This is a genomic window from Allobranchiibius sp. CTAmp26, assembly GCF_017565405.1.
In the GTDB taxonomy this organism is placed as follows: Bacteria; Actinomycetota; Actinomycetes; order Actinomycetales; family Dermatophilaceae; genus Allobranchiibius.
Genome location: NZ_JAGEKR010000016.1, coordinates 173,015 through 288,357 on the forward strand (window position 1 = coordinate 173,015; position 115,343 = coordinate 288,357).

Genomic DNA, 115,343 nt, shown 5'->3' on the forward strand with positions numbered 1-115,343 from the left:
GTCGGGGTCGTTCTTCACGCGGGCGACGGACCGGCAGATGTTCGTCGCCGAGACGCACGGGCGGGAGGCGGACCTGGTGCGCTTCGACCGAGTGGCGGACGCGGTCGGGGAGCTGTCCCGCTCGCGTACCGCGGACCGCCGTTTCGAGGTCGCGATGACATGCGGGCGCGAGGAGGACAACCTCGCCAACAACAGGTTGGCGGCGACAGCGCTGCGGGCAGCCGGGATCGCCGTGGAGCTGACGGAGGTCGACGGGGGCCACGACTACCCGGCGTGGCGCGATGCGCTCGATCCGGCGCTGCCGCGGCTGCTGCGAAGCGTCTGGGGCTGAACGTCGTTCCCGCACAGGGGGTGACCGGCCCGGCATACGGTGAGCTGCATGGGCATGCGGGTGGGCGATGAGTGAGCATCTGATCGGGTTGTTGCTGGGCGCCGAGGACGACTGGCCCCGGGCGTTCGAGGAGCTGGTGCAGCGGATCGGGCCGGTGCGCTACGAGGGGCGCACGCACGACATCCGCGCCGAGCGCCTCACCATCGAGCCGTTCAACTTGCGCTCCACTCCACGTACGGACCTGGTCATCGACCGGCTCGCGCACTGGTACTACCACCCGCGCGAATGGCTGAAGAAGGTCGCGCTGATGGACGACGTCTACCTGCTGAACAGCCCGTTCACCTTCCAGTCGATGGAGAAGCACTCGGCGTACTGCGCACTGATGCGCCTTGGGATGCACGTGCCCGAGACGGTGCTGGTGCCGTACAAGAACCCGCTGGACAACGTGCGCTGGGCCTACACGTCGGGCCGGTACAACGCGCCGTTCGACCTCGCCGAGGTCGCGCAGGGCGTGGGGTACCCGATGTTCATGAAGCCGTTCGACGGCGGTGCGTGGCGGGGAGTTTCGATGGTGCGTGACGAGGCGGAGCTGCACCGTTCGTACGACGAGTCCGGCGAGATGCTGATGCACTTGCAGGCCGCGGTCGACGGATTCGACGTGTTCGCAAGGGCACTCACCATCGGACCGGAGACGATGGTGATGCGGTTCCGCCCGGACGAGCCGATGCACGAGCGGTACGCCGTGTCGCACGACTTCCTCAGCCCGGCGGTCGGCGCCGAGACGCGCACCATCGCCCAGACGGTCAACGCCTTCTTCCGGTGGGAGTTCAACAGCTGCGAGATGCTGGTCAAGGACGGCGTTGTCTACCCCATCGACTACGCCAACGCGTGCCCGGACGTCGCGATCACCTCGCTGCACTACTACTTCCCATGGGCGATGAAGTCCCTGCTGAAGTGGTCGGTCTACTGCGCGGTCAGCGGCCGTCGCGCGCGGACCCAGGTCGACACCGGCCCGTGGTTCGAGGTCGCCGACACCGACGCGTCGTACGACGCGAAACTGGCTGACTACCAACGGCTCTCGGACGACTATTTCGAGGTGGAGAAGTACCGGGAATTCGTGGGGGTGGCGCTCCCGCACGTGGACGAGATGGTGCTGGAATGGGTGAGCTCGCCGGCGTTCGACGCGATCCTGGTCGACACCGTGCGCTCGACCTACCCGACGCACGAGCACGAACGCTTCCTCGCCCACTTCCGTGGCCTGACAGGCCTGTGGTCGCGCGACGAGGCGGCGCTGTTCGGCTGACGCGCCGGCAGCGGCGCGCGGGCCTTCCACTCCGGGGACCGGGGGTGCTGCCAGACGGCAACGTGCTGAACATCGCCCCGGCACAGCGGGTGATGCTCAGGCCGGCGGGTTCACCGTGGCCTCGTCGAGGTTCCGCAGGATGCGCACGACCACCTGGGTCGGCGTCAGGGTCGAGTTGTCGATCCAGAGCCCGACGCGCTTGGTGTTGAACTCGACCTCGTTCCAGACGTTCTCAGCCGCCGAACCGTCGCCGTACGCGGTGGTGCCGCGCGCCAGCTCGCGCTCGTGAAGCGCATCGACCGACGGGTGCAGCACGATCAGGTGCAGCGGCCCGGTGTCCGCCAGATCCAGGAAGTCGTCCAGGTAGTCGCCGACCATGTCGTCGGCGACGACCGTGTCGAAACCGTTGGCGCGGTAGACATCCGCCAGCGTGAGCGCGCCGGCGTACCGGGTGAAGAGCTGCTCCAACGCCCCGATGGTCGGCTCGGCGGTCATCGGCATCCGGCCTGCGGCGACCATGTCCGCCATCACCGCACCGTCCACGAAGATCGACTTGGTGAGGGCATCCGCCAGCGCCCGGCCGACGGTCGACTTGCCGCAGGCCGGGGCTCCGGTGATCACGAACAGGCGGCCGGCGTCGTCCTGTTGGGCGAGGTTGTCGGACATGCGGCGATTCTGTCAGGGCGCCCGAGAGCGGCGGCCGGGATGTCACACGGCGGTGTTAGGAAGGGGACGTGCCGGAGGTGGTGGGCCCATGAGGACTCTGACGAACGAGTACGACGTGCGCGGCCCCTGGTCGCTCGCGACCAGCAGGCGGTTCTGGGAGGGGTTCACTCCCGCAGCGCTCGCACCGCAGGCTGCGGATTCGCTGTCGACGGTGTTCCGTGTCGAGGCCGACTGGTCCTGGGCGGACACCGAGGTCACCCAGCAGGACGGGTCGGCCGTGGTGACGGTGCGTGGGGACGGCGATCTGGACGCGGCCGCGGCACAGGTGACACGGTTCCTGTGTCTCGATGTGGACGCCGAGCGGTGGCCGGACGTGGGTGGGCGCGATCCGGTGATCGCGGATGCGCAGCGGCAGTTGCCGGGCCTGCGACCGTGCGGATTCCACTCGCCGTACGAGGCGGCGGCATGGGCGGTGCTGTCCCAGCGTGTCCGCATCGTGCAGGCCGCCCGGCTGCGCACCGGCATCATCGACGAGGTGGGCGACGAGGGCGCGTTCCCCAGCCCGCGACGACTGCGCAGCGCCGACCTCGACCTGCCGGGGCGCAAGAGCGAGTACCTGCGCGCGGTGGCCGACGCGGCGCTCGCGGGCGCTCTCGACACTGTCACGCTGCGAGCGGTCGACGCCGAGGAAGCGAAGCTGCGGGTCCAGCAGATCAAGGGGATCGGCCCGTTCGCGGCTGAGCTGGTGGTGCTGCGGGGGGCGAACGTGCCCGATGCAGTGCCCGCTCACGAACACCGACTGGAGGCCGAGATCACCGAGCGGTACGGCGAGGACGCCACCCTGGACGAGGTGTCGCTGGCCTGGCGCCCGTTCCGCACGTGGGCGTGCGTCCTGCTGCGGGCGATGCGCGAAGATCGCACTCACGAGACCGGCTGACCGAGTGGCATACCTATATGTCCAGTGGCGCACCTCTACGGGGTGCACTCGAAAGATGTGTATGCCACTCGGGACAGCGGTCAGGCGCCGAGCGCCGCCCCGACGATCTCGCGCGCTTCGTCCTGCACCTGCTTCAGGTGGTCGCCACCCTTGAACGACTCGGCATAGATCTTGTAGACGTCCTCCGTGCCGGACGGCCGCGCGGCGAACCACGCGCTCTGCGTCGTCACCTTCAGTCCGCCGATCGCCGCGTCGTTCCCGGGCGCGGCGGTCAGTTTGGCGGTGATCGGCTCTCCCGCAAGGGAGTCCGCGGTCACGTCCGATCCACTGAGGGCGCCCAGCTTCGCCTTCTGCTCACGGTTCGCGGGCGCGTCCACCCGGGCGTACGCCGGTGCGCCGAACTTCTCGGACAGGTCGGTGTAGTGCCGACTCGGCGACTTCCCGGTCGTGGCCTGGATCTCCGAGGCGAGCAGGGCGAGCAGGATGCCGTCCTTGTCGGTGGTCCAGGCGCTGCCGTCGAACCGCAGGAACGACGCGCCCGCGGACTCCTCGCCGCCGAACCCCACACTGCCGTCGAGCAGCCCGGGCACGAACCACTTGAACCCGACCGGCACCTCCCACAAGGTGGCGCCGATGGACTCCACGACCCGGTCGATCATCGAGGACGACACCAGCGTCTTGCCGACGCGGTCGCTGGACCAGTTCGGACGCGCGCCGCCGTAGAGGTACTGGATCGCCACCGCCAGGTAGTGGTTCGGGTTCATCAGGCCGGCGTCGGGCGTGACGATGCCGTGCCGGTCGGAGTCCGCGTCGTTGCCGGTCGCGATGTCGTAGGAGTCCTTCTGGGCGATCAACGAGGCCATCGCCGAGGGGGAGGAGCAGTCCATCCGGATCTTCTCGTCCCAGTCCAGCGTCATGAAGCGCCACGTCGGGTCCACGAGCGGATTCACGACCGTCAGATCCAGGCCGTGCCGCTCGCCGATCTCGCCCCAGTAGTAGACCGACGCCCCGCCGAGCGGGTCCGCGCCGATCCGCACGCCGGCGTCCTTGATCGCACTCAGGTCGACGGCGTTGGGCAGGTCGTCGACATACGTGCTGAGGAAGTCGTACGCCGAAGCTGCCGCCCGGGCCTTCGCGAAGGGCACCCGTCGCACGCCGTCCAGACCCGCCTTGAGATACGCGTTCGCGGCCGCTGCGATCACCTTGGTCGCGTCGCTGTCGGCGGGTCCACCATGCGGCGGGTTGTATTTGAATCCACCGTCGCTCGGCGGGTTGTGCGACGGCGTGACGACGATCCCGTCAGCCAGTCCGCTGCCGGTCGTGCGCCCACCGTTTGCCCGCAGGATCGCGTGTGACACCGCGGGCGTGGGTGTCACCGAGTCCTTGCTGTCCACGAGCACCGTCACGTCGTTCGCGGCCAGCACCTCGAGCGCGGAGACCCACGCCGGCTCGGACAACCCGTGGGTGTCCCGGCCGATGAAGAGCGGACCGTCGTACCCCTGGTCGTGGCGGTAGTCCACGATCGCCTGCGTCGTGGCCAGGATGTGCGCCTCGTTGAACGCGGAGTTCAACGAGGACCCGCGGTGGCCGGAGGTGCCGAAGACGACCTGCTGGTCGAGGTTGTCCGGATCCGGCTCGTCGGCGTAGTACGCCGTGACCAGGTGGGCGACATCCACCAGGTCCGAGGGCTGTGCCGGTTGTCCTGCGCGGGACGGTGCCATCGTCATGCTCCTTGCTGCGTCGTTGCAGTCGTGGACGTGCTCGTGCCGTCATGCTCCGGCACGAACCACAGCGCCGCCAGGGGCGGCAGGGTCATGACGGCCGAGTACGGCTGACCGTGCATCGGGAACGGCTCGGCGGTCACGCTGCCGAGGTTGCCCCGGCCGCCGCCGCCGTACCCCTCGGCGTCGGTGTTGAGCACCTCGGTCCAGGTGCCCTCGTGCGGCAGGCCGATGCGTACGCCGGTGTGCTCGGCGCCGCTGAAGTTCGCCACGACCGCGACGACATCGTCGTCGGACTTGCCGAATCGCAGGTAGGAGAACGCGTTCCGGTCACCGTCGTCGGCGTCGATCCACCCGAATCCCCGCGGCTCGTTGTCCAGCTCCCACAGCGCCGGATGCGCGGCGTACAGACGGTTGAGGTCCTTGACCAGGGCGTGCACGCCCCAGTGCGCGGGCTGATCGAGCAGCCACCAGTCCAGGCTGCGGCCGTCGGCCCACTCGGCCTCCTGCGCGAACTCCTGGCCCATGAAGAGCAGCTGCTTGCCCGGGTGGGACCACATGTTCGCGACGTACGCGCGCAGGTTGGCCAGCTGCTCCCAGCGGTCGCCGGGCATCTTGCGCAGCAGCGATCCCTTGCCGTGCACGACCTCGTCGTGGCTGATGGGCAGCACGAACTGCTCGCTCCACGCATAGACGAGCGCGAAGGTCATCTCGCCGTGGTGGTACTTGCGGTAGATGGGCGGGTTCGCCATGTAGCCCAGCGAGTCGTGCATCCAGCCCATGTTCCATTTGAAACCGAAGCCCAGTCCGTCGGCGTTCGTGGGCTGGGTGACACCCGGCCACGACGTCGATTCCTCGGCGATCATCACGGTGCCGGGGTTGCGTCGGTACGCCGTGGCGTTGGTCTCCTGCAGCAGCTTCACCGCATCGAGGTTCTCCCGGCCGCCGTAGATGTTCGGGATCCACTCGCCCTCGTTGCGGGAGTAGTCCAGGTAGAGCATCGAGGCGACACCGTCGACCCGCAGGCCGTCGGCGTGGAACTCCTCCAGCCAGTAGAGCGCGTTGGCGAAGAGGAAGTTGCGCACGTGGGGGCGGCCGAAGTCGAAGACGTAGGAACCCCATTCGTTGTGCCAGCCCTTGCGGGGGTCGGGGTGCTCGTAGAGCGCCGTGCCGTCGAACTTGGCCAGCGCCCACTCATCGGTCGCGAAGTGCCCGGGCACCCAGTCGAGGATGACGCCGATGCCCGCCTGGTGCAGCTTGTCGACGAGGAAGCGGAAGTCGTCCGGGGTGCCCATCCGCGAGTTCGGCGCGTAGTAGCCGGTCACGTGGTAACCCCAGCTCGGCGGGTAGGGGTGCTCCATCACCGGCATGAACTCCACGTGGGTGAAGCCCAGGTCGCGCACGTAGTTGACCAGATCCTCGGCCATCTCGCGGTAGCTGAGTCCCTGACGCCAGGAGCCGAGGTGCACCTCGTAGACGCTCATCGGCCGGGTGTGCGGGTCGACCGAGCCGCGGTCCGTCAGCCACTGCTCGTCGCCCCATTCGTACGCCGTCTGCGTCACCACGGACGCGGTCGCCGGCGCCGTCTCGGCGGCGCGCGCCATCGGGTCCGCGCGGTCGCGCCACACCCGGTCGGCACAGCACACCTTGAACTTGTAGTGGGTGCCCGCGCTGACGCCCGGCACGAACAGCTCCCACACGCCGGAGTTGCCGAGCTGGCGCATGCCGTGCGCCTCGCCGTTCCAGAAGTTGAAGTCGCCGATGACGCGGATGCCCTTCGCATTCGGCGCCCATACGGCGAACGACGTGCCGGTCACCTGGCCGAGCGGACCGTCGTACGAGCGGAGGTGCGCACCGAGCACGGTCCACAGCTGCTCGTGACGTCCTTCGCCGATGAGGAAGAGGTCGATGTCGCCGAGGGTGGGCAGGAAGCGGTACGGGTCGTCCTGGACGTGCTCGTAGCCGTCCTCGTAGGTGGTGATCAGCCGGTAGTCCGGCAGCTGCGCGACGGGCAGGCGGCCGGTCCAGATGCCTTCGTACTCATGCGACAACGGCACCCGGGTGCCGTCCTCGAGGAGCACCTGCACGGACTCGGCGAACGGTCGCAGCGCGCGGACGAACGGGCCGTGGTCGTCGGTCTGGCCGCCGAGCACGCTGTGCGGATCGCCGTGCACCCCCATCAGCAGGGCGTCCGCCTCGTGGACCTCCACGGGCGGGGGAGGGAGGATCGCGGCGGTGCTGGGCACGGTGGTCTGCCTTTCGTCGGCGAGGAGCCGAAGGATCGCGGTGGTCGGGATGGCGAGCCAGGACGGCCGGTTGCGCGCCTCGTACTCGACCTCGTAGCTGGCCTTGTCGATCTCGAACGCGTCGAGGATCGGGCGGTACGTCGTCAGGTCCAGTCCGCCTGCCGCGACGTACCCGTCGACGAACGCCGAGCGGGCAGCCTGCGCCCACGTACGGCGGTCCTCGCTCGTCTCCCGCTCGGCGGAGCCTGCGGCGTAGTCGAAGGACCGCAGCATGCCCGCGACGTCGCGCAAGGGGGAGTCGGGTTCGTTGCGCTCGGCGAGCGGTCGTAGAGGCTCGCCCTCGAAGTCGAGCAGGACCCAGCCTCGCTCGGGGACGTCGAGCACCTGGCCCAGGTGATAGTCACCGTGGATCCGTTGCAGCGCGGGCCATTCCGCGTCGTTCGCGGCTTTCATCAGGTCGCGGAAGGTGTCGATGTGGGCACCCAGTTCAGGCGCTCGTTCACATGCCTGCGTGAAGCGGTCGCGCATCCCGTCGGTCACCCGGGCGATGTCGACCACGCGCGCCGGCTCGGTACCGAACGCGGCGGCCAGCGCGGTGTGCACCGCGGCGGTCGCCGCACCGAGGCCCCGCGCCTGCCGGGTGAAGTCGGTATCGGACACAGCTGCCGCGGCCGCTTCCCGCCAGGCGTCCTGCACCCCCGGCAGGAACTCCTGCGCGAACGCGACGTGACCCTGCTGCGTCCCGCCGGCCACACCGGGCCACGTCGCGTGGATCGAACCGAGCATCGTGGGGACCTGCGGGCTGTCCGCCTCCGACAGTGCCGACTGCAGGACGACATCGGGGTTCTCACCGTCGTGCAGCACCCGGAAGACCTTGAGGATGAACGACTTGGAGGCACCGTCGGCGTCGGTCACCTCGTAGATGACGGACGTGTTCGACTGCTCGCCGGACAGGACCCGGCTACGGACGATCTGCGGCATCGCGGCGGCCTGCGTGCCGCTGCCCTGCACGCGTACCGCGCTCTGCTCCTGCCGCACGGATCCGTCGTCACCGTGGATCTCCAGTGGCACCTGCGTGCCGCCGGTGACGATGCAGCGCAGCAGGGCGGCGGCGCAGACGGGGTCGTGGCACCCGTCGTACCCGTAGCGGGTGCCGAGCGTGCCGTGCTCGGTCACGCCGATCAGCGCGTGCTCGAGCCCGGCGACCGGCTCCGCGTGCCAGGTGACCGGGATCTGGTAGACGACGGGGTCGCCCGTGCCGCCCGAATCCGCAACCACCATCACCTCGACGCCGACCTCGCCCTCGGGGTCGTCGAAGCGGTAGAACCCCAGGCGCTCCAGCTTCGGGGTGTGTGCCTTGCCGGTGTACCAGCGCTGCCCGCCGATCCATCCGGCGATCAGGTCGAGTTTGGTGGGCTGCAGTGTCGTTTCGTACCCGATGGCCATACTCGCGACTATTTCACCGGGTGCACCGTGCACGCGAGTCGATGACGGAATGCTGGGACGCCAGCACCCTCGAGTGGCATACCTATGTGTCGAGTGGCGCACTCATACGTACGCCACTCGACACATATCTATGCCACTCGGGGGTGGGCCGGCCCCGGTCAGTCGTCGGCGCCCTGGATGCGCAACCAGAAGAAGTCCCGCGATCCGAGCGTCAGCGTCGTGGTGCCCGACTCGTCGAGCGGCGGGAACCAGCTGCCGCCGAAGAGGTCGCGCATCCGTGCACCGGCGAAGCGCTCACCTGTCTGGATGGTGACCGCCTGCGGACGGCTGGACAGGTTGCTGACGCAGAGCACGTTGCGGACCTCCAGCTCGTTCTCCTGCGCGTCTTCGTCGCTGACGCAGCGGGTGAAACTGAGCACGGCGTCGTTGTCGGACTCGCAGATGGTGAAGTCGCCGAGCCCGAAGACCGGGTAGCGCGAGCGGATCGCGAGCATCTCGCGCAGCCAGTGCAGCAGCGAAGACGAGCTGCCCATCGCCGTCTCGACGTTCACGTTGTTGTAGTGGTAGACGAGGCTGGAGATGACTGGGAGGTAGAGCTTGCCCGGGTCGGAGGTGCCGAAGCCGGCGTTGCGGTCCGGCGACCACTGCATGGGCGTGCGGACGGCGTCGCGGTCCTCGAGCCAGATGTTGTCGCCCATCCCGATCTCGTCGCCGTAGTAGAGGCACGGCGAGCCGGGCAGTGACAGCAGCAGCGCGTGGATCAGCTCGATCTCGGCGCGGCTGTTGTCGAGCAGCGTCGAGAGTCGGCGGCGGATGCCGATGTTGGCGCGCATCCGGGTGTCCGGGGCGTACCAGCCGTACATCGCCGAGCGTTCCTCCGGCGTCACCATCTCCAGCGTCAACTCGTCGTGGTTGCGCAGGAAGGTGCCCCACTGGGTGCCCGCCGGAATCGCGGGGGTCTCCTCGAGCACCTTCACGATCGAGGTGGCCTTCTCCTCGCGCAGCGCGTAGTACAGCCGCGGCATGACCGGGAAGTGGAAGCACATGTGGCACTCGGGGCGTTCCTCGGTGCCGAAGTAGTCGACCACCTCGTGCGGCATCTGGTTGGCCTCGGCCAGCAGCACCCGGCCCGGGTACTCGGTGTCGACCATCTCGCGCAGGTCGGCCAGGTACTCGTGCGTCCGCGGGTGGTTCTCGCCGTTGTGGCCCTCCTCGATGAAGAGGTAGGGCACGGCGTCCAGCCGGAAGCCGTCGATGCCGAGATCCATCCAGAAGCGGACGATGTCGAACATCTCCTCCTTCACGGCCGGGTTCTCGAAGTTCAGATCCGGCTGGTGGGAGAAGAAGCGGTGCCAGAAGAACTGCCGACGGACCGGGTCGAACGTCCAGTTCGAGACCTCGGTGTCGACGAAGATGATCCGCGCGTCGGCGTACTTCTCGTCGGTGTCGGACCAGGTGTAGTAGTCGCCGTACGGGCCTTCGGGGTCGCTGCGGGAGGCCTGGAACCACGGGTGCTGGTCGCTGGTGTGGTTCATCACCAGGTCGGTCACGATCCGGATGCCGCGCGCGTGGGCCTGGGAGACGAGCTCGATGAACTCCGGCAGCGTGCCGAACTCCGGCAGCACCGCCTTGTAGTCGGCGATGTCGTAGCCGCCGTCGCGCAGCGGGGAGGCGTAGAACGGCGGCAGCCACAGGCAGTCGACGCCCAGCCACTGCAGGTAGTCGAGGCGGTTGATCAGGCCACTGAAGTCACCCGAACCGCTGCCCGTGGAATCGCCGAAGGCGCGCACGAGCACCTCGTAGAAGACGGCCTTGCGGTACCAGTGCGGATCGTGGCGCAACCCCGGCTGATGGAGGTTGAACTGCTGCGGACTCACTGGTCAGGCGCTCCTCACGTGGATGATGTGCACCGGCTCGCCCTCGGGGCCGAGCCGGACGTAGTTGTGCTCGCCCCAGTGCCAGGTCGCACCGGTGAAGCATTCGTGCGCCGAGAACCAGCTGCCCGCCGGGAGGCCGAGCGCCTCCAGGTCGAGGTGCACGGTGGACTCCCGGGTGGCGTGCGGGTCGCAGTTGGCCACGACGATCACGACGTCGTCGCCGCGCCGCTTGGAGAAGACCAGCAGCTGCGGGTCGTCGACACCATGGAAGGTCACGTTGCGCAGCCACCCGAAGGCGGGGTGCTCCCGGCGGATCTCGTTGAGGCGCGTCAGGTACGGCGCGAGCGACTGACCCTCGCGCGGACCACCGGGCTCGAAGTCGCTCCAGCGCCGGTCCTTGTACTGGTACTTCTCGTTGTCCAGCTGCTCCTCGGCGCCGGGCCGGGCGACGTTCTCGACCAGCTCGTAACCGGCGTAGATGCCGTACGTCGGCGACAGCGTCGCGGCCAACGCGGCGCGCAGCTTCCACGCGTTCGGGCCGCCGTACTGCATGTAGGGCGTGAGGATGTCGTGCGTGGTCGGCCAGAACGAGGGGCGCATGTAAGCCGCGGACTCGGTCGCCAGCGACTCGACGTACTCCCGCAGCTCGGCCGGGTCGTTGCGCCACGCGTAGTAGGTGTAGCTCTGCTGGAAGCCGACCTTGCCGAGCGTGTGCATCATCGCGGGGCGGGTGAACGCCTCGGCCAGCCAGATCACCTCGGGGTGCTCGCGGGCGACGTCGGCGATGATCCACTGCCAGAACTCCACCGGCTTCGTGTGCGGGTTGTCGACCCGGAAGATCTTGACGCCGTGGTCGATCCACACCTGCACCACGCGACGCACCTCGGCGTAGATGCCGTCGGGGTCGTTGTCGAAGTTGAGCGGGTAGATGTCCTGATACTTCTTCGGCGGGTTCTCCGCGTAGGCGATGGTGCCGTCCGCGCGGGTGGTGAAGAAGTCGGGGTGCTCGGTGACCCACGGGTGGTCCGGCGAGCACTGCAGGGCGAGGTCGAGCGCGACCTCCAGGCCCGAGCGCTTCGCGGCGGTGACGAATCCGTCGAAGTCGTCCCAGTCGCCGAGGTCGGCGTGCAGCGCGTCGTGGCCACCGTCGGCGGCACCGATCGCGTACGGCGACCCGGGATCCTTCGGCCCGGCGTGCAGGCTGTTGTTCGGGCCCTTGCGGTTGGAGTTGCCGATGGGGTGCACCGGCGTCAGGTAGACCACGTCGAAGCCCATCGCCGCGATCGCGGGCAGCCGCTCCGACGCGGTCGCGAAGGTGCCGCTGACCCAGTCGCCGTCCTCGTCCTGGTGGCACCCCTCGGAGCGGGGGAAGATCTCGTACCACGCACCGTTCAGGGCCAGTTCGCGCTCGACCAGCCAGGGGTAGGTCGTGCTCGGGCTCACGCTCTCGCGCAGCGGCTGGTCCGCAAGCACCCGGCGTACGTCGGCACCCGTGCCCGCGGACAGGCGCACGTCGGCATCGGCCGAGGTGTCCTGCAGACCGGTCACAGCGGCCTCGAGCACGGCGGTGGACTCGGCGTCGTACGAGCCCTTCTCGAGCGCGCGCTGCAGCACCAGCACGCCTTCGTCGAGCATCAGGTCGACGTCAACACCGGCCGCGACCTTGATGATGGCGTCGTGCGACCAGGTTGCGTACGGGTCGGACCACCCCTCCACGCGGTAGGTCCAGCGCCCTTCGCGGTCGGCGCTGACCGTGCGCGTCCACAGGTCCAGTCCCGGGTTGACGCAGGTCATCGGCAGGTGCGTGACCCCGCCCTGCGGGTCGGTGGTCACCACGGTCGCGTTCACCGCGTCGTGCCCCTCGCGGAAGACCGTCGCGGAGATCACGAACTCCTCGCTCACGACCGACTTCGTCGGCAGCGTGCCTCCGTCGACGACGGGGGAGACGTCCTGCACGGGAATCCGGCCGATGGCGCGTTCCGCGCCGGGTGACGGGGGAGTGAGGGAGTGTGCGCTGGTCGCGCTCGGAAGCCGACGGCTGATGGCAGGCGAATCAGTCACGCGACGACGCTACAAGGTTTGGCAGTCGGACGCCCCACGGCGGGTGACCCGGACGGCTCTACGATCTTCCTCGTGAAGGCCATCCGACGTTTCCACGTCCGCACCGTCCTCCCCGAGCCGCTGGCTCCGCTGGGCGACCTCGCCAGCAATCTGCGATGGTCCTGGCACAGCCGCACGAGGAACCTGTTCCGGGACATCGATCCGCAGCGGTGGGAGGCCGTGCGACACGACCCGGTCGCGCTGCTCGCATCGTTCTCCGCCGACGAGCTGTCCCAGCTCGCCGCCGACACCGTGCTGGTCGAGCGGGTCCACGCGGCCGCCCGCAGCCTCGAGCGTTACCTGACGGCGCCGTCCTGGTACGACGACTTCGCCGCCGACCAGGAGGCGCCGCGGGCGATCGCCTACTTCAGCGCCGAGTTCGGCATCACCCACGTGCTGCCGCAGTACTCCGGCGGCCTCGGCATCCTCGCCGGCGACCACCTGAAGTCCGCCTCCGACCTCGGCGTGCCGATCGTCGGGCTCGGTCTGTTCTACAAGACCGGCTACTTCTCCCAGTCGCTGTCCGCGGACGGTTGGCAGCAGGAGACCTACCCGGTCCACGATGCGGACGACCTGCCGCTTTCCCTCGTTCGCGAGGACGACGGCACCCCGGCGCGGGTGACCCTCGACCTGCCGGACGACCGCACGCTGCACGCCCGGATCTGGCGGGCACAGGTGGGGCGGGTGCCGCTGCTGCTGCTCGACTCCGACGTCGACGGCAACGACGACGCCGGGCGCGAGCTCACCAGCCGGCTCTACGGAGGTGGCGGCGAGCAGCGGCTGCAGCAGGAGATGCTGCTCGGCATCGGCGGGGTGCGGGCCACCCGCATCTGGTCGCGCCTCACCGGCACCCCCTTGCCGGAGGTCTACCACTGCAACGAGGGCCACGCGGGCTTCCTCGGCCTGGAGCGCATCAGCGAGCTGGTCACCGGTGAGGGTCTGGAGTTCGACGACGCCGTCGAGGCGGTGCGCGCCGGCACGGTCTTCACCACGCACACTCCCGTGCCCGCCGGGATCGACCGGTTCGGCAAGGACCAGATCGAGCGGCACCTGGGCACCTTGCCCGGCGTACCCGCCGCCAAGGTCCTACCCCTCGGGTCCGAGACGTACGACGGTGGCGACCCCGCCGTCTTCAACATGGCCGTGATGGGGCTGCGGCTCGCGCAGCGCGCCAACGGGGTCTCGCAGCTGCACGGCGCCGTGAGCCGCGGGATGTTCGACGGGCTGTGGCCCGGGTTCGACGACTCCGAGGTGCCGATCGCGAGCATCACCAACGGTGTTCACTCCCCGACGTGGGTCGATCCGAAGGTCGTGGAGCTGGGTCAGCGGTTCCTCGGACCGGAGCGGATCCGCGAGGAGCAGGCGTGGGACGCGCTCGGCCAGGTGCCGGTCGAAGAGTTCTGGCGGGTCAAGCGGGAGCTGCGCGAGCAGCTGGTGCGCGATGCCCGGCGGCGGGTCCGTGAGTCGTGGCTGCTGCGCGGCGCCTCGTCGGCCGAGTTGGGATGGACCGATGAGATCCTCAGCCCCGACGTGCTCACCATCGGCTTCGCGCGGCGGGTGCCGACGTACAAGCGCCTGACGCTCATGCTGCGCCACCCCGCGCGGCTGCGCCGGATGCTGTTGGACCCGCAGCGGCCCATCCAGCTGGTCATCGCCGGCAAGAGCCACCCGGCGGACGAGACCGGCAAGAAGCTGATCCAGCAGATGGTGCAGTTCGCCGACGACCCGGAGATCCGCCACCGCATCGTCTTCCTTCCGGGCTACGACATCGAGATGGCCCAGACGCTCTACCCCGGCTGCGACGTGTGGCTGAACAACCCGCTGCGCCCGTTCGAGGCGTGCGGTACGTCGGGCATGAAGGCCGCGCTCAACGGCGGGCTCAACCTGTCGATCCTCGACGGGTGGTGGGACGAGTGGTACGACGGTCACAACGGCTGGGCCATCCCCACCGCCGACGGGGTGCAGGACGCCGATCGCCGCGACGACCTCGAGGCGAACGCGCTCTACGACCTCATCGAGAACAACGTCGCCGCGACCTTCTACGACCGCGACGACGACGGCCTGCCGCAGCGCTGGCTGTCGATGGTGTCGCACACGCTCGCCACGCTCGGGCCGAAGGTGCAGGCGACCCGGATGGTCAAGGACTACACCCAGCAGCTCTACGCGCCGGCCGCGCAGGCGGCCCGGCGGCGGGCGCAGGACGGGTACACGCAGGCGCGTGAGCTCGCGGCGTACAAGCAGGAGGCGGCAGCCGCCTTCCCGCACGCCCGGGTGGACCACGTCGACGCCGACGGGGTGTCCGACAGCCCGCAGGTGGGCGATCGGGTGCACGTGCGCGCGTACGTGACCCTGGGCTCGCTGCAGCCGAACGAGGTCGACGTGCAGGTCGTGCACGGGCGCGTGTCGGAGTCGGACGAGCTGAGTGACGTCACCACCGTGCCGCTGTCGTTCGTCGAGACCGACGGATCCGGCCGGCACCTGTTCGCCGGTGAGGTCACGATCCAGCGCACCGGCTCGTTCGGGTACACCGTGCGGGTGCTGCCGCACCACGACGGGCTGGCGAGCCCCAGCGAGCTCGGCCTGGCGCTCAACGCCTGAGTCGAGGCGGAGTCGGGCGCAAAGCGACTGACCCGTGGCCCGTCTCGACGGTGTTCGCGTTCATTGACGGCGTTCGAACACCGTCAACGAACGCGAACGCCGTCAGCGTCACGCTGCCGGGTCACCGGCCGCGCGCGAACGAGGTCAGGCGCTCTCGATCGTTTCCTTGGACTTGGCGATGGCGAATCCCCACGCCTGCGCGACCTTCGGCTTCGGCGGGATCGACACCTCGTCGGGGTTGGTGACGATGTCGAGCAGCGCCGGCCGCCCGCTGGCGAGCGCGCGCTGGATGGCCGGAGCGACCTCGTCGGGGTCGGTGACGCGCACCGCGTCCAGCCCCATCGCGGCTGCCACGGCGGCGATGTCGGGGTTGTCCAGCTCGGTGCCGAACTCGGGCAGTCCGCCCTGCTCCTGCTCCAGCTTGACCATCCCGAGGCGCCCGTTGTCGAAGACGACGAACGTCGCCGGCAGGTCGTAGGTGACCGCCGTCCGCAGGTCGCCGAGCAGCATCATCAGGCCGCCGTCACCGCAACAGGCGATGACCTGACGGGACCGGTCGAGTGCCTGCGCACCGAGCGCCTGGGGCATCGCGTTGGCCATCGAGCCCAGGTTGTAGGAGCCGAGCAGGCGGCGGGTGCCGGAGAACTCGATGAAGCGGGAGAGCCAGACGGTCGACATCCCTGTGTCGCTGGTGAAGATCGCATCGGGGTCGGCGTGCTCGTTCAGCGCCTGCGCCACGATCTCGGGGCGGATCAGCTTGTCGGGGTTGTCGCCCAGGCTGCGCAGTCGGCCGAGCAGCTTCTTGTCGTGATCGGGGTCGGTGAGCCGCTGCTGCGCCTCGTGCCAGGTGGCGTACGCCTTGGTCGCCTTGTCGAGGTGCCGGCCGGAGGGTCGCTTGTCGGGCAGTTGGGGGAGCAGGGCGTCCAGCGTGGGCCCGACGTGGCCGACCAGCGCGTGCTCGACGTTGATCCGCCGGCCGATGTGCTCGGCCCGCGAGTTGAGCTGGATGACGGTCTTGCCCTTCGGCAGCCACTCCCGGTAGGGGAAGTCGGTGCCGACCAGGAAGAGCACGTCGCAGTCGTCCAGCGCCTTCGCGGCGGCCGGGTTGCCGATGAGGCCGGACTGCCCGACGGCGTACGGATTGTCGTGCTCCAGGCCCTCCTTGGCCTTGAGCGTCAGCACCATCGGCGCCTGCAGGCGATCGGCGAGGTCGAGCACCTGCTGGCGCGATTCACGGCCGCCGCGACCCACCAGCAGGGTGACCGCGTCGGCGTCGGCCAGCACCCGGGCCGCCTCCTGGATCTGCGCCACGGGGGCCGCGGCCTCGGCGGGCCGGGGTGCGAAACGGGGCGCCGCGTCGTCCTCCAGCTTCAGGTCGCCGATGTCGCCGGGCAGCGTCAGCACGGCGACGCCTTGCTGCGCGTACGCCGTGTTGACCGCCTGCTCGAGGATCTGCGGCATCTGCGCGGCGGACGTGACCGTGTGGGTGAAGACCGACACGTCGCTGAAGAGCACGTCGTTGTTGACCTCCTGGAAGAACTCGCTGCCCATCTCCTCGGTCGGCACCTGCCCGCAGACGGCCAGCACCGGGGCATGCGACTTCTTGGCGTCGTACAGCCCGTTCAGGAGGTGGATCGAGCCCGGTCCTACGGTGCCCATGCAGACCCCGATGGTGCCGGTCAGCTGGGCCTGGGCGCCGGCCGCGAACGCCGCGGCCTCCTCGTGGCGCACCCCGATCCATTCGATCCGGTCCTCGCGGCGGATGGCGTCGGTGACGGGGTTGAGGGCGTCGCCCACGACCCCCCACACGGTGGTGACACCGTGATCGGCGAGGGCGGCGATGAGGTTCTCGGCAACGTTCACGGGTGGGCTCCTAGCGTTGGTGCGAGCGTTGGGGGACGAAGCGGTCGGGGCTCGCAGAGTCCCAGTCGTCGATCCAGCTCTGCGGTGCGCCGGCCAGCAACTGGCCCGGCGAAAGCCATTCGTACATCTCGTAGTACGACTGCGTCTGGGTCGCATCGATGTTGCGACGCAGCATGTGCGGACTGAGCTCCTCGGGGCGGGTGGCGCCGAGGGTGGCCATCATGGACGCCGCCTGCTTGACGGTGGCCTCCTGGTAGCGCTTGACCCGCATGCTCTTGTCGCCGACGTCCAGCGCCCGGGCGCGTGCCTCGCTCTGGGTGGCGACCCCGACCGGGCACTTGTCGGTGTGGCACTTCTGGGACTGGATGCAGCCGACGGCCATCATCATGGCGCGCGCGGAGTTGGTGTAGTCGGCGCCCTGGATGAGGCGTTTGACCACATCGCTGCCGCCGACGACCTTGCCGCTGGCGCCGATCCGGACCTTGTCGCGCACTCCGATGCCGACCAGGGCGTTGTGCACGATCATCAGCCCGTCGGTGAGCGGCATGCCGACGTGGTCCTCGTACTCCAGGGGCGCTGCCGCCGTGCCGCCCTCGCTGCCGTCCACGATGATGAAGTCCGGCGCGGTGCCGACCTCGAGGATCGCCTTGCAGATGGCGAGGACGTCGCGGCGCGAGCCGACGCAGAGCTTGAAGCCGGTCGGCTTGCCACCGGTGACCTCACGCAGCCGCGCCACGAACTCGATGAGCTCCACCGGCGTGTGGAATGCCGTGTGCGCGGCGGGGCTCACGCACTTCTGGCCCTGGGGTACGCCGCGTACCTCGGCGATCTCCTTCGTGACCTTGGCCGCGGGCAGGACTCCGCCGATGCCGGGCTTGGCGCCCTGGCTCAGCTTGATCGAGACGCACTTGACCTGGTCGCGGTTCGCCTTGTCGGCGAACTGGCTCTCGTCGAAGTGGCCGTCCTTGGTGCGGGTCGCGAAGTATCCCGACCCGATCTCCCAGATCAGGTCGCCGTTGTGCTCCTGGTGGTACTTCGACAGCCCGCCCTCGCCCGTGTCGTGCGCGAAGCCGCCCATCTCGGCGCCTTTGTTGAGCGCCCGGATCGCGTTGGCGGAGATCGCACCGAAGCTCATCGAGGACACGTTGACCAGGGCCATGCTGTAGGGCTTCTTGCAGTCCGGGCCGCCGACCATCACCCGCGGCGGCTGCTCGGGCGCCTCCAGCGGAGTGGTGCTGTGCACGAGGTACTCGTACCCGGGCTGGTAGACGTCGCGCTCGGTGCCGAAGGACAGCTCGGCGGCGGTGCCCTTCGCCCGCTCGTAGACCATCGTGCGGGTGTCGCGGTCGAACGGGCGCCCGTCCCAGTTCTTCTCGATGAAGTACTGCTGGATCTCCGGGCGGATCTCCTCCAGCAGGTAGCGCATGTGGCCCACCACCGGGTAGTTGCGCAGCACGGAGTGCTTCTTCTGAATGAGGTCGCGCGCCGCCAGTGCCGCGACCGCCCCTGCGCCGATGCCGAGCCCGGTGAGTCTGCCCATACGTCCTGCCCCTGCCTGTGAGAGAGATCCATGACGAAGTACCCACGGCACGCGTTGTCTAACGAGCGTGCCGGACGTCGCCGAACGTAGCCCAGGTCCCTGACACGTGGCTGCGCTCACCGCAGACGGTCGTCCACGCGCGCAAACACCGGTCCGGACGATCCTCCGTACGATGGCCGGGTGTTCGCCCCCCTCACCTACCTGACCGGAGCGGCGCTCGCGGTACTCGCCCTGCTGGCGGCGTACGGCCTGGCCCGGGGGCGGCCGATCGACAACCCGATGTTCTGGACGGGACTGGTCGCCGAAGGGCTGATCGTGGTCCAACTCGTCGTCGGGGTCGCGTTGTCCGGGCACGGCGGGCACGGGATGTCGGCGGCGCTCTTCATCGCCTATCTCGCGGGCCTGGTGGTGGCACTGCCCGTCGCCGGTGTCTGGGCGATCGCCGAGCGGGAGTCCCGCTCGAGCTCCGGGGTCATCCTCGTGGCGGCCCTGGGGCTGTTGGTGATGCTGGTGCGGTTGGTGCAGATCTGGAACGGACACGGATGAGGCGGATCGCGGCCCGTAGAGTGCTGCCGTCCTGGCTCCAGAAAGGCCTCTCATGACCCGCCCAGCAGCGATCCCGACCTGCGTCCTCGCGATCGCTCTCCTCGCCCTGACCGGTTGCAGCGGCAAGACCGACGCGACCCGCCCGTCCGGCTCGTCGACCCGCCCCAGCGCGACATCGACGACGTCCGGTACGTCGTCGTCCACCTCGTCGTCGACCCCGTCGAGCGCCTCGGAATCCTCGTCGGCGACTCCGACTCCGTCGAAGGGCGCCGATCCGTTGGGCGCCATCGCGTCGTCCGACTTCGAGTCGGCGCTGCTGAGCTCGGTGCAGGTGTCTCGCTTCGCCCAGGACATGACGCGCTCCACCGACGGCGACGACACGCAGTTCTCCGGTGAGGGCGGCACCTGTCCCGAACTCGCGAAGTACGCCGGCTCCGCAGGAGTCCTGCCTGGTGGCGAGGACAGCAAGCAGGAGGTGAGCTACGACAACAGCGATGTCATCGACACCGTCGACCAGCTGCGGGGGATCGACGAGATCATCGAGACCCACGCGTCGGGCGACCCGGTGGCGGCGCTCGCCGGTTACCGCGCCGCGATCGTCGGGTGCGACTCGGCGATCGTCGGCGACGACGGGTCCCGGTACCGCGTCAGACTGACGTCCGCGCCGCGAGGGTACGGGCGCTCCGTGCTGTCGGTCGAGGTCACCGTGACGAGTGCGGGGGAGGCGTTCCGGGTGGACGAGACCGACATCGTCTCCGGGCGGAACGTGCTGGGTCTGGCCACGACCGGGTTCGCCGCGGCCGAGCGTTCGAAGCTCCTCGCCAAGACCTGGTCCAATCTGTCGACGCACTCCGGTGGGGCCGGCTCCGTCTGAGATGCGGGTCAACTCTGGTTTCGGGCGCATCCTCGTCGCGCTCTACGCGCTGTTCGCTCTCGCGGCGACCGGTCGGTCGGTCCTCCAGATCTCGCAGACCTGGCCGCACCCCGCCCTGCCCTACCTGCTGTCCGCGCTCGCGGCCGTCGTCTACATCGTGGCCACGGTCGCGCTGGCCCGCGGGGGCGATCGCAACGCGCGAATCGCGTTGTACACCATCAGTTTCGAGCTGCTCGGCGTCATCGCGGTCGGCATCTGGAGCTACGCCGACGGCGCGGCGTTCGTCGCGCAGGGCCAGGCCGGCGACACGACGGTCTGGGCCAAGTTCGGCCAGGGCTACGGCTACGTGCCGCTGCTCCTGCCGATCCTCGGCCTGTGGTGGCTGCGTCACACCCGCCGCGCCGCGCCCGACGAGGTGCGCTGACCCGCGACCCTGACGCAGTTGTGTACGAAAGACACAGGTCTACCTGCGTCCCTCGTGCACAACTGCGTCACCGTCGGGCAGCCGGGCAGTCAGGACAAGGGCCGAACTCACAAGTCGTCGGGGTCGCCCAGGAAGTCTGCGATCGCCCGGCCGAGTGCCTTGTCGGCGACGGCGCTCATATGGTCGCCGGGGACGACCTCGAGCTGGCCGTTCGGGAGGGCATCGGCGAGCTCCTGCGGTGAGCCGTTGTCCAGGTCCTGCTCGCCGCAGACCACCAGCGTCGGCTGCACGATCGACGACAGGTCGCCGCCCGGGGTGTCCTGGAAGGACTCCAGCACCTGCAGCAGCGCGACCGGGTCGCCACCGACCTTGCGCAGGAACGACCGGCTCTTCCACTGCGGCGAGTAGCGCGGGAACTCCTCGGTGCTGGTGAGCACCTCTCGGAAGTGCTCACCGCGGCCGCCGGTCCGGGTGATGCCTTCTAAGCCCATCCCACCGAGGACCGCGCGTCCGGGGGTCGCCCCGCGCACGAGCATGCGGGCCGTCGTACGCGCGCCGAGGGAGTAGCCGCCCAGGTCGTAGTCGGTGCTGCCGGTAAGCCCGAGATGGTGGACGAGTGCAAGGCCGTCGTCCGCGAGGACGTCACCCTGATACCGCTGCGGGTCATGGGGTTTCGCGCTATCGCCGTGCCCGCGCAAGTCGGGCATCACGACCCGGTAGCCGCGGTCGGCGATGGTCTGGGCGTGGCCGTAGGCGATCCAGTTCACCCGCGCTGTGGAGAAGAAGCCGTGGATGAGGACAAGGGTGCGGCCTGCGCCGACCTCGTGGAAGGCGAGTCGCTCGCCGTCGTACGCCTCGAAGTAGGAGACCACGTCACACCCCCCGGAAGATCGCCAGCGTCGCGGGTGGCACGTCGTACGCCGCCCCGACTGTCGTCTCTACCTGCGGCACGTCATCCACCCTTTCGAAACGGCTGTCCCACAGCAGTTTCCATGCCGACACCCCGGACTGTCCGGGCAGGGTGACCGAGGCGTCGTGCGCGCTGCCGTGGAAGAGCAGCAGCAGGCGGTCGTCGTCGATGTCCGCGCCGTCGAAGACGACGGACAGCGTGCGGGTGCGCCCGTCGTTCCACTGGTCCGCGGTGAGGAGACGGCCGTCGAGCGCATGCCAGTGCAGCGCCGGGAGGGCGTCACCGTCGACCGGGCTGCCGGGGAAGAAGTGCCGCTGGCGCAGCACCGGGTGACGGCGCCGCAGGTCGAGCAGGTGGCTCACCGTGTCGTTGAGGTCGCGCTGCCAGTCCGCCAGATCCCAGTCGTACCAGGAGATCTCACTGTCCTGGCAGTACGGGTTGTTGTTGCCGTGCTGGGTGCGACCGAATTCGTCGCCACCGGTCAGCATCGGCACACCGGCGGACAGCAGCAGGGTGCCGAGCAGGTTGCGCATCGACCGCCGCCGCAGCGCCTCGACGCCCTCTGTGGCGTCGACGTGACCCTCGATCCCGTGGTTCCAGGAGCAGTTGTTGTCGCTGCCGTCGCGGTTGCCCTCGCCGTTGGCGCCGTTGTGCTTGGAGTTGTACGCCGTGAGGTCGGCCACGGTGAAGCCGTCGTGCGCTGTCACGAAGTTGATCGACGCGAGCGGTCCGCGCCGCGAGTCGCGGAAGAGATCGGCCGATCCGGCGATGCGGGTGCCGAGTTCACGCACCCCGTGGCCGTCCTCGCCGGCCGCGTCGCGCGCGAGGTCGGGCAGCCAGAAGGTGCGCACGGTGTCGCGGAACCGGTCGTTCCACTCACCGAACGGCGGCGGGAACTGCCCGGTGCGCCAGCCGTGGATGCCGAGGTCCCAGGGCTCGGCGATGAGCTTGACGTCCGAGAGCACCGGGTCGGTGCGCAGCGCCATCAGGAACGGGTGGTCGGGGTGGTAGCCGTCGTCCCGGCCGCGCGCGAGGGCCACCGCCAGATCGAAGCGGAAGCCGTCGACGTGCATCTCCTGCACCCAATAGCGCAGCGAGTCCAGCACCATCCGCACGGTGATCGGGTGCCGCAGGTCGAGGGTGTTGCCGCAGCCGGTGACGTCGATGTCGTCGCCCCGCTCGTCGAGGCGGTAGTACGCGCGACTGTCCAGCCCGCGCCACGCCAGCGTCGAACCGCCGGGCGCGCTCTGCTCGCAGGTGTGGTTGTAGACGACGTCGAGCAGCACCTCGATGCCGGCGGCGTGCAGCAGCTTGACCATGCCCTTGAACTCCGCCACGGCCTCGACCGGGTCGCTCGCGGCGGCGTACGGCAGGTGCGGGGCGAAGAAGCCCAGCGTGTTGTAGCCCCAGTAGTTGCTCATCCCGCGCTGTACGACGTGCGGCTCGGAGACGGAGGCGTGCACGGGCAGCAGCTCGAGGGTGGTGATCCCCAGGCGTCGCAGGTGCGCGATGGTCGCGGGGTGGGCCAGCCCGGCGTACGTGCCGCGCAGCTCCTGCGGCACCCCCGGCAGGTCGTGGGTCACGCCGACCACGTGGGTCTCGTAGATCACCGTGTCGCACCACGCGGTCATCGGCGCGCGCTCGTCGCCCCAGTCGAAGCCGTCGCCGACGACCACGCTGCGCGGGACGTACGCCGCGCTGTCCCGGTCGTCGCGCACGTCGGCAGGCTCGCCGACCGCCAGGGACTGGTCGACCACCGTGCCGTAGACCTCGGGGCGCCAGTCGACGGTGCCGTCCACGGCCCGCGTGTAGGGGTCGAGCAGCAGCTTGGCCGGGTTGTGCCGCTGGCCGTTCGCCGGGTCCCAGTCGCCGTCCACCCGGTAGCCGTAGCGCTGCCCCTGCGTCACACCCGCCACATGCGTGGACCAGGTGCCGTGCACGTGGCGCACCATCGGCACCTGGCGTTCGGCACCGGCGTCGTCGAAGAGGCACAACTGCACCCCGGTGGCATGGCCCGCGTAGACCGCGAACTCGGCGCCGTCGCCGGTGAGGGTGGCGCCGTACGGCGGCGGGACGTGGTCGGGGCGGCGCAGGGCGGGCATGGGCGCCAGCGTAAAGACCCCGGGTATCTTGACGGCATGACTGATCCGACCTCGATGCCCAACTTCCCGCCACCCGCCGACGAGCACCCCCTGCGCGGGCGGGTGCTGGACGTCCTGCAGGACATGCAGGCGCAGCCCGACATCGACGCCGATGGTGACGTCAGCTTCAACGTGCAGGAGCAGCAGCTCTTCGCGCGCTGCACCGAGGGCGAGGTGAGCCTGCTGCGCATCTTCGGCCAGTGGCAGATCACCGAGGACATGCCCGACGACCTGGTCAAGCAGCTGCTGGCGTGCAACGACGTCACGCTCAGCCTCAACATCATCAAGACCGGCATCGCCAACGGCACGCTCGTGGTCTCCGGCGAGCACCTCGTCCAGGACGGCGACAACCTGGAGATGATGGTGGCCTCCACGACGCAGATGGTGCTGCAGGCCGTCCAGCTCTGGCACCAGACGGTGCTGGGGGAGGGCCCGCACGTCGCGAACACCGACCCGAGCGAGCTGCCCGGCCCCGACGAGAACCCCGACGGCGAGGTCTGAGGGTGACCGAGGCACGATCGACGTACGGGGAGTTCGTCTCCCTGGACGTGGCGGACGGCATCGGTGTGGTGCGCATCGACCGCCCGAAGATGAACCCGTTGAGCGGTGAGGTCCAGGAGGGCCTGGCCGCCGCGGCGGTGGAGGTCTCCGGCCGCGACGACGTCTCGGCGGTCATCCTCTACGGCGGCGAGAAGGTGTTCGCCGCGGGCGCCGACATCAAGGAGATGCAGACCCTGGAGTACGTCGACATGGTCACCCGCGCTCCGCGGCTGCAGGCCTGCTTCGCCGCGATCGCGGCCATCCCTCAGCCCACGGTCGCGGCCATCGCCGGATACGCGCTCGGCGGCGGCTGCGAGCTGTCGATGACCTGCGACTTCCGGATCGCCGCGAACGACGCCAAGCTCGGTCAGCCGGAGATCCTGCTCGGGATCATCCCCGGGGCCGGCGGCACCCAGCGCCTCACCCGCCTGGTCGGACCCGCGCGAGCCAAGGACATCGTCTTCACCGGCCGGATGGTGCCGGCGACCGAGGCTCTGCAGATCGGGTTGGTCGACGAGCTCTGCGAGCCGGGCTCCGTGCTCGAGGCGGCCAAGGCGCGGATGAGCCGGTACGTCGGTGGCCCCCGGGTCGCCCTGCGCGCCGCCAAGGAAGCCATCGACCGGGGGCAGGACGTCGACCTCGACACCGGCCTGGCGATCGAATCGGCTCTGTTCGCAGGACTGTTCGCGACGCAGGATCGCGCGACGGGCATGGCGTCGTTCGTGCAGGAAGGTCCGGGCAAGGCGCGCTTCGCCGGACGCTGAGAACCGCGGCGAGCAACCTGTTACTCGCCAGTAACGTTGTGGCGTACCCTGGATGGTCGAGCCTGCGGGACCGTGCCGGGTTCGCCGTACGACGCGCCGTACGACCCGCGTCACCGCGTGACACCAGTTATCGAGCACCACGTCAACGAAGGGCAAGGACATGAACATCGTCGTCTGTGTCAAGTACGTGCCGGACGCGCAGAGCGACCGCACGTTCAGTGACGACCACACCACCGACCGCACCAACGTCGACGGCCTCCTGTCGGAGCTCGACGAGTACGCGGTCGAAGAGGCGCTGAAGCTCGTCGAGGCCGGCGAGGGTGAGGTCACCGTGCTCACCGTCGGCCCCGAGGTCGCCGTCGAGGCGGTCAAGAAGGCACTGAAGATGGGCGCCCACAAGGGTGTGCACGTCTGCGACGACGCGATCCACGGGTCGGACGCCGGCGCCACCTCGCTGGTGCTCGCCAAGGCCGTGGAGAAGATCGGCAAGCCCGACCTCGTGCTGACCGGCCTGGCCTCCACCGACGGCACCATGAGCGTCGTACCGGCCATGCTCGCCGAGCGCCTCGGCCTGCCCCAGGTCACCCAGGTCTCCGAGCTGTCGGTCGCTGACGGGTCCGTTAAGGGCCGCCGCGACACCGACATCGCATCCGAGACCGTCGAGGCGTCGCTGCCCGCCCTCGTGGGCGTGACCGACCAGATCAACGAGCCGCGCTACCCCTCGCTCAAGGGGATCATGGCCGCCAAGAAGAAGCCGGTCGAGACGTGGTCGCTGTCCGACCTCGGTCTGGACGCCGCGCAGGTCGGCTTCGAGGGCTCCTGGACCAAGGTCGTCGACGTCACCCAGCGTCCGGCCCGCGAGAAGGGCGAGGTGCAGCCGGACGAAGGCGACGGCGGCACCAAGCTCGTGGAGTTCCTGAACAAATCCAAGCTCGTCTGACGCAGCGACACCTCAGAAGGAGACGTAACACCCATGGCTGAAGTCCTCGTCCTGGTCGACCACACCGACGGTGCGGTCAAGAAGACCTCCGCGGAGCTGCTCACGATCGCCCGTCGGATCGGTACGCCGTCCGCCGTCTTCATCGGCTCGCAGGTGGAGGCCGCCCGGCCCCGTCTCGCGCAGTTCGGTGCCGAGAAGGTCTACGTCATCGACAACGCCGACGTCGCCGACTACCTCGTCGCGCCGCTCGCCGAGGCCCTCGAAGCCGTGGTGAAGCAGGCCGGCGACGTCGCGGCGATCCTCGTGCCCACCAGTGGCACGAACAAGGAAGCCGCCGCCCGTCTCGCGGTCAAGCTCGAGTCGGGCCTGATCACCGACGCGCAGGACGTGCAGGCCGGTGACGACGGCATCGTGGTGACCCAGACGGCGTTCGCCGGCGGTTACACGCTGCAGGGCGTGGTCACCCAGGGCACCCCGATCATCACCGTCAAGCCGAACACCACCCCGCCGCAGGCCTCCCAGGCCGGTGCGCAGGTCGTGCCGGTCGAGCTGACCGTGTCCGACACCGCCAAGGGCGCGAAGATCACCGAGGTCCAGGAGAAGAAGAAGTCCGGTCGCCCGGAGCTCACCGAGGCCGCGATCGTGGTCTCCGGTGGCCGCGGCACCGGTGGCGACTTCTCCCCGGTCGAAGGCTTCGCCGACGCGCTCGGCGCGGCGGTCGGTGCCTCCCGCGCCGCCGTCGACGCCGGGTGGTACCCGCACAGCAACCAGGTCGGCCAGACCGGCAAGCAGGTCTCGCCGCAGCTGTACGTCGCGTGCGGCATCTCCGGCGCGATCCAGCACCGCGCGGGCATGCAGACCTCCAAAACGATCGTGGCCGTCAACAAGGACGAAGAGGCCCCGATCTTCGAACTGGTCGACTTCGGCATCGTCGGCGACCTGTTCAACGTGCTGCCGCAGGCCACCGAGGCCGTCAAGCAGGCCAAGAGCTGACGCTCGCTCCACCCGCACGTCGCCCCTTGCACCTCGTCGGTGCAGGGGGCGTCGTACGTCTGCGACACGTCCGACCGGTGCGAGGATGTCGGGATGGTCGCCCAGGTCGTCGCCGTCCACGTCAGCGGCGTGCACGAGTTCAGCAAGCAGCCCGCCGCCAGCATCGTGCTGGACGAGGGGCTCGGCGTCCGCGGCGACGCGCACTACGGCGTCACGGTGCAGCATCGATCGCGGGTGGCCAGAGATCCGAGTGAGCCCAACCTGCGTCAGGTGCACCTGATCCCCGTCGAGGTGCTCGAGGAGCTGGGGCGTGCCGGGTACGACGTCGCGCCGGGTGACCTCGGCGAGAACATCACCACCCGCGGCGTGGCCCTGCTCGACCTGCCGGTCGGCACTCGGCTGACGATCGCGGAGGCGACCGTGACGGTGATGGGCCTGCGCAACCCGTGCCGGCAGATCGAGGACTTCCGCCCCGGTCTGCTCAAGCGACTGGTGCGCACCACCCCGGACGGGCAGGTCGAACGTCTCGCGGGCGTGATGGGGGTGGTGTCGCGCGGGGGCACCGTGTCGGACGGCGATCCGATCGCGGTGCAGCCGCCGCCCGGGCCGGCGATGCCCCTCACCCGCGTCTGAGGTCGGCCGCTCGCCGTTTGGGCCCGCTTGGTCCCAAACGTGCGCCCACCGTCGTACCAAGCCGTCGTTTGGGCCCGCTGGGTCCCGAACGCGGCCCCGCGGCCGTCCCGAGCCGTCGTGTGGGCCCGCTGGGTCCCGAACGCGGCCCCGCGGCCGTCCCGAGCCGTCGTTTGGGCCCGCTGGGTCCCGAACGCGGCCCCGCAGCCGTCCCGAGCCGTCGTGTGGGCCCGCTCAGTTCCGAACGTGCGCCCACCGTCGTACCGAGCCGTCGTGTGGGCCCGCTCGGTCCCGAACGTGCGCCCACCGTCGTACCGGGCCGTCGTGTGGGCCCGCTCGGTCCCGAACGCAGCCCGCAGCCGTTCGCAGGTTGCCGTCTGGGCCCGCTCGGCCCCGAACGTGCGCCCACCGTCGTCGTACGGGGCCGGACCGGCTCGCAGCGGGCGCGTTCGCCTGACACGCTGGGGGCATGAGTCCCAAGGTCGCCACCACCACCCACGTCGACGCCTCCGCGCTCGCCGATTTCGTCCGTCCTCGGCACCGGTTCGTGCTGATCACCACGCGCAAGGACGGCTCGACCCAGGCGTCGCCGGTCACCGGGGGCGTCGATGCGCAGGGTCGCCTCGTGATCTCCTCCTACCCCGAACGCGCGAAATCCCGCAACGCCGCACGCGATTCGCGGGTGAGCGTGCTGGTGCTGTCCGAGGAGTTCGATGCCGAATGGGTGCAGGTCGACGGCGACGCGGAGGTGCTGTCGGGCGATGCCGCGATCGAGCCGCTCGTGGAGTACTTCCGAGTCATCTCCGGCGAGCACTCCGACTGGGACGAGTACCGCGAGGCCATGCGCCGGCAGGGCAAGTGCCTGATCCGTGTCACCCCCGTGCGCTGGGGCCCGATCGCGACCGGCGGCTTCCCGCCGCGGCTCGCGGACTGATCTTTTGGACATGCACATCGGGGCGGATGTGCCCCGATGTGCATGTCCAAAACCGTGAGGGCTACTTCGCCGAGGTCGACCAGGCGGCCGCCGCCCGTTTGCTGGTGGGCGAGGTCAGCTGCAGCAACGTCCAGCTGTGCGGCTGCGCGCCCTTGGGCACCCAGAAGACGATCGTGTAGCGCCCGGAGGCGTCGGCCTTCACCAGCGCGCTGGTGAGCGTCTCGCCGGGTGAGGGGATGCTGCCGAAACGACAGCTGCGACCGCCGCCGTCCAACAGCACGAACTGCCGCCGGTCGACGTACGCCGCGGCGCCCCGGGCCGCGACCGAGAAGCTCACGGCCACCCCGTCGACGTCACCCGGCACGGTCGGGGAGGGGCCGAGCTGGCGAGCGGTCGGCGCCTGCGGCGTGATGGTGACGCCGATGCCGCCCTGGACGGTCGACCCCGTCGCGCCGAAACGCGCGGTTGGGATGCCCTTGCGGTCGTACGTGGTGTGGGGGCCGTCGCACGCGTTGGTGACCGTGCGGTGCGGCGCCGTGCCCTGCTTGGACCACTTCGCGAGAGCGCGCATGTCCGTCGGGTTCTCCACGTAGACCACGGAGTAGTTCGCCAGGTCCGCGTCGGCGGGCACCAGGAAGGCAACGTTGCCGTCGGCCCCGCGCTGCTCGTCGATCGTGGTCAGCGAGAAGGCCCCGGAGAGCGGGTTGTGTGCAGGTCGGGGACAGGCCCGGCCCTGCGGGTCGAGCATCACCAGCGAACCGGGCGACACGACGTACGACCCGTTCTGGACCACGCGGGTCGAGACGTGCACCGACGCGATCCGGTAGCTGCTGTCGCCGCTCGAGACCTGGGACAACGTGGGTGCGCCGACCTGGGTGGCCACCGCGCGATGGTCGGCGGTCGGGACCGGGACGTCGTACGCCGTGGCGCCGCCGGAGTACGACACCCCCCGCTCGCCGGAGCACCCGCTCGGTGCGGCCACGGTGGTGCGGATCGGCTTCGCGGACGGACCGTGGCTGCAACCCGTGAGCACGGATGTCGCAAGCACGGCGACGGCAGCGGGACCGCCGAGGCGCGTGGCGCGGGAGAACAATGCGGACCTCTCGTCGTGGCGGAATCAGCGAGCAGTCTGTCAAAGACGGGGTGCGCGCGCGGGCGGGTCCCAGGACCGGCTCGTAGAATCGACCGATGCCCCACTACCTCGACCATGCCGCCACGACGCCTGCCCTGCCGCAGGTCGTCGCCGCGGTGGCCGAGCAGATGAGCGTCCCGGGCAACGCGTCGTCGCTGCACACGGCGGGTCGCGCCGCCCGACGGGTGGTCGAGGAGTCCCGCGAGATCATCGCGGCCGGGCTCGGCGCCGGCCCGTCGGAGGTCGTCTTCACCTCCGGGGGCACCGAGTCGGACAACCTCGCGGTCAAGGGCCTCTACTACCAGCGGCGCGCCGACGATCCCCGCCGCACCCGGCTGATCGTCTCGGCCATCGAGCACCACGCGGTCCTGGACTGTGTGGACTTCCTGGTCGAGTACGAGGGCGCGCGGATCACCTGGGTCGAGCCCGACCCGCTCGGCCGGATCGATCCGGCCCGGGTCCGGGAGGCCATTGAGCAGGACCCCGCGGACGTCGCGCTGGTCTCGGTGATGTGGGCCAACAACGAGGTCGGCACCGTGCAGCCGGTGGCCGAGATCACTGCCGTGGCACACGAGTTCGGCATCCCGATGCACACCGACGCCGTGCAGGCGATGGGTCAGCTGCCGATCGACTTCGCCGCGGTCGGTGCGGACCTGCTCACCGCGAGCGGGCACAAGATCGGCGGCCCGCTCGGGGTGGGCGTCCTGCTGGCCCGGCGCGACGTGCGGTTGCGACCCCTCACCCAGGGCGGCGGGCAGGAACGCGGGCTGCGCAGCGGCACCCTGGACGTCGCGGCGATCCGCGGGATGGCTGTCGCGACCACGCACGTGACCGAGGGCCGGTCGCGAGAGCGTGACCGGCTGGCGTCGCTGCGGGACAAGATGATCCGCGGCGCGCTCGACGCCGGGTTCGACATCACGGTCAGTGGACCGCACGAAGTCGGCGACGTCTCGCGCCGGCTGCCGGGCAACGTGCACCTGCTGGTGCCGGACTGCGACGGCGACTCCCTTCTCTATCTGCTCGACGCCGCGGGCATCGAGTGTTCGACCGGGTCGGCCTGCCAGGCCGGGGTGCCGCGTCCGAGCCATGTGCTGCTGGCGATGGGGGTGCCCGAGGCGCAAGCCCGTGGCGCGCTGCGCCTGTCGCTCGGGCACACCTCCGACGACGCCGACGTCGCGGCCTTCCTCGACGCGCTTCCGGCCGCGGTCGAACGCGCCCAGCGCGCCCACCACGCCGGTCGAGCGGGTCAGGCGCCCGCTCGTACGAAGGGGAACTGATGCGGGTCGTCGCCGCGATGAGCGGTGGGGTCGACTCGGCGGTGGCCGCCGCCCGGATGCTCGACGCCGGACACGAGGTGGTCGGCGTGCACCTGGCGCTGTCCCAGTCCGCCGCGACGCTGCGCGAGTCCGCGCGCGGGTGCTGCACCATCGAGGACGCCGGCGACGCGCGCAGGGTCGCCGACCGGCTCGGCATCCCCTTCTACGTGTGGGACATGGCCGACCGCTTCCGCGAGGACGTGATGGAGGACTTCGTCGCCGAGTACGCCGCGGGCCGCACCCCCAACCCGTGCCTGCGCTGCAACGAGCGCATCAAGTTCGCGGCGCTGCTGGACAAGGCGCTCGCGCTCGGCTTCGACGCGGTCGCGACCGGGCACTACGCGCAGATCGTCGATGGACCGGACGGTCGGGAGCTGCACCGCGCGGTCGACCCGGCCAAGGACCAGTCCTACGTGCTCGGCGTCCTGGACACCGACCAGCTGGCGCGCTCGTTCTTCCCGCTCGGCGACACGACGAAGCCGCACATCCGCGAGGAGGCCGCCGAGCGCGGTTTCTCCGTCGCGAAGAAGCCGGACAGCCACGACATCTGCTTCATCGCGGACGGCGACACCAAGGGCTGGCTGACCAGCCGGCTCGGTGCGGCGCCCGGTGAGATCGTCGACGACTCCGGCGAGGTGGTCGGCACCCACGAGGGCGCGTTCGCGTACACCGTCGGGCAGCGCCGAGGGCTGGGGCTGAAGGTGCCGCGCGACGACGGTGCCAAGCGGTACGTCGTCGACGTGCAACCCGCCACCCGGCGGGTCGTGGTCGGCACCGCCGAACTGTTGGGTGTGGACCTGTTGGAGGCCGACCACGGCCGCTGGTGCGGTCCCGCGCCGAGCGGCGAGGTGCGGGTGGGCGCCCAGGTGCGTGCCCACGGCGAGGAGATCCCGGCGACCGCCACCGCCGACGGCGAGCTGGTGCAGGTGCGCCTGGACCGCCGCGTCCGCGGTGTGGCGCCGGGGCAGTCGGTCGTCCTTTACGACGGCACCAGGGTCGTGGGATCGGCCACCATCGCCCGGACGGGCCGCGCCGACGCCCCCTCCTGACCGGGGCCGCCGTTCGTTCGGTCGCGATCCCCGCGCGGGAGAGGCCGACGGGTGACAATGGCCGGGCGCCGGTGACCGCCGGCGACAGGGGCGAAGGAGTGTCGGATGCGGATCCGTCAGGTGGTGGGGGTGGCTGCGGCCGTCGTGATGCTTGCTGCCTGCGGCGGGGGAGGCGGCGCCCCGACGGTGCAGAACGCGACGTCGTCCGCCGCGACGTCGTCCTCCGGATCGTCGGCGCCGAGCACCAGCACGTCCACCAGCTCCAGTCCGTCCAGCAGCTCGAGCAGCTCGAGCAGCACCGCGTCGGGCGTGTCGGCGGCTGTAAAGACCGGGCAGTGCCTGACGGACACCACGACGTACCAGGTCGTCCCGTGCACGCAGACGCACGTCTACCAGGTGACCGCCGTCATCAAGGACTCCCGCGTCAACACCGACCCCACTGCTCGCCAGGTGCTGCGGCAGGAGACCTGCAACGCCTCGCTCGTGAAGTTCAGCGGTGGCGCGCCGGTGGGCCTGCTCGCCGTCGGGAACCCGGTCGCGCTGGTCGACGACCCGCTCAACTCCACCCGTATCGTGTGCCTCATGCATCTGCGCACCGACGGCGACGGTGCGAACCTGCCCATCAACTACACGCTGCAGGGCAAGCTGAAGGGCGCCGCCGCCTTCAAGTACACCTTCTGCGTCGACAAGGTCGCGAAGGGATTCAACATCGTCAAGTGCTCCGAGCCGCATGTCGGCCAGACCACCGGTGGGTACCTGTCCGGCCGGTACGTCGACAAGTTCCCCGGTGACGCGCACCTGATCGCCCAGCGTGCCCAGCAGTGCCCGCCCCTCGCGCAGGCGTTCCTCGGCACGAAGTCGCGCGCCGACATCAAGCAGGACGGCCTCTACGTGACCAAGACGGCCTGGGCGCAGGGCGATCGGTACGCCGCCTGCTTCGTCAAGGTCACCTCGGGCACCGTCAAGAAATCGCTGCAGGGAATCGGCGACAAGCCGCTGACGTCCTATCGGTGAGCCGGCGGCGTACGAGCCGGTCGTCCGCATCGCACCGCGCGTCACCGGCATCGGGTCGTGGCCGGGCACCGATCCGCGGCGGGTCAACGGGCTGGTCCGCGACCTGCTGGCCGAGAACGGGCTGCCGTATCTCGCGGAGCTGCCGGACCGCGGGCCGGGCGCCGATCTGATCGGGCGGACCGCGGCACTCCTGCCCGACCTGTCGGTCGACCTGCAACCGAGCGGGTGGCGGCTGTCCGGAGGCCGGGGTCGGGACGCTGCCCGCGGCGCGGCGTACCTGCGCCAGGATCTCGACGAGCTCGCCGAGGCGTACGACGGGTACGCCGGTGAGCTCAAACTGTCGTTGTGCGGGCCGTGGACCCTCGCGGCGTCCGTGGCGCTGCCCAGGGGCGAGAAGGCGCTGTCCGATCCCGGAGCCTGCCGCGACCTGCGCCAGGCGTTGCTGGCGGCCGCGACCGAGCACGTCGACAAGGTCAGTTCCCTCATCCCCGGCGCGGACATCGTGCTGCAGTTCGACGAGCCCTCGCTGACCGGCGTCCTGGCCGGCAGTGTGCCGACGGCGTCGGGCTTCTCCCGCCTGCGCAGCGTCGACGAGCAGACCGCCCGGGAGGCCCTCACCGAGCTGACCGCCGGGCTGGCGCCGCGGGTCCGATCCGTCGTCGTGCACACCTGCGCGCCGTCCCCGCCGCTGCGGATGCTCGCCGACGTGCCGGACCTGGCCGTGGCCGTCGACGTCGCCCTGCTGGGTGGCGCCGAGTGGGATCTGGTCGCGGAGGCCGTCGAGGCATCCCGCCCACCGTGGCTCGGCGTCGTGCCCACCGACGCCACCGGCACGCACCCGGGCAGGTACGTCGAACGGGTACTCGCGATGTGGCGACGCCTCGGCCTTCCCGACGCCGGCCTGTCCACCCTGACCCTGTCGCCCGCGTGCGGGCTCGCGGGGCGCTCACCGGACGCCGCGCTGGGCGTCGCCCGGCTGGTGCAGGCCGCTGCCCACGAGCTGGGGGAGATCGCGCAGGGCTCCTGACCTCGTCGGGTCGCGGCTGTCGGTGGGCTGCGGCAGGATTGCCCGCGTGAGTGAGGAACCCGTCCCCGCCGACGACGTCGCCAGCGGTATCCCCGACGATGCCCGGCACGAGTGGACCCAGGTGGCCGAGGAGGTCCGGGCCCACCAGTTCGCCTACCACGTGAGGGATGCCCCCACCGTCAGCGATGGCGAGTACGACGCCCTGATCCGGCGGCTGAACGAGCTGGAGGAGGCTTACCCGCCCCTGCGTACGCCGGACAGCCCCACCCAGCAGGTCGGCGCGACGTACAGCACCGAGTTCACGCCCGTCGACCATGTCGAACGGATGCTGAGTCTGGACAACGCGTTCAGCGACGAGGAGATGGCCGCGTGGGCCGCGCGGGTGGAGCGCGACGCGGGCGGCGCGGACGTGCACTACCTGTGCGAGTTGAAGATCGACGGCCTGGCGATCAACCTGCTCTACGAGGACGGCCGCCTGACGCGCGGAGTCACCCGCGGCGACGGCCGCACCGGTGAGGACGTCACGCTCAACGTGCGCACGGTCGAAGGGATCCCGCACACCCTGTCCGGCGGAGAGGTCGCCGTTCCGGCACTGGTGGAGGTCCGCGGTGAGGTGTTCTTCCCGGTCGAGGCGTTCACCGCCCTCAACGAACGGCTGGTCGAGCAGGGCAAGGCGCCGTTCGCCAATCCCCGCAACGCCGCCGCCGGATCGCTGCGCCAGAAGGACCCGAAGGTCACCGCCACCAGGCCGCTGCGGATGCTCGTGCACGGCATCGGTGCCCGGCGCGGGTTCGACATCGCCCGGCAGAGCGAGGCCTACGACCTGCTCGGCGCGTGGGGACTCCCGGTGTCCTCGCACTACCGCGTCGTGGACACCCCGGCGCAGGTGCAGGAGTACATCGAATGGGCGGGCAGCCACCGGCATTCCGTCGAGCACGAGCTGGACGGCGTCGTGGTCAAGGTCGACGAGGTGCCGGTGCAGCGTGCCCTCGGCGCGACCTCGCGAGCGCCGCGGTGGGCCATCGCGTTCAAGTACCCGCCCGAGGAGGTCAACACCAAGCTGCTGGACATCCAGGTCAACGTCGGGCGCACCGGGCGGGTGACGCCGTTCGGGGTGATGCGGCCGGTGAAGGTGGCCGGGTCCACGGTCGAGATGGCCACCCTGCACAACGCCTCGGAGGTGCGCCGCAAGGGCGTGCTCATCGGCGACACCGTCGTGTTGCGCAAGGCCGGCGACGTCATCCCCGAGATCGTCGGCCCCGTCGCCGAGCTGCGCGACGGCAGCGAGCGCGAGTTCGAGATGCCGACCGACTGCCCGTCGTGCGGGACACCCCTGGCGTACGAGCGCGACGGCGACAAGGACATCCGTTGCCCGAACGCGCGATCGTGCCCGTCCCAGCTGCGCGAGCGACTCTTCGGGCTCGCGGCGCGCGGTGGTTTCGACATCGAGGCGCTGGGCTGGGAGGGCGCGACCGCCCTGCTGGACGCCGGGGTCCTGCAGGACGAGTCGACCCTCTTCCGTCTGACCCCCGAGCAGCTGGTGCGCGTCGACCTCTACACCCGCGCCGCCAAGAAGAACGATCCGGCCGAGGCCATCGTCGACGGGAAGGTGCTGTCCGCCAACGGTATCCGGCTGATCGACAACCTGGAGACCGCCAAGGAGCAGCCCCTGTGGCGGGTGCTGGTCGCCTTGTCGATCCGGCACGTCGGGCCCACCGCGGCACGGGCGCTCGCGGGGGAGTTCGGATCGATGGACGCCGTGCGGGAGGCATCGCAGGAGCAGCTCGCCGCCACCGACGGGGTCGGGCCGGTCATCGCGCAGGCCGTCGTGGAGTGGTTCGGCGTCGACTGGCACCGCCAGATCGTGCAGCGGTGGGCGCAGGACGGCGTCCGGATGGCCGACGAGGTCGACGCCTCCATCGACCGCACCCTGGAGGGTCTGACCGTCGTAGTCACCGGATCGCTCGAGGGGTTCTCGCGGGACGAGAGCAAGGAGGCGATCATCGTGCGCGGCGGGAAGGCCAGTGGCTCGGTCTCCAAGAAGACCGACTTCGTGGTGGTCGGCGCCAACGCCGGCACCAAGGCGACCAAGGCCGAGGATCTCGGGCTCACGATCCTGGACGAGGCAGGGTTCCGCACGCTGCTGGAGCAGGGCGCGGACGCCGTACGCCCCGCCCCGGCAGACGCCGATGACTGAGCCGGCGGGCACCCAGGGCGACCTGCTCGCCGCGGTCCTCGTGCACGTCGACCGCGCTCTGGACGGGATGGTCGCGACGGTGCGACAGCTGGGGGACGAGGGCGTCAACGCACCGACCGGGCTGGCAGGCGGCAACACCGCGTTCCAGCTCGTGCGGCACTGCTGCGGGGTGCTGGAGTTCTGGGGTGGCCGGGTGCTCGCAGACCGACCCATCGAGCGGGACCGCGCCGCCGAGTTCGAGTCCGCGGGGTCGGTGAGCGAGCTCGTCGCGCTCGTCGGAGTCCACCGCGACCGGTTCCGCACCGACCTCGCGGACTTCGACGGCCCGGCCGATCCGGCCGGCCCGCTGCGCGAACGCGACCTGGATCGCGGCGAGCTGCGGACCCAGGCCGGCGTCCTGCTGCACGTCTACGAGGAGCTCGCACAGCACCGCGGTCATCTCGACCTGACCGCCGACATCGTCACGGCCGGGGGTCTCTCGTAGGGTCGGGCTCGACTCCACCCCATACGAACGAAGGATCGTTGATGGCACTGCCCGACGTCGTTGTCGAAGGATCGGTGGCCCTGGTGACAGGCGCAGCCGGTGGGATGGGCGAACACATCGCCCGCGGCCTGGCGAGCCGTGGTGCGAGCGTGGTGCTCTTGGATCGCGACGAGACCGGCCTGGCCAGGGTCGCGCAGCAGATCGGCCAGGAGAGCCCGTCGGTGCGTGTCACGACGTACGTCGTCGACCTGGCCGACCGCGCCGGCACGGACGCTCTGATCGCCCGGGTCGTGGGCGCCCACCCCGACGTCAACCTGCTCTTCAACAACGCCGGAGTCGCCCTCGGCGGCCGGTTCGTGCAGACCTCCGAGCAGGACTTCGAGTGGCTGCTGGAGATCAACCTGCTCGCTCCGATCCGGATCACCCGCGCGCTGCTGCCGATCCTCATCGAGAACGGCAACGCCCACGTGGTCAACACCTCCTCGCTCTTCGGCCTGGTCGCGCCTCCTGGCCAGACCGCGTACAGCACCAGCAAGTTCGGTCTGCGCGGGTTCTCGGAGTCACTGCGCCATGAGCTGGCCGAGGAGGACCAGCCCGTCGGCGTGACGGTCGTGCACCCGGGAGGCATCCGCACCAACATCGCCGTCAACGCGCGCGTCGCCTCAGGCGTCGACGAGGCCGAGAGCGCCGCGCAGAAGAAGTCGTTCGCGGCGATGCTCAGCTACCCCGCCGACCGCGCCGCCGAGGACATCATCGAGGCCATGATCAACCGGCGGCCGCGGCTGCTGATCGGGCAGGACGCCAAGGCCCTCGACGTGATGGCCCGCACCCGACCGGCCGGCTACTGGAAGCTGATGAAGGCTTCGATGGCGGCGGTCGCGAAGCGCAAGGCGAAGACGGCATGAGCCCGACGTACGAGACCATCCGCTACGAGGTGACCGACGGCATCGCGACGGTCACGCTCGACCGCCCCGACGCACTCAACGCCTTCACGGTCACGATGGCGAACGAGCTCATCGACGTCTTCGGGTACGCCGCCCGCGACGACCAGGCGCGCGCGGTGATCGTCACCGGCGCCGGCAGGGCGTTCTGCGCCGGCATGGATCTGTCGGTGGGCGGCAACGTCTTCGGCCTCGACGGCTCGATGGACCCGACGCCGGACGATCTGGTCGACCGCTTCGAGGACCCGGCCGTCGTCGAGGGCGTCCGAGACACCGGCGGGCGCGTATCGCTCGCGATCTACGACTGCCCCAAGCCGGTGATCGCCGCGATCAACGGCGCCGCGGTCGGCGTCGGAGCCACGATGACCTGCGCCATGGACTTCCGGCTGGCCTCGACCAAGGCCCGGATCGGCTTCGTCTTCGGCAGGATCGGCATCGTGCCCGAGGCCTGCTCGACGTGGTTCCTGCCGCGCATCGTGGGCATCCAGCAGGCGCTGGAGTGGGCCTACACCGCGGACATCCTCACCGCGGACGAGGCGAAGGAGGGCGGGCTGGTCCGGTCGGTCCATGAGCCGGACGAGCTGCTCGCCGCCGCGACGGCCCTGGCCCACCGGTTCACCGACGATCGCAGCCCGGTGGCGGTCGCCCTGACCCGCCAGATGATGTACCGCAACGCGGCGACCCCGCATCCGCGGGAGGCACACCGCGCGGAGTCCCTCGCGATGTTCCGGACCAGCGAGGGCGACGGCAAGGAGGGGGTCGCGTCGTTCCTGGAGAAACGTGCCCCACGGTTCAGTGGATCGGCCTCCGACCTACCCGACGTCTTCCCGACCGCCTGAACCGCCCATCGAGCGGAGGGCTCCGCTCGCGAGCGGAGGGGTCATGACCCCTCCACTCGGCGGTGGACCCCTCCGCTCGATGGCGGACGGTGGGCATACCGGCGGGCGGCGCTGCGTTGCACCCGGCATGAGTGACGTGACGATCTTCTGGCGGCCCGGCTGTGGCTACTGCTCCCGACTGCGTTCGAGCCTCGGCTCCGCCGCCGACAAGGCGACCTGGCGCAACATCTGGGAGGACGACGAGGCGCGCCGGTACGTCGCGGGTGTGAACAACGGCAACGAGATCGTCCCCACCGTGGTGATCGGCGGCGCCGCTCACACCAATCCCGACCCGGACGTGGTGCTCACGGCTCTCGCGGGCTGAGACGGTCCCCGCGAGCTGAGCGTGTGGGGTGGGGTACGGCCGCGCCGGTGGCCGTCGAGGGCACCCATAGACTGGCTCGCATGCCTGAGCTGTCCCGCGCTGAGGTCGCGCACGTCGCGATGCTCGCCCGTATCCAGTTGTCCGACGCCGAGCTGGACAAGCTCGCCGGGCAGCTGGACCAGATCGTCGGCTTCGTCGCCACCGTCGGTGAGATCGCGGCCGACGACATCCCGCCGATGTCGCACCCGCTGCCCCTGGTCAACGTGTCCCGGCCCGACGTCGTACGCCCGAGCCTGAGTTCGGCCGACGCGCTGGCCGCGGCGCCCGACGCCCAGGCCGGTCGCTTCGCCGTCCCCCGCATCCTCGACGAAGAGTGAGTAAGAAGTGAGCCCGGCCTCCGTGCCCTCCAGTAACGACATCGTCCGGCGCGGCGCCGCCGACCTCGGCGCTGCCATCGCCGACGGCAGCCTGTCCAGCGTCGAGGTCACCCAGGCCCACCTGGACCGGATCGCCGACGTCGACGACTCCGTGCACGCGTTCCTGCACGTCGACGCCGAGGGCGCGCTCGCGGCCGCCCGCGCCGCCGACGAGGCCCGCGCGGCGGGGGAGACCCGCTCGCCGCTGGCCGGAGTGCCGATCGCGGTGAAGGACATCGTCGCCACCAAGGGCCAGCCCACGACCGCCGGCAGCCGGATCCTGCAGGGGTGGATCCCGCCGTACGACGCCACCGTCACCACCCGGCTGCGCGCCGCGGGGCTTCCCATCCTCGGCAAGACCAATATGGACGAATTCGCCATGGGCAGCTCCACCGAGCACTCCGCGTACGGGCCCACCCACAACCCGTGGGACCTGGACCGGATCCCCGGTGGCTCCGGCGGTGGGTCGTCGGCCGCGGTCGCCGCGTTCGAGGCGCCCCTCGCGATCGGCACCGACACCGGCGGTTCGATCCGCCAGCCCGCTGCGGTGACCGGCACGGTCGGCACCAAGCCGACGTACGGCGGTGTCTCCCGCTACGGACTCATCGCGCTCGCCAGCTCGCTGGACCAGGCCGGCCCGTGCACCCGGTCGGTGCTCGACGCCGCGCTGTTGCACGAGATCATCGGCGGCCACGACGTGATGGACTCCACCTCGATCGACGCACCGGTGCCCGGTGTCGTCGAGGCGGCTCGCCGTGGTGACGTGGCGGGGCTGCGGATCGGCGTCGTCGACGAGATCTCCGGTGAAGGTTTCCAGCCCGGCGTCCGGGCCCGGTTCGAGGAGTCGCTGAAGCTGCTGGAGGCGCGCGGTGCCGAGATCGTGCGCGTCGGGTGCCCGAGCTTCGTCAAGGGACTCGCGGCCTACTACCTGATCCTGCCCAGCGAGGCCTCCTCCAACCTCGCCAAGTTCGACGCGATGCGCTACGGCCTGCGGGTCGGCCCGCAGGGAGTGGCCAGCCCCAGCGCCGAGCAGGTCATGGCCGCCACCCGCGACGCCGGTTTCGGCGACGAGGTCAAGCGGCGGATCATCCTCGGCACCTACGCCCTGTCCGCCGGCTACTACGACGCGTACTACGGCCAGGCTCAGAAGGTGCGCACGCTCATCGCCCGCGACTTCGCCGCGGCGTTCGAGCAGGCCGACGTGCTCGTCACCCCGACCGCGCCGACCACGGCGTTCAAGCTGGGCGAGAAGCTCGACGACCCGATGGCGATGTACCTCAACGACGTCGCGACCATCCCGGCCAACCTCGCCGGAGTACCCGGCATGTCGATCCCCAACGGCCTGGCCGAGGACGGACTGCCCACCGGCTTCCAGATCCTCGCCCCGGCCACCCGCGACGACCGCCTCTACGAGGTCGGCGCGGCCCTCGAGGCGGCCCTGCTGGAGCAGTGGGGCGCGCCGATCCTCGACCAGGCACCGGCACTCCCGGTGCGGGAGGTGACCCGATGAGTGTGCTGGACGCCGTCGTCGACTACGACGACGCGATCGCGCGGTACGACCCGGTGATGGGCCTGGAGGTCCACGTCGAGCTCAACACCGCGACCAAGATGTTCTGCGGCTGCGCGACCGGCTTCGGCGCCGAGCCGAACTCCCAGGTCTGCCCGGTCTGCCTCGGCCTGCCCGGGGCGCTGCCGGTGGTCAACGCCGCGGCCGTCGAGTCGGCGATCCGGATCGGTCTGGCGCTCAACTGTTCGATCGCGCCGTGGTGCCGTTTCGCCCGGAAGAACTACTTCTACCCGGACATGACCAAGAACTTCCAGACCAGCCAGTACGACGAGCCGATCGCCTTCGACGGCTACCTCGACGTCGAGATCCCGAACGCGGCCGGTGACGGCACCGAGATCTTCCGCGTCGAGATCGAGCGCGCGCACATGGAGGAGGACAGCGGCAAGTCCCTGCATGTCGGTGGCTCCACCGGGCGTATCCAAGGCGCGGAGTACTCCCTCGTGGACTACAACCGTGCGGGCGTGCCGCTGATCGAGATCGTCACCCGCCCGGTGCGCGGCGCCGGCGAGCGGGCACCCGAGGTCGCCAAGGCGTACGTCGCCGCGCTGCGCGACCTGCTCAAGGCCCTAGACGTCAGCGACGTACGGATGGAGCAGGGCTCGGTGCGCTGCGACGCCAACGTGTCCCTGATGCCGCGCGGCGAGCAGGAGCTCGGCACCCGCACCGAGACCAAGAACGTCAACTCGCTGCGGTCCATCGAGCGCGCGATCCGCTACGAGATCAGCCGTCACGCGGCGGTGCTGGACTCCGGTGCCGCGATCCACCAGGAGACCCGGCACTGGCACGAGGACACCGGAGTGACCACCTCCGGGCGGCCCAAGTCCGACGCCGACGACTACCGCTACTTCCCCGAGCCCGACCTGGTGCCCGTCGCACCGTCGAGCGACTACGTCGAGCAGCTGCGGACGACGCTCCCAGAGCCCCCGGACCAGCGCCGTAAGCGACTCCAGAAGGACTGGGGCTACACGGATCTGGAGATGCGCGACGTACTCAACGCCGGTGCCACCGAGCTGATCGAGCAGACCGTGGCCGACGGCGCCAGCCCTGCCGCGGCTCGCAAGTGGTGGACCGGTGAGCTCGCCCGGCGCGCGAACGCCGACGGTCGCACCATCGACGATCTCGGGGTGACCCCGGCGCACATCGCTGAACTGTCCGGTCTGGTGGCCTCTGGTCGCCTCAACGACGCGATGGCACGGCAGGTGCTCGACGGCGTCGTGGCGGGGGAGGGCACGCCGACCGAGGTCGCGGACGCCCGCGGCCTGGCGCTGGCGCAGGACGACGGGGCCCTGGAAGCCGCCGTCGACAAGGTCATCGCCGCGAACGAACCGATCGCCGCGAAGGTGCGCGAGGGCAAACTCAACGCGGCCGGTGCGCTGATCGGCGGCGTGATGAAGGAGATGAGGGGTCAGGCGGACGCGGCACGCGCGCGCGAGCTGATCCTGGCTCGACTGACCTGACCCGGCGGGCAGCCCGCCTCGCGGTGGCACGCCCCACCACGAGAGGCGGACTTCATGGAACGACCCGGTCTGATCACGCAGTTGGGCATGGCCCGCTCGTTCATCAAGGACGTCTACGTCAACAAGGCGAGGACCGAGTACGGCGCGCGGGTGCTGCGCGCACCCGTCGCGCGGGCCATCACCTGGCCGGGTCGGCTCAACCCGTACCCGTACTTCGACCAGGTGCGCGACCTCGCGCCGCTGTCGCCGTCGCCGCGCGAGGCAAACGTGCACCTCAGCGCCAGCCATGACGTGTGCAAGCACATCCTGAAGAGCCGCGAGTTCGGAGTCGGCGGCCGCACCATCGTCGGCAAGGACGAGGTCGAGTTCAGCATGTCGCTGCTGGAGATGGACCCGCCCGAGCACAGCCGTCTGCGCCGGGTCGCCGCGCCCGCGTTCACTCCGCGGCGGCTCACCGCGTACGGCACGACGATCGAGAAGATCGTGCACGAGCGGCTGGACGCGGTGACGCCCGGCGCGCGCTTCGACCTGCTGCACCAGCTCGCGGGGCCGCTGCCGATCCGGATCATCTCCGAGTTGATCGGCGTGCCGGAGGCGGACGACGAGCTCTTCATGCGGTGGGGGACCGCCCTCGGCAGTGCCCTGGAAGGGGTGCACTCGCTGCGGCACGCGCAGCAGGTGCTGGGGGCCAAGCTCGGCCTGGACCGGATGTTCGAGCGGCTGGTGCAGGAGCGGCGCGCCGATCCGCGGGACGACATGCTCTCGCTGCTGGTCGCCGAGGAGGGCGGTGCGGTCCGGTCCGAGGAGATCCTGCCGCTGTGCACGCTGCTGCTCGTCGCGGGTTTCGAGACGACCGTCAACCTCATCGGCAACGCCGTCCTCGCCCTCATGCGCAACCCCGACCAGTGGGAGTTGTTGGTCGGCGACCCCGCGGCGTACGCGCCCAGGGTGGTCGAGGAGACCCTCCGGTACGACCCGCCGATCCAGTTCACCGACCGGGTCGCGTTGCAGGACACCACGGTCGGTGGGTACGACGTGCCGGCCGGTGACCGCGTGCTGTGCATCCTGGCGGGGGCGAACCGGGACCCCGCGCGGTTCGCCCGGCCGAACTTCTTCGACATCACCCGCACCGACAACTCCGACCACCTGGCGTTCTCCGGAGGTGTGCACTACTGCGTGGGCGCTCCGCTCGCGCGCCTGGAGGCCGAGGTGGCGCTGCAGGTGCTCGCCGAACGGATGCCGACGTTGCACCTCGCGGCGACCCCGAAACGGCGCAACAGTGTCACCATCCGAGGGCTGCGCTCGCTGCCCGTGACGGCGGGAGCCTGATGGACCCGGTCGTCGCACTGCCGCAACAGGACTGGGCCGACGCGCTCACCGACGTGCCCGGCATCGAGATCGTCACCTGGGACATGGAGGACGTGCCCCCGCGCGACGACATCGCCCTGGTCGTGCCGCCGTACATGAGGGCCGGCCGGCGCCAGCTCGGTCACCTGCAGCAGTGTCCGCAGCTGCGGGCCGTGCAGCTGGTGACGGCGGGGTACGAGCACGCACAGCCCTATCTGCCCGCAGGCGTCCAGCTCGCGAACGGTGCAGGGATCCACGACACCTCGACGGCGGAGTTGGCCGTCGGACTCGCGCTGGCGTCGTTGCGGGGGATTCCCGAGGCGACCCGGGCGGCAGAGAAGGCCACCTGGACGTCGATGACCGGACGGCGCTCGCTGGCCGACCGGCGGGTGCTGATCCTCGGCTACGGCTCCATCGGCCGTGCGATCGCCCGTCGACTGCAACCGTTCGAGGTCTCGCTCACCGCGGTCGCCTCGCGGGCACGCGCGGGCGACGAACTCGTCGACCGCATCCACGGCACCGATGAGCTGCCCGACCTGCTGCCGCACCAGGACGTGATCATCGTCGTGGTGCCACTGTCCGACGCGACCCGTCGGATGGTCGACGCGGACTTCCTGCGCGCGCTGCCCGATGGTGCGCTGCTCGTCAACGTCGCGCGCGGCGGGGTCGTGGACACCGACGCCCTCGTCCGGGAGTGCGCGGCCGGTCGGCTCACCGCCGCGCTCGACGTCACCGACCCGGAACCCCTGCCGGACGGGCACCCGGTCTGGACGACGCCCGGAATGCTCGTGACCCCCCACGTCGGGGGAGCCACCACGGCGTTCGTCCCGCGCGCCCTGGACTTCCTGCGCCGCGAACTCGGCGCGTTCGGCAAGGGCGAAGCGCTGTCCCACGTGGTCGCCACCGGCTGACCCGATGGCGCACGAGGGGGAGACCGGCGAGCACCTTGCGGAGCGGGCCGGTCGCGGGGGCCTCTGGTACGCCGCCGTCCTGCTCGCCGCGGCCGTCGCCGTGCTCGCGATCCAGGCGCTGCTGACCGTCGCGTACGTCGGACTCTCGGGCGACCATGCCAGCCGCGGCCCGAAGGTCCTCGTGGTCAGTGCGGACCGGGGCGTGGCCGGCGGGATCGCCAACCGCCTGAACGCCCTCGACGGACACCCGCTGCGCGCGTTCGTCGCCCCCGACCGTGCCGCCGCCGAGAGCGAGCTCGCCGGCAACGACGCGTCGGCCGTCCTGGTCTTCAGCCCGAACCAGCCCTCCGACACGATCCTCACCGACTCGGCGGCAGGGTCGGTCGACGCAGCCGCCGCGACGGCGATCCTGCGGGCGGACGACACCGCCCAGGGACGCAGCGCTGCTGTCCGCGACGTGGCACCGACCCAGCCCGGCGATCCGGGCGGGCAGATGAGCGGATATCTGGTGCTGTGCCAGTCGGTCGGCGGTTTCGTCATCGCCACCGCCCTCGGGGTCTGGCTCCACCGCAACCGGGCCGGCTTCTCCCGATTGCGCCGGACCGTGCTCGTCGCCATCGCGTTCTCACTCGGGTCGGGCGCGTTCGGAGCGTGGCTGCTGCTGTGGGTGACCCGCTCCATCACCGCGCCGTGGCTGCCCCTGGCGCTCGCGGGCGCCCTGGTCGCGGCGGTCAGCTCCGTCCTCACGTTCGCGGCGATCGGTGTCTTCGGACCCGCGGGCGCGGTGCTCCCGGCCCTGATGCTCGCGACGTTCAGCGGGCCCTACGCCGCGGCCGACGCCTCGTTGCCGGCGATCACCCACGCCGTCGTCCCGTGGCTGCCCGGAGGGGCCGGCGTGGACCTGGTGCGGGACGTCATCTACTTCCACCACACGCACGCCCTGCGCCCGGTGGGCACGCTGGGCTGGTGGCTCCTCGGTGGCCTGCTGGTCACGTTCCTGGCGGGCGCCAATGCCCGCCGGGTGGGCGATCTGCCGCCGGATCCCGCACAGTGACATGCTCGGTGACATGACGACCGCCCGCCACCGTCTCGTCCTCATCCGTCACGCCCAGGCCGCCAGCGGCGACGGCGACACCCCGGATCACGACCGCCCACTCACCGAGCGCGGACGCCAGGACGCCGCCGCGCTCGGACGCTGGCTCAAGGACGCCGACATCCGGCCCCAGGAGACCCGCTGCTCCACCGCGACGCGCACCCGGGAGACCTGGGCCGCCGTGGTCGAGGCCTCCGCCATCGGCGCCATCGTCGAGCACGACCAGCGGGTCTACAACGCGGACCCGCCCGCGCTCCTGGACGTCCTGCGCGAGGTCGACCCCAAGACCGAGACGGTGGCGATGGTCGGGCACGCGCCCGGCATACCGCTGCTCGCCGCGGACCTGTCCGACGGTCAGGGCGACTCGGAGGCGGTCGCGGCACTCGAGCAGGGGTACCCGACGTGCACGGTCGCCGTGCTGGACATCGACGGCGAATGGGCCGAACTCGCCTCCGGCGGTGCGCAGTTACGTGCCGTACACACCGCTCGCGCCGACTGACGGAACGGGGCTCTCGACCGTCCGCTCCGGTCGCTCGATCGCCGTGTCCAGCGAGCGCACCCGCGAGCGGACGACCCGTCGCGCGCCGCCGGTGGCCAGCAGCCCGCCCATGACGAGGCCGGCGCCGATCGACAGGGTGGACAGCACCGCGATCGCGAGGCGCCAGCCGGAGTTCGGCGTGTGGGCCACCAGGTTGAGCAGCGAGTCGGCGACGGGGAGCGCGGGCAGCAGGGCGCCACAGAACGCCGGCACCGCGTAGACGGTGGCCGAGGTGTGCTGTCGGGCGGCCCACCAGGTGCACGCGGCACCCAGCGCGGTCGCCGCGAGGAAGGTGGCCTCGGTGTTGCCCAGCCCGGCGTGCAGACAGCCGCGCAGGACCAGTTGCGCGAGCACGCAGGCCAGCGCCGCGGCCGGTATGACGCGCGCCGCCGATCCCTGCGCGATGCAGTTGGCGCTCGCCGCGATCGCCGAGGCGAGGGCCGCGAGTCCGAGGCCCAGGGGATGCAGCCGGATGTCGGTCGGGTCGACCTGGACGGGCAGTTCGCGGGTCAGGGACAACCCGAGCTGCAGGCCGAAGAGGATGCCCATGATGACCAGGCCGATGCCGATCGACCGCGAGGCGGCCGTGGCCTTGAAACCGGTGATCGCATCGCGGCCGAACGTCACGATCGAGGCATGCGGCAGGAGCAGCACCAGGCAGGCGGCCAGGCTGGCCGCGGCGCCGCCGGCGGTGAGCAGCTCGGTGTAGATCGCGACCGTCGCGAACGCGCCCGCGATCGCGGCCTGCGCGCCGGCGGCGAAGAACGCCGGAAGTCCCCGTCGGGACAGCAGCAGGGAGACCTCGGTGACGACGCACACCAGCAGGAACGCCGCGAGCGCAGCGCGCGGCGAACCACCGCACTGCAGCGCCACGCTCACCGCGAGTACGGCGGTCGCCACGGTCATCACCTGCGGCCCCCATCGCGGAGGGAGCTGCGCGACCCCGCTCAGCGAGCGCGTCGCCTCTGCCAGGCCGGTGCCCTCGAGCACGACCTGCTCGACGACCCGGTGCAGTCGGTCCACCCGGCCGAGGTCGGAGGTCTCGGTCCGGATGACCCGCATGGTGACGATCGGCTGCCCGTCGGCGGGCGTGTACATCAGGTAGATCGACTCCGAGGCCAGGTCGATCTCCATCGGCAGCAGGTTCCACGTCGAGCACACGGCGACCACGGCCACCTCGACGCTGCGCGTGTCGGCCCCGGCGGTGAGCATGAGCTCGCCGAGGTCGAGGCAGAAGTTGAGGATCTCCCGGGCCGAGTAGTGCTGGTTGGCGGGCGTGACCCGGAAGGTCACGCCGTCGTAGATCGACCCGCGCAGCAGGTCCCGCGCGTCCCGTCGCTGCTGCGCCGTGGGTTGCCGTGCGACCCGGCCACCCGCGCGTACCCGTCTCGTGGCCTGACCCACGGCGCGGCTCACCACCGGTCGAGGAGTCAGTGGGCGCGGGGGCCGGGCGGACGCGGGAGTGTCTTCGCCGCTCCAGGAGGGCATGCCGAAGCGGTGCGCGAGGGAGAAACGCATCCGCGCATTGTGCAGGGTGGATCCGTGGGTACGACGCACCGTCGCGCCATCCGGACAGGTCCCTCCGGCGTGGCCACCGTGGCGCAGGTACGCCCGAGAGACACACGCCGGCCTGTGCTTCTCGGACCTACCTGAGTCAGCGTGGCGGTGTGCCTACTCTGCAGGTGTGGATCACCGGGCGTCGCAGGCGGAGCGCGGACGTGACCTGGAGCGGCTGCTCACCTTCATCGACGCGATCGTCGCGATCGCCATCACGCTGCTCGTCCTGCCCCTGGCGGACCTGGCCTCCGGGGTCACCGACAACCAGTCCGTCGCGGCGCTCATGCGGGTCCACCAGGCGCAGATCTGGTCCTTCCTGCTCAGCTTCGCGGTGATCGCCCGGCTCTGGTTCGCCCAGCACCGAGCGGTGCGGCACCTGCAGGACGCGGACCGGGCGGTGTCGTGGTTGCTCGTCGTGTGGACACTCACCATCGTCTTCCTGCCGTTTCCGACGGCCCTGGTCGCCGAAGCGGGTCATCAGGCGACGGTCAAGGTCCTCTACATCGGCACCATCGCGGTGAGCATGGCCATCATCGGCGTGATCGCCGGCGTCATCCGACGGCGGCCGGGGCTGGCCGACGGAGAGGGTCTGCCGCAGGTGGAGCCGTCGGCGGTGAGCGCGCTTCTCTTCGGGGTGGCGCTGGTGGTCACCCTCGTCGTCCCCGCTACGAGCTACTACCCCTTGCTGCTGCTTCTGGCGGAATCCCCGCTGCTGCGGCTCTACCGCCGGTGGGCCCCGCAGCGTGACATCAGACCGTGAGGCGTGCCAGCGCCGTCACCAGGTGCTCCAGCACTCCGTCCCACGCCGCCACGTGCTGGTCGACGATGAGCATCGCGCACCCGTGCAGCCCCGCCCACAGCGCGCTCGCATCGCCCTCAGGGTCCGTGCTGCTGGAGGCGCCCGCGTCGATACAGGCCTGGATGCCCTCGACGAGGATCGCGAACGCGCGCAGGCCTGGGCTGTCGCCGGTCGTGGGCGGACCCGTCATGGTCTTGGCGCCCCCGAAGAGCACCCGGTACCGATGCGGTGACTGCTCGGCGTACGCCAGATACGCGGCGCATCCCCGGCGGAGGCGACTGACCGGATCCTGCGGTCCGGTGTCGATGGCGTGCTGCGCGAAAAGCCGTAGCTGGGTGAAGGATTCGTCGATCACGGCCAGCACGATGGCGTCCCGATCCGGGAAGTGCGCGTAGATCGAGGGTGCGGAGATCCCGACCTCCCGAGCGACCGCGCGCAAGGTGATCGCGTCCTCCCGGCCCTCCCGGTCGAGGATCCGGCCCGCGGCCGCCACGATCTCGGGCCCGAGGGAGGCACCCTGACCGCGCGGATTCCGTGGACGTTCCGTCGTCGTCATGACGATCACTTTACAAGTGTTAGGTGAGGGTGCAGGATTACGGATGTAAGGCAACAGCCGTTAACTCATTCGGGAGCAACCGATGGATGTCACGCCCACCCCCTTCTCCGGCCATCCCCGACGCCGCCAGGTGCTCGCGGTCATGTGCCTGTCGTTGCTGATCGTCGTGGTCGACAACACCGTCCTCAACACCGCACTGCCGTCCCTCGCCCGGGCGCTGCACGCGACCAGCACCGACCTGCAGTGGATCACCGACGGATACACCCTGGCCTTCGCCGCTCTGCTGATCGTGGCCGGCGCGCTCGGCGATCGGTTCGGGCGGCGCGGCGCACTCCTGCTCGGTTTGTCGATCTTCGGCGCGGGTTCCGTGGCCGCCGCGCTGTCGGGCAGTCCCGAGGCGCTGATCGCCTGCCGTGCGGTGATGGGCGTCGGCGGCGCCTTCGTGATGCCCGCCACGCTGTCCATCCTCACCAGTGTCTTCCCGGCCAAGGAACGTGCCGGAGCCATCGCGGCCTGGTCCGGTGTGGCCGGCATCGCGATCGTGGTCGGGCCGACGCTCGGCGGATTTCTGCTCGAGCACTTCTCCTGGAGCTCGGTCTTCTGGATCAACGTGCCGCTGGTCGTCGTCGCGCTCGGCGCCGTCACGACCGTCGTACCGGCGATGCCGCCCTCGGCGTCCGCGGACGGACGCCGTCCCCGCCTCGACGTCCTGGGCGCCGGGTTGTCGGCGCTCGGAATGCTCGCTCTGATCGACGCGGTCATCGAGGCCGGCGACCGGGGATGGACCTCCGCCCTCACCCTGGGTGAGGGTGCTGCGGCCGCTGCCTTGTTCGCGGCCTTCATCGCCCGGGAGCTGACCACCGCCCACCCCCTGATCGACGTACGGATCTTCGCCAACCGGGCGTTCTCCGCCGCGGCCGTCTCCGTGGGTCTGATCTTCTTCGCGCTGTTCGGCTCGCTCTTCGGCCTCACCCAGTACCTCCAGCTGGTGCATGGGTACAGCCCGTTGTCCGCCGGTCTGCGCGCGCTGCCCTTCGCGGCGGCCGTCCTGGTGGCAGCGCCACTGAGCAGCCCACTGGCTGCGCGGGTCGGTGCCCGGGTGGTCATCCCCGCCGGACTGGTGTTCATGGGCGCCGGCCTGCTGGCGTTGTACGACGTCACCCCGACCACCGGCGTCGTGCACATCTCGGTGGGTGTCGCCCTCATGGGCACCGGCATGGGCCTGGCCCTGGCGCCCGCGGGCGAATCGATCATGAGCGTGCTGCCCGAGCGTGAGCGGGGCGTCGGGAGCGCCGTGAACGACACCGTGCAGGAGCTCGGTGGAAGTCTCGGCGTCGCGGTCATCGGGAGCCTGGTGACGGCGGCGTACCGCTCGAACTTCACGGCCGCTGCCGTGCACCTGCCGGCCACGATCGTCCAGCCTGCGCGCGGGTCGGTCGCAGCCGCGGATGCGACGGCGACGCACTCGGGTCCCTACGCCGCGTCGGTCACCCAGGCTGCCGACCAGGCGTTCACGAGCGCCATGACCCACGGCTTCCTCGTCGCGGCGCTCGTCGCGCTGGTGGGAGCCGCGCTGACGGCCTGGGCCCTCCCGGGACGGGCCGCGACGTCGGTCGTCGAGCCCGAGATCCCCCGACTGGAGCCCGTCACGTCCTGAGCGCACGCCGTGCCCCGGAGCCCACGCCCGTCCCGTGGACCCCGGGGCACCGGTCTGCCATGCGGGAATAGGCTGCCGGACATGTCTGGGACCCCTGATCTGAAGCCCCGCAGCCGCGACGTCACCGACGGTCTGGAGAAGACCGCATCCCGCGGCATGCTGCGCGCGGTCGGGATGGGCGACGAGGACTGGGCCAAGCCCCAGATCGGCGTGGCGAGCTCCTGGAACGAAATCACCCCCTGCAACCTCTCGCTCGACCGGCTCGCGACCGCGTCCAAGGAGGGCGTGCACGCGGCCGGTGGCTACCCGCTGGAGTTCGGCACGATCAGCGTCTCCGACGGCATCTCGATGGGCCACGAAGGGATGCACTTCTCCCTGGTCAGCCGCGAGATCATCGCCGACTCGGTCGAGACGGTCGTCAGCGCCGAACGCCTCGACGGCACAGTGCTGCTCGCGGGATGCGACAAGTCGTTGCCCGGCATGCTGATGGCCGCCGCGCGCCTCGATCTGGCCAGTGTCTTCCTGTATGCCGGGTCGATCCTGCCGGGCATCGCCAAGCTGTCGGACGGCACCGAGAAGCAGGTCACGATCATCGACGCCTTCGAGGCCGTCGGTGCCTGTGCCGCCGGGCTGATGAGCCGAGCGGACGTCGACACCATCGAACGCGCCATCTGTCCGGGCGAGGGTGCCTGCGGCGGCATGTACACCGCCAACACCATGGCGTCGGTCGCCGAGGCCATCGGCATGTCGCTGCCCGGCAGCGCCGCGCCGCCCGCGACCGACCGCCGCCGTGACGGGTTCGCCCGCAAGTCCGGTGAGGCCGTCGTGGAGATGCTGCGCCAGGGCATCACGGCACGGGACATCATGACCAAAGAGGCGTTCGAGAACGCGATCGCCGTGGTGATGGCGTTCGGCGGATCGACCAACGCGGTGCTGCACCTGCTCGCGATTGCCCACGAGGCCGACGTCGACCTGTCGATCGACGACTTCCAGCGGATCGGCTCCCGGGTGCCGCACCTGGCGGACGTCAAGCCGTTCGGCAGCTACGTGATGACCGACATCGACAGGGTCGGCGGAGTGCCCGTGGTCATGCGCGCGCTGCTGGACGCCGGGCTCATGAACGGCGACTGCATGACCGTCACCGGTCGGACGATGGCGGAGAACCTCGCGGACGTGCCGCCGCCGGACATCGACGGCAAGGTGATCCGCGCGATGAACGAGCCGATCCACCGCACCGGCGGTATCACGATCCTCAAGGGTTCGCTCGCGCCCGAGGGCGCGGTCGTGAAGTCCGCCGGCTTCGACAGCGACGTATTCGAAGGCACCGCAAGGGTCTTCGACGGGGAGCGTGCCGCGATGGACGCCGTCTCCGAGGGCTCGCTCAAGCCCAAGGACGTCGTCGTCATCCGGTACGAGGGCCCCAAGGGCGGCCCGGGGATGCGCGAGATGCTCGCGGTCACCGGCGCCATCAAAGGCGCCGGGCTGGGCAAGGACGTGCTGCTGCTGACCGACGGGCGTTTCTCGGGGGGCACCACCGGCCTGTGCGTCGGTCACGTCGCGCCCGAGGCGGTCGACGAGGGGCCGATCGCGTTCGTGCACGACGGCGACCCCATCCGCCTCGACGTGGCGGGCGGCACCCTCGACCTGCTGGTCGACGAGGAGGAGATGGCGCGTCGTCGTACGGCGGGCGTCACGCACCCCGAGTCCAAGTACACCCGCGGCGTGCTCGCCAAGTACCGGCGACTGGTCGGCTCGGCGAGCAACGGCGCCGTCTGCGACTGACCACCGAGATCGCGGGGAAGCTTCCCGCGCGGTTGACCCTATGTAGGGCGTCGATCCTGGTTGACTGCGCTCGTGCAGCACGCGGTCGTCTTCGACGGACTCTTCAAGACCTTCGGCGGCCGGGTGGCGGTGGACCGGCTGTCCCTGCAGATCCCGGTCGGGTCCGTCTACGGGGTGCTGGGGCCGAACGGCGCCGGCAAGACCACGTCGATGCTCATGGCGAGCGGCCTGCTGCGCCCCGACGCCGGACGAGTGGAGGTGCTCGGCCGTGACGTGTGGGCCGATCCGGTGGCGGCGAAGGCGTTGTTCGGTGTCGCGCCGGACGGCCTGCGACTCTTCGACAGTCTGAGCGCGCAGGAGCTGCTGCGGTTCGTCGGCGAGTTGCGCTCGATGCCCGGCCCGGTCATCGCCGAGCGCGCCACCGAGTTGCTCCACGTGCTCGGTCTGGCGGACGCCGCGAACGTGGTCGTCGCCGACTTCTCGGCGGGCATGACCAAGAAGATCGGTCTCGCCTGCGCGATGCTGCACGCGCCGCGGGTCCTGATCCTGGACGAGCCGTTCGAGTCCGTCGACCCGGTCTCGGCGCAGACCATGCGCAGCGTCCTCTCGCGGTACGTCGCGGGCGGGGGCACCGTGGTGATGTCCAGCCACGTGATGGAGCTGGTCGAAGCGGTCTGCGATCACGTCGCGGTCATCGTCCGCGGCCGACCTCTCGCGGCGGGGCGCACGGCGGACGTACGAGGCGGCATGAGCCTGCACGAGCGGTTCCTGCAGTTGGCGGGGGTGGGCACGAACGAGCTCGGAAGCGGGTTGCAGTGGCTGCAGTCCTGATCCGGCTCAAACTGACGATCCTGCGCCGGTCGCTCGGAAGGGACACGTCCCGGCTCATCAGCTTCGTGTTCGGCCTCGTGGCCGGGGCGATGGTGTGCCTCGGGTCGATCCTGGCCACCGCGGGCCTGCGCAGCGGGTCCGTGGCGGACGCATCCGGTGCCGTCGCGGCGCTGGCCACGGTGACCATGCTCTGGATGGTCACTCCGCTGATGATGGCCGGAGTCGACAGCTCGCTGGACACCGCCGCGTTCTCGCTGCTTCCGCTCGGTGCCCGACGCCTCATCCCCGGGCTGACGCTGGCGGCGTTCGTCGGCATACCCGGCGCGGTCACCGCGGTGTTCGCCCTCGATCAGATCGCGGTCTGGAGCAGATCCGTGCCCGCGACGCTCGCGGCGATCGTCGCGGGCCTCCTCGGTGCCGCCACCTGTGTGGTGCTGTCGCGGGTGGTCACCTCCCTGATCGCCCGCTCGATGTGGCGACGGCGTGCGCGGTTCCTCGTGACCTTGGTGCTGCCCGTGGTCTACCTGGTGCCGTTGATGCTCGACCAAGTCCTCCAGCGCGGCCATTCGAGCCTGGAGGCCTCCGCTGTCCGGCCAGCAGCAGGCATCGCGGGGTGGACCCCGTTCGGGTGGGCTTGGGCGGTCCCGTGGGAGGTCGCGCGCGGCGCGTACGCCGGTGCGGCGGTGCACCTCGCGCTCGCCGTCGCGTTGCTGGTCGTGCTGGCGGTGCTGTGGGAGCGGGTGCTCGACGTCGAACTGACGACCACCGCTCCGAGGCAGGTGGGGACGGTCCACGCGTCGCGGGCCCGGTCGGGACGGTCCGGCCCGCTGGCCGCGATCGCCCGCCGACGACTGCTCGGCTGGCGTCGCGATCCGCGGCTCACCATGCAGGCGGTCACCCTCGTCGCCGTATCCCTCATCCCGGCAGTGCCCGCGCTCTTCGGTCCTGGCCATCAGGATGGTCCGTCCGGACTGGTCCCGCTGGTCCTGTCGGCCTCGATGGCAGGCGTGCTGATGGCGAACGACCTGGCCTACGACGGCACGGCGTGGTGGCTGCAGGTGGCTGCCGGCGTCCCCGGCTGGGTCGACCGCGCCGGGCGGGTGCTCGCGATCGGGGTGAGTGTCCTGGCCTTCGATGTCCTGGTGTCGATCGTGCAGGTCGCGTTCGGGACACGGACCGCCTGGTTGGCGGTGAGCGGGCCGTTGCTCAGTGCGCTGCTGATCGCCCTCGGCATGGGGGCCGCCCTGGGAGCGATGGATCCGGGGACCGCTGCGCGCCGAGGACCGAATCCGTTCGCCGGCAGCGCCGGAGGCGGTGCGCGGGGGTGCCTCACCGCGCTCGTGATGTTCGGCGTGCCGGTGTTCCTGGTCGCACCGGTGATCGTCGGCGCGGTCCTTGCCGGGCACTCGACCCTCCTCCAGTGCCTGGTCCTCACGGCGGGAGCGCTGTGGGGCGCCGGCGGGCTCGTGGTCGGGATCTGGTGGGGCGGCCGGATCCTGGACCGGGGCGCACCCGAGATGCTCGGCAAGCTGCGCACGTTCGGCTGAACCGCTCTCGAGGGGAGGGAGTGCATGCGGCACAGTGGTCGCATGACTTCCATCGCCATCTTCGGCGGCCACGGCAAGGTCGCACTCACGCTGTCCCGACTCCTCGTCGGCGCGGGCCACGACGTCCGGTCGATCTTCCGCAACGAGGACCACGTGCCCGATGTCGTCGCGACCGGCGCCACGCCGGTGGTCACCGACCTGGAGACCACCGACGTCCCGGCGATGGCCGAGCTCCTGCACGGGGTCGACGCGGTGGTCTGGACCGCGGGTGCCGGCGGCGGGAGCGAAGCACGCACGTACGCGGTCGACCGCGATGCCGCGATCCGCAGCATGAACGCCACGGTCTCAGCTGGTGCGACCCGCTACGTGATGGTGTCCTATTTCGGAGCGGGTCCCGATCACGGTGTGCCGCACGACAACTCGTTCTTCGCGTACGCCGAGGCGAAGGCTGCCGCCGACGAGTACCTGCGCGGGACGGGCCTCGACTGGACGATCCTCGGACCGAGCTCGCTGACCGACGACCAGCCGACCAGCCGCATCGAGATCAACGACGGTTCTGTGAAGGGCGGTTCGGTCGACCGCGCCGATGTGGCAGCCGTCATCGCCGGCGTCGTGGAGCTTCCGACGTCGTACAGCCGGATCATCGAGTTCAACAACGGACCGACCCCGATCGGGGAGGCCCTCGAGGCGCTGTGACCCCCCGCGGTTGTCAGCGGATCCCTGGTGCCGGCGCCAGTAATCCGCTGACAATCGGGTGCAGTTCTCGAATGATGAGACGCCGGTCTCACATTGTTGACGGTGGTCCGGTCCGGTTGCAGACTGTGGCTGTGGCCCGAATTCTCGTACTTGTGAGGCACGCCCGCTGACACACCGTCGGTGAGCGTGCCAGCCCTCAATGCCTGCGAAGGCTGGGGGCCTTTTTCATGCCATGTTCCAGCAGGGTCAGGACCGAACGCGAGGACAACGATGACCAACGTGACGCACAAGCCGTCCACCCCGGTGCCCGCACCTCCCGCCGGCGCTCGCGCCGCGACGCCGCCGCGCGAGGTGACCGGTGCGGAGAGCCTCGTTCTCTCCCTCGAATCCCTCGAGGTGGACACGGTATTCGGCATCCCGGGCGGCGCGATCCTGCCGGCGTACGACCCGCTGATGGACTCCACGAAGGTGCGCCACATCCTGGTCCGCCACGAGCAGGGCGCGGGTCACGCCGCCCAGGGGTACGCCGCCGCGACCGGCCGGGTCGGCGTCTGCATGGCGACCAGCGGGCCGGGCGCCACCAACCTGGTCACCGCGATCGCCGACGCCTACATGGACTCCGTGCCGATCGTCGTGGTCACCGGTCAGGTCGCGTCGCGCGTGATCGGCACGGACGCCTTCCAGGAGGCCGACATCCGCGGCATCACGATGCCCATCACCAAGCACAACTACCTGGTCACCGACGCGGCAGACATCTCCCGGGCGTTGGCGGAGGCCTTCCACATCGCCTCGACCGGCCGCCCCGGACCGGTGCTGGTCGACATCAGCAAGGACGCGCTGACCGGGCGGACCGACTTCTCCTGGCCGCCAGCGTTCGACCTGCCCGGGTACCGGCCGGTCACCCGGCCGCACAGCAAGCAGATCCGGGCCGCCGCCGACCTGATGCTGGCGGCCAAGCGACCGGTGCTCTACGTGGGCGGCGGAGTGATCCGTGCCGAGGCCAGCGCCGAACTACAGCAGTTCGTGGAGCTGACCGGCATCCCGGTCGTCACCACCCTGATGGCCCGTGGCGCGTTCCCGGACAGTCACCCGCTGCACCTCGGTATGCCGGGGATGCACGGCTCGGTCGCCGCGGTGACCGCGCTGCAGAAGTCGGATCTGCTCCTTGCGTTGGGTACTCGGTTCGACGACCGGGTGACCGGTGAGATCTCGACATTCGCGCCCGAGGCGAAGGTGGTGCACGCCGACATCGACCCGGCCGAGATCTCCAAGAACCGGATCGCCGACGTGCCGATCGTCGGCGACTGCAAGGAGGTCATCAACGAGTTGATGGCGCTCGTGCGCGCGGACCACGAGGCGGGGCGCCAGGGTGACTACGACGCCTGGCGCACTCGGAGCACCGGGTGGGCGCAGACCTTCCCGCTGGGGTATTCGCCCGAGGAGGGTGCGACGGCGATCCCGCCGCAGTACGTCATCGAGCGGATCGGCGCCCTCACCGGCCCCGACGCCGTCTACGCCGCCGGGGTCGGCCAGCACCAGATGTGGGCCGCCCAGTTCGTGAAGTACGAGCGGCCCAACTCCTGGATCAACTCCGGGGGACTCGGCACGATGGGGTACGCCGTCCCGGCCGCCATGGGCGCGAAGGTCGGCGAACCCGACCGCACCGTGTGGGCGATCGACGGCGACGGGTGCTTCCAGATGACCAACCAGGAGCTCGCGACCTGCGTCATCAACAACATCCCGATCAAGGTCGCGATCATCAACAACTCCAGCCTCGGCATGGTGCGCCAGTGGCAGACGCTGTTCTACAACGAGCGTTACTCCAACACCGACCTGAACACCTCGGTGGGCTCGCGGGTGCCGGACTTCGTGAAGCTCGCGGACGCGTACGGCTGCGTGGGCTTGCGATGCGAACGCGCCGAGGACGTCGACGACACGATCCGGAAGGCGTTGGAGATCAACGACGTTCCCGTCGTCATCGACTTCGTGGTGGAGCGTGACGCAATGGTGTGGCCGATGGTGCCGGCCGGCGTCAGCAACGACATGGTGACGACTGCTCGAGCGATGACGCCCGTGTGGGATCGCGACGACGAGGCAGGAGACGCCTGATGGCGCGGCACACGCTCTCGGTCCTGGTGGAGAACAGCCCCGGTGTGCTCGCGCGCATCGCGGGGCTGATCTCGCGCCGCGGCTTCAACATCGACTCCCTGGCCGTCGGGCCCACCGAGCACGACACGGTGTCCCGGATGACGATCGTGGTCGACGTCGACCCGGTCGCGCTGGAGCAGGTCACCAAGCAGCTCAACAAGCTCATCGAGGTGCTGAAGGTCGTCGAGCTGGAGGCCGGTCACTCGGTGCAGCGCGAGATCGTGCTGATCAAGGTGCGCTGCGACGCGGCGAGCCGGGTGGAGATCGTGCAGATCACCGAGCTGTTCCGATGCAACGTGGTGGACGTGTCCGTGGACTCCATCGTCATCGAGGCGACCGGCACTCCCGAGAAGTTGATCGCGCTGCTGGACGTCCTCGAGCCGTACGGCGTGCGCGAGCTGGTGCAGTCCGGGCTGGTCGCCATCGGTCGGGGGAGCCGGTCGATCACCGACCGCAGTCGCCGTTCGGCCTGAATCACTTTCCTATTCAACGAATCCGATCTACCAAGGAGATCCACACCGTGCCTGCTGAGATGTTCTACGACGACGACGCCGACCTGTCGGTGATCCAGGGCCGCAAGGTGGCCGTCATCGGCTACGGCAGCCAGGGGCACGCCCACGCCCTCAACCTGCGCGACTCCGGCGTCCAGGTCGTCGTCGGTCTGCGAGAGGGTTCCTCGTCCCGGGAGAAGGCCGAGAACGAGGGCCTGCAGGTGATGACCGTCGCCGAGGCCGTGCAGCACTCCGACGTGGTCATGCTGCTCGCGCCGGACCAGGTGCAGCGCGGGCTGTACGCCGAGGAGATCGCACCGCACCTGAAGCCGGGCAACGCCCTCTTCTTCAGCCACGGCTTCAACATCCGCTTCGACTACATCGTGCCCCCCGAGGGCGTCGACGTCGCGATGGTCGCGCCCAAGGGCCCGGGTCACCTCGTACGCCGTGAGTACGCCGACGGGCGCGGTGTGCCGGTGCTCGTGGCGGTCGAGGTCGACGCCTCCGGAAAGGCCTGGGACCTCGCGACGTCCTACGCCAAGGCCATCGGCGGCCTGCGCGCCGGCGGGATCAGGACGACGTTCACCGAGGAGACCGAGACCGACCTCTTCGGTGAGCAGGCGGTGCTGTGCGGCGGTGCGTCGCAACTGGTGATGTACGGCTTCGAGGTGCTCACCGAGGCCGGATACCAGCCCGAGATCGCCTACTTCGAGTGCCTGCACGAGCTGAAGCTCATCGTCGACCTGATGATCGAGGGCGGCATCGCCAAGCAGCGCTGGTCCATCTCGGACACCGCCGAGTTCGGCGACTACGTCTCCGGCCCCCGCGTGATCGACCCGCACGTGAAGGAGAACATGCAGGCCGTGCTCGCCGACATCGTGAACGGCAAGTTCGCCCAGCGCTTCATCGACGACCAGGACGCCGGTGCGCCGGAGTTCAACCGGCTGCGCAAGCAGGGCGCCGAGCACCCGATCGAGGCGACCGGCAAGCAGCTGCGCGGGCTGATGAGCTGGATCAAGGACTCCGACTCGGACTACGTCGAGGGTTCCGCCTCGCGCTGACACCCGTCGCACCGAAGGCCGCCACCCGGGCAGGGTGGCGGCCTTCGTCGTACGAGATGTCACTTTCGGAGGGTGATCGGGCGTCCGCACCCTCCGAAACCGACATCTCGGCTGGGCGAAGGGCGTTCGCGACGTGGTTCGGCGGGTTAGGTTGTGGTCGGTTCGCTGCTGGTGAGGCAAAGGTGTTGCAGGTGGGGGAGATTCGATGATTCTCGACGCAGTTGGTCCGTTGGGGTCCCAGGTCTCGACCTGTTATCCACACGATTACGCCGTCGTTGACGTGGAGACGACCGGTCTCGCTTCCGCGACGGACCGAGTGGTGCAGATCGCGGTCACACAGATGGGCGCGGACGGCGCCATCGGTGAGTCCTGGTCGACTCTGGTCGACCCCGGGCGCGATCCTGGTCCGACACACGTCCACGGTCTGACGGCGGCTGATCTACGCGGCGCACCACAGTTTGGAGCCGTCGCGGGGCCCCTGTCCGACCTCTTGTACGGGCGGGTCCTCGTTGCCCACAACGCAAAATTCGACTGGTCGTTCCTGCAAGCGGAGTTCGGAAGGGGGCGACACGATGTCGCCATCGAACGCCGGCTCTGCACTATGGCGTTGACCCGACGACTCAATCTCAACGTCCCCAACCTCACGCTCGGAACACTTGCAAACTACTGGGGAGTGTCCCAGCACCGCGCACACGACGCTGTCGACGACGTCCGGGTGCTGGTGGAGGTGCTGCGGCTCGAACTCGTCATGGCCTATCAGATGGGCCTCGACCTTCCCCTCACGATCGACAGCCGAATCCCGGTGGGGTCTCTGTATCCGACGCCGGCACCCCGGGCAGAGAAGTGCCCGTGGTTGTGGCCCGGAGAGTGGCAGCTTGGTCGACAGCTGGTCCAGGGCATGAAGGTGGTCGTCACGGGACCGACTGCGGTCGATCGCTCGGAATTGATGCGGGACGCCACCGCTGCCGGACTTGACGTGATGAATTCGGTCAGCTCGCGGACGAGCGTGGTGATCTGCAACTCCGATCAGTCATCGACGAGGAAGTTCGCCCAGGCCGTGCGTCTCGGCATACCGCTGATATCGGAGCCGGACTTCCGGCGAATGCTTGGTTCAGTCCGTCCGGGGACCCCCCTCATGCGTGCTCTCGGCCGGACAGATATCGATCCCACGGGTATCGAGGCGACGGTGGAACGCCGAGTGCGTTCTGAGCAGAGCTCGCGAGCCACGCCGGTCCCTGGTCCCGATACGCCGGAGCACGCTGTCGGCGACGGCGGGGTCACTGGGCGCAATGTGATCGGTCCCGGAGACCGCGTCCTGGTGCTCGGTGGCTCGCATGAGCAGTGTCTGCGCGTTCGGCGGCGGGTCATGGCGCTCGGGGCGCAGCCGGCGGTAAGGCTGACTGCGTCCATTTCTCACGTCGTGATGTTGGGTCGAGCCGATCAGGACCCGCGGCTGGCGCGTGCCCGCGAGATGGGCGCGTGCATGCTTCGTGGCGAATCATTCGTCGTCGAAGAACCTGCCAGACCGCTTGCGGTCACGGAGCAGACGCCAGCGAGCGAGAGCGCGGCGGTGCACGGTGGCGTCCAGCTGCCGCGGGGTGGTGTCATCGACCTCCCGGGAGGTAAGCAGTTCGCGCTCACGGTCGAGTGGGATTCGAATCTGCTGCGCGGCGAAGTGGACATCGTCGGGTTCGTACTCGATGAGAGGGCCGCTGTGGGGTCCGACGAAGACTTCGTCTTCTACAACCAGTCCAAGCACCCGTCAGGTGCCCTTGCGCTGGGCTTGGACATCAGCGGCGAGGTCACCGCTGAGGTCGACCCACGACTGTTGCCTGAACCTCGGTGCATCCGAATTGCCGCGTCGCTCGATGGCGATTGTTCGTTCGGCGACGTCGGCGCGCTTGAGCTCACGCTGCGTTCGAGCCTCGGAGAACCCATCGCATCGACGACGATCGATGCAGCGACGTCGGAGACGTCGCTGCTATTGGCCGACTTCTACCTCCGCGGCGACGTGTGGCGGTTCCGTTCTATCGGTCAGGGATACGAGCGAACATTGGCGGAGCTCGCGCGGCAGTACGGGGTCGAGGTCGAAGGCTGACCCGCGGGCTTCGTCGTACGAGATGTCACTTTCGGAGGGTGATTGGGCGTCCGCACCCTCCGAAACCGGCATCTCGCGTCACTGGGAGGTCGTGGGCGCCGGGGTCGTCGGGGTGGCGGGAGTGGTCGGCTTGTAGCCGGCCGCGGAGTAGATGGTGGGCATCAGCCAACCCCACACGATCTTCCCGCCCGCCACGGTGTAGTGCACCCCGTCGCTGCGGATCTTGACCCCGTCGATCACGTCCAGCGGCTTGCCACCCGGGCACAGCTTCGATGCGACGTCGGCGATGCGCACCCGCCCGGGGTGCTGCTGGGCGAACGTCGCGAGGACGGCGTTGACGGCCTTCCCTCGGTACGCGGCGTTTCGGATCGGTGAGATGTCGACGCCTGCCACCACCGAGGAAGTCCAGTCGTAGCACGGCACGTTGGGGATGACGACCTTGGAGTTCGGACCGAGATGCGCCAGTGCCTTGTTGAGGTAGGACAGCAAGTACGCCGCGTACGCCGGGGTGCCGGCGTTCACGATCGAACCCGCCGGGGTGACGTGGTCGAAGACCTCCCAGCCCCCCAGGCTGAGCAGGACGACGGGATTCTTGTCACGCTGCAGGTGCGAGGTCCAGCCCGGGTAGAGATCCGAGCACTCCGGCGCAGCCTGCGCGGTCTGCTTCTTGCCGTAGATCGCGAGTTGCTGTGGCATGAGCCCGCACCCGAAGACGGCGTTCCCGTCGAGGCCCACCTGAGGGAAGGTCGATTGCGGGAAGCTGAACTCCAGCGAGATGCCGACGGAGTCGCCGAGCACTAGGACGCGGACGGGCTTGTTGACGTCCATCTGGCCGACGCCGTAGCTCTTGCCGGTCTGGCCCTGGACGAGAGGGTTGCCGCTCGCGCTTGACGTCGTGAGGATGACGGCGAGCGCGGTCACCGGCAGGACGAGCGCCCCGGTCAGGGTCCCGCCGAGGGTGCCGATCCACTTGCGCAGCCCATGGATGCGGATCGGGTTCTCCACGAGATAGAACGAGGCCGCGCCGGCGGCGAAGCTCAGCGCGAATCGCAGCAGGAACAGGCCGGGGCCGCCGAATCCGACCCGTTTCGGGGTGAGCATCACGAAGATCGGCCAGTGCCAGAGATAGAGGCCGTAGGAGATCTTTCCGATCCAGGCGAACGAGCGGAAGCCGAAGATCGCGGCGATCGGTCCTTCCTGGTCGAGCTCGACGACCGCGATGACCGCGAGGGTGGCGAGCACGAAGACGAAGAACCCGCCGCGCCAGGTGAAGTCGTTCTGATAGCTGACGAAGAGGAAGAAGAAGGCCATCACGGCCATCCCCACCCCGCCGATGACGGTCAGACGCCGATAGTCGCGGGTCAGGCGGCGGCGCGGCGCGTAGCTGAGGTAGACCGCCAGCGCGCTGCCGAGCAGCAACGACTGCGCGCGGCAGTCGGTGCCGTAGTAGATACGGGACGGGTCACCGCCGGGCTGGTAGAGCCAGGCCATCCATACGGCGGACAGGACCGACAGCCCCACCAGGATCTGGGTGATCCGGCGCCGGTTGCCCCGGGTCAGGGCGATCAGGGCGATCATCAGCGCCGGGAGCACGAAGTAGAACTGCTCCTCGATCGCGAGGGTCCACATGTGCCGGTACGGCGAGGGGTCGCCGTACTGCTGGAAGTAGGACTCTCCCTCGGAGATGAAGTGCCAGTTGGCGTAGTAGAAGACGGTGGCGATGCCGTCCGAGCGCATGGTGGCCCGCGCGTACTGGTCGAGCACGTAGGGGCAGATCACCGTGATGCCGATGACGGCGAGCACGAGCCCGGGCAGCAACCGGCGGGCGCGCCGTACGTAGAAGCTCGCCAGGCTGATCGAGCCCCACTTGCGATTCTCGGCGATCAGGAGACCCGCGATGAGGTATCCGGACAGGACGAAGAAGACATCGACCGAGTAGAAGCCGCCCGTCGGCAGGTTGTTGGTGGCGTGGAAGATCATCACCAGGACGATGGCGAGGGCACGCACACCGTCCAGCGCCGGCCGGTGCCGCTTCTTCGGTGCGCTGGCGGAGCGCTTGTGGGCGGCTTCCTTCGCGGCGAGCGTCGTCAAGGGATCTCTTCGGGTGTGATGGAAGTTACTCGGCAGTCAGTGTAAAGGACCGGGTCCGTCGAGCGAGTCGAACGCGCGGCTTCCAGGCGGTCCCCACCCGTCTCGAATGGTGGGATGCCTGTATCGGATCTTGGATGGTCGCCGCTACCGTCGAGTTCAGAACGGCGCCCGAACGGCGCCCAGCGGTCATGGCCAGAGCGCGCTCGACGGTGGAGACCCCACCAGGGCGCGCAGCGGCTCACACCGAGCATGTCAGGAGACGGACGATGTCCGAAGAGCAGATCGAGATCCAGCGGGCGTTGCAGGAGTCCATGGACCTGCGCGACTGACGCGTCGCACCTGTTCGACGGAAGGGCCCCGGCATCACGCCGGGGCCCTTCGTCGTCGCTGAGAGGGTCTCGATATCCGAGACCTGCGTTTCAAATGGCAAGACGAATGACTAGCGTGCTGAGGCATGACCACCACTTCCACACCCACTGCGTCGGACTCCATCGACCTGGCCGTGATCGGCGGGGACGGCATCGGCCCCGAGGTGGTCGCCGAGGGCCTCAAGGTCCTCGAAGCGGTCAGCGCGGCGAAGATCGCGCGCACCGAGTACGACCTGGGCGCCCGTCGTTGGCACGCGACCGGCGAGATCCTCCCGGAGTCGGTCGAGGACGAGCTGCGCGGGCACGACGCGATCCTGCTCGGTGCCATCGGCGACCCGTCGGTGCCCAGCGGGGTCCTGGAACGCGGGCTGCTGCTCAAGCTGCGCTTCGACTTCGACCACTACGTCAACCTGCGCCCGTCCGTGCTGTTCCCCGGCGTGCGCTCGCCGCTGGACGTGGCCCGTGTCGCGCCGGACGGCATCGACTTCGTCGTGGTCCGGGAAGGCACCGAGGGTCCGTACACCGGCAACGGGGGGGCGCTGCGGGTGGGCACCCCCGCCGAACTCGCGACCGAGGTCAGCGTCAACACCCGGTTCGGCGCCGAACGCGCCGTGCGGGACGCGTTCGCCCGCGCCCAGGCCCGTCCGCGCAAGCACCTCACGCTGATCCACAAGCACAACGTGCTGTCGTACGCCGGCCACCTGTGGCGTCGTACGGTCGAGGAGGTCGGCGCGGAATTCCCCGAGGTCAGCACCGACTACGCGCACGTGGACGCCGCGACCATCTACCTGGTCACCGACCCGGGCCGCTTCGACGTCATCGTCACCGACAACCTCTTCGGTGACATCGTCACCGACCTGGCGGCCGCGGTGACCGGCGGGATCGGCCTGGCGGCATCGGGCAACATCAACCCCGAGCGCACGGCACCGTCGATGTTCGAGCCGGTGCACGGCTCGGCCCCCGACATCGCCGGGCAGGCCAAGGCCGACCCGACGGCGACGATCCTGTCGGTCGCGATGCTGCTGGAGCACCTGGGTCGGCCCGACGAGGCGCGGCGCGTCCAGGAGGCGGTGGCCGCCGACCTGGCGGGGCGTGGCGACGCTCCCCGCTCGACCACTCAGATCGGCGCCGCCATCGCGGAGCGGGTATGACGCCCGGGCGTAACCTGGCCCCACCGCCGCACTTGTAGCGCGCGTCACACTCCGACGCGCCGTACGCCCCGAGGAGACCGCCATGGCACTGACCTTCGATGTGACCCGACGCCCCGACGTCGTCAGCGACACCGACCGTGCGGCGGTGCTCGCCGATCCCGGCTTCGGCAACCACTTCACCGACCACATGGTGACGGTGACCTGGACCAAGGGTGACGGCTGGCACGACGCCCGCGTCACGCCGTACGGCCCGATCGCGATCGACCCGTCGGCCGCCGTCCTGCACTACGCGCAGGAGATCTTCGAGGGGATGAAGGCCTACCGGCACGCCGACGGCTCGGTGTGGACCTTCCGGCCCCAGCAGAACGCCGCCCGGTTCGCCCGCAGCTCGGCACGGATGGCGCTGCCGGTGATGCAGGAGGCGGACTTCATCGATTCGTTGCGCGCCCTGGTGACCGTGGACGAGGCCTGGGTGCCGCCCGCGGACGGCGGCGAGACCTCGCTCTACCTGCGGCCGTTCATGTTCGCCTCGGAGCCGTTCCTCGGGGTTCGGCCGGCCAACGAGGTCACCTTCTGCGTGATCGCCTCACCGGCGGGCGCGTACTTCAGCGGCGGCGTCAAGCCGGTCTCGCTCTGGATCTCCACCGACTTCGCCCGGGCGGGTGACGGAGGCACCGGCGCGGCCAAGTGCGGCGGCAACTACGCCTCGTCCCTGGCGGGTCAGCTCGAGGGCATCGAGCACGGCTGCGACCAGGCCGTCTTCCTGGACTCCTCGTCGCACACCTACATCGAAGAGCTCGGCGGGATGAACCTGTTCTTCGTCTACAAGGACGGCCGCCTGGTCACCCCGGAGCTGACCGGCTCGATCCTCGAGGGCGTCACCCGCGACTCGATCCTGGAGCTGTCCAAGGACCTCGGCCTGCAGCCGGAGGAGCGCCGCATCCCCATCCAGGAGTGGAAGGACGGGGCCGCATCCGGCGAGATCGCCGAGGTCTTCGCGTGCGGTACGGCGGCCGTGGTCACCCCGGTCGGCGAGCTCAAGTGGGACGGCGGGTCGTGCGACCACCGCCGCGACGGGCACGACGACGCGATCGCGTTGAAGATCCGCTCGTCGCTGCTGGACATCCAGTACGGCCGGGTCGAGGACTCGCGCGGCTGGCTCACCCGCCTCGCCTGACCGGTCGGGCAGCTCGCCGAGTGGCATACATATCTATCGAGTGCACCTGTCCCAGGTATGCCACTCGAAGGACATGTATGCCACTCGGCGTGTGATCACCTGGTGAGACGGTGATGTCGGATGGTGGACGGGACACAACGGACGGTGCGACGATGCTGCGCGTGATGACCTTCGGGTCCGCGGTCACCCCCGCGGCGACGATTACCGACTAGCGCGTCGGACGACCCGGCGCGCTACCTCCCGTTACCCCGGGAGGTTTTTTCGTCCCCGGGCATCACCCACGCGCCGGAGACGGCGCCGGATCGGGATTCACCAGCCCGCCCCGCCCCACCCGAAAGGCCCGCGATGAGCGGCTTCGACCTCTACGACACCACCCTGCGCGACGGCGCCCAGCAGGAGGGCCTGCACCTGACCGTCGACGACAAGCTGGTCATCGCGCACCTCCTCGACGAGCTGGGTGTGGGCTTCATCGAGGGCGGCTGGCCCGGTGCCAACCCGAAGGACACCGAGTTCTTCCGGCGGGCCCGCACCGAGTTGACCCTGCGGAGTGCGCAGTTGGCCGCCTTCGGGAGCACCCGGCGCGCCGGCGTACGCGCCTGCGACGACCCGCAGGTCGCGGCCCTGCTCGAGGCGCAGACGCCGGTGGTGACGCTCGTCGGCAAGTCGCACGTGCGCCACGTGACCGATGCCCTGCGCACCACTCCCGCAGAGAACCTCGCGATGGTCGCCGACACGGTGGCCCATCTGGTCGACCACGGCCGCACGGTCTACCTGGACGCGGAGCACTTCTTCGACGGCTACGAGGCCGATGCGGCGTACGCGATCGAGGTGGTGCGGGTGGCAGCCGAGGCCGGCGCGGCGGCGGTCGTGCTGTGCGACACCAACGGCGGGATGCTCCCGCACGACATCGAACGCATCGTCGCCGAGACGGCCCAGCGCACGGGTATGCGCCTGGGCATCCACTGTCACAACGACAGCGGCTGTGCCGTCGCCAACAGCATCGCTGCGGTGCGGACCGGCGCGACGCACGTGCAGGGCACCGTCAACGGGTACGGCGAACGCACCGGCAACGCCGACCTGATCGCCGTGACCGCCAACCTGCAGCTCAAGCTCGGCATGCGGTTGGTGAGCGAGGAGCAGCTCGCGACTGCCGTGCACGTGAGCCATGCCGTTAGCGAGATCACCAACCTCCCGCCGTTCGAGCGCGCGCCGTACGTCGGTGCTAGCGCGTTCGCGCACAAGGCCGGCCTGCACGCGAGCGCGCTGCGGGTCGACCCCGACCTCTACCAGCACATCGACCCGGCGTCGGTCGGCAACGAGATGCGCACGCTGGTCTCGGACATGGCGGGCCGTGCGAGCATCGAGCTGAAGGGCCGCGAACTCGGCTACGACCTCGCCGGGCAGCCCCGACTGCTCGCCGATGTGCTGCAGCGGGTGAAGGAGATGGAGGGCGCCGGGTGGAGCTTCGAGGCCGCCGACGCGTCGTTCGACCTGCTCCTGCACGAGGAGGTGCACGGGCGCCCCGCGGCGCTCTTCCGGCTCGAGTCGTGGCGGGTGCGCACCGACGCCGAGGGCAGCGGGAGTGCCCTGTCGGAGGCGACCCTGGAGTTGAGCGTCGACGGGCAGCCGCAGGTCGCGGTCGGCCACGGCAACGGCCCGGTCAACGCCCTGGACCACGCGCTGCGGCACGCCCTGACCCCGATCTACCCGCGCCTCGCGGATCTGGAGCTCATCGACTTCCGGGTGCGGATCCTCGATGCCGACCACGGCACCGACGCGACCACCCGGGTGCTCATCGATACGACCGACGGCGACCGCACCTGGACCACGGTGGGGGTGGGCCCGAACATCGTGCACGCCAGCTGGATCGCCCTGGTCGACTCCTTCACCTTCGGGTTGTTGCGCTGCCCGGCGCGCGGCGGGCAGGTTCCCGTTCCCGCTGCGTCCATGTGAGGTCCGCGAGTGGGTTGTCGGCCGTGCGGTCACTTTCCTGCGTTGGGGGGACGGCGCGCGGGTGGGCGATCGGCCGTGCGGTCACTTCCTGCGGCCGGCTGGTTCGCCGGTGTCGGCCGACGTGATTAAGGTCGAGGCGTGCGTATTGCGAGGTACACGACAGGCGAGGATCCGACGTACGGGCTGGTCGACGGTGCGGGGGAGAAGATCGCCCAGATCACCGGCGACCCCCTCTACTCCAAGATCGAGCTCACCGGCGTCACCACCACGGTCGACGAGGTGCGCCTGCTCGCGCCGGTGATCCCGCGCTCGAAGGTGATCGGCATCGGCAAGAACTACGCCGAACACGCCCGCGAGATGGGTGGCGAGGCGCCGAAGGAACCGCTGATGTTCCTGATCCCGAACACCGCCGTCATCGGCCCGGGCGACCCGGTGGTCATGCCCCGACAGAGCGAGCGGGTCGATTACGAGGGCGAGCTCGCGGTCGTCATCGGCAGGATGTGCCGCGACGTGTCGGTCGAGGAGGCGCAGTCGGTCATCTTCGGATACACCTGCGCCAACGACGTGACGGCGCGGGACCTGCAAAAGAGCGATGGCCAGTGGGCCAGGGCCAAGGGTTTCGACACGTTCTGCCCGCTCGGTCCCTGGATCGAGACCGATCTGGACGTCAGCGACCTGCGGCTGCGCACCCGCCGCGGCGACGAGGTGGTGCAGGACGGCACGACCGCCGACATGATCCACGACATCCCGACGCTGATCTCCTACGCGTCGCAGGCGTTCACCCTGCTGCCCGGCGACGTGATCCTCACCGGCACGCCGGAGGGCGTGGGGCCGGTCGAGTCCGGACAGAGCGTCGAGGTCGAGATCGAGGACATCGGGGTGCTGCGCAACCCGTTCGTCCGCTATGCCGCCGACTCGTGATCAACATCTCCAGCCGGCTGTCGGTCGGCGGCCGGGGCCGACCGTAGGCTTCCATCGTGTCTGATGCCCCGATCGGGATCTTCGACAGCGGGTACGGCGGCCTCACCGTCGCCCGTGCCGTCCTGGATCAGCTGCCCCACGAGTCGGTTGCCTACCTGGGTGACACGCTGCGCGCGCCGTACGGCCCGCGGCCGATCGCCGAGACCCGCGCCTTCGCCCTGCAGTGCCTGGACCGGTTGGTCAACCACGGCGTCAAGGTGCTGGTCATCGCGTGCAACACCGCCAGCGCAGCAGTGCTGCACGACGCCCGGGAGCGTTACGACGTGCCGGTCGTCGAGGTGATCCGCCCCGCAGTACGCCGTGCCGTGCGCGCCACCCGCAACGGCCGGATCGGCATCATCTCCACGCGGGGCACCCACCAGTCCGGCGCCTATCTCGACGCCTTCGCCGCCGCGCCCCAGCTGCAGGTGACCAGCGAGCCGTGTCCGCGCTTCGTGGACCTGGTGGAGGCCGGCGTCACCGGAGGGCCGGAGATGCTGTCGTACGCGCGGGAGTACCTCGAGCCGCTGCGCGAGCGTGACATCGACACGCTGGTCCTCGGCTGCACCCACTACCCCCTGCTCACCGCGGTCATCTCGTACGTGATGGGCGACGGCGTCACGCTGGTGTCGTCGGCCGAGGAGACCGCCAAGGACGTCTACCGCGTGCTCGCCGACCGACGCGACTTGCGACCGGATCACCTTGCGGCCCCTGAGCATTCGTTCACCACCACCGGCGACCCGGACCGGTTCCGGGCACTGTCGAAGCGCTTCCTCGGGATGGGCCCGGAGTTCGACCACGTCTTCGTCAACGACTTCGCCCAGCGCTCCATCGTGCGACCCTCGAGCGACCCGGACGACGATCCGGACGCCGACCAGGTCGAGCGTCCGCACCACCTGACGGCGGGGTCGCCCCGATGAGACTCACCGTGGTCGGATGCTCCGGCTCGTTCCCCGGGCCGGACTCCCCGGCGTCCTGTTACCTGGTGCAGGCCGAGCACGAGGGTCGCACCTGGAGCGTGCTGCTCGACCTGGGCAACGGCGCGCTCGGGCCCCTGCAGCACCACGTGCGGCTGGATCAGATCGACGCGATCGTCATCAGCCACCTGCACCCCGACCACTGCCTGGATCTGTGCGGGCTCTTCGTGGTGCAGAAGTACGACCCGACGGTCGGCGGCACGCCCCACCCCCCGGTGCCGGTCCACGGCCCGCAGGACATCGGCGCGCGCATCTCCCGGGCCAACGGCGTCACCCTGGAGGAGACCCAGGACGTGCACGGCCTCGACCCGGAATTCGACTTCCGCACCATGACCTCCGGCGTCACCTTCACCGTGGGGCCGTTCACGATCACCCCGCACCTCGTCAACCACCCGGTCGAGGCGTACGGCGTCCGGATCGAGGCCGATGGCCGGACGCTCGCGTACACCGGTGACACCGACGTATGCGGCGCGCTCACCGACCTGCTCGGCGGCGCGGACCTCGCCCTGGTCGACTCGGCGTTCGTCGAGGGGCGTGACACGGTCGAGGGCATCCACCTGACCGGTGCGCGGGCCGCGCAGGCAGCGCTCGACGCCGGCGGCGTCGAGCGGCTCATGCTGACCCACATCCCGCCGTGGAACGACCCGGAGACCTGCCGCAAGGAGGCGGCCGCCGTCTGGCCCGGCGAGGTCGAGCTGGCCCGTCCCGGCGCGTCGTACGAGGTCTGACCGACCGCGCTCCTTCTTTCTTCGCCGAGCGGAGGGGTCCGTGCTCGAGCGGAGGGGTCATGACCCCTCCGCTCGACGCCGAAGCCCTCTGCTCGATGGCAGGGGTGGGAGTGTCAGGTGAGCCTCCTATCGTGGAGGCATGACGGACACCACCACCTCGCACCCGGCCGCACCGACCTCCGCCACCTCCACGGGCGCCGGTCGTCACGACGGGCGGACCGCCGACCAGCTGCGCGAGGTGCGCTTCACCCGCGGCTGGCTGGACCACGCCGAGGGGAGCGTGCTGGTGGAGTTCGGTAAGACCCGGGTGCTGGTGGCCGCATCCTTCACCGAGGGTGTGCCGCGTTGGATGAAGGGCCGGGGGACCGGCTGGATCACCGCCGAGTACGAGATGCTGCCGCGCGCCACGAACACCCGCTCCGACCGCGAGTCGCGTAAGGGCAAGGTGGGGGGCCGCACCCACGAGATCTCCCGGCTCATCGGCCGCAGCCTGCGCGCCGTGATCGACACGAAGGCGTTGGGGGAGAACACGATCGTGCTGGACTGCGACGTGCTCCAGGCCGACGGCGGCACCCGCACGGCGTCCATCACGGGCGCGTATGTCGCCCTCGCGGACGCCATCGAGGACGCGCGTGCGAAGGGTCTGATCACCAAGGGCGCGCAGCCGCTCACCGGGTCGATCGCGGCGATCAGCGTGGGCATCGTCGACGGGCAGCCGGTGCTCGACCTGGACTACCCGGAGGACTCGACCGCCCAGACCGACATGAACGTCGTGATGACCGGTGCCGGCGGGTTCGTCGAGGTGCAGGGCACCGCCGAGGGCGCGCCGTTCGACCGGTCCGAGCTGGACAGCCTGCTGGCCCTGGCGGCCGGCGGCATCGAGGAGATCACCCGCAAGCAGCAGGAGGCGCTCGCCGTACCGCTGGAGGCGCACCGCCGATGACGACCGTGGTGCTCGCGACGCGCAACACCGGCAAGCTGCGCGAATTCCGGGCGCTGATCGACGGGTGGTCCGGGCTGCAGGGCATCCGCATCGTCGATGTCTCCGAATTTCCTGATGTGCAGGACGTGGTGGAGTCGGGAGTGACGTTCGAGGAGAACGCCACCTTGAAGGCGCGCGCCGTGGCGGAGGCCACCGGGCTGCCGGCCATCGCCGATGACTCGGGCCTGTCGGTCGACGTCCTCGGCGGCTGCCCCGGAGTCTTCAGTGCTCGCTGGGCCGGCACACACGGCGCGGACCAGGCGAACATCGACCTGCTGCTGGCCCAGACGATGGACGTGACGGCCACGATGGCCGCCCACTTCGTCTGCTGCATGGTGCTCGCACTGCCCGGCGGAGCCGAACGCGTCCGCCGCGGCGAGCTGCACGGCACCATCACTCGCAACCAGCGCGGCACCGATGGTTTCGGCTACGACCCCATCTTCGAGCTCCCGGACGGTCGCACGCTCGCCCAGCTGCCCGCGCAGGAGAAGAACGAGATCTCGCATCGGGCGATCGCGATGCGGGCCATTCGCGAGGACCTGGGAGGCACCCTCACGTGAGCGCCACGCGCCAGGCCGAAGAAGAGACCGTCACACCATCCGCGGCCCGTTCATGGGTCGCGGTCCTTGGCGGCATCGCTGCCGGTGCCGTCACCATCGGCGTCGCGGAGCTTCTGGCCGGCCTGATGGAACGCTTCGGCTGGAGCGGCGGGATCCCCTCCCCGGTCATCGCCGTGGGCGAGGCCTTCATCGACCGCACCCCGCCGTGGCTGAAGGATTTCGCGGTCAACAAGTTCGGCACCAACGACAAGGCGGTGCTGCTGGCGGGCATCGGGCTCGTGCTCTTCCTGCTCTCGTGTGTCATCGGACTGCTCCTGCGCCGTCTGCCGGTGGTGGCGCTGGTGGGCTTCGTCGTGCTGCTCGCCGTCGCGATGGCAGCGGTGCTGACGCGGCCGGGCGCGCGTCCTGCCGACCTCGTCCCGACGCTCGTCGGCGGACTGGCGGGGCTGTGGGTGCTGCATCGATGGCGTGGGCTGTTGAGCGTGGGTGCCGGCCGGCGTGAGATGACCACCGAGCGTCGGCAGGTGCTCACCTGGACCGTGCTGAGCGTGATCGGTGGAGGCCTCGCTCTCGCCGCAGGGCGTGCCGTCAGCGGCAGCGCCCGGGCGATCCAGGCCGCGCGCGAGACATTCGTGGCGCCGCGGGTGCAACGCCCGGTGCAGGTGCCGCCGGTCGCCCCGGTCGGCGACGTACCCGGCATCACCCCGTACATCGTGCCCAATGGGCAGTTCTACCGGATCGACACGGCATTGCAGGTGCCGCAGGTCGAAGCGTCCGGGTGGAGTCTGAAGGTCACCGGGATGGTCGACCACGAGGTCGAGATCGACTGGAAGACCTTGCTCTCCAAGCCGATGCAGCAGGCCATGATCACCTTGATGTGCGTCTCGAACGAGGTGGGCGGCAGTCTCAACGGCAACGCGATCTGGACCGGGTGGCCGGTGCGCGAGCTGCTGAAACTGGCCGGGCCGAAGCCGGGCGCGGACATGGTCCTGTCCACCAGTGTCGACGGGTTCACCGCCGGTACGCCGATCGGTGCGCTCACCGATGGACGCAACGCGCTGCTCGCGGTCGCGATGAACGGCAAGGCGCTGCCGGTGGATCACGGCTACCCCGTGCGGATGGTGGTGCCGGGTCTCTACGGGTACGTGAGCGCGACCAAGTGGATCACCCATCTGAAGGTCACGACGTACGCGAAGGACCAGGGCTACTGGACCCCGCGCGGCTGGTCGGCGATGGGACCGGTGAAGATCTCCTCGCGCATCGACGTGCCGCACGACGGCCGTTCGGTCGCGCCCGGCACGGACGGCACCGTGCCCATCGCGGGGGTCGCATGGGATCAGCACACCGGCGTCAGCGGTGTCCAGGTACGCATCGACAACGGTCCGTGGCAGAGTGCCCAGCTCGGCGAGCAGGCCACCGTCGATGCCTGGCGGCAGTGGGTGCTGCACTGGCCCGCGACCAAGGGACGGCACACCGCGACGGTGCGCGCCGTCGATGCCAAGGGGCACGTGCAGATCTCGGCGGAGGCCGCGCCTGCGCCGAACGGCTCGACCGGTCTGCACTCGGTCACCTTCACCGTCGCCTGACGCTGGGGTCACCGCCCGAGTGGCATACATATCTTTCGAGTGGCGTACATCTACGTGCGCCACTCGAAACATATGTATGCCACTCGGCGGGAGGGGCGTCCGGTCAGCTGCGGTGCACGTGCACGTAGTGGTCGACGGGAGGGACCTGTTCGTAGAACGGGTGCAGCAGGGCACGCCACTGCTCGTAGTCGGCCGACCCGCGGAACCCGACGGTGTGATCCTCGATCCGCGCCCATTCCACCGACAGCACGTAGTGCGAGGGGTGTTCGACCGACCGGACCAACCGCACCGAGCGGCACCCGGTCTGTCGCCGGATGGTCGGCGCGGCCTGCGCGAACGCCGCCTCGTACGCCGCCTCCTGCCCCTCCCGGACGTGCAGCTCCACCTGCTCGAGCACCGGCGCCGCCGGGCGCGGGTCGCCGGGATGGATCGCCATCAGGTGCTCGGCCTGCCAGACGCCGTCGTACCGCAGCGCGCGCTGCCGGGTGCCCTCGATCGCGAACCCGACCCGCTCGTACGCCCGGATCGCGCGGGGGTTGAAGGTGAAGACCGTGAGGGTGATCCGCGCCAACCCGACCGCGAAGGCATGCTCGATCAGCAGGGCGGTCGCCTCCGTGCCGAGCCCGCGACCCTGGCCCTCAGGGGCGAGCAGGATCCGGAAGTTGCAACTGCCCGCGCCCGGGTCCCACTCGTTGAGCACGACCTCTCCGACGCATCGTCCGGTCACCACGTCGACCACGGCGAGATCCATCCGGTCCGGCTGCTCGGCGCGCGACAGATACCAGTCGCGCAGCTCGGCGTCGGACTCCGTGCGACCTGCCTGGGCCTGCGCCGTGGAGGTCACGCTTCCGGTCAGTCGCCGCACGTCGGGGTCGCCGATCGCGGCGGCCATCGCGGGAAGGTCGCCCTCCTCGAACGGTCGCAGGACGACGCGTTCACTGGTGAGGACGGGTTTACGGGCGAGCGGTGGGTCCGTGGCCATCGGGCGAGACTAGGCGACCGATCGTCGTACGGCGCGGGGTCCGGCGCGATGCGCTTGCGCCGACGCGACCCGAACGCGAGGGTTACCGGCATGGCGATGCGCTGGTGGTCCGTGGTGGTCGATTGTCACGACCTGGCAGCTCAGGCACGGTGGTGGGCGCAGACCCTGGACTGGGAGCTGGTGTACGAGGCAGCTGACGAGGCGGTCATCGTCCCGCCGCACGCGATGACGACGGAGCCCGCATCGGTGCAGGAGTGGCTGCAGGTGGGGCCCGGGCTGGTCTTCGTGCAGGTCCCGGAGGGCAAGGCGGTCAAGAACCGACTGCACCTCGACCTGGCGCCGCACACCACGCAGGACCGCGACTCCGAGATCCGGGCGCTGCTGGACCGGGGCGCCACCAGGGTCGATGTCGGGCAGGACGACACTGTGGTCACCTGGGCCGTGCTGGCCGACCCCGAGGGCAACGAGTTCTGCGTGCTCTCTTCGAGAGAGTGACGCGATGACACTGCTGGACCTGCCGGACGGCCGACGGCTCGACGTACGCGTCGACGGACCCGACGACGCACCTGTGCTGCTCTTCCATCACGGCACACCGGGGTCGGTGCCGCCGTTCCGCTTCCTGGTCCGCGCAGCGAGCGCTGTCGGGCTGCGCACGGTCACGTACGCCCGTGCGGGGTACGGCGATTCGACGCGCAACCCCGGCCGCGACGTGGCCGCCGTGGTGCCCGACGCGGTCGCGATCCTCGATCACCTCGGGGTGGCGCAGTGCGTGACCGCCGGCTGGTCCGGCGGGGGGCCGCACGCACTGGCCTGCGGGGCGCTCGCGCCGGACCGGTTCAGCGGGGTGCTCGTGATGGCCGGTGTGGCTCCGTACGACGCGGCGGGCCTGGACTTCCTGGCAGGGATGGGCGAGGACAACGTCGAGGAGTTCGGTGCGACGCGGGCGGGCGAGACCCGGTGGCGCGAGCTGATGCAGCCGGAGGTGCGCGCGCTCGCGGACGCGACACCGCAGAACATCATCGAGAGCATGGCGTCGCTGCTGCCGCAGGTCGACCGGACCGTACTGAGCGCGGAGTTCGGCGACGACCTGGCCGCCGGATTCCGCGACGGTCTGCGGGCCAGCGGGGACGGTTGGCTCGACGACGACCTGGCGTTCGTGCGCTCGTGGGGCTTCGACCTGGCCGAGGTGCACGTGCCGACGTCCCTCTGGCAGGGCAGCGAGGACCTCATGGTGCCGTTCGCGCACGGTGAGTGGCTGGCGCGGCACCTGCCCGGCGTCCGCGCACACCTGCTGCACGGCGAGGGCCACCTGTCGGTGGTCATCGGCAGCATCGCGGCGATGCTCGAGGAGCTCGTGGCGTCGCCTGCCTGACGTGCGCGTCATACCGGCGCGGTCGAGCGAGTGACGGTGACGGCGTTCGCCACGATTGACGGCGTTCGAACACCGTCAATGACCGCGAACACCGTCAGCGTGGGTCGCACGGCGACGCCAGGACGTGCGCGAGGCGGGACTCGAACCCGCACACCCGAAGGCACCAGGACCTAAACCTGGCGCGTCTGCCAGTTCCGCCACTCGCGCGCCGGATCATCGTAAGGCGCGCCGGACGTCAGGCGAGCTGCAGTGCCTTGCGCAGCGACGCGACGTGCCCGGTGGCCCGCACGTTGTACTTGGCGAGGGCGATGCTGCCGTCCGGGTCGACCACGAACGTCGAGCGGATGACGCCGACGACGGTCTTGCCGTAGAGCTTCTTCTCGCCCCAGGCGCCGTACGCCTCGAGCACCTTCTTGTCGGGGTCGCCGAGCAGCGGATACGTCAGCGACTCCTTCTCGGCGAACTTGACCAGCTTGTCCTGGCCGTCCGGGGAGATTCCGAGCACGTCGTACCCCGCAGCGCGCAACGGCTCCAGGGAGTCGCGGAAGTCGCAGGCCTCCGTGGTGCACCCGGGCGTCATCGCCGCCGGGTAGAAGAAGATCACCAGGTGCCGGCCGGCGTAGTCGGAGAGGGAGACCTGCTCCCCGGTGTGCGAGGTGAGGGTGAACGCCGGTGCGGTGTCGCCGGTCTCGAGTCGTGTCACGTTGTACTCCCGAATCGTTGGGTTGCAGGTGCGTTATCGTCTCAGCAGAGTCCGAACGCCGGTCAATCCAGTTCAGTGCGACCCACCAAGCCCCACTCGAGGAGAACCCATGGCCGACAAGTCCAAGCCCGCAGCGCCGACCGCCAAGGACATCGAGGCCGACCTCGCCGCCAGCCGGGAGCGGCTGGCCAGCACCATCGACGAGCTCGCCTTCCGTGCGCAGCCCAAGGAGATCGCCCGCCGTGGCGCCGAGGGCGCCAAGTTGAAGGTCAACGACCTGACCCGCACCCCGACCGGTGAGTTGGAGACCGACAAGATCGGGTACGCCGTCGGCGGCGTCGGAGCCGTGACCCTGCTGCTCGGTCTGCTGCGCCGGGCTCGCTCCTGACCTTGCCGAACGGCGCCCAGCCGGCGCCACAACCGGGTCGGCTGCCGATCCGGATGCTGCACGACCGGCTGCTGGTCTCGACCGAGGGTGAGGCGGGAGAACGGCGTTCGGGCGGCGGAATCGTCATCCCCGCGACCGCCAGCGTCGGTCGCCGCCTGGTGTGGGGACAGGTGATGGCCACCGGCCAGCACGTACGACAGGCGCAGGTGGGGGACCGGGTGCTCTTCGACCCCGAGGAGCGCGCCGAGGTCGAGCTGTCGGGGAGGGACTACATCCTCCTGCGCGAGCGCGATCTGCATGCCATCGCCCAGGACGAGACCGACGAGGGCGGCACCGGGCTCTACCTCTGATCTGTCGTTCATCCCGATCACCTCCGGTCGTCACCTCCCGGACAGCTTCGGGGGATGGGGTGCGGAGAGTTTTCGGCGTCCGGCCGAGCACCCGCCCCAGGAGGACCCTCGATGACCCCTCGTAGGAACAGGGCCGCCGCCGTGCTGTCGCTCGGCGCACTCGCCGTCACGGCAGCAGTCCCGGCATTCGCGCACGCGGCACCGGCCAGACCCACCGACCCGCGCTCCGCAGTGCAGCTGTTCACCGAGCAGGTCCCCTCCCTCGGCACCGTGGGCGGCGTCCGCATCGACGGTGCCGGGTACGGGTCGTCGTTCACCGCGAAGCCCGGCTCGTCGACCGTCTTCTACGGCCTCACCGATCGCGGCCCCAATGCCGACGGACCGAACGGCACCAAGGTCGAGCCCCTGCCGGACTTCACCCCCGCCATCGGCGAATTCCGCCTGGCGGGCGGAAAGGCCAAGCTGCTCAGGTCGATCCCGCTGCGGGCCGCGGACGGTACGCCGTACAACGGTCGGGTCAGCCTCGCCGGCAGCACCGGGGAGACGATCACCGATCCGGCCGGCACAGTGCTCGCGCCGAGCCCGTACGGCTACGACCCCGAGGGACTCGCCGCGATGCGGGACGGCAGTTTCTGGGTCTCGGACGAGTACGGCCCGTTCGTCACGCACTTCACCAGGGACGGTCGTCAGATCGAGCGCCTCAGCCCGTTCGACGGGTCGCTCCCGGTCGAGTTGCGCGAGCGTGAGCCCAACAAGGGAATGGAGGGGCTCACGGTCACTCCGGACGGGCGGACCCTCGTCGGGATCATGCAGGCCGGGCTGAACGCACCCGACGGCCCCAAGTCCAAGAACGTCACGCCGGTGCGCATCGTCACGATCGATCTGCGGACCCGGCGGACGGCCGAGTACCTCTACCTGCTGCACAACACGGCGGGTCCCACGACCGCGGTCAGCGAGATCAGCGCGATCGACGACCACACCTTCCTGGTCGACGAACGCGACGGGAAGATGGAGCCGGGCGCGAACAAGAAGCTCTACAAGGTCGATCTGCGCGGCGCCACCGACGTCGGCAAGTTCGCCCGGGTGCCGGGCGCGCGGTACGACGACTCGGCCGGCGGCCTGCTGGTGGGCGGCAGGACCATCGAGGGGCTGGTGGGCAAGGCCGACACCGCGGACTCCACGTCTCTCCTCGCGGCCTCGCACATCCGCCCGGTCACCGCGAGCCTCTTCCTGGACGTCGCTGGCCTCGTGACCGCGATCGACCCGAAGGGCGGCTATTTCGGCCACGACAAGGTCGAGGGTGTGGCCGTGCTCAACCACGGCCGCCAGGTGGTCATCTCCAACGACAGCGACTTCGGCATCGACGGACTGGCCAACGACACCCCGCCGTTCCAGTTGCACGCCAAGCTGCTGCCCGACGGCACCCAGGACACCGGTCAGCTGCTGCGCGTCGACCTGAGCAAGGTGCCGGCGGCATACGTGGGGTGAGACGAACCGTAGGAACGACTGATGCCCGGCAGCGTGCTGCCGGGCATCAGTCGTGGTGCTGGTGGTGCGCCATCAGGGACTCGAACCCCAAACCCGCTGATTAAGAGTCAGCTGCTCTGCCAATTGAGCTAATGGCGCGAGGACCGCAAGGCCTCGCAGACTGTATCAGGGGCGTTCTGCGGTCGCGAAATCGATTCGGGTGAGACGCATCCGGGGGCTGTACGGGTAGGTTTCGAGCACCGCTGCATGTCCCGACTCGAAGGACCGACACGATGACCGTCATACCGGACCTGCCCGTCGAACGGCCTCAGTACGAAGTGCCGCTGACGCCGGAGAAGCCGTCCTGGGCTGTGGCGTTCAAGCGCGCTCGCGCGCGGTTCTCCCAGGACGACTGCACCGACAAGGCCGCCGCGCTGACCTACTACGCGATGCAGTCGCTCTTCCCGGGGCTCATCGCTCTGTTGTCCCTGATCAACGTCTTCGGCAACGGCAGGTCTACGACCGCGAATCTGGTCAAGATCGCCGCGGACATCTCCGGGAAGTCGACCAGCGACCTGAAGTTCGTCACCACGTTCATCGACAACGTGCACACCGCCGGCGGCGGCATCATCGCACTGGTCGTCGGCATCGGCGGAGCCATCTGGTCGGCGTCGGGGTACGTCGGCGCGTTCGGGCGTGCGCTCAATCAGATCTACGACATCGGCGAGGGGCGCCCGTTCATCCGGCTGCGCCCGGTGCAGTTGCTGGTCACGGTCATCGACATCGTCCTGATCATGATCCTGATCTTCGCCCTGACCACGACCGGCAAGGTGGCGACCTCGATCGCCTCGGTGGTCGGCATACCGAGCCAGGTGGTGCTGATCTGGGACATCGCCAAATGGCCGTTCGTGGTCCTCATCGTCGTCTTCCTGATCTCGCTGCTCTACTGGGCCACCCCGAACGTGCGCAAGACCAAGCGGATGCTGCTCAGCTGGGGCGCGCTGGTCGCCTTCGTGGTCTGGGTGATCGGCTCGGTCGTCCTGTTGACGTACTTCACGTTGACCAACGGGTCCAGCTACACCAAGACCTACGGCATCTTCGCGAGCGCCATCATGTTCCTGCTGTGGTTGTGGATCACCAACCTGGCGATGCTGTTCGGAGCCGAGCTGGACGCCGAACTGATCCGCACCCGGCAGCTGCGGTCGGGAATGCCGGCCGAGGAACTGATCCTGCTGCCGGCCCGCGACGAGAGTGGGCTGGAGAAGAAGTCGGACAAGCAGCTGGCCCTCGTCGAGCGGGCCTACGGGTTGCGGGCCGAGGCCGAGCGGGAGACGGAGAGCCCCGACACGCAGGCCCTCGAACGGTTCGTGCAGGACCAAGCAGAGTCCAGGGAGGGCAAGAATCCCTACGGCCCCGATGTCCGCACGATGCGCGTGACGCAGGACGAGAGCGTGACCGACACCCCGCGGCAGGTCGGTAACGTCCGGCTCGACCGCGACGAAGACTCCTCGACGACAGGAAAGCAGGCAGTGATGACCCCCACCTCTGGTGACCCCGCGGAGCAGCGGGAGCAGATCGAGAAGGCTCGCAGCGAGCGGTCGGCCGTAGCCGTCGCGAACGCCCGCCGCGAACGGGTCGTGCGCGACCGGCTCGCTGCCGTCGAGGCGAAGGCCGCGCAGAAGCGCGCCGCGCAGGACAAGAAGCGCAAGGAGCAGCTGGCGGCCTCGCAGGAGGCCTTGCCACAGAGCAAGCGGTGGGAGGCCGTGGAGGCCGTCCGCGCCCAGTTCGCCCCGCGTACCTCGCGGGCGCGTGATGAGATCGAGGTCGAGCGCAGCGCCCGTCGTGCGGAGTTCGAAGCCAGCGCGCGGGAGGCCGCAGAGCGTCGGGCCGCTGCGGCGCGCGACGCGGCCGCTCCGCTGCCCGCCGACGGTTCGCACGTCGCCGAGGAGCACGAGCTGCCGGTGCGGCCGGAGGACATCGACGCCCGTGAGAGCGCGTCTCGCGCGATCGTCGACGCCGAACGCAGCCACCGGCGTGAGGAGTGGTACGCCACCCACCACCGCTGACGGCGTACGCCCGGAGAACGTCGAACCGCCCGTCACGACGCGTACGTCGTGACGGGCGGTTCGTGTGGGGTGAGTGACGGGACTTGAACCCGCGACCACCGCGACCACAACGCGGTGCTCTACCAGCTGAGCTACACCCACCATGGCGCTGCCGGGAGCCCGGGGCGGACCCGGGCGAAGGCAGCGCGGACGATCATACCTGCCGCACGCAGGTGCCCCGGACCACCCCGGGGACGGCTCTCAGTGCGCTTCGAGCGGCTCCGCGAGCGCGCGGGCAGCCTTGGTGTCCGGGCCCGGCGGCGCCACGAAGACCGCCTGGCGCCAGTAGCGCAGCTCGTCGATCGACTCCCGGATGTCGGCCAGCGCGCGGTGTCCACCGTGCTTGGCGGGAGCCGCGTAGTAGGCCTTGGGGAACCACCGGCGCGACAACTCCTTGATGGAGGACACGTCGATGATCCGGTAGTGCAGGTGGGCCTCGAGCGTCGGCATGTCCCGGGCGAGGAATCCCCGGTCGGTGCTGACCGTGTTGCCGCCGAGCGGCCAGCGGCGCTCCTCCGGCGCGTACTCGGTGATGTAGGCCATGACCTGCTCCTGCGCGTCCTGCAGGGACATGCCCCCGGCGAGTTCCTCCAACAGGCCGCTGGAGGTGTGCATCTCGCGCACGAAGTCGTTCATCTGCTCCACGGCCGCCGTCGGTGGCTTGACGACGACGTCCACCCCGTCGCCGAGCTGATTGAGGTCGAAGTCGGTCACCAGCGCGGCGACCTCGATGAGGGCGTCGTGCTCCAGGGACAGTCCGGTCATCTCACAGTCGATCCACACGATGCGGTCGGTGCGTGCTTTGTCGTCGCTCACACGGGCCACCCTAGGGGCCGGGTCCGTCAGGCGAATCACACCGTGCGCGTCTTATCTTTGACGGTGTGAGCACTGGAGTACCCCGCAGTACGCCGGCCGCGGGGGATGAGCGGCCGTCGCGCCGTCCCGCCCTGCTGCTGCACCGGCCGATCCTGCGGCACTGGCTGGCGGTCGCGCTGCTGGCGGTGTTCTTCGGCGGCTGCGGATACTCGGTCCTGGAGATCGTCCAAGCGCAGTCCGGGGTGACGGCCACGGTGCTCGGCGTGATGCTGTCTCTCGTCGTCCTCGGCATCATCGTCCCGGTGCTGCTCTGGCTCGACAGGTTCGAGCGGGAGCCGCCCCAGCTGCTGGTGATGGTCTTCGCGTGGGGCGCGTGCGTGGCCCCTCTCGGTGCGCTCACGCTCAACCAGTTCGGCGGCACCCTCGTCGGCGTCAAACCCGGTGACGGACTGCTCGACATCACGGTCGCGCCGGTCGTCGAGGAGAGCCTGAAGGGCCTGGCACCGCTGCTGATCCTGCTGCTGTGGCGCCGGGAGATCGACGGTGTCGTCGACGGGATGGTGTACGCCGGGATGACCGCTGCCGGGTTCGCGGCGGTCGAGGACGTCTTCTACCTGGCGCAGGGCTACTCCACCGCGGGTCGGCACGGTCTGTTCGCGACCTTCCTGGTGCGTGTCGTGATGAGCCCGTTCGCCCACCCGCTCTTCTCGGTATGCGTGGGCATCGGGATCGGTCTGTCGGCGACGTCCGGTCGCTGGCTGGTGCGCATCGGCGCGCCGATCCTCGGGTGGTGCTGCGCCGTGGCCCTGCACGCTGCCTGGAACGCCGGTGCCGTCCTCGCGATCCACGGAACCGTGTGGACCTATCTCCTGCTGCAAGTGCCGCTCTTCGCGGCGTTCGTCGCGCTCGTGGTGTCGGCGCGGCGACGGGAGGCGCAGCTGATCGACCGGCACCTGCGCCACTACATCGAGACCGGCGACCTCACCCTGCCCGAGGTGACGATGCTCGCCTCGATCCCCGAACGCCGTTACGCCCGCGCCTGGGCCGGTGCCCACTACGGACGGCTCGGCGAGCACCAGATGCGCCAGCTGCAGGATGCCGGTAGCGAGCTCGCGCTCCTGCAGGCCCGCATCGCGCACGGCCAGCGCGGGGCGCGGTTGCGGGTGGACGAACGCGAGCTGCTCACCGTGATCGCGGGATGCCGCGAGCCCTATTTGGACACCGCGCTCTACCGCCGCGGCTGAGCGCACGTCCGCGCTGCGGTCACTTTCCTGCGCCGGGCAGCGGCGGCATTCAGCCCGAGCGGCGGCGGATGAGCCGGCCGACACCCACCGACACGAACGGCAGCAGCAGGAAGGCCACGAAGCCGAACCAGTCTCCCTTGCGGGCGAACGGGATGAGCAGCACGACGTACAGCACGAAGAGGAGGGCCATCAGCACCATGGCCTTGCGGGTCATACGCGCTCCACGTCCAGGTCCCTGTCGTCGGGTGGGCAATGCCTGCGGTGCTGCTGGTGCCCCCGGCGTGACTCGAACACGCGACCTAGGGATTAGAAGGCCCTTGCTCTATCCAGCTGAGCTACGGGGGCGAGCGCCGACAAGTGTAGGGCGCAGGTCGGTGCGGCCCGGCAAGTTGAGTATGCCGACCCGACAGGCGATGCTGGGCCGGTGACACGGGCGCTCGAGGGGACAGTGCTGCTCCCCGCGCTGCAGTCACTGCGGACCCACGTGGAGCAGACCGCACTGCCGCTGGACGTCGAGGGCGTCGCGGCCACCCGGCGTACCCGCTCGGAACTGCTCGCCCAGCTGGACGACTACCTGATCCCCCGCGCCAAGTCCCTCGACGCGCCGTTGCTCGCCGTCGTCGGCGGGTCGACGGGTGCCGGCAAGTCGACGCTGGTCAACTCCATTGTCGGAGAACACGTTTCCAAGTCCGGTGTGCTGCGGCCCACGACGTTGGCCTCCACGCTGGTGCACAACCCGGCCGACGAAGGCTGGTTCGCCGGCGACCGGGTGCTGCCCGGTCTCGCGCGCCTGACCGGCGAGCACACCGAGCTCACCGACCCGGGCACGCTGCACCTCGTGTCGTCGCCCGGTCTCCCGCAGGGGGTCGCGCTCCTCGACGCGCCCGACATCGACTCCGTGGTCTCCGCCAACCGCGACCTCGCGCGGCAGCTGATGTCGGCAGCCGACCTCTGGATCTTCGTGACCACAGCCGCCCGGTATGCCGACGCGGTCCCGTGGGAGCTGCTGCACCAGGCGACGGACCGGGGGACCTCCGTGGCCGTCGTCCTCAACCGGGTGCCGACGGACGCCATGGAGGACGTGCGCTCGCACTTCGCCGGCATGCTGGCCGAGCAGGGTCTCGGGCAGTCACCCGTCTTCGCGATCATCGAGACCGGACTCGAGGACGGGCGGCTGCCCGACGAGGAGGTCGCCCGGCTGCGCAGCTGGCTGAACTCGCTGGCCTCCGACGCTCAGGCCCGCAACATCGTCATCCGCCGCACCCTCGACGGGGCCCTGGACTCCTTGCAGCAGCGGGTTCGCGCGTTGCAGGACGGCATCGCGGCGCAGAGCGAGGGCGCGGCGAGGTTGCGCAAGGAAGTCGACGACGGGTTCGCCGCGGCGACGTCCGGGGTGGACGAGGGCATGAAGGACGGCTCACTGCTGCGCGGGGAGGTCCTTGCCCGCTGGCACGAGTTCGTCGGCACCGGCGAGGTGCTGCGCCAGCTGGAGCGCCACGTCGGGCGCGCCCGGGACCGGGTGACGGCGTACGTGCGCGGGCGTGGCAAGGCACAACCGGCCGACGAGCTGGGGGAGGCGCTGCAGTCCGGCGTCGTCGTGCTGGTCCGCTCCCACGGGCAGTCCGCGGTCGACGGGATCGCCCGCGGCTGGCGGCTGACCCCGGGTGGGGCGCCGCTGATCGGAGCGCACCCCGAGATCGCCCAGTTGTCACCGGATTTCACCCAGCGTGCCGAGGAACTGGTCCGCCGCTGGCAGGGCGAAGTGCTGCAGATGGTGCGCGACGAGGCCGCCGGCAAGCGCACGACGGCGCGGTTCCTGGCGTTCGGCGTCAATGGGCTGGCCGTGATGCTGATGCTGCTCGCGTTCTCGGCGACCTACGGCCTGAGCGGAGCCGAGATCGGCATCGCAGGAGGCTCGGCGGTCGTGGCGCAGCGCTTGCTCGAGGCGCTCTTCGGCGACCAGGCCGTCCGCACCCTGTCGACCCAGGCCCGCAAGCGGCTGCTGGATCTGAGCACCGAGCTGTACGAGCAGGAGAGGACGAGGTATCTGCGCGTGCTGGAGGACGGGGCGACCATCTCACCGGAGGACGGCGGGCTGCGTACGGCGATGGGTGAGCTGAAGGCGGCACGCCGATGACCCCGATCCTGGGGCGTCACAAGGCCGCCGCGCCCGTCCCCGCCGAACAGTTGGCCCAGTGCAGCGAGGACCTCACCGCGGCGCTCGACCATGGCGGGTCCCGGCTGCCCGCGCATGACGTGGCGCAGGCTCGGGCGTTGCTGGACAAGGCGCGGGCACGTACGGCGCTCACCGGTTCGCGTACGGTCGTCGCCCTCGCCGGGGCCACCGGTTCCGGCAAGTCGACGCTCTTCAACGCGCTGGTGGGAGAACCGATCTCGCGGATCGGCGCCCGCCGCCCGACGACGTCCTCGCCTGCCGCGGCGATCTGGGGGGACGAGCCCAGCGCCGACCTGCTCGACTGGCTGGGCGTGTCGACCCGGCACCAGGTGGCGGCGACCTCGCTTCGCTCCGCGGAACTGGACGGCATGGTGCTGCTGGACCTGCCGGACTTCGACTCCACCATCGCGCAGCACCGTGCCGAGGCCGATCGCGTGCTGGAGCTGGCCGACGTCTTCGTGTGGGTGACCGATCCGCAGAAGTACGCCGACGCCGTCATGCACGACGAGTACATCTCCCGGTCGGCCGGTCACGACGCGGTGACGCTCGTCGTTCTCAACCAGGTCGACCTGCTGCAGCGCGCACAGGTGGGCGAGTGCGTCGCCGACCTGCAGCGGCTCCTCGTGGCCGACGGGTTGGGAGACGTCCGGATCATCCCCACCTCCGCCGCCCGCGGACACGGTGTCGACGACGTCGTCTCCGCCGTCGCGCAGGTCGTGCAGCAGCACAACGCAGCCGAGCGGCGGCTTCTCGGCGACCTCACGGTCCGCGCCACCGGGCTGCGCACGCACGTCGGCGACAGTGAGCCGCCCGTCCAGGACGCCGGGCCCGAGCTGGATCGCGCCCTGGCGCAGGCGGCCGGCGTCCCCGTCGTCCTCGACGCCGTCGAGCGGGACTACCTCATGCGGTCCACCCAGCACGGCGGCTGGCCGTTCACCCGGTGGATCACGAAGCTGCGACCCGCGCCCCTGTCCCGGCTCGGCCTCGACAAGGTCGTGAGCGGTGGCCTCAGCCGGCACGAGAGCAGCACCGTGCTCGGCCGGTCCTCGCTGCCTCCGCCCACCCCGGCGTCGCGCGCCGCGGTGGACGTGGCGAGCCGCGAGCTCGCCGAGCGGGCCTGTGCGGGGCTGCCGCAACCCTGGGCCGACGCGGTGCAGGACGCGGCGGCTCCGAACGAGAAGCTGTACGACGAGTTGGACCGCGCCGTGATGGGCGTGCCGCTGCGGGGCCGCAACCCGGGATGGTGGTCCGTCGTCGCCGTGCTGCAGTGGCTCTTCGCGATCGTGGCCGTGCTCGGGCTGCTGTGGCTCGTGTCGCTCACCGTGCTGAGCTTCGGTCAGGTGCACCTGGACCCCCCGACGGTGGGGATCATCCCGATCCCGTTGCTCATGCTCGTGCTCGGGCTGCTCGCCGGGCTGGCGCTCGCCGTGCTGTCGAAGTGGATCGCGCGGCGGGGCGCCGCCCGCCGGAGCAGGGCGGTGGGCGCGCGGATGCGCCAGGAGATCAGCGGGGTCGCGGCGCGGCAGATCACCGACCCCGTTGCGGTGGTCCTCAGTGACCACCGCCAGACGCGGGTGCATCTGGAGGCGGCGGCGGGCTGAGCCTGTTTCCTCCACATCCCCGGCCGGTGGAGCGCGTCGTCCACACCCTCGGGTCTGCACCTGCCGGTGCCCCGGCGATGCGCGCATCGTTCATCTCAAACGGGCACCTCCCGGTGCCCTGCGAAGGGAGTGGGGATGAACGAAGTGGAGATCACGTTGACCGGGAACGTCTCGCTGGACCCGCAACGGCATCAGACCAGGTCCGGTGACAACTTCCTGTCCTTCCGGGTCGCGGTCAACGAACGCCGCTACGACCAGGCGTCCGGCGGCTACATCGACGGGACGGCGAGCTCCTACCGGGTCGTCGCCTGGAAGCAGCTGGGCCGACATCTGCACGGGTGCCTGCGCAAGGGCGATCCGGTGATCGTGCGCGGTGTGCTGCGCATCAACGAGTGGACCGCGACCAACGGGCAGGCACGCTCCACGCCGGAGGTCACGGCGTACCACGTGGGCCACGACCTCGCGTTCGGCGAGGGCAGTTTCCGGCGGGTGAGTCGCTCCGCGCCGACGGGAGTCAGTCCCGTGGGCCGGGAAGCGGAGGCATCGGAGGCGGTTCCGCCTGCGGCCGGGACCGACGACGACGGCTCGGGAGGTTCGCAGTCCGCCGCTTGACCACCGGCCGATTCGGTCGCAGTGCGCGCCGCGACTAGCCTTCCGGGCATGGCTGAGTTCATCTACACAATGACCAAGGCGCGCAAGGCGGTCGGCGACAAGGTCATCCTCGACGACGTCTCGATGTCGTTCTACCCGGGCGCCAAGATCGGCGTCGTCGGCCCCAACGGCGCCGGCAAGTCCACGATCCTGAAGATCATGGCGGGGCTCGACCAGCCCTCCAACGGCGAGGCCCGCCTCTCGCCCGGGTTCAGCGTCGGCATCCTGCTGCAGGAGCCGCCGCTGAACGAGGAGAAGGATGTACGCGGCAACGTCGAGGAGGGCATGGGTCAGATCAAGGACGATCTGGACCGGTTCAACGAGATCTCCGAGCTGATGTCCGCGCCGGACGCCGACTTCGACGCGTTGATGGCCGAGATGGGCACGCTGCAGGAGAAGATCGACGCCGCGAACGCCTGGGACCTGGACTCCCAGCTGGAGCAGGCGATGGATGCGCTGCAATGCCCGCCCGGTGATGCGGACGTTACCGTCCTGTCCGGCGGTGAACGGCGCCGCGTCGCGTTGTGCAAGCTGCTGCTCAGCAAGCCCGACCTGCTGTTGCTCGACGAGCCCACCAACCACCTCGACGCCGAGTCGGTGAACTGGCTCGAGCAGCACCTGGCGGCCTACCCGGGCACCGTCCTGGCGGTGACCCACGACCGGTACTTCCTGGACAACGTGGCCCAGTGGATCGCCGAGGTAGACCGCGGCCGCCTCTACCCCTACGAGGGCAACTACTCGACGTACCTGGAGAAGAAGCAGGAGCGCCTGCAGGTGCAGGGCAAGAAGGACGCCAAGCTCGCGCGGCGCCTGAAGTCCGAGCTGGAGTGGGTGCGCTCGAACGCCAAGGCGCGCCAGGTCAAGAACAAGGCCCGCTTGGCCCGCTACGAGGAGATGGCCGCCGAGGCGGACCGCACCCGCAAGCTGGACTTCGAGGAGATCCAGATCCCGCCGGGCCCGCGCCTGGGTGCGCAGGTCATCGAGGTCAAGGACCTCAAGAAGGGCTTCGGCGAGCGGGTGCTCATCGACGGGCTCTCCTTCACGCTGCCGCGCAACGGCATCGTGGGCGTGATCGGCCCCAACGGCGTCGGCAAGACCACCCTCTTCAAGACCATCGTCGGTCTGGAGGAGCCGGACAGCGGTTCGGTCAAGATCGGCGAGACCGTCGACATCTCCTACGTCGACCAGAGCCGTGGCGGCCTGGACGCGGAGAAGTCGCTCTGGGAGGTCGTGTCCGACGGACTGGACTACATGAAGGTCGGCAAGGTCGAGATTCCCTCTCGCGCCTACGTGTCGCAGTTCGGCTTCAAGGGCCCGGATCAGCAGAAGAAGGCCGGCGTCCTCTCCGGTGGGGAGCGCAACCGGCTCAACCTGGCACTCACCCTCAAGGAGGGCGGCAACCTGCTGCTGCTCGACGAGCCCACCAACGACCTGGACGTCGAGACGCTCGGGTCGCTGGAGAACGCGCTGCTGGAGTTCCCGGGCTGCGCCGTGGTCATCAGCCACGACCGGTGGTTCCTGGACCGGGTCGCGACGCACATCCTGGCCTACGAGGGCACCGAGGAGAACCCGGCGAACTGGTACTGGTTCGAGGGCAACTTCGACGCGTACGAGGAGAACAAGGTCGAGCGGCTCGGCGCCGAGGCAGCGCGCCCGCACCGGGTCACCCACCGTCGGCTCACCCGCGACTGAGCAGACACCGACCCCGCCGTCGGGGGGTAGGCACATGGTCGAGGGGTGCGGTAATTGCCCCACCCCTCGACCATTTCTGCACCCCCGATGGGGTCAGCGGTGACGCAGGCGGTGCTCCAGGCCGTTCCTCACCGACGGCCACTCGTGCGCGAGCACTGAGTAGACGACCGTGTCGCGCAGGGCGCCGGTGCGCTCGCGCTTGTCGGCGCGCAGGACCCCGTCCCGTCGGGCGCCGAGCCGCTCGATGGCCGCCTGCGACTGGTGATTCATCCAGCTGGTCTCGAAGCGCACGCATTCCACGCCCAGCGTCTCGAACGCGTGGCTCATCAGCAGCAGCTTGCTCTCGGGGTTGCTGCCGGTGCCGTGGGCCGACGCGCGGTTCCAGGTGTAGCCGATCGACACGCGCGGCACGTCGAGCTGGATGTCGTAGAACGTCGTGCCGCCGAGGACGGCGCCGTCGGACTGCCGGATCGTGGTGAACGGCAGCATGAACCCGCTCGCCTGCAGGTCGAGACGGTGCTGCACGTCGGAGGCCATATCGTCCGGGCTCGCGATGCTGGTGTACCAGCGGTCGTACATTTGCCCGTCCTCGGACGCCTCGACGAGCCCAGCGAGGTGGTCGGGGGAGAGCGGTTCGAGTCGCACGAGGCGCCCGGTCAGCGTGATGGGGTCGAGTCGTCCGGCGGCCATGCCGATCAGCCTGGCAGAGGAAGGATCCGCGCGACCGCAGGGGTCACTCAGGCCGCGGTTTGACCCGCACCATGCCTTCCTGGGCGACCGAGCAGATCAACGTGCCGTCGACACCGAAGAGCTTGCCGAGGCCGAGACCGCGCCCGCCGGAGGCCGACGGGGACTCCTGCTCGTAGAGCACCCAGTCGTCGATCCGACCAGGCCGGTGGAACCACATGGCGTGGTCCAGCGACGCCGGCCGCAGCCCGGGGGAGGACCAGACCAGACCGTGGCGGCGCAGCACCGATTCCAGCAGCGAGTAGTCCGAGGCGTAGGCGAAGACGGCGGCATGCAGCAACGGGTCGTCCGGAAGCTCGCGTAACGACTTCATCCACACCATCTGGTGGGCCGAACGTTGCCGGCTGGGGTGGATGTACAGCGCGCCCTCGACGTTGCGGACATCGAGCGCTCGGCGACGCCAGTGATGTGCGGACGGGTGGTCGATGCCCTGCAACTCCTGCTCGGTGGTCCAGACCCGCTCCGGGTCCGGCGCCGACGGCATCTCCGCCTGATGGTCCAGTCCGTCGGCCGGCCGTTGGAAGGACAGCGTCGCGGACAGGATCGTGTTGCCGTACTGCATGGCGTGCACGCGGCGCACCGAGAAGGAATTGCCGTCGCGCAGGTTCTCCACGGCGAAGCGGATCGGGTGGGTGGAGTCGCCGGGACGCACGAAATAGGCGTGCAGCGAGTGGATCTGGCGATCCTGCGGGGTGCTGCGACCGGCAGCGATGACGCTCTGGGCCAGCACCTGGCCGCCGAACGCGCGGCCGTGCGGGGTGACCTGGCTGCGCCCCACGAAGACGTCGAGCGTGCGCTCGGACAGGTCAGCCTCGTCCTCTGCCTCCGGCGCCGTCTCGGGCCGGAAGCTGGCCGTGCCCACCGGTTTCAGGTCGAGCACCTCGAGCAGTGACCCGACGGGGTCCTGCTCGGCCTGCTCTACTCCGATGGCACTGAGTTCGTCGGCGTCGGTCACCCGGGTGACTCTACCCAGCGGCTCGCAGCCGACCGGCATACGGATAATCGTCGTATGCCGAACCCCCTCTTCCACGTCAGCGTGCCCCTGCGCTGGTCCGATATGGACGCCCTGCGCCACGTGAACAACGTGCAGTTCCTGCGTCTGCTGGAGGAGGCGCGCATCCTCGCCTTCGACCAGTGGTTCGACGGTTCGGACGAGGCTCACGAGCGGCCCCGGCTCCTGATCGCGCGCGCCGAGATCGACTACCTGCGTCAGTTGCACTACCGGCGCGAGCCGATCTGCATCACGACCTGGGTGACGCGGATCGCGGGTGCCTCGTTCGACCTCGGCTATGAAGTGCGCGAAACCCCCGAGAGCACAGAGGTGTTCGCGTCCGCCGAGACGACACAGGTCGCGTTCGACATGGAGACCCAGCGGCCCACCCGGTTGACCGCCAGCGCCCGCGAGATCCTGCAGCAGTACGCCGGTCCGCCCGTCGCGCTGAAGCGTCGACCCGTCGATCACGCGTGACGGTGGACCCCAACCCCGTCGTGCAGCTGGCGGACGAGCAGACCCGCTCCGATCTGGCCACCTTCTGCGCGCGGGCGCGGGCGCTGGACGCCGACGGCGCCGTGCGTCTGCAGGCCGGAGGGGCCTCCCTGGCGGTGTGGGTGGGCGTGCAGTCCTCCCGCGAACTGTCCGGTCAGGGCACCACGCTCGGGTTGCGGGTGCTTGCGTTGTCCGAGGCCGCGCAGGTGGACACCGTCGTGCCGGTGGCGGCCGTCGGTGACCGGCTCGCCCGGCAGCCCTCCAGCACGCGCCTGGACATCCCGCCGCAGGAGGTGCGCGCGTCGTGGGCCTCGGTGAGCCCGCCGCGCGGCGGATGGTCGCCGGCCGGTTCGGTGGCGGTCACCGAGCTTCGCGAGATCGCTCAGCACGGCATCGCGGAGATCGCGCAGGGTGTGCCGACCGGCTCGGGCGCGGCGGCGGTGGAGGATCTGCGACGGCGCGTGTGGGGCCGGCCGCTGCCGGGCGAGCGCGCGGAGACACTGCCCGGGTCGGTGGCGTTCGCGGCGTACGCGCTGGGGTTCCTGGTCGGGGACAGCGCACAGGTGTTCACCGCGGGGCGCTGGCACAGGGTGACCACGCCCGCCGGTCACGTCCTCTGCCGTTAGGCGTCGCGGGTCGTCCACACGGTCGTGTCGACCGGCACCGCATGGTCCTGCAGCGGGCCGCTGGCGACGACGACCGACCACCCGGTGGGTACGGGGTAGGGCGTCGGCCCGAAGTTGGTGATCGACCGCACCGGGCCGTTGTCGAAGACCAGCACGTCGGGTTCCGCAACGACCCACTGCAGTTCCCCGATGGCCAGGGCGTGCGCGCGACGCAGTCGCAGCAGGCTTCGGTAGAGCTCCAGTGTCGAATCCGCCACTCCCACCTGCTGATCCACCGCCAGCTCTGCGTACGACGGGGGCTGCGGCAGCCACAGCTCACCGGTGTCGTTGAAGCCGTCCGCAGGTGCTTCCTTCTCCCAGGGCATCGGCACGCGGCATCCGTCACGCCCCTTGTCCTGGTGCTGGGTGCGGGCGTACGTCGGATCCTGTCGCGCCTCGTCCGGCATCGTGGTGTGGTCGGGCAGCCCGAGCTCCTCACCCTGGTAGAGGTAGGCACCCCCGGGCAGCGCGAGCATCAGGGTGCTGGCCGCCCGCGCCCGCCGCAGGCCGAGCTCCGCGTCGGGTTGCGGGTCGTCGGCGCCGATGCCGTTGAGCTTCTCCGCGCCGGCCGGCAGCCCGAGCCGAGTCGCGTGACGGACCACGTCGTGGTTGGACAGTACCCAGGTCGTCGGCGCGCCGACGGCGGCGTTCGCGTCCGACGTACGGTCGATGACCTCGCGCAGCTCCGTTGCGTTCCAGGGGCTTTCGAGGAATTCGAAGTTGAACGCCTGATGGAACTCGTCGGGTCGCACGTACTTGGCGAGGTTCTCCGCCGGCACGACCCACGCCTCCGCGCACATCATCCGGCCGTCCCCGTGGCCGTCGTCGGTGGTCGCGTCCGCGACGTCGTAGGAGTCCAGGACGGCGCGCCAGGAGCGGTAGATCTCGTGCACCCCGGGCTGGTCCCACATCGGCGCGCGTTCCTGCTGGCGGCCGTCGGCCATGTGCATGGCGCCGTCCCAGTCCGGCAGGCCGGGCACCTTGGCCAGGCCGTGCGCGACGTCGACGCGGAAGCCGTCCACGCCCCGGTCGAGCCAGAAACGCAGGACGCGCTCGAACTCCTCGCGCACCTGCGTGTTGTCCCAGTTGAGATCGGGTTGTTTGCGGTCGAAGAGGTGCAGATACCACTGGCCGGGCGATCCGTCGGCCTCGGTGACGCGTTCCCACGCCGGGCCGCCGAACATGCTCTGCCAGTTGTTCGGGGGCTCGGCTCCGTTCATGCCGCGGCCGTCGCGGAACATGTAGCGGTCCCGCTCGGGTGAGCCCGGTGCTGCTGCCAGAGCGGCCACGAACCACACGTGTTCGTCGGAGGTGTGATTGGGCACCAGGTCGACCACGAGCTTCATGCCCAGGTCGTGCGCGGTGGTGACGAGCCGCTCGGCGTCCGAGAGGTCGCCGAAGAGCGGGTCGACGTCGTAGTAGTCGGCGACGTCGTAGCCGGCGTCGGCCTGCGGCGAGGTGTAGAACGGCGAGAGCCACACCGCATCGACGCCCAGCTCGCGCAGATAGGGCAGGCGCCGCACGATGCCCGGCAGGTCGCCGATCCCGTTGCCGTCGGCGTCGGCCCACGACCGCGGGTAGATCTGGTAGATGACGGCGGTCCGCCACCAGGGCTGAGTCTTACTCTGCGTCAAGGGAATTCACCAGGGAGTAGGCCGCTCGCGTGAGGTAGTCGCGCAGCAGGAGGTCGTGGGTCTGGTCGAGGTCGAGCGTGTCGACGGCGGCCATCATGTGCAGGATCCAGCGGTCGCGCTGGGCCGGTGTGACGCTGAACGGCATGTGCCGCATCCTCAGACGGGGGTGGCCGCGCTCTTCGCTGTACATCGTGGGGCCGCCCCAGTACTGCTCGAGGAACCCGCGCAGGCGGTCCTCCGCAGGCCCGAGATCCTCCTCGGGGTAGAGCGCGCGCAACGGCGGGTCGGACGCGACCCCGCGGTAGAACTCGTGCACGAGTCTGGCGAAGGTCTCATGCCCTCCCACCTGCGCGTAGAAGGTCTGCGGATCCGGGTCGGGCATGTTCTGCAGTCTGTCAGCCGGCATCAGTTCGGCGGGACGGTGGTGTACGGCGGCAGGTGAGGCGCGGCGATGCCCGCGGCGTCCAGCGCGACCTTGGCGCGCTCGCGGATCTCGCGCGACACGGCGTACTGCTCGCCCGGCACGCACTTGGCGATGATCCGCAGGGTGACGCTCCCGCCGGTCACCGACTCCACCCCGGCCACCACCGGTGTCTCCAACAGTTTCTCCTTCCAGGGAGATTCGTCGTCGACCAGCTCGGTCACCTCTCGCAGCGTGCTGAGCGCCTTCTCCACGCTCTGGTCGTAGGCGATGGGCAGGTCGACCGTGGTGGTCGCCCAGCCCTGCGACTTGTTGCCGATCCGCAGGATCTCGCCGTTGCGCACGTACCAGACCACCCCGTCGGCGTCGCGCACGCGCGTGATGCGCAGGGTCACCTCTTCGACCGTGCCGATGGCCTGACCGGTGTCGATGACGTCGCCGACGCCGTACTGGTCCTCCATGATCATGAAGATCCCGGACAGGAAGTCGCGCACCAGGCTTTGTGCTCCGAAGCCGAGCGCGACCCCGCCGACGCCGGCGGACGCGAGGAGGGGAGCCAGCGGTACGCCGAGCTCGGCCATCACCATCATCGCGGCGATGCCGTAGATCACCAGGGTCGACACCGAGCGCAGCAGCGACCCGGTGGTCGCCGCCCGCTGCTTGCGCCGCTCGGTGTCCAGGCCCGCGGCCTGCCGGATGACCCGGCCGGCCCGTCGGGTCGCCACCGTGCGCTCGCGGGCACGGGTCTCCATCACCTCGACGGCCCGGCGGATGGCCCGGTGCACCAGCCAGCGCAGCACCATCGCACCGATCACGATGCCCGCGATGGTGATGGGGGTGCCGAGCAGTAGTCCCCAGCCGCTGCGGTCGCCGTTGGTCACGAAGTGCACAAATGCCATGGCCCCCAGTGTGACTGCCCGGGGTCGCCCCACCCAAGTCAGCGGACCAGGGTGGCCGCTCTGCAAGACTGCGGCCATGTCCGAGGGGTCTCCGCTGGCGCAACTCGCCCGCGCACATGGTGTTGCCACCGAGTATCGGGACTGGAAGGACAACCACGTCACCGTGTCCGACCAGACGATCAGCTCGGTGCTGACCGCGTTGGGTGTGGACGTGTCGGACGACGCCGCTGTGACCGAGGCGCTGCGAGTGGCTGCGGACGGCAGCTGGCGTCAGGTGCTCCCGACGGTCGTGGTCGTGCGCAAGGGCACCGAGTCGTGGGTGCCCGTGCATCTCCCGGACGGTGAGAGTCTCTCCGCCCGCATCGAATTGGAAGACGGTGCGGAGCAGGATGTCGCGCAGGTGGACCACTGGGTCGATCCTCGTGAGATCGAAGGCGCGCTGGTCGGCGAGGCGACCGTGGCGCTGTCGGCGTCCCTGCCCCTGGGCTACCACCAGCTCGTCGTGCGCACCGGCGAGGAGGAGCACCGTACGACGGTCATCGTCAGCCCCGCGCGGTTGTCGCTGCCGTCGGCGCTGCGGACCGACCGGGCCTGGGGACTGCAGGCGCAGCTGTACGGCGTTCGCAGTGCTCGCAGTTGGGGCATCGGCGACGCCGCCGACCTCGCCGAGCTCGGCACCTGGGCGGCCCGCAACGGCGCCGACTTCGTGCTCGTCAACCCGGTGCACGCCGCCGAGCCGGTCGCGCCGATGGAGCCGTCGCCGTACCTCCCGACGACGCGGCGGTTCGTGAACCCGATGTACATCCGGGTCGAGGAGGTCCTCGAGATCGGCTACCTGTCGGCGGCCGAGCACCAGTTGGTCGAGTGGCACGGCGACGACGCGCGGCGGCTCAACAACCTGGAGCAACTCGACCGGGACGGTTGCTGGACGGCCAAGGAAGCAGCGCTGCGGATGCTCTTCCGGGTGCCCCGCACGCATCGCCGGGTGCGGGAGTTCGAGCAGTTCTGCGCGGACGAGGGCGACGGCCTGGTCGACTACGCCACCTGGTGCGCTCTGGTGCTGGATCGAGGGCTGCCCTGGCAGGATTGGCCGCAGGAGCTGCAGGATCCGCACTCCGACGCCGTACGCGCCGAGCGTGAGCGCCTGGCCACCGAGGTCGAGTTCCAGTGCTGGCTGCAATGGATCGCGCAACGGCAGCTCGCCGACGCGCAGGCCGAGCTGCGCAGCGCGGGCATGGGCGTCGGCGTGGTCGCCGATCTCGCGGTGGGGGTCCACCCGTCGGGTGCCGACGCGTGGGCGCTCGGCGACGTGCTCGCGCGCGACATCAGCGTCGGTGCGCCGCCGGACGACTACAACCAGCTCGGGCAGGACTGGAGCCAGCCGCCGTGGCGGCCTAATCGCCTTGCCGAGCAGGCGTATCTGCCCTATCGGGAGATGATCCGCACCGCGCTGGGGATGTCCGGTGGGCTGCGCGTCGACCACATCCTCGGCCTCTTCCGGCTCTGGTGGGTGCCGCGTGGGGAGTCGCCCACGAAGGGCACGTACGTGCGGTACGACCACGAGGCGATGGTCGGCATCCTGGCGCTGGAGGCGCACCGGTCCGGTGCCGTCGTGATCGGTGAGGACCTCGGCACCGTCGAGGGCTGGGTGCGCGACTACCTCGCCGAACGCGGCATCCTCGGCACCTCGATCCTGTGGTTCGAGCGCGACGCGGACGGCGCGCCGTTGCCGCCGGAGACCTACCGCCAGCTCTGCCTCGCCAGCGTCACGACCCACGACCTGCCTCCGACGGCCGGCTACCTGCAGGGCGAGCACATCAGCGTCCGGCACAGCCTGGATCTGCTGACCCAGCCGCTGGAGGAGGAGATCGCCCAGGACGATGCGCAGCGCGAAGCCGTCCTGTCGGTGCTGCGTCGCCGCGGGCTGCTCGGCGAGCGGTCCTCGATCGAGGACCAGGTCGATGCGCTGCACCGGTTCCTGACCTGGTCACCGAGCAAGATGCTCGGGGTGTCGGTCAACGACCTGGCGGGCGACGTACGGACCATCAACCAGCCGGGCACCCACGACGAGTACCCCAACTGGCGCCTGCCCCTCGCGGACGGTCAGGGCCGGGCGATGAGCCTGGACCAGCTGATGGTGTCGCGTCGAGCCAAACGCCTGATCCGCTGCGTCACCCAGCGCGAACGCTGACCCGCCCCGCGATCCGTCGTCGTACGGGACCGAGCGGGCCGCAACGAGAGCTGGCGCACCCGACGTAGGCCTCGTTCGGGGCCGAGCGGGCCGTAACCAGAGCTGGCGCACCAGGTGGAAGCCTCGTTCGGGGCCAAGCGGGCCGAAACGAGCGCCGAACCCTCAGCCCTGGGCGTCGCGGGCCTGCGCCCGCAGCGCCCGGATCACCGCGTCACGGTGCTCGCTCATGATCCGGCGCAGCGCGTCCGGTGCATCACCGTTGTCGCGCAGCCAGGCCTGCGTCGCATCGAGCAACCCCTGATCGGCGAGCGTCACCGGATACATCCGCTTCGCCACACCGGAGGCGATCGCGAAGGTGCGGCCCTCCCACATGGTGCGCACGCCGGCGTGGAAGCGTTCGACGTAGGGCTGCAGGAGCGACACGTCGTGCGCCGTGGCGAATCCCGCGGCCACCGCGACCAGCGTCTGATTGGGCAGGTCCGACCCCACGAACGCGGCGGCCCAGGCAGCCTCCTTCGCTTCCGTCGTCGGGTACGCCGCCCTCGCACCGGCCGCTCGCTCCGCGCCGGTCGACGTGCGGTCGCTTGCGAGCTCCTTCTCGATCACGTCGTCGCCGATGGCACCGGACGCCGCGAGCGAGGTCAGCAGAGACCACCGCATGTCAGTGTCGATCGAAAGCCCGGCCAGCGGCGCGCTGCCGTCCAGCAGCCCCTGCACCGTGGCTATGTCCTGCGGCCGGACGGCGACCTGCGCGAAGGCGCGCGCGAACTGCAGCTGGGCGTCACTGCCCGCGGCCGCGCTCCTCAGCAGACGGCCCAGGCCGTCGGCCACCTGGTGGCGTGCCGCCTCACGGTGCCCGGGAGCGACGTACACCCGCCGGCTGGCCGAGATCTGCTCCAGTGCGACCTTCATCGCTGTCGAATCGTCCTCTGCCGCAAGGACTTCGAGCATGAACGCGATGAAGTCCGTCGCCGCTGTCTCGGCCTCGCGCGTCATGTCCCAGACTGCCGCGGTCACCAGCGAGCGCGCCAGCGAGTCCTGCAGCGCCGTGGGGTTGGCGAGCACGGTCGCCAGGGACGCCTCGTCCAGCCGGATCTTCGTGTACGCGAGATCCTCGTCGTTGAGGAGCAGCAGGTCCGGGCGAGGTGCCCCGACGAGCTCGGGGACCGCCGTGCGGGGACCGTCGACGTCCAGCTCGACGTACGACGTGCGCTCCAGCCGCCCGTCGCGCAGGTCGTAACAGCCCACACCCATCCGGTGCGGACGCAGCGTGGGGTGACTGTCCGCCGCGGTCTGTTCGATGGTCACGGACGCCAGGCGACCGTCGGCGGTCTCGATCGACGGTCGCATCGTCGAGACCCCCGCCGTCTGCAGCCACGTCTGCGCCCACGCGGTGAGGTCGCGGCCGGAGGTCTGCTCCAGCTCGGCGAGCAGATGGCTCAGGTCGGTGTTGCCCCACGCGTACCGCTGGAAGTAGGACCGCAGCCCGGCCACGAAGGGTTCGCGACCGACGTACGCCACCAGCTGCTTCAGCACCGAGGCGCCCTTGGCGTAGGTGATGTGGTCGAAGTTGTTCTCCACGTCCGACCAGTTGCGCGCGTCGGCGGCGATCGGGTGGGTGGAGCTGAGCTGGTCGGCGATGTAGGCGGAGGACTTCTCCGCCAGGCTGAAGGTCGTCCACGCGCTGTCCCAGCGGGTCGCCTCGGCCTGCGCGGTGGTCGAGGCCCATTCGGCGAACGACTCGTTCAGCCACAGGTCGTCCCACCAGCGCATCGTCACCAGGTCGCCGAACCACATGTGCGCGAGCTCGTGCAGCACGGTGAGCGCGCGGCGTTCGACCAGCGACTCCGGCACGGCCGAGCGAAAGACGTAGATCTCGGCGATGGTGACCAGGCCGACGTTCTCCATGGCGCCCATGTTGTATTCCGGGGCGAAGAGCTGGTCGTACTTGGTGAAGGGGAACTCCCGGTCGAACATCTCCTCGAAGAACGCGAATCCGCGTTTGGTGAGGTCCAGGATGTTGTCGGCGTCGAGGTGCTCGCGCAGCGACCGGCGGCACAGCACGCCCAACGGGATCTCCCCGGCACGCGTGGTGACCGAGTCCCGTACGACGTCGTACGGGCCGGCCGCGAAGGCGGTCACGTACGAGCTGATCGGGGGAGTGGGCGCGAACACCCAGGTGGCGGAACCGTTCTCGCCGGTGGTCGGCTCGGGTGTGGGCTCGTTCGACAGCACCTGCCAGGTCGCCGGGGCGGTGACGGTGAAGGCGAAGCGGGTTTTCAGGTCCGGTTGCTCGAAGACGGGGAACGCGCGGCGGCTGTCCGCGACCTCGAACTGGGTGTAGAGGTAGACCTCACCGTCGGCGGGGTCCACGAAGCGGTGCACACCCTCGCCGGTGTTCATGTAGCGGCCGACGGCCTCGATGCGCACGACGTTCTCCGCGGCCAGACCGGGCAGAGTCACCCGCGCTCCGTCGAAGTGGGTCGCCGGGTCCAGCGGTGCGCCGTTCAGTTCGATGGAGCGCACCGACTCGCCCAGGAAGTCCACGAACGTCGCGGCGCCGGGCGTCGCGGAGAACTCGATCCGCGACGTCGTGCCGAAGGTCTGCGGGCCGGTCGTGAGGTCGAGGCTCACAGCGTGCGCGTGCACCTCGACCAGCTCGGCGCGAGCGCCGGCCTCGTCCCGGGTCAGTTCCTGCAGTGCCACGTGGTCCCCTTGCATCGTGTCTCCCGGGCGGCTCCCGGGCTCGGCCATCCTGTCATCCGCCGCAGTGGCAAGATGATGAGCGTGACCACTAGCCAAGCCGAAATGTTCTTCGATCCGATGTGCCCGTGGGCATGGATGACCTCCCGGTGGTTGCTGGAGGTGGAGGAGGTCCGGGACGTCGAGATCAGCTGGTCGGTGATGAGCCTGTCGGTGCTCAACGAGGACCGTGACCTGCCCGACGACTACCGCGCCATGATGGACCGGGCATGGATGCCCGTGCGCGTGGTCATCGCCGCGCAGCGCGAGCACGGTCCCGAGTCGCGGAAGAAGCTGTACGACGCCATCGGCACCCGCCTGCACCCCGGCGGCCGCGGCAAGGACGAGGACGACCTGCGCGCGGTGCTGCGCGAGTCGCTCGACGAGGTGGGTCTGCCGCAGGACCTGCTCGAACACGCGCAGAACACCCCCGGCGACGAGATCGACAAGGAGTTGCGCGCGTCCCATCAGCGGGCGATCGACATGGTCGGAAACGACGTCGGCACCCCGGTCGTCAGCGTGGAGGGCACGGCGTTCTTCGGTCCGGTCGTCACCCCGGCACCCAGGGGCGACGCCGCGGGCAAACTGTGGGACGGCTGCCTGCTCGTCGCCGCGACCCCCGGTTTCTACGAGCTCAAGCGGTCGCGCGAAGCGTCGCCGGACTTCAGCTGAGAGGGCGCGCGGATGCGGGTGCACATCGGAGGGGACCACGCGGCGTACGACATGCACCGTGAGTTGGTCCGTTGGCTGGGCGAGCAAGGGCACGACGTGGTCGATCACGGCGCGAAGGAGTACGACGCGCAGGACGACTATCCGGTGTTCGTGCTGCGCGCCGCGCAGGGTGTCGCACAGGACGAGGGCTCGCTCGGCGTCGTCCTCGGCGGCTCCGGCAACGGGGAGCAGATCGCGGCCAACAAGGTGCCGGGCATCCGCGCCGCGCTGTGCTACACGACCGAGCTGGCCCAGCTCGCCCGGCAGCACAACAACGCGCAGGTGATCTCGCTCGGTGGGCGTTTCAACACGGTCGAACAAGCCAAGGCGATGGTTGCCGTGTTCCTCGAGACGCCGTTCTCCGGCGAGGAACGCCACCAGCGGCGCCTGGACATGCTGACCCGCTTCGAGAAGGACGGCTCGCTGCCCCCGGAATGACGCAAGGCGAACGGCGGGTCTGCGCGGCGTAATTGTTGTGTAAAGCCTGCGTATGGGCGTGCTGATTTCGAGTGACGCCGGGTTACGTTGCGCGTATGGCTGTTCATGTCCACTTCACGCCTCGCGATGCGACGCGCGAAGACGGCGGACATCGGTCCACCATCGGGGCCGGTGTCGTTGCGGCGTTGTGCATCATTCTCGTGCTCACCGTGCTGTCCCTACGGTTCGACGGACTGCTCGCCTCGGCACTCGTGCTGGCGGCCGGTGGGGGCGCCCTGGGCCTGGGGCTGTCATCGGTGCGGCACTCCCCATTGCTGTCCCACGCGGTGTCCGCGACGCTGCTGAGCGAGCTGCACGAACGGGTGCGCGTACAGGGTCGGATGCCCGAACTTCCCCTCGGCTGGCGGGTCGAGTCGGCGACCCGCGCGGCTGGTAACGATCGTTTCTCCGGGGACTTCGTGATCGGCAACCGCACCGACGAGCACCGCTTCGAGGTCGCCCTGGTCGACGTCTCGGGCAGCGGTCACGAGGCGGGATCGCGCTCGATGCTGATGGGCGGGGCGGTGAGCGGCCTGCTCGGCCCCGTCGCGCCGCAGGACTTCCTGCCGGCCGCCAATGACTATCTGGTACGACAGAACTGGTCCGAGGGTTTCGCCACCGCGATCCACGTGTGCGTGGACCTGGTCGACGGCAACTTCTCGGTGGGGTCCGCGGGTCACCCGGCTGCGGTCCAGTTCCATGCAGCGAGCGGCACCTGGACGATGGTCGAGGGTGCCAGCGGCACCTGCCTCGGCGTGCTCGAGGGACAGAACGCCCGCGACTACCCCCGGGTGGAGGGGGTCCTGCAGCACGGTGACGCCCTCCTGCTCTACACCGACGGCGTCGTCGAGACGCGCGATCTCGACCTGTCCGAGGGGCTGGCGCAGGTGCTCGACACCATCCGCGCGCTGCCGACGTCCGCCGGGTCGGCCGGGCGGGTGTGCGAGGCGGCTCGTTCGGGCCCGGGCGACGACCGCACCGCTTTCATGCTCTATCGCGACTGAGACGCGCCGCGGGCCGTCGCCGACCGACGTACGAGATCCCCTGACATGACAAGAGTGCCGAACCCCGTCGGGGTCCGGCACTCTCCCAGAGCTGGTCGGTGATCGCCCTCAGTTCTGGTTCCCGTCGCCGGCGTCGCCGCCCCCGGCGGTGTCCGCGCTGTTGCCGCCTTGTCCTCCACCGAGGCGCTCACCGACGGCCTCCTGGCCCTTGTCGACCTGGTCGGCGTACTTGCCACCGGTCTTGTCGTCGACGAAGTCCCCGCCCTTCTCGACACCCTCTTTGAGCTTGTCAGGGTTGTCGTTCGCGAAGTCGCTGGCCTTGTCCTTGGCGCTGTCGAACAGTCCCATGAGTTCTCCTTCGAGAGGGCCGCGACCAGATGCCGCAGCCATGCGTTCCACGTAAGCACAGGTGGGGTCGACAGTCGAGAGGTAGATCGCTCGGGCAACCCGCGCACACGCTTCACTCCCGGCTCTGCAGGGCGCGCTGATGAGGGTGGAGACGCGGGTCCGCGCGGCGTCGGTCCAGCGGTTCGGAGCGGGTGACGAGAATCGAACTCGCGTAGCCAGTTTGGAAGACTGGGGCTCTACCATTGAGCTACACCCGCGTGGCGCTGCGTCGTCCCACCCGGTGATGTGTGGTCCGGCGTGCTGCGCCGAGGCGATAGCGTACTGGCTCGCGTGGTGTGGTTCGCACCGAGCCGCGCAGCACGGGGTATGGCGCAGCTTGGTAGCGCGTCCGCTTTGGGAGCGGAAGGCCGCAGGTTCAAATCCTGTTACCCCGACGAAGGAGGGGCAACAGGATGCCGGGAGCGGGCGGAACGAAGTGAGCCCGTGGTTCCTGTTACCCCGACCAACTCTGCTTGAGATGTCGATTCCGGACGGTTCCGAAGCAGGAGAACCCTCCGAAACTGACGTCTGGGGGCACCCGCGCGCAGGGGCCACCAGGCCACCGGTTTGCTCGCGCCCCGCTTCGTCAGGGAACATGGCAGACGGTTCCCGCTTTCGCCGCCCGGTCGTCCGGGTCGCCGACGCCCGCCTTGCGACGTACGCCGGCAGAGAGCCCCTTTCGATCTATGGAGTCTGTGCAGTGAAGAGCGCCGTCGACACCCTGAGCCCGACGCGGGTCAAGATGACCATCGAGGTCCCCTACGCCGAGCTGGAGCCGAGCGTCAGCGCGGCCTACAAGACCATCGGCAACCAGATCCAGGTGCCGGGCTTCCGCCAGGGCAAGGTGCCGGCCCGGATCATCGACCAGCGGGTCGGCCGCGGCGCGGTGCTGCAGGAGGCTGTGAACGAGGCGCTGCCGGAGTTCTACGGCCAGGCGCTGGAGAGCAACGACGTGCAGCCGCTCGGCCAGCCCGAGGTCGAGGTCACCGACGTGCCGGCGACCGAGGGTGATGAGCTGAAGTTCACCGTCGAGGTCGACGTCCGCCCGCAGTTCAACCTGCCCGACTTCTCCGCGATCAGCGTGACCGTCGACCCGGTCGAGGTCACCGACGAGGACGTCGACGCCGAGATCGAGACGCTGCGCGAGCGGTTCGGCACGCTGGCCCCGGTCGAGCGCGCCGCCGCCGAGGGTGACTCGCTCACCATCGACCTGTCCGCCACGATCGGCGACGAGAAGATCGACGACGTCACCGGCGTCTCGTACGTCGTCGGCAGCGGCAACATGCTCGAAGGCCTGGACGACGCGGTCACCGGCCTGTCCGCTGGCGACACCGCCACCTTCGAGGCTGCGCTGGCCGGCGGCGAGCACGAGGGCCAGGCGGCCCAGTGCATCGTCACCGTGCAGTCGGTGAAGGAGCGTCAGCTGCCCGAGGTCGACGACGAGTTCGCCCAGCTCGCCTCCGAGCACGACACCGTCGCGGAGCTGCGCACCGACATGACCGCGCAGGCCGAGCGCGGCAAGCGTTTCCAGCAGGGCATCCAGGCGCGCGACAAGGTCCTGGACCAGCTGCTGGAGGACCTGGACCTCGCGGTGCCGCAGAGCATCGTCGAGGCCGAGGTGCACCAGCACCTGGAGGGCGAGGACCGCCTCGAGGACGACGAGCACCGCGCCGAGGTCACCGAGAGCACCACGAAGGCGCTGCAGAGCCAGTTCCTGCTCGACAAGATCGTCGAGGAGAACGAGGTCCAGGTCTCGCAGGAAGAGCTGATCGAATACCTGATCATGTCGGCCCAGCAGTACGGCATGGACCCCAACCAGTTCGCGCAGGCGCTGGACCAGCAGGGCCAGGTGCCCGCCGTGATGGGCGAGGTCGCCCGTCGCAAGGCACTGAGCACGGTGCTGGAGCGGGTCACGGTCATCGACACCAACGGTGAGACCGTCGACCTGAACGCGCTGAACGAGGCCGAGCAGGGCGCGGATGACGAGGACGCCGACGACGCTGCGGACACCGACGTCATCGAGGTCGCGGGCGACACCGACGCCGAGACCGATGCCTCCGACGCCACCTCCACCGAGGCGCCCAAGGCCTGAACCACCTTCTGATCCAACGGGGTCCGCACATCGATTCGATGTGCGGACCCCGTCGTCATGTCCGGCGTACGCCGCGCGCTTGCGCTCACGGCGAACACGGCCGAGATCGGGGACGGAACGGCGCGGGCCGGGCGTTAGGGTCCAGTAGAAGCTGATTCGACCGCTTCGTGACCTCGCGCAGGCGGGGCCGTCCGGAGCAGTCCGACGCGATGAGAGAAGAGAAGACCTTGAGTGACATCCAGAAGGTCTCGATGGCGACCCAGGCACCGGCCGGGGGACTCGACGACCAGATCTACAACCGGCTGCTGAAGGAACGCATCATCTTCCTCGGCTCCGACGTCCGTGACGACAACGCCAACGTGATCGCCGCGCAGCTGCTGCTGCTGACGGCCGAGGACCCGAACGCCGACATCTGGCTCTACATCAACAGCCCCGGTGGATCGATCTCCGCCGGCATGGCCATCTTCGACACGATGAACTGGATCCCCAACGACGTGGCCACGGTCGCGATGGGGATGGCGGCCAGCATGGGGCAGTTCCTGCTCTCGGCCGGCACTCCGGGCAAGCGCTACGCGACCCCGAACGCCCGCGTGATGATGCACCAGCCGTCCGGTGGTCTCGGTGGCACGGCCTCTGACATCAAGATCCAGGCCGAGCAGATGCTCTTCATCAAGGGCAAGATGGCCGAGCTGATCGCTCAGCACACGGGTCAGACCGTCGAGCAGATCACCTCCGACTCCGACCGGGACCGTTGGTTCTCCGCGCAGGAGGCCAAGGAGTACGGCTTCGTGGACCACGTCTTCGAGCGTGCCGAGGACGCCCCCGGGCAGGTGAAGGCATGACCAACTGGACCGATTCGAGTGGAGTACAGATGAATTCGCCGTACGGCGGTCACGCTGGTCTATCTATCCCAGCACCGTCGAGCCGCTACATCCTCCCGCAGTTCGAGGAGCGCACCTCCTACGGGATGAAGCGCTCGGACCCCTACAACAAGCTCTTCGAGGACCGCATCATCTTCCTCGGCGTGCAGGTCGACGACGCGTCGGCGGACGACATCATCGCCCAGCTGATCGTGCTGGAGAGCCAGGACCCCGACCGGGACATCCTGATGTACATCAACTCTCCCGGTGGCTCGTTCACCGCGCTGACCGCGATCTACGACACGATGCAGTACATCCGCCCCGACGTGCAGACGTTCGTGGTCGGACAGGCGGCCTCGGCCGCCGCCGTCCTGCTCGGCGCCGGTGCGGCCGGCAAGCGCTACGCCCTGCCGAACGCGCGGATCCTGATCCACCAGCCCGCGATGGAGGGCACCGGCGGCACGGCGTCCGACCTCGAGGTCACCGCGAACGAGATCTTCCGGATGCGCGAATGGCTGGAGGACACCTTGGCCTTCCACACCGGTGCGACCGCGGAGCAGATCCGCAAGGACATCGAGCGCGACAAGATCCTCACGTCGGCCCAGGCCAAGGAGTACGGCCTGATCGACCAGGTGCTGACCAGCCGTAAGGCCTCCGTCCAGGACTGACGCTTCACGGTCGTCCCGTACGCCGCTCACCCTCGCCGGGGTGGGCGGCGTACGTGCGTCTGGGGCGGCCTACCGTGGAGGGATGAGCATCCGTCAAGGCAGCACGGTCAGCTGGAAGTGGGGCCAGGGCACCGCGGAGGGCACGGTCACCGCGGTGCACCACGACACGGTCACCCGCACCATCAAGGGCAGCGAGATCACCCGCAACGGCAGCGATGACGACCCGGCGTACGAGATCGAGCAGGACGACGGGACCACGGTGTTGAAGCTGCACAGCGAGGTCGAGCGGGCCTGAGGGGCACGTACGAGAGGCGTTGCGCCGACAGCGGACAGGCGTGACTTGTGCCGCGACACCGGGTTTCAATGACCTGGGCGGAAGTCGCCGACGGGTAGCGTCGGGACCTCGACACCCGTCGCACGTTGTTCCCTGTAGGACCGCCGGAAAGGATCGCCACGTGGCACGCATCGGAGAGGGCGGTGACCTGCTCAAGTGCTCGTTCTGCGGAAAGAGCCAGAAGCAGGTCAAGAAGCTGATCGCCGGTCCAGGGGTCTACATCTGCGACGAGTGCATCGATCTGTGCAACGAGATCATCGAGGAGGAGCTCGCCGAGACCTCCGAGGTGGGGCTGGACAAACTGCCCAAGCCGCGCGAGATCTTCGAGTTCCTGCAGCAGTACGTCGTGGGTCAGGACGCCGCCAAGCGTGCGCTGGCCGTCGCGGTCTACAACCACTACAAGCGCATCCAGGCCGCCGAGCAGACCACCAAGAAGGACGCAACGGCCGTCGAGATCGCCAAGTCCAACATCCTGCTGATCGGTCCGACCGGCTGCGGCAAGACCTATCTGGCGCAGACCCTCGCCCGGATGCTCAACGTGCCCTTCGCGATCGCCGACGCGACCGCGCTCACCGAGGCGGGATACGTCGGTGAGGACGTCGAGAACATCCTGCTGAAGCTGATCCAGGCCGCCGACTTCGATGTGAAGAAGGCCGAGACCGGCATCATCTACATCGACGAGATCGACAAGGTCGCGCGCAAGAGCGAGAACCCGTCGATCACCCGTGACGTCTCCGGTGAGGGTGTGCAGCAGGCGCTGCTGAAGATCCTGGAGGGTACGACGGCCAGCGTGCCGCCGCAGGGCGGGCGCAAGCACCCGCACCAGGAGTTCATCCAGATCGACACGACCAACGTGCTCTTCATCGTCGGTGGCGCGTTCGCCGGGCTGGAGAAGATCATCGAGTCTCGCGCGGGCAAGCAGGGGCTCGGCTTCGGATCGGAACTGAAGCTCAACACCGGCCTGCTGGAGAGCTTCTCCGACGTCCTGCCGGAGGACCTGATGAAGTTCGGGTTGATCCCGGAGTTCATCGGTCGACTTCCGGTCATCACCACGGTCGAGCCGCTGGACCGCGCCGGCTTGGTCTCGATCCTCACCGAGCCGCGCAACGCGCTGGTGCGTCAGTACGAGAAGATGTTCGAGATCGACGGCGTGGAGCTGGAATTCAGCGAGGACGCCATCGAGGCCGTTGCCGAGCAGGCGATGCTGCGCGGCACCGGCGCCCGCGGGCTGCGCGCGATCCTCGAAGAGGTGTTGCTGCCGGTGATGTTCGACGTGCCGAGCGATGACGACATCGCCCGTGTCGTGATCACCCGCGAGGTCGTACTCGACAACGTCAACCCGACGATCGTGCGCCGCGAGGCCACCCCGCCGACCCGCAAGCGCGCGCCGCGCAAGGAATCCGCCTGATCCGATCCACCGTCACGAAGGCCCCGCAGCACTCCGGTGCGACGGGGCCTTCGTCGTCCCCGTACGTCGCCCGCTCACCCGTCGACGTCGGTCCGGGTCAGCTCCCGGCGTAGCCACAGGAGCACACCCACGAGCAGGAGCAGTGCGATCACCGTGAAGACGCCCGTCGGGGCGAGCCGCTGCGTGCTCCAGGCCAGCGCCGCACACCAGGTCAGTGCCGTGAGGGCGCCCACCACCGCGATCCGCGCACCCCATCGGGCCGCCACCGCGCGCCCGACCGGCGCCCCTGGATGTCCGTGGGCCACCAGGGCCAGACAGCCGTGGTTCGCCAGGAGCGCCCACGCGACGACGAGGGTGTATCCGTCGACACCGCGTGTGCCGGCCCAGACCCACCCCAACGCGGTGACCGCCGTCAGCAGGTTGGCTCCGACCCCGGTGGCGTCGAGCAGCACCAGGGCAACGGCCACGGCGAAGAGCACGATCTCCAGTGCGTTGACATCACCCGCCACCGGGATCATCACCTGCACGAGGACCGCGCTCAGCACCGCCGCGAGCAGCAGGAGCAGCCGATGCGGATGTAGTTCGAGGATGCTCGCGGAGTCGACGCGTCGTACGGCGGTCATCGGGCCCGGCTCCCCACCCCGGCGGCACCCATCCGGCGCAGCACCGGATCCAGCGAACCCGGCCCGCGCCATGGCACCACAGCCAGACCGTGCGCCTGCAGCCGATGGATGCGCACCTGGCGCTGCAGCATGCTGAGCCGTTGCGCGGCGTCCCCGGATGCGGTGACTCCGCTGGTCGGCAGCGAGTCCACCAACACGGTCGGCAGGCCGCGCTGGGCCGCCTCGGCGGCGAGCGTGGTGGCCGCGGTGCCGACCAGCGGAGTCACCACGACGACGAGCGTGCCCCGCGACGCGTGGATCCGGTTGCGGGCGCCCGCACCGGCGCCGAGTGCGCCGGCTCGCACCCCGGACAGCTCGTGCAGGATCCGACGCAGCTGCCCCGAACCGCCCCTGCTGCGTACGCGTTCGGGTCGCACGCTGCTGAGGACCTGCAGGCCGACGCGTTCGCCGCGCTGGAGCAGGTGCGCCGCCATGGCGGCACACGACCGGACCCCGATGTCGAGCGACGTCTCGGCGTGCGTCGCCGGGTCGCCGTACTCGTCCTCGGCGTCCAGCACCAGGAGGATCTCGCTGTCCAGCTCGGCGTACGTGGTGCGCACGTGCAGCTGCCCGGTCCGCGCCGAGATCGGCCAGTGGATCCGGCGCAGTCGATCGCCGTTCTGGAAGATCCGGATGTCGGCGAACTCCGAACCGTCGCCGCGGCGCAGACTGCGGTTCTGGCCGACCAGTCCCGCGGGGCGGGGCGCGCCGCCGGTGGCGGTGAACGCCGGAATGCCGGGGGTGACCTGGACGCGGCTCGGTCGGAACGACAGCGGACCCACGCGGTAGCCCGACCACGCGCTGAACGCGACGCAACTGCCGGAGCCGACCTCGGCGGGTCCCCAGCGCCGGGCGGCCCACGTCATCGACAGCTCGGCGGTGTCGCCGGACGGTATGGCGCGCAGCAGGCCGGACGCCGGGTCGGTGTCGACGTGCACGGTGGACGAGGTCGTGGCGTCGACGATCTCGGCGCCGTCCAGACCGGTGAGGCGAAGGGACCACGTCTGGCTCGCCTCCTCATGGGTACGCGGCACCGTCGACGCCTCGGTCACGCGCGGCCGCCCTTCCGGGCGGGTCAGCAGCGACCAGATGGAGATGATCAGCAGGGGAGCGGCCAGGACGACCAGACCGGCGTTCTGCGACAGGACCGCGACGACGAGCAGGCCCGCCGCCAGCGCAGTCGCGGTGAGCAGAGCCGGAGTGGGGCGCCAGCTGTTCACGGGATGGTCACGACCGCACCCGGGAGGAGGGAGCGGCAACGGTCTGCAGCAACTCCCGGACGACGTCGACACCGGACACGGAGGTCATCCACAGCTCGGGCAGGACGCTGACCCGATGCGCGAGCACGGCGGTCGCGACGCTCTTGACGTCCTCCGGCGTGACGAAGTCCCGGCCGCGGACGACGGCCACCGCACGGGCGAGGAGGACCAGCGCGAGCGAGCCGCGCGGGGAGGCCCCCAGCGCCAACTGGCCGTGGGAGCGGGTGGCCGTCGCGAGACGCACGCAGTACTGGGTGACGGAGGGGTCCACGCGCACCTGCTCGACGGCGTCCTGCATCGCGATCAGCTCGGCCGCGTCGACGACCGGGGAGAGGGTGATGGCCTCCTCGCGGCGCGCCATCCGGCGTTCGAGGACATCGATCTCCTCGGCCTCGTCGGGGTAGCCGAAGGCGATGCGGCTGAGGAAGCGGTCGAGCTGGGCCTCGGGCAACGGGTAGGTGCCCTCGTACTCGACCGGATTGGCGGTCGCCATGACGTGGAACGGCCGGGGCAGCGCGAAGGTCTGGCCTTCGATGGTGACCTGCCGCTCCTGCATCGCCTCCAGCAGCGCGGCCTGCGTCTTGGGCGGCGTCCGGTTGATCTCGTCCGCGAGCAGCAGGCCGGTGAACACCGGCCCTTCCCGGAAGACGAACTCCGCGCGTCCCTGGTCGTAGACGAACGACCCGGTCAGGTCCGAGGGGAGCAGGTCCGGGGTGAACTGGGCGCGTGCGAAGGACAGCCCCAGCGACTGCGCGAACGACCGTGCGGCCAGGGTCTTGCCGAGGCCGGGATTGTCCTCGATGAGGACGTGCCCGCCGGCCAGGATCGTGGCCAGGACCACCTCCAGCTGCTTGCGTTTGCCGATCACGGCGAGCTCGACCTGGTCCAGCACCTCCCCGGCCCTGCGGGTGGCGTCGGAGGGGGTCATCGGTGCGGTCATAGCTCCTCGATCGATGTGACGATGTGGTCCAGATCCGCCGTGCCGAGCCGCGGGGCGGGGTCGCTTCGCAGATAGCGCTCCAGCGGTGGGGGCAGTGTCTCGAGCGCCGGGAGTCCCCGCAGCGGGCGCTGATCGAGACGGTCCTGCACCAGTCGGCGTACGGCGTCCTGCAACGCAGCGGGCGCCGCGGGTGAGGTGCGGCGGCCACGGGTCGTCGCCTCGTCACACAGTCGGCGCAGATAGCTCGCGGCGGGGTCGCCTCGTGTGTAGTGCGCGGGGTACTCCTCCGGCTCGGTCCATCGGACGGCGGACGCTGCTGCGCCCGCGTCGGTCGCGAACCACCACACCGCGCATCCCGCGAGGACGCCGGCGACGAGCGGCAGAGGGGCGACGTCGTCGTTGCTCAGCTTCACGCCGACGACCACGACCGCGACGACCACCGCGGCGAAGAGTAGACGTGTCGCCCAACGACCCCTCGTGACGATCACCGGAGTACCCCTTCGCGGGTCGGGTCGTCTCGCTGCGGTGCCAGCGCGCTGAGGCACCGGGTGGCCTCGGCGCGGTCGGCCTCGGTCATCGGATGGTCGCTGAACCGGGCTTCGCGGTAGAGGTCGGCCAGGCGCAGGATCCACCGCCCGGGCACTGCCATCTCGTCCAGGACCCGAATCGTCAGTTCCGCCGACGTCTCACTGCGGCGCGGCGCCACCCCGGCGTCGGCGGCGATGCCCTCCAAGCGCACCCAGGCCGCAATGATGCCGGCCCGCGGCGACCCCTCCTGGACCGCGCGCAGCAGATCCGGAAGGGACTCGGTCAGGACCTCCGACGAGGCGGACCCGACGACCGGGCGGCCTTCGCCACGTCGTGCCCGCAGCTCGCGGCGGCGCTGCAGCGCCGCCGCGATGGGGTCGGCTGCCAGGACGAGACCGGCGATGACCAGCACGAGGAAGAGCACGACGAGGAGCACGCCGAGCACTGCCAGCAGCGTGAGTCCGGCGTTCCCGGGCAACCGCTGCCCGGTCGGCGCCGAGGACCGCGACGTCGTGGCGGGCGTGGGGAGGGGCGTCGCCGAGGGCGGCACCGGCGTCCGCGCGGAGCTGTGCACGATCGCGGGACGACGTGTCGTCGCAGCCAGCAGCGAGATCACGAGCACCGCGGCGCCCACCGCGATCAGGAGCACCCGTCGCTGCAGGTTCGTCGCGCGTCCCCCGCTGACCATGCCGCGACTGTAATCCGCTTCACCCGTGCCACCCCGGCGACTGTCCGCATTTCCGTGCGGACGGGCGCACGAAACCGCGGACAACCGGCGCGCGGGTGACGGGTCAGGCGCCGCGCGGGGGAGGCGGCACCAGCTCGACGTCTTGTACGGCGAGGGCCGGCCCGTCGGCGTACGTCATGCCGGTCACCTTGCCGGCTGCGCGCAGGTCGTCCTCACCGGCGCGGATGAGCTCCTGCACGTCGGCGGGCGCGGTCAGGGTCATCGAGGTGACCTGGGCGCGCATGCCGAGCTTCGCGTCCGACTTGGCCTTGCGGATGCCGGCCAGGGCGTCGCCCACCACCCGCAGTGCACGCGAATCGCCCTCAGCGGCACCGCATTCGGCGACGGTCGGCCACGACGCGCGGTGCACCGAGCCCTCCTGCCACCACGACCACACCTCTTCGGTGGCGTAGGGCAGGAACGGTGCGAAGAGCCGCAGCAGCACCGACAGCGCGACCCGCAGGGCCGCGCGGGCACTGGCCGCACCCTCGTCCCCCTGCGCGCCGTACGCCCGGTCCTTGATCAGCTCGATGTAGTCGTCACAGAAGGTCCAGAAGAAGCTCTCGGTGATCTCCAGCGACCGCGTGTAGTCGAAGCTCTCCCACCCGCGGGTCGCGGTCTCGACGACGTCGCGCAGGCCGGCCAGCATCGCGCGGTCGAGCGGATGCGTCACCGCGGCCGGATCGCCGTCGGACTCGCCGATGGTAAGCGCGAGCTTGCTGGCGTTCAGCAGCTTCATCGCGAGGCGCCGGCCCACCTTCATCTGCCCGGTGTCGTACGCCGAGTCGGCACCCATCCGCGCGGACGCGGCCCAGTAGCGCACCGCGTCGGCACCGAACTGCAGCACGACGTCGAGCGGAGTCTCGGCATTGCCCTTGGACTTGGACATCTTCTTGCGGTCCGGGTCGAGGATCCAGCCGTTGATCGCCGCGCCGCGCCAGGGCGCCTCGCCGTGCTCGTAGTGGCTGCGCACCACCGAGGAGAAGAGCCAGGTGCGGATGATGTCGTGTCCCTGCGGGCGCAGGTCCATCGGGAAGATCGCGTCGAAGAGGGCCGGGTCGTTGCGCGACTCCGGGTCGCTCGTGACGGGCCACCCGGCCGCGATCTGCGGGGTGAGCGACGAGGTCGCCCACGTGTCCATGATGTCCGGGTCTGCGGCGAAACCACCTGGCACGCCGCGCTGTTCGGCGGAGTAACCCGATGGCGCGTCGACCTGGGGGTCCAGCGGCAGCTGGCTCTCGTCGGCGGCGATCGGGCGCGTGTGGTCGACCTCGCCGTCCGCGTCGATCGGGTACCAGATCGGGAACGGCACCCCGAAGAACCGCTGCCGGCTGATCAGCCAGTCGCCGTTCAGGCCCTCGACCCAGTTGGTATAGCGGCTGCGCATGAAGCCCGGGTGGAAGTCGATCTCGCCGCCGCGGGCCACCAGCTCCTTGCGCAGCTCCTCGCTGCGGCCGCCGTTGCGGATGTACCACTGGCGACTGGTCACGATCTCCAGCGGCTTGTCGCCCTTCTCGAAGAAGTTCGCCTTGCGCTGGGTGTTCTTCGGCTCGCCGTCGAGGTCGCCGCTCGCCACCAGCGCGTCGACCACGGCCTTGCGCGCGGAGAAGACCGTCTTGGTGGCGAGTTCGTCGGCGTACAGCGTCTCGCCCGGGCCGCCCGCGATCCACTCCGGCGTCTCGCCCTGGATGCGGCCGTTACGGGTGATGACGGAGCGGATCGGCAGCTCCAGCTCGCGCCACCACACCACGTCGGTGAGGTCGCCGAAGGTGCAGCACATCGCGATGCCGGCGCCCTTGTCCGGCTCAGCGGCGGGGTGTGCCAGCACGGGAATCTCGACGCCGAAGAGCGGTGAGGTGACCGTCGTACCGAACAGGCCGGCGTAACGCTCGTCGTCCGGGTGGGCGATGAGCGCGACCACGGCGGGCAGCAGCTCCGGGCGGGTCGTCTCGACGTAGACCGGGTCGGAACCGTTGCGGTGAAAAGCGATCCGGTGGTACGCGCCGGGGTAGTCGCGCGCCTCGACCTCGGCCTGCGCGACCGCGGACTGGAACGTGACGTCCCACAGTCCCGGAGCCTCGGCCTGGTAGGCCTCGCCGCGGGCGAGGTTGCGCAGGAACGCCTGCTGCGCGACGGCGCGCGAGCGGTCGTCGATGGTGCGGTAGGAGTGCTGCCAGTCGATGGAGACCCCGAGCGTGCGGAAGAGCTGCTCGAACGACTCCTCGTCGCGTGCGGTGAGCTCCTCGCACAGCGGGATGAAGTTCGCGCGGCTGATCGGCACCTGGTCGGCGGCCTTCACCGACTTGCCCTCGGCACCCTGCAACGGGGGCACGAAATCGGCGTCGTACGCCGCAGTGTGGTCCCCACGCACGCCGTAGTAGTTCTGCACGCGACGCTCGGTCGGCAGACCGTTGTCGTCCCAGCCGATCGGATAGAACACCTCACGACCGCGCATCCGCTGGTAGCGGGCCATGCAGTCGGTGTGGGTGTAGCCGAAGACGTGCCCCACGTGCAGGCTGCCGCTGGCGGTCGGCGGCGGGGTGTCGATGGAGTAGACCTGCTCGCGCGGCAGGGTCAGCGCGCGCTCACGGTCGAATGCGTACGTCTGCTCCCGCGCCCATACCGCGCCCCACCGCTCCTCGAGGCCGTCGACCGTCGGCCGGTCGGGGACGGAGGAGACGAGTGCAGGGGGGCGTTCGGTCATGGCCGCAATGATCCCAGACGGACGCGGACGCCTTCACCGGGGTTTTCGGCGGCCGTCGCGCGGTTGTCAGCGGAGAAGTGATGCGGGCGCCAGTAATCCGCTGACAACCGGTCGCGCCGCGGAGTGATTGTCAGCGGAGAAGTGCCGCAGGCGCCAGAGATCCGCTGACAACCGCCGGAGCGACCCTTGCGACAGCACCGCCCCCCGCACCCGGATCGACTACCGTCGGTCGACGTACCCGCCGCACCCCTGAGGAGAGAACGCGCCATGACCCAGCCGTCCGACCAGCGCGCGAGCGACACCGGCGCTGCCGTACGCCGTTTCGTGGAGGCCTTCCCTCCCGGCGCGGACGTGCGCGTGCCGAGCCTGGCGTTCCTGGAGTACGCCGAGGGCCGACTGCCCGACGCGCTCGTGGAGCTGTGGCGCGCGTACGGCCTCGGGTTCTACGGCGACCAGGCGCTCGCGATCGTCGACCCGG

Annotated in this window: 102 protein-coding genes and 6 tRNA genes (2 of these 108 running past the window's edge); 72 read left to right on the forward strand and 36 right to left on the reverse strand. The window is 70.0% G+C overall.

From position 1 onward, the window contains the following. Together J4030_RS12360 and J4030_RS12365 are read left to right on the forward strand one after the other, a co-directional pair. Positions 1–331, forward strand: partial view of an esterase family protein gene (locus tag J4030_RS12360; protein WP_208049525.1) — the end only. The gene continues 407 nt to the left of window position 1, outside the view; the window shows 331 of its 738 coding nt (coding positions 408–738); the start codon falls outside the window, past its left edge; it ends in the stop codon at positions 329–331. Positions 332–398: 67 nt separating this feature from the next. Further along, entirely contained in the window at positions 399–1,634 is a 1,236-nt protein-coding gene (locus tag J4030_RS12365) for a RimK family alpha-L-glutamate ligase (protein WP_208049526.1), read from the forward strand. 96 nt (positions 1,635–1,730) lie between these two features. Here J4030_RS12365 and J4030_RS12370 read toward each other — a convergent pair whose 3' ends face one another. Then, a complete protein-coding gene (locus J4030_RS12370) occupies positions 1,731–2,300 on the reverse strand; it encodes a hypothetical protein (RefSeq protein WP_208049527.1) in 570 nt (189 codons plus the stop codon). 88 nt (positions 2,301–2,388) lie between these two features. Between J4030_RS12370 and J4030_RS12375 the strand changes: the two genes are divergently transcribed. Beyond that, complete coding sequence (locus J4030_RS12375; RefSeq protein ID WP_208049528.1) at positions 2,389–3,237, forward strand: DNA-3-methyladenine glycosylase; 849 nt, start codon at positions 2,389–2,391, stop codon at positions 3,235–3,237. 80 nt (positions 3,238–3,317) lie between these two features. On the opposite strand, the gene pgm is transcribed toward J4030_RS12375, so the two are convergent. From pgm to J4030_RS12395, 4 genes are all read right to left on the reverse strand, one after another. Beyond that, on the reverse strand, positions 3,318–4,958 hold the full coding sequence (gene pgm / locus J4030_RS12380; RefSeq protein WP_208049529.1) for a phosphoglucomutase (alpha-D-glucose-1,6-bisphosphate-dependent): 1,641 nt from the start codon (positions 4,956–4,958) through the stop codon (positions 3,318–3,320). Between the two features lie 2 nt (positions 4,959–4,960). Next, positions 4,961–8,650, reverse strand: coding sequence for a 1,4-alpha-glucan branching protein GlgB (glgB, locus tag J4030_RS12385; RefSeq protein ID WP_208049530.1), 3,690 nt, complete (start codon positions 8,648–8,650; stop codon positions 4,961–4,963). A gap of 158 nt (positions 8,651–8,808) precedes the next feature. After that, positions 8,809–10,527, reverse strand: coding sequence for a maltose alpha-D-glucosyltransferase (treS, locus tag J4030_RS12390; protein WP_208049531.1), 1,719 nt, complete (start codon positions 10,525–10,527; stop codon positions 8,809–8,811). Between the two features lie 3 nt (positions 10,528–10,530). Continuing rightward, positions 10,531–12,588, reverse strand: coding sequence for an alpha-1,4-glucan--maltose-1-phosphate maltosyltransferase (locus tag J4030_RS12395; protein WP_374221996.1), 2,058 nt, complete (start codon positions 12,586–12,588; stop codon positions 10,531–10,533). 72 nt (positions 12,589–12,660) lie between these two features. Here J4030_RS12395 and glgP point away from each other — a divergent pair, with 72 nt between their 5' ends. Further along, entirely contained in the window at positions 12,661–15,225 is a 2,565-nt protein-coding gene (gene glgP, locus J4030_RS12400) for an alpha-glucan family phosphorylase (RefSeq protein WP_208049532.1), read from the forward strand. 144 nt (positions 15,226–15,369) lie between these two features. On the opposite strand, the gene J4030_RS12405 is transcribed toward glgP, so the two are convergent. Together J4030_RS12405 and J4030_RS12410 are read right to left on the reverse strand one after the other, a co-directional pair. Next, positions 15,370–17,088, reverse strand: coding sequence for a thiamine pyrophosphate-dependent enzyme (locus J4030_RS12405; protein ID WP_208049533.1), 1,719 nt, complete (start codon positions 17,086–17,088; stop codon positions 15,370–15,372). A gap of 10 nt (positions 17,089–17,098) precedes the next feature. Then, complete coding sequence (locus J4030_RS12410) at positions 17,099–18,628, reverse strand: FMN-binding glutamate synthase family protein (protein WP_208049534.1); 1,530 nt, start codon at positions 18,626–18,628, stop codon at positions 17,099–17,101. A gap of 180 nt (positions 18,629–18,808) precedes the next feature. Between J4030_RS12410 and J4030_RS12415 the strand changes: the two genes are divergently transcribed. The 3 genes from J4030_RS12415 to J4030_RS12425 are packed head-to-tail and all read left to right on the forward strand — an operon-like array spanning position 18,809 to position 20,472. Further along, the gene (locus J4030_RS12415; RefSeq protein ID WP_208049535.1) at positions 18,809–19,174 is read left to right on the forward strand and encodes a hypothetical protein; all 366 of its coding nucleotides are present in this window, start codon (positions 18,809–18,811) and stop codon (positions 19,172–19,174) included. Positions 19,175–19,226: 52 nt separating this feature from the next. Next, entirely contained in the window at positions 19,227–20,048 is an 822-nt protein-coding gene (locus J4030_RS12420) for a hypothetical protein (protein ID WP_208049536.1), read from the forward strand. Position 20,049: 1 nt separating this feature from the next. Then, positions 20,050–20,472, forward strand: coding sequence for a hypothetical protein (locus J4030_RS12425; protein ID WP_208049537.1), 423 nt, complete (start codon positions 20,050–20,052; stop codon positions 20,470–20,472). 107 nt (positions 20,473–20,579) lie between these two features. Here J4030_RS12425 and J4030_RS12430 read toward each other — a convergent pair whose 3' ends face one another. Together J4030_RS12430 and glgX are read right to left on the reverse strand one after the other, a co-directional pair. Next, the gene (locus J4030_RS12430; protein ID WP_208049538.1) at positions 20,580–21,344 is read right to left on the reverse strand and encodes an alpha/beta fold hydrolase; all 765 of its coding nucleotides are present in this window, start codon (positions 21,342–21,344) and stop codon (positions 20,580–20,582) included. Position 21,345: 1 nt separating this feature from the next. Continuing rightward, positions 21,346–23,484: a glycogen debranching protein GlgX gene (gene glgX, locus J4030_RS12435; RefSeq protein ID WP_208049539.1), complete on the reverse strand. Its 2,139-nt coding sequence runs from the start codon at positions 23,482–23,484 to the stop codon at positions 21,346–21,348. Between the two features lie 36 nt (positions 23,485–23,520). Between glgX and J4030_RS12440 the strand changes: the two genes are divergently transcribed. From J4030_RS12440 to J4030_RS12465, 6 genes are all read left to right on the forward strand, one after another. Further along, the gene (locus J4030_RS12440) at positions 23,521–24,024 is read left to right on the forward strand and encodes a hypothetical protein (protein WP_208049540.1); all 504 of its coding nucleotides are present in this window, start codon (positions 23,521–23,523) and stop codon (positions 24,022–24,024) included. A gap of 2 nt (positions 24,025–24,026) precedes the next feature. Next, positions 24,027–24,827 carry an enoyl-CoA hydratase/isomerase family protein gene (locus J4030_RS12445; RefSeq protein WP_208049541.1) on the forward strand — a complete coding sequence of 267 codons (801 nt, stop codon included), beginning with the start codon at positions 24,027–24,029 and terminating at the stop codon, positions 24,825–24,827. A 160-nt stretch (positions 24,828–24,987) separates the two neighbouring features. Continuing rightward, complete coding sequence (locus J4030_RS12450) at positions 24,988–25,767, forward strand: electron transfer flavoprotein subunit beta/FixA family protein (protein WP_208049542.1); 780 nt, start codon at positions 24,988–24,990, stop codon at positions 25,765–25,767. A gap of 33 nt (positions 25,768–25,800) precedes the next feature. Then, positions 25,801–26,760 carry an electron transfer flavoprotein subunit alpha/FixB family protein gene (locus J4030_RS12455; protein WP_208049543.1) on the forward strand — a complete coding sequence of 320 codons (960 nt, stop codon included), beginning with the start codon at positions 25,801–25,803 and terminating at the stop codon, positions 26,758–26,760. A 93-nt stretch (positions 26,761–26,853) separates the two neighbouring features. Further along, a complete protein-coding gene (locus tag J4030_RS12460; protein ID WP_208049544.1) occupies positions 26,854–27,393 on the forward strand; it encodes an MOSC domain-containing protein in 540 nt (179 codons plus the stop codon). 466 nt (positions 27,394–27,859) lie between these two features. Then, entirely contained in the window at positions 27,860–28,324 is a 465-nt protein-coding gene (locus J4030_RS12465; protein ID WP_208049545.1) for a PPOX class F420-dependent oxidoreductase, read from the forward strand. Between the two features lie 61 nt (positions 28,325–28,385). On the opposite strand, the gene J4030_RS12470 is transcribed toward J4030_RS12465, so the two are convergent. Next, a complete protein-coding gene (locus J4030_RS12470) occupies positions 28,386–29,417 on the reverse strand; it encodes a hypothetical protein (protein WP_208049546.1) in 1,032 nt (343 codons plus the stop codon). Between the two features lie 95 nt (positions 29,418–29,512). Between J4030_RS12470 and J4030_RS12475 the strand changes: the two genes are divergently transcribed. Continuing rightward, the gene (locus J4030_RS12475; RefSeq protein ID WP_208049547.1) at positions 29,513–30,733 is read left to right on the forward strand and encodes a cysteine desulfurase family protein; all 1,221 of its coding nucleotides are present in this window, start codon (positions 29,513–29,515) and stop codon (positions 30,731–30,733) included. Continuing rightward, entirely contained in the window at positions 30,733–31,821 is a 1,089-nt protein-coding gene (gene mnmA, locus J4030_RS12480; RefSeq protein ID WP_208049548.1) for a tRNA 2-thiouridine(34) synthase MnmA, read from the forward strand. The genes J4030_RS12475 and mnmA overlap by 1 nt, the downstream gene beginning before the upstream one ends. A 116-nt stretch (positions 31,822–31,937) precedes the next feature. On the opposite strand, the gene J4030_RS12485 is transcribed toward mnmA, so the two are convergent. Continuing rightward, positions 31,938–32,198 (reverse strand): hypothetical protein, encoded by a 261-nt coding sequence (locus J4030_RS12485; RefSeq protein ID WP_208049549.1) that lies wholly within the window; start codon positions 32,196–32,198, stop codon positions 31,938–31,940. A gap of 19 nt (positions 32,199–32,217) precedes the next feature. Between J4030_RS12485 and J4030_RS12490 the strand changes: the two genes are divergently transcribed. The 14 genes from J4030_RS12490 (at position 32,218) to J4030_RS12555 (ending at position 45,977) form a co-directional block, all read left to right on the forward strand. Next, positions 32,218–32,835, forward strand: a complete 618-nt coding sequence (locus J4030_RS12490; protein WP_208049550.1) for a septum formation family protein — start codon at positions 32,218–32,220, stop codon at positions 32,833–32,835. A 373-nt stretch (positions 32,836–33,208) separates the two neighbouring features. Further along, positions 33,209–33,862, forward strand: coding sequence for a hypothetical protein (locus J4030_RS12495; protein WP_374221997.1), 654 nt, complete (start codon positions 33,209–33,211; stop codon positions 33,860–33,862). A 46-nt stretch (positions 33,863–33,908) separates the two neighbouring features. Next, the gene (gene ligA / locus J4030_RS12500) at positions 33,909–36,059 is read left to right on the forward strand and encodes an NAD-dependent DNA ligase LigA (RefSeq protein WP_307864679.1); all 2,151 of its coding nucleotides are present in this window, start codon (positions 33,909–33,911) and stop codon (positions 36,057–36,059) included. Continuing rightward, positions 36,052–36,543, forward strand: a complete 492-nt coding sequence (locus tag J4030_RS12505) for a DUF664 domain-containing protein (protein ID WP_208049551.1) — start codon at positions 36,052–36,054, stop codon at positions 36,541–36,543. Before ligA ends, J4030_RS12505 begins: the two co-directional genes overlap by 8 nt. Positions 36,544–36,584: 41 nt before the next feature. Continuing rightward, positions 36,585–37,448, forward strand: coding sequence for an SDR family oxidoreductase (locus J4030_RS12510; protein WP_208049552.1), 864 nt, complete (start codon positions 36,585–36,587; stop codon positions 37,446–37,448). Continuing rightward, complete coding sequence (locus tag J4030_RS12515) at positions 37,445–38,323, forward strand: crotonase/enoyl-CoA hydratase family protein (RefSeq protein ID WP_208049553.1); 879 nt, start codon at positions 37,445–37,447, stop codon at positions 38,321–38,323. Before J4030_RS12510 ends, J4030_RS12515 begins: the two co-directional genes overlap by 4 nt. A gap of 127 nt (positions 38,324–38,450) precedes the next feature. Next, complete coding sequence (locus J4030_RS12520; protein ID WP_208049554.1) at positions 38,451–38,687, forward strand: glutaredoxin domain-containing protein; 237 nt, start codon at positions 38,451–38,453, stop codon at positions 38,685–38,687. Positions 38,688–38,767: 80 nt separating this feature from the next. Next, positions 38,768–39,064 (forward strand): Asp-tRNA(Asn)/Glu-tRNA(Gln) amidotransferase subunit GatC, encoded by a 297-nt coding sequence (gene gatC / locus J4030_RS12525; protein WP_208049555.1) that lies wholly within the window; start codon positions 38,768–38,770, stop codon positions 39,062–39,064. Between the two features lie 7 nt (positions 39,065–39,071). Continuing rightward, positions 39,072–40,613, forward strand: a complete 1,542-nt coding sequence (gene gatA, locus J4030_RS12530) for an Asp-tRNA(Asn)/Glu-tRNA(Gln) amidotransferase subunit GatA (protein WP_307864680.1) — start codon at positions 39,072–39,074, stop codon at positions 40,611–40,613. Beyond that, positions 40,610–42,127, forward strand: coding sequence for an Asp-tRNA(Asn)/Glu-tRNA(Gln) amidotransferase subunit GatB (gene gatB, locus J4030_RS12535; RefSeq protein ID WP_208049556.1), 1,518 nt, complete (start codon positions 40,610–40,612; stop codon positions 42,125–42,127). The genes gatA and gatB overlap by 4 nt, the downstream gene beginning before the upstream one ends. A gap of 54 nt (positions 42,128–42,181) precedes the next feature. Beyond that, the gene (locus J4030_RS12540; RefSeq protein ID WP_208049557.1) at positions 42,182–43,456 is read left to right on the forward strand and encodes a cytochrome P450; all 1,275 of its coding nucleotides are present in this window, start codon (positions 42,182–42,184) and stop codon (positions 43,454–43,456) included. Then, positions 43,456–44,385, forward strand: coding sequence for a 2-hydroxyacid dehydrogenase (locus J4030_RS12545; RefSeq protein ID WP_208049558.1), 930 nt, complete (start codon positions 43,456–43,458; stop codon positions 44,383–44,385). The genes J4030_RS12540 and J4030_RS12545 overlap by 1 nt, the downstream gene beginning before the upstream one ends. A 4-nt stretch (positions 44,386–44,389) precedes the next feature. After that, positions 44,390–45,439 carry a hypothetical protein gene (locus J4030_RS12550; RefSeq protein WP_208049559.1) on the forward strand — a complete coding sequence of 350 codons (1,050 nt, stop codon included), beginning with the start codon at positions 44,390–44,392 and terminating at the stop codon, positions 45,437–45,439. A gap of 13 nt (positions 45,440–45,452) precedes the next feature. Then, entirely contained in the window at positions 45,453–45,977 is a 525-nt protein-coding gene (locus tag J4030_RS12555; RefSeq protein ID WP_208049560.1) for a histidine phosphatase family protein, read from the forward strand. Here the strand turns inward: J4030_RS12555 and J4030_RS12560 are convergent. After that, entirely contained in the window at positions 45,945–47,534 is a 1,590-nt protein-coding gene (locus J4030_RS12560) for a threonine/serine exporter family protein (RefSeq protein ID WP_208049561.1), read from the reverse strand. The two genes, J4030_RS12555 and J4030_RS12560, sit on opposite strands and share 33 nt — an antisense overlap. Positions 47,535–47,700: 166 nt before the next feature. Between J4030_RS12560 and J4030_RS12565 the strand changes: the two genes are divergently transcribed. Continuing rightward, the gene (locus tag J4030_RS12565) at positions 47,701–48,333 is read left to right on the forward strand and encodes a TMEM175 family protein (protein ID WP_208049562.1); all 633 of its coding nucleotides are present in this window, start codon (positions 47,701–47,703) and stop codon (positions 48,331–48,333) included. Here the strand turns inward: J4030_RS12565 and J4030_RS12570 are convergent. Beyond that, positions 48,323–48,928 carry a TetR/AcrR family transcriptional regulator gene (locus tag J4030_RS12570; RefSeq protein WP_208049563.1) on the reverse strand — a complete coding sequence of 202 codons (606 nt, stop codon included), beginning with the start codon at positions 48,926–48,928 and terminating at the stop codon, positions 48,323–48,325. The genes J4030_RS12565 and J4030_RS12570 overlap by 11 nt on opposite strands. An 82-nt stretch (positions 48,929–49,010) precedes the next feature. Between J4030_RS12570 and J4030_RS12575 the strand changes: the two genes are divergently transcribed. From J4030_RS12575 to J4030_RS12615, 9 genes are all read left to right on the forward strand, one after another. Then, the gene (locus J4030_RS12575; protein WP_208049564.1) at positions 49,011–50,585 is read left to right on the forward strand and encodes an MFS transporter; all 1,575 of its coding nucleotides are present in this window, start codon (positions 49,011–49,013) and stop codon (positions 50,583–50,585) included. A gap of 81 nt (positions 50,586–50,666) precedes the next feature. Next, a complete protein-coding gene (gene ilvD, locus J4030_RS12580; protein ID WP_208049565.1) occupies positions 50,667–52,367 on the forward strand; it encodes a dihydroxy-acid dehydratase in 1,701 nt (566 codons plus the stop codon). A 72-nt stretch (positions 52,368–52,439) separates the two neighbouring features. After that, entirely contained in the window at positions 52,440–53,198 is a 759-nt protein-coding gene (locus J4030_RS12585; RefSeq protein ID WP_208049566.1) for an ABC transporter ATP-binding protein, read from the forward strand. Beyond that, a complete protein-coding gene (locus J4030_RS12590) occupies positions 53,183–54,745 on the forward strand; it encodes a hypothetical protein (protein WP_208049567.1) in 1,563 nt (520 codons plus the stop codon). Before J4030_RS12585 ends, J4030_RS12590 begins: the two co-directional genes overlap by 16 nt. A gap of 42 nt (positions 54,746–54,787) precedes the next feature. Continuing rightward, positions 54,788–55,441 carry an NAD(P)H-binding protein gene (locus J4030_RS12595; RefSeq protein ID WP_208049568.1) on the forward strand — a complete coding sequence of 218 codons (654 nt, stop codon included), beginning with the start codon at positions 54,788–54,790 and terminating at the stop codon, positions 55,439–55,441. Positions 55,442–55,711: 270 nt separating this feature from the next. Then, the gene (locus tag J4030_RS12600; protein WP_208049569.1) at positions 55,712–57,550 is read left to right on the forward strand and encodes an acetolactate synthase large subunit; all 1,839 of its coding nucleotides are present in this window, start codon (positions 55,712–55,714) and stop codon (positions 57,548–57,550) included. Next, positions 57,550–58,062, forward strand: a complete 513-nt coding sequence (gene ilvN / locus J4030_RS12605; RefSeq protein WP_208049570.1) for an acetolactate synthase small subunit — start codon at positions 57,550–57,552, stop codon at positions 58,060–58,062. Before J4030_RS12600 ends, ilvN begins: the two co-directional genes overlap by 1 nt. Positions 58,063–58,121: 59 nt before the next feature. After that, the gene (gene ilvC / locus J4030_RS12610; RefSeq protein ID WP_208049642.1) at positions 58,122–59,141 is read left to right on the forward strand and encodes a ketol-acid reductoisomerase; all 1,020 of its coding nucleotides are present in this window, start codon (positions 58,122–58,124) and stop codon (positions 59,139–59,141) included. A 205-nt stretch (positions 59,142–59,346) separates the two neighbouring features. Then, the gene (locus tag J4030_RS12615) at positions 59,347–61,239 is read left to right on the forward strand and encodes an exonuclease domain-containing protein (RefSeq protein WP_208049571.1); all 1,893 of its coding nucleotides are present in this window, start codon (positions 59,347–59,349) and stop codon (positions 61,237–61,239) included. 78 nt (positions 61,240–61,317) lie between these two features. On the opposite strand, the gene J4030_RS12620 is transcribed toward J4030_RS12615, so the two are convergent. Further along, positions 61,318–63,330 (reverse strand): acyltransferase family protein, encoded by a 2,013-nt coding sequence (locus J4030_RS12620; protein ID WP_208049572.1) that lies wholly within the window; start codon positions 63,328–63,330, stop codon positions 61,318–61,320. A gap of 454 nt (positions 63,331–63,784) precedes the next feature. Between J4030_RS12620 and J4030_RS12625 the strand changes: the two genes are divergently transcribed. The 9 genes from J4030_RS12625 (at position 63,785) to J4030_RS12665 (ending at position 73,772) form a co-directional block, all read left to right on the forward strand. Then, positions 63,785–64,849 (forward strand): 3-isopropylmalate dehydrogenase, encoded by a 1,065-nt coding sequence (locus J4030_RS12625; protein ID WP_208049573.1) that lies wholly within the window; start codon positions 63,785–63,787, stop codon positions 64,847–64,849. Between the two features lie 82 nt (positions 64,850–64,931). Further along, positions 64,932–66,026: a branched-chain amino acid aminotransferase gene (locus tag J4030_RS12630; RefSeq protein ID WP_208049574.1), complete on the forward strand. Its 1,095-nt coding sequence runs from the start codon at positions 64,932–64,934 to the stop codon at positions 66,024–66,026. Positions 66,027–66,371: 345 nt separating this feature from the next. Next, entirely contained in the window at positions 66,372–67,979 is a 1,608-nt protein-coding gene (cimA, locus tag J4030_RS12635; protein ID WP_208049575.1) for a citramalate synthase, read from the forward strand. Positions 67,980–68,117: 138 nt separating this feature from the next. Then, complete coding sequence (locus J4030_RS12640) at positions 68,118–68,900, forward strand: fumarylacetoacetate hydrolase family protein (protein WP_208049576.1); 783 nt, start codon at positions 68,118–68,120, stop codon at positions 68,898–68,900. A 56-nt stretch (positions 68,901–68,956) separates the two neighbouring features. Then, positions 68,957–69,859: a glutamate racemase gene (murI, locus tag J4030_RS12645; protein WP_208049577.1), complete on the forward strand. Its 903-nt coding sequence runs from the start codon at positions 68,957–68,959 to the stop codon at positions 69,857–69,859. Beyond that, a complete protein-coding gene (locus tag J4030_RS12650; RefSeq protein WP_208049578.1) occupies positions 69,856–70,644 on the forward strand; it encodes an MBL fold metallo-hydrolase in 789 nt (262 codons plus the stop codon). Before murI ends, J4030_RS12650 begins: the two co-directional genes overlap by 4 nt. Positions 70,645–70,783: 139 nt before the next feature. Beyond that, positions 70,784–71,587, forward strand: a complete 804-nt coding sequence (gene rph / locus J4030_RS12655) for a ribonuclease PH (protein WP_208049579.1) — start codon at positions 70,784–70,786, stop codon at positions 71,585–71,587. Then, entirely contained in the window at positions 71,584–72,186 is a 603-nt protein-coding gene (gene rdgB / locus J4030_RS12660; protein WP_208049580.1) for an RdgB/HAM1 family non-canonical purine NTP pyrophosphatase, read from the forward strand. The genes rph and rdgB overlap by 4 nt, the downstream gene beginning before the upstream one ends. Beyond that, the gene (locus J4030_RS12665; RefSeq protein ID WP_307864681.1) at positions 72,183–73,772 is read left to right on the forward strand and encodes a molybdopterin-dependent oxidoreductase; all 1,590 of its coding nucleotides are present in this window, start codon (positions 72,183–72,185) and stop codon (positions 73,770–73,772) included. Before rdgB ends, J4030_RS12665 begins: the two co-directional genes overlap by 4 nt. Before the next feature lie 103 nt (positions 73,773–73,875). Here the strand turns inward: J4030_RS12665 and J4030_RS18550 are convergent, their stop codons facing one another. Then, positions 73,876–74,754, reverse strand: a complete 879-nt coding sequence (locus J4030_RS18550; protein ID WP_208049581.1) for a GNAT family N-acetyltransferase — start codon at positions 74,752–74,754, stop codon at positions 73,876–73,878. 90 nt (positions 74,755–74,844) lie between these two features. Between J4030_RS18550 and J4030_RS12675 the strand changes: the two genes are divergently transcribed. After that, positions 74,845–75,249, forward strand: a complete 405-nt coding sequence (locus J4030_RS12675) for a VOC family protein (RefSeq protein WP_208049582.1) — start codon at positions 74,845–74,847, stop codon at positions 75,247–75,249. Positions 75,250–75,253: 4 nt separating this feature from the next. Beyond that, a complete protein-coding gene (locus J4030_RS12680) occupies positions 75,254–76,126 on the forward strand; it encodes an alpha/beta fold hydrolase (RefSeq protein ID WP_208049583.1) in 873 nt (290 codons plus the stop codon). 125 nt (positions 76,127–76,251) lie between these two features. Here J4030_RS12680 and J4030_RS12685 read toward each other — a convergent pair. Continuing rightward, positions 76,252–76,333: transfer RNA gene (locus J4030_RS12685), tRNA-Leu, on the reverse strand. A gap of 28 nt (positions 76,334–76,361) precedes the next feature. Then, on the reverse strand, positions 76,362–76,829 hold the full coding sequence (bcp, locus tag J4030_RS12690) for a thioredoxin-dependent thiol peroxidase (protein WP_208049584.1): 468 nt from the start codon (positions 76,827–76,829) through the stop codon (positions 76,362–76,364). 109 nt (positions 76,830–76,938) lie between these two features. On the opposite strand from bcp, the gene J4030_RS12695 reads away from it, so the two are divergent. The 3 genes from J4030_RS12695 to J4030_RS12705 all read left to right on the forward strand — a co-directional run bounded on the left by J4030_RS12695 (position 76,939) and on the right by J4030_RS12705 (position 79,055). After that, the gene (locus tag J4030_RS12695) at positions 76,939–77,217 is read left to right on the forward strand and encodes a DUF3618 domain-containing protein (RefSeq protein ID WP_208049585.1); all 279 of its coding nucleotides are present in this window, start codon (positions 76,939–76,941) and stop codon (positions 77,215–77,217) included. A 53-nt stretch (positions 77,218–77,270) separates the two neighbouring features. Next, positions 77,271–77,567 carry a co-chaperone GroES gene (locus J4030_RS12700; RefSeq protein ID WP_208049644.1) on the forward strand — a complete coding sequence of 99 codons (297 nt, stop codon included), beginning with the start codon at positions 77,271–77,273 and terminating at the stop codon, positions 77,565–77,567. A 111-nt stretch (positions 77,568–77,678) separates the two neighbouring features. After that, positions 77,679–79,055 (forward strand): esterase-like activity of phytase family protein, encoded by a 1,377-nt coding sequence (locus J4030_RS12705; RefSeq protein ID WP_208049586.1) that lies wholly within the window; start codon positions 77,679–77,681, stop codon positions 79,053–79,055. A 62-nt stretch (positions 79,056–79,117) separates the two neighbouring features. Here J4030_RS12705 and J4030_RS12710 read toward each other — a convergent pair. Then, a tRNA-Lys gene (locus J4030_RS12710) sits at positions 79,118–79,193 on the reverse strand. Between the two features lie 134 nt (positions 79,194–79,327). Between J4030_RS12710 and J4030_RS12715 the strand changes: the two genes are divergently transcribed. Further along, entirely contained in the window at positions 79,328–81,100 is a 1,773-nt protein-coding gene (locus tag J4030_RS12715; RefSeq protein WP_208049587.1) for a YihY/virulence factor BrkB family protein, read from the forward strand. Positions 81,101–81,165: 65 nt separating this feature from the next. On the opposite strand, the gene J4030_RS12720 is transcribed toward J4030_RS12715, so the two are convergent. Further along, positions 81,166–81,241, reverse strand: a tRNA-His gene (locus tag J4030_RS12720). 99 nt (positions 81,242–81,340) lie between these two features. Beyond that, positions 81,341–81,955 carry an oligoribonuclease gene (gene orn, locus J4030_RS12725; RefSeq protein ID WP_208049588.1) on the reverse strand — a complete coding sequence of 205 codons (615 nt, stop codon included), beginning with the start codon at positions 81,953–81,955 and terminating at the stop codon, positions 81,341–81,343. A gap of 65 nt (positions 81,956–82,020) precedes the next feature. On the opposite strand from orn, the gene J4030_RS12730 reads away from it, so the two are divergent. Beyond that, positions 82,021–83,199, forward strand: a complete 1,179-nt coding sequence (locus tag J4030_RS12730) for a PrsW family intramembrane metalloprotease (RefSeq protein WP_208049589.1) — start codon at positions 82,021–82,023, stop codon at positions 83,197–83,199. A gap of 49 nt (positions 83,200–83,248) precedes the next feature. Here J4030_RS12730 and J4030_RS12735 read toward each other — a convergent pair whose 3' ends face one another. Beyond that, entirely contained in the window at positions 83,249–83,413 is a 165-nt protein-coding gene (locus J4030_RS12735) for a hypothetical protein (RefSeq protein ID WP_208049590.1), read from the reverse strand. Between the two features lie 54 nt (positions 83,414–83,467). After that, positions 83,468–83,544 (reverse strand) — tRNA-Arg (locus J4030_RS12740). Positions 83,545–83,623: 79 nt separating this feature from the next. Here J4030_RS12740 and J4030_RS12745 point away from each other — a divergent pair. From J4030_RS12745 to ettA, 4 genes are all read left to right on the forward strand, one after another. Further along, entirely contained in the window at positions 83,624–85,336 is a 1,713-nt protein-coding gene (locus J4030_RS12745; RefSeq protein ID WP_208049591.1) for a dynamin family protein, read from the forward strand. Then, complete coding sequence (locus tag J4030_RS12750; protein WP_208049592.1) at positions 85,333–86,976, forward strand: GTPase; 1,644 nt, start codon at positions 85,333–85,335, stop codon at positions 86,974–86,976. Before J4030_RS12745 ends, J4030_RS12750 begins: the two co-directional genes overlap by 4 nt. 135 nt (positions 86,977–87,111) lie before the next feature. After that, positions 87,112–87,588, forward strand: coding sequence for a single-stranded DNA-binding protein (locus tag J4030_RS12755; protein ID WP_208049593.1), 477 nt, complete (start codon positions 87,112–87,114; stop codon positions 87,586–87,588). A gap of 48 nt (positions 87,589–87,636) precedes the next feature. Next, a complete protein-coding gene (gene ettA, locus J4030_RS12760; protein ID WP_208049594.1) occupies positions 87,637–89,319 on the forward strand; it encodes an energy-dependent translational throttle protein EttA in 1,683 nt (560 codons plus the stop codon). Positions 89,320–89,412: 93 nt separating this feature from the next. Here the strand turns inward: ettA and J4030_RS12765 are convergent, their stop codons facing one another. Together J4030_RS12765 and J4030_RS12770 are read right to left on the reverse strand one after the other, a co-directional pair. Then, complete coding sequence (locus J4030_RS12765; protein WP_208049595.1) at positions 89,413–90,009, reverse strand: GNAT family N-acetyltransferase; 597 nt, start codon at positions 90,007–90,009, stop codon at positions 89,413–89,415. A gap of 43 nt (positions 90,010–90,052) precedes the next feature. Next, complete coding sequence (locus J4030_RS12770) at positions 90,053–91,021, reverse strand: acyl-CoA thioesterase II (protein ID WP_307864682.1); 969 nt, start codon at positions 91,019–91,021, stop codon at positions 90,053–90,055. Positions 91,022–91,075: 54 nt separating this feature from the next. On the opposite strand from J4030_RS12770, the gene J4030_RS12775 reads away from it, so the two are divergent. After that, positions 91,076–91,534, forward strand: a complete 459-nt coding sequence (locus J4030_RS12775) for a thioesterase family protein (protein WP_208049597.1) — start codon at positions 91,076–91,078, stop codon at positions 91,532–91,534. Further along, positions 91,531–92,178: a hypothetical protein gene (locus J4030_RS12780; RefSeq protein ID WP_208049598.1), complete on the forward strand. Its 648-nt coding sequence runs from the start codon at positions 91,531–91,533 to the stop codon at positions 92,176–92,178. Before J4030_RS12775 ends, J4030_RS12780 begins: the two co-directional genes overlap by 4 nt. Here J4030_RS12780 and J4030_RS12785 read toward each other — a convergent pair. Genes J4030_RS12785 through J4030_RS12795 form a run of 3 tightly spaced genes read right to left on the reverse strand, consistent with a single transcriptional unit; the run spans position 92,175 to position 95,171 of the window. Further along, positions 92,175–93,851: a glycoside hydrolase family 13 protein gene (locus tag J4030_RS12785; protein ID WP_243763266.1), complete on the reverse strand. Its 1,677-nt coding sequence runs from the start codon at positions 93,849–93,851 to the stop codon at positions 92,175–92,177. The two genes, J4030_RS12780 and J4030_RS12785, sit on opposite strands and share 4 nt — an antisense overlap. Continuing rightward, positions 93,838–94,233, reverse strand: coding sequence for a globin (locus J4030_RS12790; protein ID WP_208049599.1), 396 nt, complete (start codon positions 94,231–94,233; stop codon positions 93,838–93,840). Before J4030_RS12790 ends, J4030_RS12785 begins: the two co-directional genes overlap by 14 nt. Before the next feature lie 23 nt (positions 94,234–94,256). After that, complete coding sequence (locus tag J4030_RS12795; protein ID WP_208049600.1) at positions 94,257–95,171, reverse strand: mechanosensitive ion channel family protein; 915 nt, start codon at positions 95,169–95,171, stop codon at positions 94,257–94,259. Between the two features lie 76 nt (positions 95,172–95,247). Between J4030_RS12795 and malQ the strand changes: the two genes are divergently transcribed. After that, the gene (malQ, locus tag J4030_RS12800) at positions 95,248–97,362 is read left to right on the forward strand and encodes a 4-alpha-glucanotransferase (protein ID WP_208049601.1); all 2,115 of its coding nucleotides are present in this window, start codon (positions 95,248–95,250) and stop codon (positions 97,360–97,362) included. A 162-nt stretch (positions 97,363–97,524) separates the two neighbouring features. On the opposite strand, the gene pepN is transcribed toward malQ, so the two are convergent. Continuing rightward, positions 97,525–100,068 carry an aminopeptidase N gene (pepN, locus tag J4030_RS12805; RefSeq protein ID WP_208049602.1) on the reverse strand — a complete coding sequence of 848 codons (2,544 nt, stop codon included), beginning with the start codon at positions 100,066–100,068 and terminating at the stop codon, positions 97,525–97,527. Between the two features lie 72 nt (positions 100,069–100,140). On the opposite strand from pepN, the gene J4030_RS12810 reads away from it, so the two are divergent. The 3 genes from J4030_RS12810 (at position 100,141) to J4030_RS12820 (ending at position 102,296) form a co-directional block, all read left to right on the forward strand. Then, the gene (locus J4030_RS12810; protein WP_208049646.1) at positions 100,141–100,776 is read left to right on the forward strand and encodes a disulfide bond formation protein DsbA; all 636 of its coding nucleotides are present in this window, start codon (positions 100,141–100,143) and stop codon (positions 100,774–100,776) included. Between the two features lie 12 nt (positions 100,777–100,788). Then, positions 100,789–101,253, forward strand: a complete 465-nt coding sequence (locus tag J4030_RS12815) for a ribose-5-phosphate isomerase (RefSeq protein ID WP_208049603.1) — start codon at positions 100,789–100,791, stop codon at positions 101,251–101,253. Positions 101,254–101,348: 95 nt separating this feature from the next. Further along, positions 101,349–102,296 (forward strand): PP2C family protein-serine/threonine phosphatase, encoded by a 948-nt coding sequence (locus tag J4030_RS12820; RefSeq protein ID WP_208049604.1) that lies wholly within the window; start codon positions 101,349–101,351, stop codon positions 102,294–102,296. A gap of 108 nt (positions 102,297–102,404) precedes the next feature. Here the strand turns inward: J4030_RS12820 and J4030_RS12825 are convergent, their stop codons facing one another. Then, positions 102,405–102,644, reverse strand: a complete 240-nt coding sequence (locus tag J4030_RS12825) for an antitoxin (protein WP_208049605.1) — start codon at positions 102,642–102,644, stop codon at positions 102,405–102,407. A gap of 186 nt (positions 102,645–102,830) precedes the next feature. Continuing rightward, positions 102,831–102,901: transfer RNA gene (locus J4030_RS12830), tRNA-Gly, on the reverse strand. 103 nt (positions 102,902–103,004) lie between these two features. Here J4030_RS12830 and J4030_RS12835 point away from each other — a divergent pair. The 6 genes from J4030_RS12835 to clpX all read left to right on the forward strand — a co-directional run bounded on the left by J4030_RS12835 (position 103,005) and on the right by clpX (position 108,045). After that, positions 103,005–103,078 (forward strand) — tRNA-Pro (locus J4030_RS12835). 305 nt (positions 103,079–103,383) lie between these two features. Beyond that, a complete protein-coding gene (tig, locus tag J4030_RS12840) occupies positions 103,384–104,775 on the forward strand; it encodes a trigger factor (RefSeq protein WP_208049606.1) in 1,392 nt (463 codons plus the stop codon). 251 nt (positions 104,776–105,026) lie between these two features. Beyond that, positions 105,027–105,617 carry an ATP-dependent Clp protease proteolytic subunit gene (locus J4030_RS12845; protein WP_208049647.1) on the forward strand — a complete coding sequence of 197 codons (591 nt, stop codon included), beginning with the start codon at positions 105,027–105,029 and terminating at the stop codon, positions 105,615–105,617. A gap of 29 nt (positions 105,618–105,646) precedes the next feature. Further along, positions 105,647–106,303 (forward strand): ATP-dependent Clp protease proteolytic subunit, encoded by a 657-nt coding sequence (locus J4030_RS12850; RefSeq protein ID WP_208049648.1) that lies wholly within the window; start codon positions 105,647–105,649, stop codon positions 106,301–106,303. A gap of 82 nt (positions 106,304–106,385) precedes the next feature. Beyond that, complete coding sequence (locus tag J4030_RS12855; RefSeq protein WP_208049607.1) at positions 106,386–106,598, forward strand: DUF2945 domain-containing protein; 213 nt, start codon at positions 106,386–106,388, stop codon at positions 106,596–106,598. A 160-nt stretch (positions 106,599–106,758) separates the two neighbouring features. Next, positions 106,759–108,045, forward strand: coding sequence for an ATP-dependent Clp protease ATP-binding subunit ClpX (clpX, locus tag J4030_RS12860; protein ID WP_208049608.1), 1,287 nt, complete (start codon positions 106,759–106,761; stop codon positions 108,043–108,045). 74 nt (positions 108,046–108,119) lie between these two features. Here the strand turns inward: clpX and J4030_RS12865 are convergent, their stop codons facing one another. The 6 genes from J4030_RS12865 to valS all read right to left on the reverse strand — a co-directional run bounded on the left by J4030_RS12865 (position 108,120) and on the right by valS (position 114,865). Beyond that, the gene (locus tag J4030_RS12865; RefSeq protein ID WP_208049609.1) at positions 108,120–108,668 is read right to left on the reverse strand and encodes a hypothetical protein; all 549 of its coding nucleotides are present in this window, start codon (positions 108,666–108,668) and stop codon (positions 108,120–108,122) included. Beyond that, a complete protein-coding gene (locus J4030_RS12870) occupies positions 108,665–109,927 on the reverse strand; it encodes a DUF58 domain-containing protein (protein WP_208049610.1) in 1,263 nt (420 codons plus the stop codon). Before J4030_RS12870 ends, J4030_RS12865 begins: the two co-directional genes overlap by 4 nt. Positions 109,928–109,934: 7 nt before the next feature. After that, on the reverse strand, positions 109,935–110,894 hold the full coding sequence (locus tag J4030_RS12875; RefSeq protein WP_243763267.1) for a MoxR family ATPase: 960 nt from the start codon (positions 110,892–110,894) through the stop codon (positions 109,935–109,937). A gap of 8 nt (positions 110,895–110,902) precedes the next feature. Further along, complete coding sequence (locus J4030_RS12880; RefSeq protein WP_208049612.1) at positions 110,903–111,346, reverse strand: hypothetical protein; 444 nt, start codon at positions 111,344–111,346, stop codon at positions 110,903–110,905. A gap of 44 nt (positions 111,347–111,390) precedes the next feature. Next, positions 111,391–112,122 (reverse strand): DUF4129 domain-containing protein, encoded by a 732-nt coding sequence (locus J4030_RS12885; RefSeq protein ID WP_208049613.1) that lies wholly within the window; start codon positions 112,120–112,122, stop codon positions 111,391–111,393. 103 nt (positions 112,123–112,225) lie between these two features. After that, entirely contained in the window at positions 112,226–114,865 is a 2,640-nt protein-coding gene (gene valS / locus J4030_RS12890) for a valine--tRNA ligase (RefSeq protein WP_208049614.1), read from the reverse strand. A gap of 267 nt (positions 114,866–115,132) precedes the next feature. On the opposite strand from valS, the gene J4030_RS12895 reads away from it, so the two are divergent. Then, positions 115,133–115,343, forward strand: the 5' portion of a protein-coding gene (locus tag J4030_RS12895) for a T6SS immunity protein Tdi1 domain-containing protein (protein WP_208049615.1). 401 nt of this gene lie beyond the right edge of the window; the window shows 211 of its 612 coding nt (coding positions 1–211); the start codon lies at positions 115,133–115,135; its stop codon lies beyond the right edge, outside the window.

Coding starts and splice junctions, on each gene's coding strand:
- J4030_RS12365 (WP_208049526.1), top strand. CDS start 399: ATGAGTGAGCATCTGATCGGGTTGTTGCTGGGCGCCGAGGACGACTGG.
- J4030_RS12370 (WP_208049527.1), bottom strand. CDS start 2,300: ATGTCCGACAACCTCGCCCAACAGGACGACGCCGGCCGCCTGTTCGTG.
- J4030_RS12375 (WP_208049528.1), top strand. CDS start 2,389: ATGAGGACTCTGACGAACGAGTACGACGTGCGCGGCCCCTGGTCGCTC.
- pgm (WP_208049529.1), bottom strand. CDS start 4,958: ATGGCACCGTCCCGCGCAGGACAACCGGCACAGCCCTCGGACCTGGTG.
- glgB (WP_208049530.1), bottom strand. CDS start 8,650: ATGGCCATCGGGTACGAAACGACACTGCAGCCCACCAAACTCGACCTG.
- J4030_RS12410 (WP_208049534.1), bottom strand. CDS start 18,628: ATGGGCAGACTCACCGGGCTCGGCATCGGCGCAGGGGCGGTCGCGGCA.
- J4030_RS12420 (WP_208049536.1), top strand. CDS start 19,227: ATGACCCGCCCAGCAGCGATCCCGACCTGCGTCCTCGCGATCGCTCTC.
- J4030_RS12425 (WP_208049537.1), top strand. CDS start 20,050: ATGCGGGTCAACTCTGGTTTCGGGCGCATCCTCGTCGCGCTCTACGCG.
- glgX (WP_208049539.1), bottom strand. CDS start 23,484: ATGCCCGCCCTGCGCCGCCCCGACCACGTCCCGCCGCCGTACGGCGCC.
- J4030_RS12440 (WP_208049540.1), top strand. CDS start 23,521: ATGACTGATCCGACCTCGATGCCCAACTTCCCGCCACCCGCCGACGAG.
- J4030_RS12450 (WP_208049542.1), top strand. CDS start 24,988: ATGAACATCGTCGTCTGTGTCAAGTACGTGCCGGACGCGCAGAGCGAC.
- J4030_RS12455 (WP_208049543.1), top strand. CDS start 25,801: ATGGCTGAAGTCCTCGTCCTGGTCGACCACACCGACGGTGCGGTCAAG.
- J4030_RS12460 (WP_208049544.1), top strand. CDS start 26,854: ATGGTCGCCCAGGTCGTCGCCGTCCACGTCAGCGGCGTGCACGAGTTC.
- J4030_RS12465 (WP_208049545.1), top strand. CDS start 27,860: ATGAGTCCCAAGGTCGCCACCACCACCCACGTCGACGCCTCCGCGCTC.
- J4030_RS12475 (WP_208049547.1), top strand. CDS start 29,513: ATGCCCCACTACCTCGACCATGCCGCCACGACGCCTGCCCTGCCGCAG.
- mnmA (WP_208049548.1), top strand. CDS start 30,733: ATGCGGGTCGTCGCCGCGATGAGCGGTGGGGTCGACTCGGCGGTGGCC.
- J4030_RS12505 (WP_208049551.1), top strand. CDS start 36,052: ATGACTGAGCCGGCGGGCACCCAGGGCGACCTGCTCGCCGCGGTCCTC.
- J4030_RS12510 (WP_208049552.1), top strand. CDS start 36,585: ATGGCACTGCCCGACGTCGTTGTCGAAGGATCGGTGGCCCTGGTGACA.
- J4030_RS12515 (WP_208049553.1), top strand. CDS start 37,445: ATGAGCCCGACGTACGAGACCATCCGCTACGAGGTGACCGACGGCATC.
- J4030_RS12520 (WP_208049554.1), top strand. CDS start 38,451: ATGAGTGACGTGACGATCTTCTGGCGGCCCGGCTGTGGCTACTGCTCC.
- gatC (WP_208049555.1), top strand. CDS start 38,768: ATGCCTGAGCTGTCCCGCGCTGAGGTCGCGCACGTCGCGATGCTCGCC.
- gatB (WP_208049556.1), top strand. CDS start 40,610: ATGAGTGTGCTGGACGCCGTCGTCGACTACGACGACGCGATCGCGCGG.
- J4030_RS12540 (WP_208049557.1), top strand. CDS start 42,182: ATGGAACGACCCGGTCTGATCACGCAGTTGGGCATGGCCCGCTCGTTC.
- J4030_RS12545 (WP_208049558.1), top strand. CDS start 43,456: ATGGACCCGGTCGTCGCACTGCCGCAACAGGACTGGGCCGACGCGCTC.
- J4030_RS12550 (WP_208049559.1), top strand. CDS start 44,390: ATGGCGCACGAGGGGGAGACCGGCGAGCACCTTGCGGAGCGGGCCGGT.
- J4030_RS12555 (WP_208049560.1), top strand. CDS start 45,453: ATGACGACCGCCCGCCACCGTCTCGTCCTCATCCGTCACGCCCAGGCC.
- J4030_RS12560 (WP_208049561.1), bottom strand. CDS start 47,534: ATGCGTTTCTCCCTCGCGCACCGCTTCGGCATGCCCTCCTGGAGCGGC.
- J4030_RS12570 (WP_208049563.1), bottom strand. CDS start 48,928: ATGACGACGACGGAACGTCCACGGAATCCGCGCGGTCAGGGTGCCTCC.
- J4030_RS12575 (WP_208049564.1), top strand. CDS start 49,011: ATGGATGTCACGCCCACCCCCTTCTCCGGCCATCCCCGACGCCGCCAG.
- ilvD (WP_208049565.1), top strand. CDS start 50,667: ATGTCTGGGACCCCTGATCTGAAGCCCCGCAGCCGCGACGTCACCGAC.
- J4030_RS12595 (WP_208049568.1), top strand. CDS start 54,788: ATGACTTCCATCGCCATCTTCGGCGGCCACGGCAAGGTCGCACTCACG.
- J4030_RS12600 (WP_208049569.1), top strand. CDS start 55,712: ATGACCAACGTGACGCACAAGCCGTCCACCCCGGTGCCCGCACCTCCC.
- ilvN (WP_208049570.1), top strand. CDS start 57,550: ATGGCGCGGCACACGCTCTCGGTCCTGGTGGAGAACAGCCCCGGTGTG.
- ilvC (WP_208049642.1), top strand. CDS start 58,122: ATGTTCTACGACGACGACGCCGACCTGTCGGTGATCCAGGGCCGCAAG.
- J4030_RS12615 (WP_208049571.1), top strand. CDS start 59,347: ATGATTCTCGACGCAGTTGGTCCGTTGGGGTCCCAGGTCTCGACCTGT.
- J4030_RS12625 (WP_208049573.1), top strand. CDS start 63,785: ATGACCACCACTTCCACACCCACTGCGTCGGACTCCATCGACCTGGCC.
- J4030_RS12630 (WP_208049574.1), top strand. CDS start 64,932: ATGGCACTGACCTTCGATGTGACCCGACGCCCCGACGTCGTCAGCGAC.
- cimA (WP_208049575.1), top strand. CDS start 66,372: ATGAGCGGCTTCGACCTCTACGACACCACCCTGCGCGACGGCGCCCAG.
- J4030_RS12650 (WP_208049578.1), top strand. CDS start 69,856: ATGAGACTCACCGTGGTCGGATGCTCCGGCTCGTTCCCCGGGCCGGAC.
- rph (WP_208049579.1), top strand. CDS start 70,784: ATGACGGACACCACCACCTCGCACCCGGCCGCACCGACCTCCGCCACC.
- rdgB (WP_208049580.1), top strand. CDS start 71,584: ATGACGACCGTGGTGCTCGCGACGCGCAACACCGGCAAGCTGCGCGAA.
- J4030_RS18550 (WP_208049581.1), bottom strand. CDS start 74,754: ATGGCCACGGACCCACCGCTCGCCCGTAAACCCGTCCTCACCAGTGAA.
- J4030_RS12675 (WP_208049582.1), top strand. CDS start 74,845: ATGGCGATGCGCTGGTGGTCCGTGGTGGTCGATTGTCACGACCTGGCA.
- J4030_RS12680 (WP_208049583.1), top strand. CDS start 75,254: ATGACACTGCTGGACCTGCCGGACGGCCGACGGCTCGACGTACGCGTC.
- J4030_RS12695 (WP_208049585.1), top strand. CDS start 76,939: ATGGCCGACAAGTCCAAGCCCGCAGCGCCGACCGCCAAGGACATCGAG.
- J4030_RS12700 (WP_208049644.1), top strand. CDS start 77,271: ATGCTGCACGACCGGCTGCTGGTCTCGACCGAGGGTGAGGCGGGAGAA.
- J4030_RS12705 (WP_208049586.1), top strand. CDS start 77,679: ATGACCCCTCGTAGGAACAGGGCCGCCGCCGTGCTGTCGCTCGGCGCA.
- J4030_RS12715 (WP_208049587.1), top strand. CDS start 79,328: ATGACCGTCATACCGGACCTGCCCGTCGAACGGCCTCAGTACGAAGTG.
- J4030_RS12735 (WP_208049590.1), bottom strand. CDS start 83,413: ATGACCCGCAAGGCCATGGTGCTGATGGCCCTCCTCTTCGTGCTGTAC.
- J4030_RS12750 (WP_208049592.1), top strand. CDS start 85,333: ATGACCCCGATCCTGGGGCGTCACAAGGCCGCCGCGCCCGTCCCCGCC.
- J4030_RS12755 (WP_208049593.1), top strand. CDS start 87,112: ATGAACGAAGTGGAGATCACGTTGACCGGGAACGTCTCGCTGGACCCG.
- ettA (WP_208049594.1), top strand. CDS start 87,637: ATGGCTGAGTTCATCTACACAATGACCAAGGCGCGCAAGGCGGTCGGC.
- J4030_RS12765 (WP_208049595.1), bottom strand. CDS start 90,009: ATGGCCGCCGGACGACTCGACCCCATCACGCTGACCGGGCGCCTCGTG.
- J4030_RS12775 (WP_208049597.1), top strand. CDS start 91,076: ATGCCGAACCCCCTCTTCCACGTCAGCGTGCCCCTGCGCTGGTCCGAT.
- J4030_RS12790 (WP_208049599.1), bottom strand. CDS start 94,233: ATGCCCGACCCGGATCCGCAGACCTTCTACGCGCAGGTGGGAGGGCAT.
- J4030_RS12795 (WP_208049600.1), bottom strand. CDS start 95,171: ATGGCATTTGTGCACTTCGTGACCAACGGCGACCGCAGCGGCTGGGGA.
- malQ (WP_208049601.1), top strand. CDS start 95,248: ATGTCCGAGGGGTCTCCGCTGGCGCAACTCGCCCGCGCACATGGTGTT.
- J4030_RS12810 (WP_208049646.1), top strand. CDS start 100,141: ATGATGAGCGTGACCACTAGCCAAGCCGAAATGTTCTTCGATCCGATG.
- J4030_RS12815 (WP_208049603.1), top strand. CDS start 100,789: ATGCGGGTGCACATCGGAGGGGACCACGCGGCGTACGACATGCACCGT.
- J4030_RS12820 (WP_208049604.1), top strand. CDS start 101,349: ATGGCTGTTCATGTCCACTTCACGCCTCGCGATGCGACGCGCGAAGAC.
- J4030_RS12825 (WP_208049605.1), bottom strand. CDS start 102,644: ATGGGACTGTTCGACAGCGCCAAGGACAAGGCCAGCGACTTCGCGAAC.
- J4030_RS12845 (WP_208049647.1), top strand. CDS start 105,027: ATGGCGACCCAGGCACCGGCCGGGGGACTCGACGACCAGATCTACAAC.
- J4030_RS12850 (WP_208049648.1), top strand. CDS start 105,647: ATGAATTCGCCGTACGGCGGTCACGCTGGTCTATCTATCCCAGCACCG.
- J4030_RS12855 (WP_208049607.1), top strand. CDS start 106,386: ATGAGCATCCGTCAAGGCAGCACGGTCAGCTGGAAGTGGGGCCAGGGC.
- J4030_RS12865 (WP_208049609.1), bottom strand. CDS start 108,668: ATGACCGCCGTACGACGCGTCGACTCCGCGAGCATCCTCGAACTACAT.
- J4030_RS12875 (WP_243763267.1), bottom strand. CDS start 110,894: ATGACCCCCTCCGACGCCACCCGCAGGGCCGGGGAGGTGCTGGACCAG.
- J4030_RS12885 (WP_208049613.1), bottom strand. CDS start 112,122: ATGGTCAGCGGGGGACGCGCGACGAACCTGCAGCGACGGGTGCTCCTG.
- valS (WP_208049614.1), bottom strand. CDS start 114,865: ATGACCGAACGCCCCCCTGCACTCGTCTCCTCCGTCCCCGACCGGCCG.